Here is a 111,277-nt window from a genome sequence, read left to right as displayed (position 1 = left end):
GTCCTTCTCCCCGGGCAGGTATCCGGACGTGCGGACGAAGGCGTAGTTGTCCAGCACGTCGAGGATGCCGGCCACGGGCTGCAGGACGTCGTCCTCGGTCAGCTCGGTGTCGTCCACCTCGGGACCGCGGGTGCGGCGGTTGCGGCCGCGCTCGTTGCGGTTGCGACGGTTCCGGCGGCCGCGGCCGCCCTCGTCGTCGCGGTCGTCCCGGCGCGGGCGCCCGCCGCGGTCGTTCCGGTCGGACTTCTCGCCGCGGTCGGACTTCTCGCCGCGGTCGGACTTCTCGCCGCGATCGGCCCCGTCGCCACGGTCCGACCGGTCGTCCTCACGGCCGCCGCGGTCGTCGCCGCGCTCGCCGGAGCGTCCCCGCTGGCGGCTGCGCCCGTGACCCTCACCGGAGCGGTCGTCCTCGCCCGTGGCGTCGTCGTCGGACCGATCGACCCGGGGCTCGGGGGCGGCGCCGTTCTGGGCGGAGTCCTCCTGGCCGCGCTCGGCCCGCTGGTCCTCGGAGCGGTCCCCGCCGCGACGGCGGCGCGAACGGCCGGAGCCGGACTCGCCCTCGCCGGAGCGCTCGCCGCGGCCGCCGGAACGGCGGTCCTGGGCGGAGTCCTCCTGGGCTCGCCCGGGCTCCTGTTCCGCGGCCGGCTCCTCCCGGTCGGCCGGGGCGGCCAGCTCGGCCACGGCCCCGTCGGAGTCGGCGCGGCGGGAGCGCCGGCGGCCACGGGGCTGCGCGGCGTCCTCGGCGGGAGCGGACTCCTCGGCCTGCGGCGCCGGGGCCTGGCGGGCGGCGGCCTCACGGTCGGCGACGGAGCCGCCACGCTGGTGGTCCGAGATGGCGGCCACGAGGTCCGTCTTGCGCATGCGCGAGCCGCCCTTGATGCCGAGCTGGGCGGCGAGCGCCTGGAGCTGGGCCAGCTTGAGGGAGGCGAGGCCGCCCCCGGCCGTGGTGGGCTGTTCGGTGGATTCGGTCACGAAGGTTCCTTCTCCCTCGTCAGCAGCCCGGCGGCGCGTCACGCGCGGCGGGCTGGGATGTGAACCCGGCCGGGACGCACAGTGGCGTCCCTGAGGACCGGAAGGTCTGGTCTTCCCTGATGACTCGGCGCCTCCCCGGCTCGCGCGCAGTCACTGCGTGGCGGAGCGGAGGCGCCGGAACTCGACCGGGCCGGGAAGCGGTGACGCTCCGCGCGAGACATGCCGTGCGCGGGTCACCGGGCCGACGGCGTGCGGTGCGGGACCGGCTGGTCACCGTCCGTGCCGGTCCGCGAGGCGGTCCGGATCAGCCGTGGTGGAGCGAGTCCACCCTAACACCCTCGGTGGCCACGCCCGGGGTGAGCACGCGCCAGGCCGTCCCGTCCTCGGCGGTGAGCCTCGCCACCGCGTCGACGGCGCGACGCGCGGCCACCGCATCCGGGGCGAGGACGAGCACGGTGGGACCGGCGCCGGAGACCACCGCGGCATGCCCGGCCGCGCGGAGCCGGGCCATCAGCGCGGCGGAGGACGGCATGGCCTCCGCACGCGCATCCTGGTGGAGGCGGTCCCGGGTGGCCGGCAGGAGCAGGTCCGGGCGCGCGGTGAGGGCGAGCGTGAGCAGCGCGGCGCGTCCGGCCTGTTCGGCGGCCACGGCGTGGGCCACGGACTCGGGCAGCACGGAGCGGGCGGTGCGCGTGGACAGGGTGGCGTCCGGGACCGCGACGACGGGGGTGACGTCCGGGTGCAGGGCCAGCGGGGCGGTGGCCCAGCCGCGGCCGTCCTCGCGAGCCCATGAGACGGTGGCGCCGCCGACGAGGGCGGGGGCGACGTTGTCCGGATGCCCCTCGCGTCGAGCGGTGGCGTCGAGCAGCTCGGCCGTGCCGAGGCGCTCCGCCACCGGCAGCAGCCCTTCGGCGCCGAGGACCGCGGTCACCACGGCCGCGGCGGAGGACCCGAGGCCGCGGGCATGCGGGATGCGGTTCACCGCGCGCAGGGCCAGGCCCGGGGCGCGGAACCCGCGGCGGGTGAGGTGGGCGTGCGCGAGCCGCAGGATCAGGTGGTCCCCGTCCGTGGGCAGGGCGTCCGCCCCCTCCCCCTCGACACGGGCCGTGTCCGGTCCGTCGACGACGACGAGCTCCACCTCGTCCCGCAGGTCGAGGGCCAGACCCATGGCGTCGAAGCCGGGGCCGAGGTTCGCGGACGTGGCCGGGGCCGCCACACGGACGGCCGTCCCGGGGATCAGGTCTCGGATCTCGCGCACGGGATCAGGCCAGCCCGAGGGCCTCGGCCACGGTCACCACGTCGAACGGCACCGAGCGCGGGGAGATCTCGTCGCCGTCGGCGTTCTTCAGGGCCCACTGGGGGTCCTTGAGGCCGTGGCCGGTGACCGTGATGACCCACGTCTTGCCCTCGGGGACGTTCCCGGCCGCGTGGTGCTTGATCAGGCCGGCGACGCCCGCGGCGGACGCCGGCTCCACGAACACGCCCTCCTTCGAGGACAGCCAGCGGTGGGCGTCGAGGATCTCCTCGTCGGTGACGGAGTCGATCATGCCGCCGGAGGCGTCCCGGGCGGCCGTGGCGAGGTCCCACGAGGCGGGGTTGCCGATCCGGATGGCGGTGGCGATGGTGTCCGGCTCGGTGACCGGGTGGCCCAGCACGATCGGCGCGGCGCCCGCGGCCTGGAAGCCCCACATGACCGGGGTCCTCGTGGCCACCGCCGGCAGCTCCTCGTCCGAGGTGCCCGGGTGCGGGTTCACGTACGGCCGGGCGTACTCCTGGTAGCCCTTCCAGTAGCCGGTGATGTTGCCGGCGTTGCCCACGGGCAGCAGGTGGTAGTCCGGGGCGTCGCCGAGGGTGTCCACGACCTCGAACGCGCCGGTCTTCTGTCCCTCGATGCGGGCCGGGTTCACGGAGTTCACGAGGAACACGGGGTAGTTCTCGGAGAGCTTGCGCGCGATGTCGAGGCAGTCGTCGAAGTTGCCCTGCACCTGGAGGATCTCGGCGCCGTGGGCCACGGCCTGGGACATCTTGCCCAGCGAGATCTTGCCCTCCGGCACCAGCACGGCGCAGGTCAGGCCGGCCTGCGCCGCGTAGGCGGCGGCGGAGGCGGAGGTGTTCCCCGTGGAGGCGCACACCACGGCCTCGGCACCGTTCTCCACGGCGGCGGTGATGGCCATGGTCATGCCGCGGTCCTTGAAGGACCCGGTGGGGTTCATGCCCTCGAACTTGACGTACACGTCCCCCCGGACCAGCTCGGACAGGTGCGGAGCGCGGATGAGGGGGGTGCCGCCCTCGCCGAGGGTGACCACACGGGTGTCCTCGGTGACGGGCAGACGGTCGGCGTACTCGCGGATGACGCCGCGCCAGACGTGGGCCATGGGTCAGTTCCCTTCGACTCGGAGGACGGACGCCACCTCGTGCACGGCGTCCAGGGCGGTGAGGTCGGCCACGACCGCGTTGAGGTCGCGCTGCCGGGCCCGGTGGGTGATCAGGCGCAGGGACGCGCCGGGGGCGTCGTCGTCGTCGCCCTGGACCTGACGCAGCGTCTCGATGGAGACGCCGTGGTCCTCGAAGACCCCGGCCACGCGGCGCAGGACGCCGGGCTGGTCGTCGACGCGCAGGACCACCAGGGACGAGGTACGCGCCTCGGCCGGGTCGAGGGCGGGCAGGGCGGCGACGGGGGTGCGCAGTCGGGCAGGACCGCCGCGGACGATGCGCTGGGCGATCGCGACGACGTCGCCCATCACGGCCGATGCGGTGGGGGCGCCGCCGGCGCCGGGACCGTAGAACATCAGCTCGCCGGCGTTCTCGGCTTCGACGAACACGGCGTTGAACGCGCCGCGGACGGAGGCCAGCGGGTGCTCGCGCGGGATGAGCGTGGGATGCACGCGCAGCACGGCGCCCTGCGTGCCGTCCTCGGCGGTACCGCGCTCGGCGATCGCCAGCAGCTTGACGACGTACCCGGCGTCCGCGGCGGCGGCGTTGTCCTCGGCCGTGATCCCCGTGATGCCCTCCACGGACACCTGGTCCAGCGTGTAGACGGATCCGAAGGCCAGGGTGGCCAGGATGGCCGCCTTCGCGGCCGCGTCCAGGCCCCCGACGTCGGCGGTGGGGTCCGCCTCCGCGTAGCCCAGGCGCTGGGCCTCGGCGAGGGCCTCCTCGAAGGAGGCGCCCTGCGAGTCCATGCGGTCGAGGATGAAGTTGGTGGTGCCGTTGGCGATGCCCATGACGCGGTGCACGGTGTCCCCGGAGAGGGAGTCGCGCAGCGGGCGGAGGATCGGGATGGCCCCGGCCACGGACGCCTCGAAGCTCAGCTGCGCCCCCGTGCGGGAGGCGGCCGCGTAGAGCTCGGCGCCGTGCGCGGCCAGCAGCGCCTTGTTGCCGGTGACCACGGCGATGCCGGCCTCGAGGGCCCGCAGGATCAGGGAGCGGGCCGGTTCGATGCCGCCCATGAGCTCCACCACGATGTCCGCGCCGTCCACGAGCGCCTCGGCGTCCCGCGTGTACAGGGTGGGGTCCGCCTGCCAGTCGCGCTCCGCGTCCAGGGCGCGCACGGCGATGCCGCCGAGCGACAGGGGGGCGCCCACGCGGTCGTGGAGCGCGGCGGCGTCCTCGGTGAGGATCCGCGCCACCTGGGACCCCACGGTGCCGCCGCCGAGCAGAGCCACGGTGAGGCCCTCGGGGGCGGGGGCGACGTCCTGCGCGGCGGGTGCGGTGAGCTCGGGCATGGTCCTCCGTGGGTCGGTGCCGGGGTGGTGCGGGCGGCGTTCAATCTATCGGTCCGGCACGGGGCCGGGCCCCGGACGACGGGCCGTGACCGGCATGTGGAACGGCGGGGCGGGTCGGGCGGCCGGGCCGCTCAGGAGGGGTTCTGCGGGTCCACCTCGCGGCGCAGCAGGTCCTCGATCGTCTCCCGGCGGATGATCACCCGCGCCTGCCCATCCCGCACGGCGACGACGGCCGGCCGGGTCAGCGCGTTGTAGTTGGACGCCATCACGTGGGTGTACGCCCCGGTGGCGGGCACGGCCAGCAGGTCGCCCCGCGTGACGTCCACGGGCAGCCACACGTCCCGGACCAGGATGTCCCCGGACTCGCAGTGCTTGCCCACCACGCGGGTCAGTGCGGGCGCGGCGTCCGAGGTGCGCGAGGCGAGCACGGCGGTGTAGTCCGCGTCGTACAGCACGGGACGCGGGTTGTCCGACATGCCGCCGTCCACCGCCACGTAGCGGCGGGCCGCGGTGGAGCCGTCCGGGGCGTCCGCGTCCACGGTCTTGGTCACACCCACCGTGTAGAGGGTCAGGCCGGCGGGACCGGAGATGGCCCGCCCGGGCTCGATCGAGATGCGCGGGCACGTCAGGCCCAGCCGCTCCACGGCCTTCTGGACGTCGTCCGCGAGCGCAGCCGCGATCTCAGCGGCCGGGCGCGGCTCGTCCGCGGACGTGTACGCGATGCCGTGGCCGCCGCCGAGGTCCAGCTCGGGCAGCGCGACGCCGTGCTCGGCCTCGACCTGCGCGAGGAACTCCAGCACCCGCGCGGCGGCCAGCCCGAAGCCGTCGGCCTCGAAGATCTGTGAGCCGATGTGGCAGTGCACGCCCAGCAGGTCGATCGAGTCCGCCTCGAGGGCGATCCGCACGGCCACGGCGGCCGGGGACACGCCCGCGATCCCGCCGTCGCGCCCCTCGGAGGACGGGGCGAGGGACAGGCCGAACTTCTGGTCCTCGTGCGCGGTGGCGATGAAGTCGTGGGTGTGCGCGTGCACGCCCGGAGTCAGACGAAGCATCACGGGCGCCACCTGGCCGCGCTCGGCCGCGAACGCCGCCAGGAACACCAGCTCGTCCACGGAGTCGACGATGATCCGGCCCACGCCCGCGTCGAGCGCGGCCGCGAGCTCGGCCTCGGACTTGTTGTTGCCGTGCAGGCCGATGTGCTCCGGGGCGACGCCGGCCCGCAGTGCGAGGGCCAGCTCGCCGCCGGAGGCGGTGTCCACGCGCAACCCCTCCTCCGCGGCCCAGCGGGCCGTGGACAGGGTGAGCATGGACTTGCCGGCGTAGTAGACGTCCGCGCCGCCGCAGAGGTCCGTGAACGCCGCGGCGAACCCCTCCCGGAACGCCCGGGCGCGGGCGCGGAAGTCGTCCTCGTCCACCACGAGCAGCGGCGTGCCGAACTCGGCCGCGAGCGCGGCGGCGGACACGCCCTGGACGGCGAGCCCGCCGTCGTCGCCACGGGCCGTTCCGGCGGACCAGACCTTCGGGTCCAGGGCGTCGGGGTCCGTCGGCGCCGGCAGCCAGGCCGGGGCGAGCGGGGAGGCGGGGGTCGGCGTCGTCATCGCGGGGTCCCTCACATCTTCTCCGGAGCCGAGACGCCCAGCAGGTCCAGTCCGTTGCGCAGCACCTGGGCTGCGGCGGTGTTCAGCCACAGGCGGGTGCGGTGCAGGTCCCCGACCTCGCCCGGAGCGCCGTCCTCGGCCGGGGCGGGGGTGATGCGGCACGCGGCGTACCAGGAGTGGTAGGCGCCGGCGACGACCTCGAGGTGGCGGGCCACCCGGTGCGGCTCGCGCAGCCGGGCGGCGGAGGCCACGACGGAGGGGAACTCGGCCAGCTGGGCCAGCAGCTCGGACTCGGTGGGGTCGGTGAGCAGGGACGCGTCGAACGCGGAGCGGTCCACGCCGAAGGCCTCGGCCGTGCGGGCGGCGCCGCACGCCCGGGCGTGGGCGTACTGCACGTAGTAGACCGGGTTGTCGTTGGACTGCGAACGCAGCAGCTCCGGGTCGATCGTGATCGGCGAGTCCGCCGGGTAGCGCGCCAGGTCGTAGCGCAGCGCGTCCTTGCCGAGCCACTGGACGAGGTCCTTGAGCTCGATGATGTTGCCGGCGCGCTTGGAGAGCTTCGCGCCGTTGACCGAGATGAGCTGGCCGATGAGGATCTCGATGTTCGTCGCCGGGTCGTCGCCGGCGGCGGCGGCGATCGCCTTGAGGCGGTTCACGTAGCCGTGGTGGTCGGCGCCGAGCAGGTACACCTTCTCCTCGAAGCCGCGGTCGCGCTTGTGGAGGTAGTAGGCGGCGTCGGCGGCGAAGTAGGTGGGCTCGCCGTTGGCGCGGATGAGCACGCGGTCCTTGTCGTCGCCGAAGTCGGTGGTCTTGAGCCACACGGCGCCCTCGCGGTCTTCGATGTGGCCCTGCTCGCGCAGCCGCTGCACGGCCTGCTCGATCGCGCCGGAGTCGTGGAGCGTCTGCTCGGAGGTGAACACGTCGAAGTGCACGTCGAAGGCGGCGAGCGTGTCCTCGATGTCCTGCATCTGGAGCCGGTACGCGGCCCCGCGGACCACCGGGCGGGCGGCCTCGTCCGTCAGCTCGCGCACGTCCGGGTGCTCGAGGGCGACGGCGTCGGCCAGCTCCTGCACGTACGCACCCGGGTAGCCGCCCGCGGGGACGTCCCGGCCGTGCAGGCGGGCGAGGACGGAGTCCGCGAACACGTTCATCTGGTTGCCGGCGTCGTTGATGTAGTACTCGGCCGTCACCTGGGCCCCGGAGGCGCGCAGCAGGCGGGCGATCGCGTCGCCGAGGGCCGCCCAGCGGGTGTGGCCGATGTGGAGCGGGCCCGTGGGGTTGGCGGAGACGAACTCCATGTTCACGCGGTGACCGGCCAGGGCGTCGTTGCGCCCGTAGGCCTCGCCGGCCTCCACGACGGTGCGGGCGAGCTCGCCCGCGGCGGCGGCGTCCAGGGTGATGTTGAGGAAGCCGGGGCCGGCGATGTCCACCTGCGCCACGCCCTCCTGCGCCCCCATGCGCGCGGCGAGCACGGACGCGAACTCCCGTGGGTTCATCCCCGCCTTCTTGGCGAACTGCAGCGCCACGTTGGCGGCCCAGTCCCCGTGCTCGCGGCTGCGGGGTCGCTCCACCCGCACGCGGTCCGCGGTGAGCTCCTCGCGCAGGGCGGCGGGCAGCTCCCCGGCCTCGACGGCGGCCAGCAGCTGGGCATGGATGAGTGCGGAGAGTTCTTCGGGCTTCACCCGGGAGAGTCTACGGAACGGCGCGCCGGGGTCAGCCCCGCGTCCAGGCGTCCAGGCCGCCGGCCAGGGACAGGACCCGCTCGGCGGCCTCAGGGGCGACGGCTACGATCGCCTCCCGCGCCCGGGCCGAGCGGACGCCGGCGGCGCAGTAGACGACGAGCGTCTCCCCCGGCCCCGGGACGTGGGGGGTCGGGGCCGCCAGGACCTCCCCCAGCGGCACGTGGTCCGAGGGGTCGAGGGCCTCGAGCAGACGCTCGGCGTCCTCGCGCACGTCGAGCACGCGCACGCGCCCGGCGTCGTCGGCGGCGAGCATGCGGGCCAGCGCGGCGGCGTCCACCTCCCCGGGGCCGGGTCCGGGGGCGCAGGCCGCGGCCGCGGCCTCGGCCCGGGCGTGGGCGGACAGGTCCGTCACGGGGGTCCGCTCGGGGTCGGCCACGAGCCGCAGCTCACGGAAGCGCATCGTCAGGGCGTCCACGGAGAGCAGCCGCCCGACCAGGGGCTCGCCCACCCCGGAGAGCAGCTTGATCGCCTCGGCCGCCATGAGGGAACCGATGATCCCGGGCAGCACCCCGAGCACCCCGGCCTGCGCGCACGAGGGCACCTCGCCGGGTTCGGGCCGCTCCGGGAACACGTCCCGGTACAGCGGCCCGCCCGGGGCGAACACGCTCACCTGCCCCGCGAACCGCAGGATCGCGCCCCACACCACGGGCACGCCGGCGATCTCGCACGCGTCGGCCACGAGGTAGCGGGTCGCGTAGTTGTCCGTGCCGTCGAGCACGAGGTCCACGGCGCCGACCCGTTCGAGCGCGTTGGCCGCGGTCAGGCGTTCGCGGTGCTCGACCACGCGCACCTCGGGGTGCAGGCCGCGCATCGTCGCGGCGGCGGAGGCGGTCTTGGGACGGCCGAGGTCCGCCTCGGCGTGGATCACCTGGCGGTGCAGGTTGGAGCGGTCCACCACGTCGTCGTCGATCACGTGGACCTCCCCCACGCCCGCGGCGGCGAGGTAGGTCAGCACGGGTGCCCCGAGACCGCCGGCGCCGACCACGAGGACGCGGGAGCGCAGCAGCGCCAGCTGGGCCTCGGGGCCGAAGCCGTCCAGGCTCAGGTGGCGTGCGAAGCGCTCGAGCTGGGTGTCGGACAGCGCGGTGAGGTCGCGGGGCTCGCGGGCGGCGGGGTCCAGGGCGGCGGTCACCGCTCGTCCTCCTCGGCCGTGACCCGCCCGGCCATCGGCGAGGAGGCCAGGGCGTGCTCGCGGCGCGGGATGCGCCCCGCACGGCGGGCGTGGAAGCCCGCCTCGAGCGCGAGCCGGCACGCGTGGGCCATGCGGGCGGGCTCGGCGGCGCGCGTGATGGCGGAGGCGGCGAGCACGGCGTCGCAGCCGGCTTCCATGGCCAGGGCGACGTCCGAGGCGGTGCCCACGCCGGCGTCGAGCACGATCGGCACGGAGGCGCGGGAGACGATCAGCTCCAGGTGTGCGCGGTTGAGGATGCCCAGCCCCGAGCCGATCGGCGAGCCCAGCGGCATGACGGCGGCGGCGCCGGCCTGCTCGAGGCGCAGCGCCATGGCGGGGTCGTCCGAGGTGTAGGCCAGGACGGTGAAGCCGTCGGCGGCGAGCCGCTCGGTGGCCTCGAGGGTCTCGACGACGTCGGGCAGCAGGGTGCGCTCGTCGGCGATGACCTCCACCTTCACGAGGTCGGTCTCGAGCGCCTCCCGGCCGAGCCGGGCGGTGAGCACGGCGTCCCGGGCGGTGTAGCAGCCGGCGGTGTTGGGCAGCACGTCGATGCCGAGGCGGTCCAGCAGCGCGACCAGGCCGTCACGGGTGTCCGCGGACCAGCGGCGCAGCGCCACGGTGGTGAGCGTGGTGCCGGAGGCGACGAGGGCGCCCTCGAGGGCGGTGAGGTCGGTGATGCCGCCCGTGCCCATGATGAGCCGGGAGGCCAGGTCGTAGCCGCCGATCCGCAGCGGCGGGATCGCGGGGGCGGCGGGCGCGGTGCGGTGCTCGGCCATCGCTCAGCCCCCCTGCACCGCGGTGACGACGTCGACCTCGTCCCCGGCGGCCAGCTCCCGGGTGGCCCAGGCCGACCGGGGCACGACCTCGCCGCCGACCGCCACGGCCACGCCGAGCCGCCGCCCGTCCGCGGCGGCGCCGTCGTCGCCGATCGCACGCCCGGTGACGTGCGCGACGACGTCGCGGACGGTGGCCACGGCCAGCTCGGCGGGCTCTCCGTTGAGGGTCAGGGGGAGGGTGCTCATGCGATCTCCTTCAGGCGGGCGTGCAGCAGGTCGAGGATCCGCCCGGCCGCCCAGGGGGCGAGCAGGATCCCGTGACGGTGGAAGCCGGTGGCGACGACGGCGCCCGGAGCCTCGGGCACGGCGAGCACGCGCGGGGCGTCGTCGGGGGTGCCGGGGCGGGCGGCGGTGGTGATCTCGACGAGCTCGCACTCGCGGACGGCGGGCAGGATCGCGGCGGCGTCGGCGAGCAGGTCCAGCACGGCCCCGGCGGAGGTGCCGGCCAGGCCTTCCTCGCGGGCCGAGGCGCCGACCACGAGGGTGCCGTCCGCGCGGGGCACGAGGTAGACCTGGCGCCCGTGGACGAGGCCGCGGACGGTGCGGGTGATCAGGTGCGACTCCCCCGGCAGCAGCTGCTCGGGGCGCACCCGCAGGCGCAGCACGTCGCCGTGGACGGGTCGCAGCGGGACCTCGACGGCGGTGGCCGCGCCGCCGATCCCACGGTGGCCCAGGCCCGCGGCGAGGACCGCGCCGTCGGCGGTGAGGGTGCCCCCGTCGGCCAGCGTGAGGCGCACTCCCTCGCCCTCCGGGTCGGCGGCGGTGACGCGTCCGGCCACGAACCGGGCGGCGGATCCGGCGCCGGCCGGGAGCGGGCCGCCGTCGGGTCCGGTCTCGGCGCGCAGGGCGGCGACGCAGGCGGCGGCGAGCCGGCGTGGGTCCACCTGATGGTCGTCCGGCGCGTCGAAGCCGGCGGCCAGGCCCGGGGCCAGGGCGGGCTCGGCGCGGCGCAGCGCGCGGACGGAGACGGGCTCGACCCGGCGGCCGAGGACCGAGGCGTGCTCGAGCACGTGGTCCCACGCGCGGGCGTCCGAGGGGTCCGCGGCCACGATCCAGGCGCCCTGTGCGAGGAAGCCCGTCTCCACGTCGGTGAAGGCGGCGAGCAGCTCCACGAGCGCCGGGTAGGCCTCCCAGCCGGCCTGCAGCAGCGGGGCGAGGTCGTCCTGGCTGAACTGGGTCTCGGCGAGCGGCGCGAGCATCCCCGCCGCGGCGTGGGTGGCCCCGGCCACGGCGTGCGGGCGCCCGGCGGCGTCCAGCTCGGGGGCGATCAGGGTGACGGCGTGGCCTGCGGCGCGCAGACGCACGGCGGCGGTGAGGCCGATGATCCCGGCCCCGACGACGGCCACGTGCACGGGCCGGTCCTCCTCACGGCGGCATGACCCGCATCGAGTGGTGATGGTCGGCCGCGCCGGCGCGGTGCGCCCCTGCGGCCCTCTCAGCCCGGCGTGTGCGGCCCGGGCTCCCATGGAACAGCAGCCAGTCTGCCACAGTGGGCGCATGCACTCCCCCGATCCGCTCCTGATGACCGCAGCCGGCCGCGACGACGGCGACACCGGCCCCGGCGCGCGCCGCCGCGCCCGCCTCGCCGTCTCCCGGCTGTACGTCTGCACCGACCTGCAGCGGTTCCTGCGCCCGGACGACACGCTCGACACGGCCGCGTTCGCACACTTCTGCGCGGCGGCGTTTCGCGGCGGAGTGGACCTGATCCAGGTGCGGGACAAAGCCGTGGACGTGGCGGTCGAGCTGGCCGCGTTCGCCGTGCTCGTCCCGCTGGCCCGGAAGCACGGGGCGCTCTCGGCCGCCAACGACCGCGCCGACGTCGCCGCCCTGGCCGGGGTGGGCGTGTTCCACACGGGCCAGACCGACCTGACCACCGCACAGTGCCGCGCCCTGTTGGGCCCGGACGTGGTGCTCGGCCGCTCGTGCCACACCGAGGCGCAGGTGCGCGCCGCCCGCGCGGAGGACGGCCTGGACTACTTCTGCACGGGGCCGGTGTGGGCGACGCCCACGAAGCCGGGCCGGGCCGCCGTCGGACTGGAGCTGCCGGCCCTCGCCGCGCGCCTGGACGCCGAGGACCCGGCGGGGGCGCGGCCGTGGTTCGCCATCGGCGGCCTCGACGCGGACCGGCTGCCCGAGGTCCGCGCGGCCGGGGCGGAACGGATCGTGGTGGTCCGCGCCGTGACGCAGGCCGAGGACCCCGAGGCCGCGGCCCGCGCCCTGCGCGCGGGCCTGCTCGGCTGACGCGCCCCGTGGGGAGGTCACGGACGGGCCGTCCTGATGGTGTAGAGTCGACGAGTCCGCAACGCGCTCGACGCGTCGCGACCCCGCCTCCGTAGCTCAGGGGATAGAGCGTCTGCCTCCGGAGCAGAAGGCCGCAGGTTCGAATCCTGCCGGGGGCACCACAGACCGGGCGGTCACCTTCGGGTGCCCGCCCGTCGTCATCCCCGGGGGAGCCGGCGGGCGGCCAGGACCATGCCGAGGCCGCAGCGCGGGCAGCGCCGCCAGCGGGAGGACCAGCGAGACGGCCCACGTCCCGAGGGCCGCCGCCGTCGGCACGGGCAGGACGGGTCCGGCGATCACCAGCGCCGCGAGCAGCACCACCCAGCCGGCCGGCGCCCACAGCGCGATGCGCACGGCCGGGGACGGCGGTGGCCCGGTCCGGCCCTCAGCCCCGCTGCGCATGACCGTGGTCCACGGGCCCGTGCCACGTCGGCCGCGAGGCGTCCCCGACCGCGAGCGCCTCCCCCGCCCGCATCGCGTCGGCCAGCCACGGCTTGGCCCGCTCGAGTGCGTCCTCCCAGCTCAGGCCCGCACCGGCCAGCGTGGCCAGGGCCGAGGAGAGGGTGCAGCCGGTGCCGTGCGAGGCGCGGGTCGCCACGCGCGGGCCGCGCACCTCGTGGACGGCCCCGTCCACGCGCACGACGGCGTCCGGCACCTCCGCCGCTGCGGTCTCGGGCGCCTCGGCCTCGTCCAGGTGCCCGCCCTTGAGCAGCACCGTCACGTCGTGCTCGGCGGCGAGACCCCGCGCCGCGTCGAGGGCGGCGTCCCAGCCCGTCGCGTCCCGCCCGGTCAGCCGGGCCAGCTCGGGCAGGTTGGGGGTCACCAGGTGCGCCGCCCGCAGCAGCCGGGACCACGCGGCGCGCCCGTCGTCGTCGCCCACCGCGGTGAGGGCGTCCCCGCTCGAGGCCACCATGACCGGGTCCAGCACGACGACGGCGGGCAGGGTCTCCTCGAGCCAGCCGGCGACGGCCCGCATGAGCTCCACCGTGCCGAGCATGCCGATCTTCACGGCGTCCACGGCGATGTCGGCGGCGACCGAGTCGAGCTGGGCGCGCACCACGTCCACCGGCAGCGGGTGGACGGCCTGCACGCCCTGCGTGTTCTGGGCGGTGATCGCGGTGATCGCGGTCATCCCGTAGCCGCCCCACGCGGCGATGGTCTTCAGGTCGGCCTGGACACCGGCGCCGCCGCCGGAGTCGGAGCCGGCGATGCTGAGCACGCGGGGGACGGCGGGGGTCATGCGGGGGCTCCTTCGGGTCGGGGCGGATCGGCCGTCCGGGCCGGGCCGATCCCGCCCATGAGAATGTAGTCGCATGTCCCACGTCACAGAGAGCTCCCCCGCGCACCCCGGCCGAGCCGAGGAGTCGGCGCCGCTGCGGCCGACCTCCCCGCTCGGGATCGCCGCCACGTTCATCGGCACCACCATCGGCGCCGGGTACGCCTCGGGCAACGAGATCCTGCAGTACTTCGTGAGCTTCGGCCTCTGGGGCGGCACGGGGGCGCTCGTGATCGCCGGCGCGCTGTTCTTCCTGCTCGCGGTGATCGTGCTGCGGCTGGCGCAGAAGCTGCGGACCACGGACATCCACCGGATCGTGAACCCCACGACCTCGCGCGTGCCCACCTGGTTCGCGGACCTGTGCATCACCACGTCCCTGCTGGGGACGCTGGTGATCATGCTGGCCGGGGCCGGGGCGGCGGTGCACACCGCGTTCGGGCTGCCCTCGCTCGTGGGCTCGCTGGTGATGGCGGCCGTCTGCGTGGTCTCGGTGCTGGCCGGCATCACGGGCCTTGTGCGCGTCCAGGCCGTGGTGGTCCCCCTGATCATCGTGGTCGCCGTCGGCGTCGCGGTGTGGGGGTTGGTGAACCCGGGGGCCGCGGTGGACGACGTCGCCGCGCTCGTGACCTCGTCCCCGCTGATCAACCAGTGGTGGCTCTCGGGCGTGCTGTACGTGGCCTTCAACATCCAGCTGGCCTACGCGGTGCTCGCCCCGATCGGCGAGGAGAGCTCCTCGTCGGGGCGCTCCCTCGTCACCGGGGCCGGGCTCGGGGCACTGGGCCTCGTGGTGATGGCCGGCGCGGTGATGGCCGCGATGACCGCCCACGCCCAGCTCATCGGCCGCGCCGAGCTGCCCATGGTCGAGCTGGCCGCGATGATCGGCGGCTGGGCCGGCCTGCTGTACACGGTCGTCCTGCTGCTGGCGCAGTTCACGACGGCGGTCTCGTGCCTGTACGGCGGGGTGGAGCGCATCGCCCTGCTGTCCTCGATGCGCCGCGTGCCGGGCTGGGTCATCGCCGTCGTCACGGCCCTGGCCGCCACCCTGCTCTCGAGCGTCGGCTTCTCCGACCTCGTGGGCACCGTCTACCCCGTCCTCGGCTACGCCGGCCTCGTCATCATCGTGATGCTGGTCGTGACGTGGATCGTCGAGCGCACCACGGTGCGCCGCCGGGCGGCCCGCGCGGCGCGCGCCTGAGCGTCCCGCCGCGGCTGGGCGGCGGACGGTGAGGCCTCGCAGGGGACGTGCTAGTGTCGCTCGCATCCCACGGGAGCCCCACGGCACGGGGCTGAGACCGGGCTGACGCCGCCCGGAGACCGTCTGAACCTGTCCGGGTCATTCCGGCGAAGGAAGAAGGAGCCGCGGCCATGTCCATTTCCGAGCGCACCCCCCTGCCCGCAGCCGAGTCGACGGCCGAGGTCGTCGCCGAGGAGAACTACCCCACGCACCGTCTGGGCTGGCTCGAGGATGCCGAGCACGGCATCCGCGTGCCCGTCACCGAGGTCCACCAGGACGACTCCCCCGACGGCACGCCCAACGCGCCCCTGACCGTCTACCGCACCATGGGCCCGGGCGCCGTGCCCGAGCGCGGCCTGCCGGCCCAGCGCGCCGAGTGGATCCGCGCCCGCGGTGACGTCGAGGAGTACGAGGGCCGCGAGCGCGACCTGCTCGACGACGGCCGCTCGGCCGTGCGCCGCGGCGCCGCCTCACAGGAGTGGGCCGGCGAGCGACGCCCCCCGCTGCGCGCCAAGGAGGGCGCGCGCGTCACCCAGATGCACTACGCCCGGCGCGGTGAGATCACCCCGGAGATGCGCTACGTCGCCCTGCGCGAGGGCGTGGACGTGGAGCTGGTGCGCTCCGAGGTCGCGGCCGGCCGCGCCATCATCCCGGCGAACGTGAACCACCCCGAGTCGGAGCCGATGATCATCGGCAAGGCGTTCGCCGTGAAGGTCAACGCGAACATCGGCAACTCGGCGGTGACGTCGTCGATCGCCGAGGAGGTCTCGAAGCTGCAGTGGGCCACCCGCTGGGGCGCGGACACCGTGATGGACCTGTCCACGGGCGACGACATCCACACCACCCGCGAGTGGATCCTGCGCAACTCCCCGGTGCCGATCGGCACCGTGCCGATCTACCAGGCCCTCGAGAAGGTCGGCGGCGACCACCAGGCCCTGACCTGGGAGATCTTCCGCGACACCGTGATCGAGCAGTGCGAGCAGGGCGTGGACTACATGACCGTGCACGCCGGCGTGCTGCTGCGCCACGTGCCGCTGTCCGCGGACCGCGTGACCGGCATCGTCTCCCGCGGCGGCTCGATCATGGCCGGCTGGTGCCTGGGCCACCACAAGGAGAACTTCCTCTACGAGAACTACGACGAGCTCTGCGAGATCTTCGCGCGCTACGACGTCGCGTTCTCCCTGGGCGACGGCCTGCGGCCGGGCTCCGTGGCGGACGCCAACGACGCCGCCCAGTTCGCCGAGCTCGACACGCTGGCCGAGCTGACGGAGCGGGCGTGGGCGTACGACGTCCAGGTCATGGTGGAGGGCCCCGGCCACATCCCGCTGCACCTGGTGAGGGAGAACGTGGAGCGCCAGCAGGAGCTGTGCAAGGGCGCCCCGTTCTATACGCTCGGCCCCCTCGTCACGGACATCGCCCCGGCGTACGACCACATCACCTCGGCCATCGGCGCCACCGAGATCGCCCGCTACGGCACCGCGATGCTCTGCTACGTCACGCCCAAGGAGCACCTGGGCCTGCCGAACCGGGACGACGTGAAGACGGGGGTGATCACCTACAAGATCGCCGCGCACGCCGCCGACGTCGCCAAGGGCCACCCCGGCGCCCGCGACCGCGACGACGCTCTGTCCAAGGCGCGCTTCGAGTTCCGCTGGCGCGACCAGTTCGGCCTCGGCCTGGACCCTCAGCTCGCCGAGGAGTACCACGACGAGACGCTGCCGGCCGAGCCCGCCAAGACCGCCCACTTCTGCTCGATGTGCGGGCCGAAGTTCTGCTCCATGCGCATCAGCCAGGACATCCGCAGCGAGTTCGGCGGCGCGTCCGAGCAGGCGAGAATCGCCGAGGCCGGCATGGCCGCGAAGTCCGCGGAGTTCCGAGCCGCCGGCGGGTCCGTGTACCTGCCCGAGCCGAGCCTGCGCCGGCCCGAGGGGGACGCGGTGCTCGCGAGGGACTGAGCGGTCCGTGCCGCGGCGCGGGGGCCAGGGTGCCGGCTCCGCGACCACGTCCACGAGCCCCCACGTGACTGCCCTCCCTGGCAGGGCGGCTCGAGTGACGAGGTCCGGCGGTGCCTCCTGCACAGGCGTCCGTTGCCGGCGTTGCGTCCCCGGGCGTCGCGTTCCGGCTCCGGATGTCCGGGGCCGCTCCTAGGCTCGGGGCATGAGCGCGCACCACGCCGACGACGGCCTCCCCGCCCCCGTCCCCACCCCCGCCGAGGATCCACCGGCCGACGGGCGGCAGGCGCCGCCGAGTGGCGTCGTCGTGGGTGAGGACGGGCGAGCCCGCCCGCCGTGGGCGGCACAGGATCCGCTGCTGCGGGAGTACTACGACACGGAGTGGGGCCTGCCCGTCACGGACGAGCCGGGCCTGTTCGAGCGCCTCGTGCTCGAGGCGTTCCAGTCGGGCCTGAGCTGGCGGACCGTCCTGGCCAAGCGGCCGCGGTTCCGGGAGGTGTTCGCGGGCTTCGACCCGGACGCCGTCGCGGCGTTCGGGGACGCGGAGGTCGAGGCGCTGCTGGCGGACCCCGGCATCATCCGGAACCGGCGCAAGATCGAGGCCGCGGTCGCGGACGCACAAGCCGTCGTCGGGATGCGCGGCGAGCGGTACGCCCCGCTGCACCCGGGCTCCCTCGGTGCGGGCCCCGCCTGGCACGGCGACGGCGACCGGCCGGCCCGCGGTCTGCCGGGGCTGGTCTGGGCTCACCAGCCTGCCGCGACCCCACGGCCGGAGACGGTGGCGCAGGTCCCCTCGGTCTCGGACGAGTCGCGCGCGCTCGCGAGGGCGCTGAAGGCGCACGGCTGCCGATTCGTGGGGCCGACCACGTGCTTCGCCCTGATGGAGGCCGCCGGGGTCGTGGACACCCACCTTCTCGGCTCGTGGCGAAGAGGGGCGTCCGGGATCTGGGAGTGAGCGGGGGCCTCCGGCAGGATGGGGAGCTCAACGCAGGACGTCCACACGAAAGGGTGACGACTGATGACCACCACCTCCGCCTCTCAGGGCTACCGCACGATCAACCCGGCCACCGGGGAGCTGCTGAAGTCCTTCGACAACGCCACGGATCAGCAGATCGCCGACGCCCTCGACGCCTCGCAGGCCGCCTACGAGCAGTGGTCCCGGAAGTCGGTGGCCGAGCGCGCCGCCGTCGTGAAGCGGATCTCCGAGCTGCTGGCCGAGCGCTCCAAGGACATCGCCGCGCTGATCACCACGGAGATGGGCAAGTCCCTCGGCGCTGCAGTCGGCGAGGTGCGCTACGGCGCCCAGATCTTCGGGTACTACGCGGACGAGGCCGAGGAGCTGCTCACGGACCAGCCGATCAAGCAGTTCTCCGGGCAGGAGGCGTTCGTCCAGCGGTTGCCGCTCGGCCCGCTGCTGGGGATCATGCCGTGGAACTTCCCGGTGTACCAGGTGGCCCGTTTCGTGGCGCCGAACCTCGTGCTCGGCAACACCATCCTGCTGAAGCACGCCGAGATCAACCCGCAGGTGGCGCAGCTGCTGGAAGAGCTCTTCACCGAGGCCGGACTGCCGGAGGGCGTGTACCAGAACGTGTTCGCCACCCACGACCAGATCTCCACGATCATCGCCGATCCGCGAGTGCAGGGCGTGTCCCTCACCGGTTCGGAGCGGGCCGGCGCCGCCGTCGCCGAGCAGGCCGGCCGGCACCTCAAGAAGGTCGTCCTCGAGCTCGGCGGCTCCGATCCGTACATCGTGCTCTCCGCGCCGGACGCCCGCGCGGCCGCCCGCGACGCACTGGCCACCCGGATGGGCAACTGGGGCCAGGCCTGCAACTCGAACAAGCGCATGATCGTCATGGAGGACCTCTACGACGACTTCGTGGACGAGCTGGTCCAGCGCTCCTCGGCGATGAAGCCCGGCGACCCGACCTCGCGCGACGCCGACGTCTACGGCCCGCTGTCCTCGGAGTCCGCGGCCGACGGGCTCGCCGAGCAGATCGCCGCGGCCAAGGAGGCCGGCGCCACCGTCCACGTGGGCGGCGAGCGCGTCTCGGGCCCCGAGGGCGAGGGTTTCTACGTCTCCCCGGCCGTGATCACGGACGTGGACCAGGAGAACCCCGCCTACACGCAGGAGCTGTTCGGCATGGCCGCCGTGGTCTACAAGGTGTCCTCGGCCGAGGAGGCCGTGGCGCTGGCCAACGACTCGCAGTACGGTCTCGGCGGCGCCGTCTTCTCCACGGACCTGGACGAGGCCAAGCGCGTGGCCGGCCAGCTCGAGGTGGGCATGGCGAACGTGAACCTCGCCTCCGCCGCCGGGGCGAACCTGCCCTTCGGCGGCGTGAAGCGCTCGGGCTTCGGACGCGAGCTCGGCCCCCTGGCCCTGGACGAGTTCGCCAACAAGCGCCTGTACGCGGTGCAGGGCCCCCTGGAGGGCTGACCCCGGGCCGGGTCGGCCGGGCGGGTCTCCCGCTCCGGCCGGCCCGTCGGCCGCCTGACGCACGCAGAGTGGTCACGACACGCCATCACCGGACTCCGGTGGCGGCATGTCGTGACCACTCTGTTCGTTCGGGCCTGCTCGTCGGCCCGTCAGCCGCGCAGCGGGACGGTCGCCAGCACCTCGTGCAGCGGCCCGCCGGAGCGGCCCTCGCCGAGCCGGGACGCCACGACCTCGACCTCGTCGGCGGTCCACTGCGGCCCGCGGTACACCGTGAGCGCGTGCACGGCCTCGGCCAGCAGGACGGTGGCCGGCGCCGGCGGACGGGGCTCGCCCCGCCTCCGACCCCGAGGTCGGGGCGCGGCGCCCGAGACCCGCGCCACGGTGAGGTGGGCGCGCCGGCGGTCCCGGCCGTCGTCGTCGGCGAGCCAGGGCTCCGCCAGGAGCGCGCCGAGCTCCCGAACCTGCCCGCCCACCCCCACCCAGAGCGTGCGGTGGGAGAACTCCCCCGCTCCGGCCAGGTGCAGGTCCAGCGGGGCATGTCCCGCCGCGATGCGGCCGGCGTCGGCGACGACGTCGTCCACGGCGCCGGCGGGCACCTCCGGGTGGAACGCCAGCGTCAGGTGCCGCTGCTCCGGATCGGTCCAGCGCAGCGCGCGCCCGGCCCCGTCCCGGACGCCGTCGAGGGCCGACTCGAGGTGGTCGAGCACGGCCCTCGGCGGACGGATCGCGAGGAAGAGCCTCACGCCTGCGCGCGCGGATCCGCGGCGGTCGATCCGCTGCGGGCGCCGTCGGCCGGCACGGCCGGCTGGCTCCGCGTGCTCGGCTCGCGACCGGCCACGATGTCGATGGCACCGGTGAACTCGCGGTTGATCTCCTCGTTGACGTGGCGGGAGCGCTGGGTGAACAGGGATACCGCGACACCCAGGATGAGGGCGGCCAGGAAGCCGGGGACGATCTCGTACAGACCGAACCACTCCCAGGTCTCCGCGCTGGCCTTGGACCAGAACCACGCCACGGTGGCGCCGGAGACGACGGCGGCCATGGCGCCCCATGAGGTGAACTTCTCCCAGTACAGGGCCAGCAGGATCACCGGGCCGAAGGCCGCGCCGAAGCCGGCCCAGGCGAAGGACACGAGCTCGAGGACGGAGGCGGCGGGGTCCAGCGCCAGGAGGCCCGCGATGACGGAGACGACCAGCACACCGATGCGGCCGAGCCACAGTCCGGCACGGGCCGAGGGGTGCCGGCCGACGACCTTGTACAGGTCCTCCACGAGGGCGGACGAGCACACGATCAGCTGTGACGAGATCGTCGACATGATCGCGGCCAGGACGGCGGCGAGCACGAGTCCGGCGACGAAGGGGTGGAACAGGATCGCCGAGAGCACCAGGAACACGGTCTCCGGGTCCTCCAGGGTGGCGCCGTCGTCGGCCTGGAAGTAGGCGATGCCCACGAGGGCCACCATCACGGCGCCGAACACGGACAGCGCCATCCAGGTGATGCCCACGCGACGTGCCGTGGCGGCGTCCCGCGTGGTGCGCAGGGCCATGAAGCGCACGATGATGTGCGGCTGGCCGAAGTAGCCCAGGCCCCAGGCGACGGAGGACAGCACACCGATCAGGGTGGCGTTCTTGACCATGGAGAGATGGTCGACACCCTCGGCGGCGGCCGCGGCGTCGGCTGCCCGGACGCCGTCGATGACCGCGTCCCAGCCGCCCATGATGACGATCACGACGATCGGGACCAGCAGGAGGGCCAGGAACATGAGGACGCCCTGCGCGACGTCGGTCAGGGAGGCGCCGAGGAAGCCGCCGAACAGCGTGTAGAACACGGTGATGCCCGCGACGATGAGCATGCCCGTGAGGTACGTGATCTCGACGCCCTCGGCGTAGAACGAGTTCGGCCCGAAGGTGGACTCGACGAACTTGCCGCCGGCCACCATGCCGGAGGACACGTAGAACGTGAAGAAGACGAGGATGATCAGGCCGGAGACGATCCGCAGGATGTGCGTGCGGTCCTTGAAGCGGTTCTCCAGGAACGAGGGGATCGTGATGGAGTTGCCTGACACCTCGGTGTACGAGCGCAGCCGCGGCGCGACGACCTTCCAGTTCACCCAGGCGCCGACGGTCAGGCCGATGGCCATCCAGCCCTCCACCAGGCCGGACGCGTAGATGGCGCCGGGCAGGCCCATGAGCAGCCAGCCGGACATGTCCGAGGCGCCGGCCGACAGGGCGGCGACGGAGGGCTTCATGTTGCGCCCGGCGAGCATGTAGTCGTCAAGGTCGGAGTTCTGCCGGGCGGCGTAGAGTCCGATCGCGATCATGGCCGCGAAGTACAGCCCGATCGCTGACAGCAGGAAGAGCGTGTTCTGGTCCATGCCGTCCAGAGAAGCACACTCGACGCGTCGACCCCGCGCACCGGCCCCGCGCACGGCACTAGGCTGGTCCGCGTCATGACGCAGACTCCTCCGCCCGCGGGCCCGCCCTCTCCGGAGGCCGCCCCCGCCCCCTCGATCACCTTCCCGGAGCATCTCCCCGTCGCCGAGCGGCGCGACGAGATCATGGCGGCGGTCCGCGAGCACCAGGTGGTGATCGTGGCGGGCGAGACCGGCTCCGGCAAGACCACCCAGCTGCCCAAGATGCTCCTGGCCCTGGGCCTGGGCGAGCACGGCGTGGTCGGCCACACCCAGCCCCGCCGCCTGGCCGCACGCTCGGTGGCCGAGCGGATCGCCGCGGAGCTCGGCCAGGACATTGGCGAGACGGTGGGCTACCAGGTGCGCTTCACCGCGGAGACCTCGCGGGCCACGCGCGTGAAGGTGATGACGGACGGCATCCTGCTGGCCGAGATCCCCCACGACCCGGACCTGCGCCGCTACTCGGCGATCATCATCGACGAGGCCCACGAGCGCAGCCTCAACATCGACTTCCTCCTGGGCTACCTCAAGCGACTGCTCCCCCTTCGCCCGGACCTGAAGGTGATCATCACCTCCGCCACGATCGACCCCGAGCGGTTCGCGCGGCACTTCGGCCGGCCGCTCGCCGAGGGCGAGGAGCACGAGGACGCCGTGGAGGCCGACGACGGCGCCCGCGTGGTCCCCGCGCCGATCATCGAGGTCTCCGGGCGCACCTACCCGGTGGAGATCCGCTACCGGCCCCTGACCGCCGAGCCCGAGCCGGACGACCCGGACGACGACGCCGACGACCACGCCGAGACCCGCGACCCGGTCGAGGCCGTCGGCGACGCCGTGCTCGAGCTCGCGGGCGAGGCGCCCGGCGACATCCTGGTGTTCTTCCCGGGCGAGCGGGAGATCCGCGACGCCGCGGACCACCTGGCCGGCGTCGTCGCCTCCTCCCCGCGCCTGGCGGGCACCGAGATCCTGCCGCTGTTCGGGCGGCTGTCCATGGCCGAGCAGCACCGCGTGTTCGGCCGGGCGCAGGCGGGCGTGCGGCGGCGGATCGTGCTGGCCACGAACGTGGCGGAGACGTCCCTGACGGTGCCCGGCATCAAGTACGTGGTGGACACGGGCACGGCCCGCATCTCCCGATACTCGCACCGCACCAAGGTCCAGCGCCTGCCCATCGAGCGGATCTCCCAGGCCAGCGCGAACCAGCGCTCGGGCCGCTCGGGGCGCACGAGCCCGGGCATCGCGATCCGGCTGTACTCGGAGGAGGACTTCCTCTCCCGTCCCGAGTTCACGGACCCGGAGATCCTGCGCACCTCGCTGGCCTCCGTGATCCTGCAGATGCTCTCCCTCGGCGTGGCGGAGACGCCCCGAGACGTCATGGACTTCCCGTTCGTGCAGCCGCCGGATCGCCGGCAGGTGACCGACGGCGCCGCGACCCTCACCGAGCTCGGCGCGCTCCACGCCGACGGCTCCGGGCCGCGCACGAAGTCGGGAGGACGTTCGGCGGCCGCGGGCACCATCACGCCGATCGGCCGGCGCCTGGCCCGCCTGCCCGTGGACCCGCGCCTGGGCCGCATGATCCTGGAGTCCGGCGAGCGCGGCTGCACGCGCGAGGTCATGGTCCTCGCCGCGGCCCTGACCATCCAGGATCCCCGCGAACGCCCCACCGAGCAGCGCCAGGCCGCGGATGAGCTGCACGCCCGGTTCGCGGACGACCGTTCCGACTTCTCCGCCTACCTCAACCTGTGGCAGTACCTGCGCGAGCAGCAGAAGGAGCTCTCCGGCTCCCAGTTCCGGAAGATGTGCCGCCGCGAGCACATCAACTGGCTGCGCGTGCACGAGTGGCAGGACCTGGTCCGCCAGCTGCGCCAGCTCGCCACGGACGTGGGCGTGTCCGTCCAGGCCGGTCCCGTGGACCCCGTGGGCCAGCACGACGCGGTCCACACGTCCCTGCTGACGGGCCTGCTCTCCCAGATCGGTGCGTACGACGAACGCCGGCGCGACTACCAGGGCGCCCGCGGCACCCGGTTCGGCGTGTTCCCCGGCTCGGCCCTGTTCAAGAAGCGCCACCCCTTCGTGATGGCCGCCGAGCTCGTGGAGACCTCGCGGCTGTGGGCGCGCACGGTGGCACGCGTGGAGCCGGAGTGGATCGAGGAGGTCGCCGGGGACCTGGTGAGCCGCTCGTACAGCGAGCCGCACTGGTCCCGGAACGCGGGCGCCGCCGTCGCGAAGGAGAAGGTGACGCTGTTCGGGGTGACGGTCGTCCCCGAGCGCACCGTGCGCTACGGCCGGATCGACCCGGTGCTCTCCCGTGAGCTGTTCCTGCGCCACGCCCTCGTGGAGGGCGACTGGCGCACCCGGCACCGGTTCTTCGCGCGCAACCGCCGCGCCCTCGAGGAGGTGGACGCCCTCGAGACCCGCCTGCGCCGGCGGGACCTGCGGATCGGGGACGAGGACCTCTACGCGTTCTACGACGCGCGGGTCCCCGCGAACGTGGTCTCCGAGCGGCACTTCGACGCGTGGTGGAAGAAGGCGCGCCACGAGACGCCGGACCTGCTGGACCTGGACGTCGAGGCGCTGCTCACCGAGGACGCGGACCAGCTGGACACGGACGCGTTCCCCACCGCGTTCCGCCACCCGCTGCCCGGCGGGGACGTGGACCTGCACCTGGACTACACGTACGACCCCACGGGCGCCTCCGGCACGGACGGCATCACGGTGTCCGTGCCCGTGCTGCTGCTGGGCGAGGTGGACCCCGACCGGTTCGCGTGGCTCGTGCCCGGGCTGCGCGTCGAGCTGGTGACGGCCCTGATCAAGGCGCTGCCGAAGGCGGTGCGCAAGTCCCTGGTCCCCGCCCCGGACGTGGCCCGCGCGCTCGTGGCCGACCTCGACTCCCACGCTGATCCGCTGCGCGACGACCTCCCTCAGGCGCTGTCCGCGGCCGTGCGCCGCGTTCGCGGCACCGTGGTCGAACCCGTCCTGTGGCAGCTCGACGCCGTCCCGGACCACCTGCGGATGGACTACCGAGTGGTGGACGCCCGTGGCGCCGTCATGGGTGCCGGGCAGGACCTCGCGGTGCTGCAGACCCGCCTGGCCCAGGCCAACCGCGCGGCGATCGCCGCGCGCCTGGCCGGCGACGACGACCCCGCGAACGCCCGCCCGGGCCCCGCCCGCGGACACGGCCGGGGCCGGGGGAAGGGCCGCCGCGAGAGCTCCGACGACGCCGGTCGTGCCGCGCCCGCGGCGGCTCCCACTGCGGGGCCCGCCGCCTTCCGGGAGCGCCACGGGCTGACCTCGTGGTCGGTGGGCGAGGTCCCCCGGAAGATCACCACGGATCCCTCCAGCCGTGGCCCGGCCATCACCGGCTACCCCGCCCTGGTGCCCGAGACCACGGCGGACGGCACGCCGGCGGCGGGCCTCGTCGTCGCGCGTTCGGCGGAGGACCAGGCCGCGTGGCACCGGGCGGGCGTGATCGCGCTGCTCATGGCCACCCTGCCCAGCACCCACCGGTACGTGGTGGACCACCTGGACAACCGGGAGAAGCTGACCTTCACGCAGAACCCGCACGGCTCGGTGGAGTCCCTCGTGCGGGACAGCACGCACGCGGCCGTGGACCGGCTGGTGGGCCAGGAGCTGCCCTTCACGGAGGCCGAGTTCCGTGGCCTGTTCGACCGGGTCCGCGCAGACCTGATCGACACGGTGTTCGCCGTGACCGCGCTCGTGGCGCAGGTGCTCGGCGGCGCCGCCGAGGTGCGCCGCCGCCTCAAGGGCACCGTGTCCCTCGCGGTGGCGCCGGCGAAGTCGGACGTGAAGGCCCACCTCGAGCAGCTCGTCTTCGACGGGTTCGTGGCCGCTACAGGATGGCAGCAGCTGCAGCACCTGCCCCGCTACGTGCAGGGGATGCTCACACGGCTGGACCGTCTCGACGCCGGCGGCCATCTCCAGCGCGACGGCCAGGCCATGGCCGTGGTGCAGGGCCTCGAGGACGAGTTCGACGCCGCCGTGGCCGCGCACCGCGCCCGCTTCCCGGACACGCCGGTGCCCGCCGAGCTGGACCGGGTGCGCTGGCTGATCGAGGAGCTGCGGGTGTCCTTCTTCGCCCAGGAACTCGGCACGGCCGTGTCCGTCTCGGAGAAGCGGGTCCGCCAGGCCCTGCAGAGGGCCGCGGCCGCCGGGCGCTGAACCGGTGGCGTCCGAGGCCCGCGGGCGGCCCCGCCGCCTCAGTCCTGGGGCACGCGCTCGCCGTGGCCGTCCTCGCGCAGGCCGGCCCGGAGGGCCTCGGCGGCCGCGTCCATGACGTCCGCCTGCGGGGAGTTGTCCACGCGGGACATGTCGAAGTCGGACATCGAGTTGGACGGCCACACGTGCACGTGCAGGTGCGGGATCTCATAGCCGGCCACCATGAGGCCGGCGCGCGACGCGCCGAACGCGCGCACCTGGACGCGACCGATCGCCTGTGCCACTCGGGTCAGGTGGGCCACCAGGTCCGGATCGACGTCCACCCACTGGTCCACCTCCTCACGGGGCACCACGAGGGTGTGGCCCGTGGCGAGCGGGCCGGCGGAGAGGAATGCCACGCAGTGCTCGTCCTGCCACACGAAGCGGGCGGGCAGCTCTCCGGCGATGATCCTGCTGAACACGGTGGCCATGGTCTCCTCCTGGGGGACGGGGTCGGGGCGGGTCTGGTCCGGGGTCCGGGGCCTCAGCGACCGCCGGGCTCGGGTCCGGTGGCCACGGGGTTCTCCGGGTCCTGGATCCATGCTGACCACGACCCCGGGTAGAGCGCCACCCCGTGGCGGCCCGCGGCCGCCAGCGTGAGGATCTGGTGCGCCGCGGTGACACCGGAGCCGCAGTAGACCGCGGCGGGCACGTCGTCGGTCAGCCCGGCTTCCTCACAGCGCGCGGCGAGCTCCGCCACGGGGCGCAGGCGGCCGTCCGGGCCCACACTGTCCGCGGTGGGCAGGCTGCGTGCCCCCGGGATGTGTCCGGCCACGGGGTCCAGGGGTTCGACCTCGCCACGGTAGCGCTCCGGCGCGCGGGCATCGAGCAGCAGCCCGCCCGCCGCGATCGCCTCCGCACCGGAGGAGTCCACCACCGGCATGCGACCCCACGAGGGATGCGCCGTGCCCGGGGCGGGGATGACCTCGCCGGGCTGCAGCGGCAGCCCGGCCTCCCGCCACGCGGCCAGGCCGCCGTCGAGGAGCACCGAGTCCGTGATGCCGGCGTGACGCAGCAGCCACCAGGCACGGGCGGCGGCGAGGCCGCGGTCGTCGTCGTACACCACCACCGTGTCCCCGTCGTCCACACCCCACAGGCGTACGGACTCGGCGAACTGGTCCGGGGCGGGCAGAGGGTGCCGGCCCTGACGGGGACCGGCGTGGCCGGCCAGCTGATTGGGCAGCGAGACGAACACCGCGCCGGGCAGGTGCCCGCGCAGGTACTCCTCGTGCCCGGAGCCGCCGCCGGCCACCGTGTACCGCACGTCCAGCAGGACGAGGCGCCCGGGGTCCGCGCGGGAGTCGAAGGCGGGGGCTGGCTGGCCTGCGTCGGCCTCCCCGCCTGTGCCGAGCCCGAGCCACCGGGCCAGCACGTCGACGGCGACCAGCGACGGCGGCGCCGCGGCCGCCGGGTCCGGACCCCCGCCCGTGGCGTGGGGGTCCACGGCCGCGGGGCCCACGGCCGCACGGGCGGCGCGCTCGGCGGGGTCCTCGACCGACTCGCGGGAGCCCTCGCGCCGGGGGGATGTGTCCGGTCCTGGGGTCTGCACGGGCCCACCCTACTGGCCGCCGCGGCGGGACGGGGCGCTGATAGCCTGGGAGGCCAGGCGCGCAGGGCCCTGTCCGGCCCCTGCGGACGACCGCCACCCGGACCCCGCCAGAAGGAGCACCCCCGCGTGAGCAGCCCCTCGTCCGAGGCCGTGGGCTCCCCCGCCCCCCGCGTGCGCAGCACGCGGCAGAAGGCCGCCGTCGACGCGGCACTGGAGCGGCTCGAGGACTTCGTCAGCGCCCAGGAGCTGCACGCGCACCTGAAGACGGCCGGGGAGCGCGTGTCCCTGGCCACGGTCTACCGGACCCTGCAGCAGCGGCTCGAGGACGGCGATGTGGACACCCTGCGCCGCGAGGACGGCGAGGCCGTGTACCGGCGGTGCGCCGTGGACGCGCACCACCACCACCTGGTGTGCCGCGTGTGCTGGACGGCCGTGGAGGTCACCGCGGACCCGGTCGAGGACTGGGCCGCCCGCGTGGCCGCGGAGCACGGCTTCTCCTCCCCCCGGCACACGGTGGAGGTCACTGGCGTGTGCGCCGACTGCGCCGCGGCCGGCCGGGCCTGAGCCCCACCCTCAGCGGCGGCCCGCCCCGTCCACCGGGTCGTCCAGGAACGGCACGGCGCCCCCCGCGGACGGCGGCGTCGGCCGGTGCAGGGCGCCCCGTCCGTACGCCGCCTCCAGGTGGGCCTCCGTGAGCACCTCCGCGGGGCTGCCGGAGGCCACCACACGACCGGCCATCAGCACCACGTGGTCCGCGGCGGCGGCCTCGTCGAGGTCATGGGTGGTGTACACCACGGACACCCCGCGCTCCGGCTCCTCATGCAGGAGGTGGTCGATGGTCCGCGCGGAGACCAGGTCCAGGCCCGTGATGGGCTCGTCCAGCAGCAGGACGTCGTGCTCCTGGGCGATCCCCTGGGCCACGTAGGCCCGCTGGCGCTGACCCCCGGACAGCTCGTCCAGGTGGCGCCCGGCCAGGTCCGCCACACCCATCCGGTCCATCGCGGCCTGCACAGCCGCACGGTCTACGGGACGCATCCGGCGAAACCAGCCGGTGCTGGGGTAGCGCCCCATGGTGACGACGTCGCGCACCGTGAGCGGCACACCGCGCGGCACCTCGACGGTCTGCATGACGAACGCCGTGCGGCGGGCGTGCCGTTCGGGCGACTCGCCCCGCACGGTGAGGGTCCCGGCGCTGGGGGCCAGGGTGCCCGCGAGAGCGTGGAGCAGCGTGGACTTGCCGGACCCGTTGGGGCCGATCACGGCCACCAGCCGGCCGGCCGGCAGGGTCAGGTCCGAGGCCGCGACGGCGAGGTGGGTGCCGCGCCGCAGCTCGAGGCCACGGGCCTCGGCGAGGGCGGCCGGAGGGGAGGTCATCGGGGCAGGCCCCCCTCGGCGTCGTGCCCGTGGTGGGCGTGCTGGAACTCCGGCGCAGTCACGGCGCGTCCACCCCGGCCGCGGACGTGGCGGCCACGGGCGGCCTGCGCGCCCGCGCGGGCCAGCAGAACGGTGAAGAAGAGGACGATCGGCACCAGTGCCATGGTGGCCGAACCGGCGGTCCCCCCGTGGTAGCTGAGCACGAGGCCCACCACCACGGACGCGGCGCCGAGCAGCGCGGCGACGGCCATCATCCGGGGCACGGTCCGGGTGACCAGCGCCGCGGTGGCCGGCGGTCCCACGAGCAGGCCGAACACCAGGACGGTGCCCACGGCCTGGAAGGATCCGATCACGGCCGCACCGATCATCACCAGCAGGAGGCTGTGCGTCAGCCGCGGACGCATGCCCAGCACGCCGGCCTTGGCCTCGGAGAAGCTCAGCGCCAGCAACGGCCGGTACAGCACGAGCGCCAGCAGGACGACCACGACGGCGATCGCCGCCTGCACCCGCAGGCCCTCCATGCTCACGCCCAGGACGTCGCCGAAGAGGATGGCGGTGAGCGAGCCCGTGTAGGAGTCGGACAGGGAGATGATCACCACGCCCAAGGCCATCATCCCCACGAAGAGGAGGCCGATGGCCGTGTCCTCCTTGAGGGTGGTGGCCCGGTGCACCAGTGAGATGCCGGCCATCATGACGACCGCGGCGACCGCGGCGCCGACGTGGGGGCTGCCGCCGAGCACGACCGCGAGCGCGATGCCCGGCAGGACGCCGTGCACGAACGCGTCGCCGAAGAAGCTCATGCCGCGCAGCACCAACCAGGTGCCCACCACGGAGCACATCAGGGCCGCGATCAGTCCGCCGATCAGGGCGCGCTGCTGGAAGCCCAGCAGGAAGGGGTCCGTCAGCCAGTCCACGGCCGGCTCAGTCGGTCAGCGCGTCCGCGAGCGTGCGGGCGTTGTAGAGCATGGCCTCGGCATAGTCCGCCTCCGACGTGCCGGCCGGGCCCACGCCGGACTCGTAGAGCTCGACGACGGCGACGTCACCGGCCTCGCGGGCCACGGTGTCCACCAGGCCGTTCTGCGCGGCCACGGACGTCACGATCGCATCGACGCCGTCCTCGCGCATGCCACCGGCCAGGGCGGCGATCTCCTGGGACGAGGGCTCGGCGTCCGTGGAGCCGCCGGGGACCACCACGCCGGAGACCTCGAAGCCGTAGGCGTCGGCGAAGTAGCCGTAGGCGTCGTGGTCCGCCACGAGGGTCCGGCGGTCCTCGGGGACCTCCGCGAGGATGCGCTCGACCTCGGCGTCCGTGGCGTCCAGCTCCTGCTGGACGGTGCGGCCGCACTCGGCATACCGCGTCTCGCCGGTGTGCTCGGCGAGGAACTCCCCCATGACGGCGGCGGCGTCGGCCATGCGGGCGACGTCCATCCACACGTGGGGATCCGAGGAACCGTGGTCGTGCCCGGCATGCTCCTCCTCCCCGGCGTGGGCGGCGTGCTCCTCGGCGGTCTCCCCCTCGTGGTCCTCGGGCACGCCCGCGCCGAAGGGCAGGGGGTCGAGCTCGGGGGCGATCTCCACCACCTCGGCGCCGTCCTGCTGCGCAGTGGCCAGGACGGACTCCAGGCCGCCCTCGAGGCCGAGTCCGTTGGCGAAGACCAGGCCGGAGCGGACCATCTGGGCCACCTGCTCGGAGGAGGCAGAGAAGTCGTGGGGGTCGTCGCCCGGACCCATCACGGACACGGCCGCGCCGCCGCCGCAGCGCGCCACCCGGTCCAGCACGGAGCCGAGCTGGGTGGTGGTGGCCACGGCCACCGCGGGGGCGCCCGCGTCCGCGGCGGAGCCGGAGGGCGCGGAGGAGCCTGCCGGCGCCGAGCCGTCCCCCGCCGAGCAGCCGGCGATCGCGAGCGCCAGGGCGGCGGAGACGGCGGTCGGGGCGACGAGGCGGTGCGGACGGGGCATGGGGGTCCTCCTGGAATGGTGCGGCACGGGCGTGCACGCCCTTCAGATGCTAACGATTCTCACTTTAGCACCGTGGCCGGTCGGCCTCGCCCGGGCGGGTCAGCGGCTGGGCGCCTGCACCACCGGACCCCCGGACCCGCCCGCCCCGGCGGCGTGCGATCCGGCCATGGACCGCCGGCGGCGCGGGGACTGGGTGACGTCGTTGATCTCACCCACCAGCTCCTCCAGCACGTCCTCGAGGAAGAGCACGCCGACCGTGGCGCCGTCGTCCGCGATCACGCGCGCGAGGTGCGAGCCGGTGCGCTGCATGAGCGCGAGCGCGTCCTCCACCTCGTCGCCGGTACGGACGTTGGCCAGCGAGCGCACCCGCGTGACGGGCACCGGCTCCGTGTAGCGGGTGGCGCCCATGGCGAGCACGTCCTTGAGGTGCAGGTAGCCGGCGTACCCGCCCTGCGGGTCCTCCACCACGAACCGCGAGTAGCCCGTGCGGCCCACGGCCCACTCCACCTGCTGCGGCGTCACGTCCTCGGGGACGGTCACCACGGCGTCGGCCGGCACCATGACGTCGCCGGCGGTGTAGGCGGAGAACTCGAGCGCCGAGTGGAGCACGCCCGACTCGTCCTCGAGGGTGCCGGAGCGCGTGGACTCGGCCACGATCGACTGCACCTCCTCCAGGGTGAATGTGGACGCGACCTCGTCCTTGGGCTCGAACCCGAAGGCGCGCAGCACCAGGTTCGCGACCCAGTTCAGGGTCACGATGATCGGCCGCAGCAGCCGGGAGAGCCACACGAGCGGCTGGGCGAGGAGCATGACGGCGCGGTCCGCGAAGGACACCGCCGCGTTCTTGGGCACCATCTCGCCCAGCGTGACGTGCAGGAAGGTCACCACGAGCAGCGCCAGCACGAACGCCACCACGTCCGCGACCGCCACGGACAGCCCGAGGGCCTCCATGGGGACCACCAGCAGGTGGTGCAGCGCGGGCTCGGAGACGTTGAGGATCAGCAGGGAGCACACGGTGATGCCCAGCTGGCACACCGCGAGCATGTCGGAGACGTGCTCCATCGCGAACAGCGCCACGCGGGCCCGCCGGGACCCGGCCTCGGCGCGCGGCTCGATCTGGGAGCGGCGCGCACCCATGACGGCGAACTCGCCCGCCACGAAGAACGCGTTGGCTGCCAGGAGCACGATCAGCCACAGCAGTCCGACGACGTCCTCGCTCATGCGATCGCCTCCTTCCGATCCGCGGGGGCCGGGTCGAAGCGCACGCGCTCCACCCGGCGCCCGTCCATGCGCTCGACCGAGATCCGGCCGCCGTCGACGTCCACGACGTCCCCGACGGCGGGGATCCGGCCGAGCCGGGCCATGACGAAGCCGCCGATGGTCTCGTACGCGCCGTCCTCGGGCACGTCGAGCGTGCCGATCTGGGCGTGCGCCTCGTCCGGTCGCAGGTCCGCCGGCAGGTACCAGCGGCCGGAGGCGGTCTGGAGGACGCCCGGGGTCACCCGGTCGTGCTCGTCGGCCACCTCGCCCACGATCTCCTCGACCACGTCCTCGAGCGTCACGACGCCGGCCGTGCCGCCGTACTCGTCCACCACGATGGCGAGCTGCAGGTTCGCCTCGCGCAGCTCGGCCAGGAGCTGGTCGAGGTGCACGGTCTCGGGGACCCGGATCACCTCGGACTTCAGGGCGCCCGCCGAGAGGTCGGCCCGGCGCTCGAGGGGCACCGCCACGACCTTCTTCAGGTGGACGACGCCCAGGACGTCGTCCGGGGACTCGCCGATCACGGGGAAGCGGGAGTAGCCGGTGCGGCGGGCGAGCTCCACCACCTCGGGCAGCGGCTCGTCCTCCCCCACAGTCTCCATGCGGATGCGGGGGGTCATCACGTCCACCGCGGTGCGCTCGGAGAAGCGCAGGGTGCGGTCCAGGAACGTGGCGGTCTGCTCGTCCAGCGTGCCCATCTGGGCGGAGCGGCGGACCAGGGAGGACAGCTCCTCCGGGCTGCGGGCGCCGGAGATCTCCTCCTTGGCCTCCAGGCCCATGCGGTGCAGCAGGCCGTTGGAGAATCCGTTGAGCACCACGATGGCCGGCTTGAACACGGCCGAGAACAGGAGCATGGGGCGGGCCAGCGCGCGCCCCAGGCGCAGGGGCTCGGCGATCGCCATGTTCTTCGGGATCAGCTCACCGATCAGCATGGACAGCAGCGTCGCCAGCGCCATGGCCAGGACCAGGGAGAGGCTGTCGGCCGCGCCCTCGGACATCCCCCACGTGATGAGCAGGGGGTCGACGAGCCGGCCGATGGCCGGGTCCATCACGTAGCCGGTCAGGAGTGTGGTCAGGGTGATGCCGAGCTGGCACGCGGAGAGCTGCGTGGAGAGGGACCTGAGGCACTTGAGCAGCGGCTCCGCACCGCGGTCCCCCGAGTCCACCATGCGCTGCACGGCGGGCACGTCGATCGCGATCATGGAGAACTCCACCATCACGAAGAAGCCCGTGCCCAGGATCAGGAGCAGCCCGACGATCAGCAGGAGCCACTCCACGAGGTGTCACCCCCCGCCGCACGGCGACGGCCGCACGGGCCGGTCAGGGGACGGGGACTGGAGGGCTCCGATCCGGCCACGTCCGCACGCGCGGACGGGCGATCTGGCACAGCAGTGTCAGCGTGGTCCATAGTCCGGTCAGTATACGGAGGCCTCCCCCTCACCAGGACCGGGAGACCGCCCGTCCCTCCGCGTACCCGGCGGCGGACTGCAGCCCCACCACGGCCCGCTCGCGGAACCCCGCGAGGTCCTCGGCGCCCGCGTAGGTCAGCGAGGAGCGCACGCCGGCGGCGATCGAGTCGACGAGGTCCGCCACCGAGGGTCGGTCCGGGTCCAGGTACATGCGGGCCTCGGACACGCCCTCCTCGAACATCGCCTTGCGGGCGCGCTCGAACGCGTCCTCGTGCCGGGTGCGCTGCTCCACGGCACGGGCCGAGGCCATCCCGAAGCTCTCTTTGTACCGTCGCCCGTCGGAGCCCTGGACCAGGTCCCCCGGGGACTCGAGCGTCCCCGCGAACCAGGACCCGACCATCACCTGGCTCGCCCCGGCCGCGAGCGCGAGCGCCACGTCCCGGGGATGCTTCACGCCGCCGTCGGCCCAGACCCGCGCCCCGAGGCGCTGCGCCTCCGCGGCGCACTCCAGGACGGCGGAGAACTGGGGCCGGCCCACGGCGGTCTGCATGCGCGTGGTGCACATGGCACCGGGGCCCACGCCCACCTTCACGACGTCGGCGCCGGCCGCCACGAGGTCCCGCACACCCTCCGCGGTCACCACGTTGCCCGCCACCACGGGCACGTCCGGGCCGAGGGCGCGGACCGCCTCGAGCGCGTCGAGCATCCGTCGCTGGTGCCCGTGCGCGGTGTCCACCACGAGCACGTCCACCCCGGCCTCGAGGAGGGCGCGGGCACGCCCGGTGACGTCCCCGTTGATCCCGATGGCGGCCCCCACCTGCAGACGGCCGCGCGGGTCCACGGCCGGCGCGTCCAGGGCGGCGCGCACGAGCCCGGCGGCCGTGGCGACGCCCACGAGGACGCCGTCCTCCACCACCGGCGCCGCCGCGCAGCGCACCTCGTGCAGGCGGGCATGGGCGAGGCGGGGACCGTCGGGGCCGGCCAGCTCCGCCGGCGTGAGCGTCACCGCGGGCGGACGCAGCACCGAGACGGCGGAGGCGAACCGGTCCACGTCACCGCAGTCCTCGGGGCCCACCACTCCCAGGAGGGCGCCGGCGCCGTCCACCACGCACACCATCCCGTGGGCGCGCCGGTCCACGCGGTCCAGCACGTCCAGGACGGTGGCCTGCGGCCCGACCGTGACGGCGGTGTCCCGGTCGACGGGGGCCGCCTTGACGTCGGACACCACCCCGGTCATCACCTCGAGGGGCAGGTCCTGCGGCAGGACGCCGAGGCCGCCGCGCCGCGCGATCGTCTCCGCCATCCGGCGCCCGGTCACCGCCGTCATGTTCGCGGCCACCACCGGAAGGGAGCCGTGGGTGCCGTCGTCGGGCGCCAGGCGCACGTCCGCGCGGCTGGCCACCTCGGAGCGGGCGGGCACGAGGAAGACGTCGTCGTAGGTGAGGTCCACGGTGGGCCGGCTGAGCAGTCGCATGCCGCCAGTCTCGCAGGGCCGCAGGTCGTGTCCGTGCCCCGCGTCACAGGGGGCGCGCGCAGCCAGGGGCCGAGGATGGCATCCGTGCACTCCCCGAGCCTGCCGCGGACAGGCCCGAACGCCTATGCTGTCCGGAGGCGTTCCCGCGCCCGCGCAGACCCGTGCGCGGACGTGCACCCGTCCGGTGGCCCGGTCGGCGGGGGCGCGCAGTCCTCCGCGGAGGCGCCACCGACCCTGGCGGCGCGTCGGCCCACCGCTCACCCAAGGTTCAGGAAGAGGCGTTTCACAGTGCCAGAACTCACGTCCGACCGGTTCTCGCAGGAGTTCCCGGGCAACGAACAGCTCGTCGCCGAGATCTACCGGAAGTACCGCGAGGACAAGGGCGCCGTCGACCGGCAGTGGGCCCAGATCTTCGCCCGCCTCGAGGCCTCGCAGCCGGAGACGGCCCCCGCGGCCCCGGCGAAGAGGGAGGAGACGGCGGCGCCGCAGGCCCCCGCGACGACGTCCCCCGCCGCCCCGGCGAAGGGCACCGGCGGCCCCGTGAAGGAGACCGTCACCGAGCGTCCCGTCGAGCCGGGCGAGCCGAAGGCCGGCAGGGACTCCGCCGCGCCGAAGTCGGCCGACCCCAAGGCCGCGCGCTCCCACGCCGCCGCCGTGCCCTCCGAGCCGGCCGCCGGGGGCGAGCCCGCCGCCCAGGAGAAGACCGAGAAGGCCACCGTCCTCAAGGGCATGGCCAAGGCCGTCGCCACCAACATGGACGCCTCCCTGTCCATGCCCACGGCCACCACCGTGCGCGACCTGCCGGCCAAGGTGCTGATCGACAACCGCACCGTGATCAACTCCCACCTGGCACGCACCCGCGGCGGCAAGGTCTCCTTCACCCACCTCATCGGCTACGCCGTGGTGAAGGCCCTCACGGCGATGCCCGCCATGAACACCACGTACGAGGAGCGCGACGGCAAGCCCACCATGGTGGAGCCCGCCCACGTGAACTTCGGCCTGGCCATCGACCTGCCCAAGCCGGACGGCACCCGCGCCCTCGTGGTGCCGAACATCAAGGCCGCAGAGACCCTGTCCTTCCGCGGCTTCTGGGAGGCCTACGACGACCTCGTCAAGCGCGCCCGGGACAACAAGCTCACGATGGACGACTACGCCGGCACCACCGTCTCCCTGACGAACCCGGGGGGCATCGGCACCGTGCACTCCGTGCCCCGCCTGTCCAAGGGCCAGGCCTCGATCATCGGCGTCGGCGCCCTGACCTACCCTGCGGCCTTCCAGGGCGCGGCCGAGTCCACGTTGAACGATCTGGCGATCTCCAAGACCATCACGCTCACCTCCACGTACGACCACCGCGTGATCCAGGGTGCCGCCTCCGGCGAGTTCCTCAAGATCGTGCACGGACTGCTGCTGGGCGAGGGCGACTTCTACGACGAGGTCTTCCGCGACCTGCGCATCCCCTACGTCCCCGTGCGCTGGGCCCAGGACGTGCAGGTCAACCCGGAAGAGCAGGTGGGCAAGGTCGCGCGCATCCAGCAGCTCATCCACGCCTACCGCGACCGCGGCCACCTGCTGGCGGACGTGGACCCGCTTGAGTACCGCATGCCCTACCACCCGGACCTCGACATCCGCGAGCACGGCCTGACCCTGTGGGACCTGGACCGCCAGTGGCCCACGGGCGGCTTCGGCGGCGAGACCACGCTGAGCCTGCGCCGGATCCTGGGCGTGCTTCGCGACGCCTACTGCCGCACCGTGGGCGTCGAGTACATGCACATCCAGAACCCGGCCGAGCGCGCCTGGTTCCAGGAGAAGCTGGAGCGGCCCTACAACAAGCCGACCCGCGAGGAGCAGCTGCGCGTGCTCGGCCGCCTCAACGCCGCCGAGGCGTTCGAGACGTTCCTGCAGACCAAGTACATCGGTCAGAAGCGCTTCTCCCTCGAGGGCGGCGAGTCCCTGATCCCGTTGCTCGACTCGATCATCGGCGACGCCGCGGACGAGGGCCTGGACGAGGTCACGATCGGCATGGCCCACCGCGGCCGCCTGAACGTGCTGACGAACATCGCCGGCAAGACCTACAGCCAGGTCTTCCGTGAGTTCGAGGGCGCGACCCCGGGCGGCGCCTCCGGCTCCGGCGATGTGAAGTACCACATGGGCACCGAGGGCACCTTCGTGTCCGACGCCGGCAACTCCACACGGGTGTACCTCGCCGCCAATCCCTCGCACCTCGAGGCCGTGGACCCGGTCCTGGAGGGCGTCACCCGCGCCAAGCAGGACCGCCTGGCGGGCGAGGGCGACGGCGGCGAGTCCTTCCCCGTCCTGCCGATCCTGGTGCACGGAGACGCCGCGTTCGCCGGTCAGGGTGTGGTGACCGAGGTCCTGATGCTCTCGCAGCTGCCCGGCTACCGCACCGGTGGCACGATCCATGTGATCGTGAACAACCAGGTCGGCTTCACCACGTCCCCGGCCGACGCGCGCTCCTCCGTCTATGCCACGGACGTGGCCAAGACGACCCAGTCGCCGATCCTCCACGTCAACGGCGACGACCCCGAGTCGGTGCTGCGCGTGGCGCAGCTGGCGTACGAGTACCGCCAGCGGTTCCACAAGGACATCGTCATCGACCTGATCTGCTACCGCCGCCGCGGGCACAACGAGGGCGACGACCCCTCGATGACGCAGCCGCGCATGTACACGCTGATCGAGCAGAAGCGCTCCACCCGCAAGCTGTACGTCGAGTCCCTCGTGGGCCGTGGCGACATCACGCAGGAGGAGGCGGACTCCGCGCTGAAGGACTACCAGCAGAAGCTGGAGCGCGTCTTCGCGGAGATCCACGCGGCCGAGTCCGGCAAGGGCGAGCAGGGCGGAGGCCTCGAGCCGGCCGCCGCGCGCGACCGCGCCCTCGAGGCCCCGGAGAGCACGGCGATCTCCTCGGAGACCCTGCGCCGGATCGGCGACGCCCACCTCGCCGTGCCGGAGGACTTCACCGTCCACCCCAAGCTGGAGCAGCTCCTCGAGCGCCGCGCCAAGATGGCCGTCGACGGCGGCATCGACTGGGGCTTCGCCGAGCTGGCCGCCTTCGGCTCCCTCCTCGCGGAGGGCGTGCCGGTCCGCCTGTCCGGTCAGGACTCGCAGCGCGGCACCTTCACGCAGCGCCACTCCGTGTTCCACGACCGGGTCACGGACCAGACCTGGACCCCCCTCGAGCACCTCTCGGAGGACGAGGCCCCGTTCTGGGTCTACAACTCGCTGCTGTCCGAGTACGCAGCCCTCGGATTCGAGTACGGCTACTCCGTGGAGCGCTCGGACGCGCTGGTCCTGTGGGAGGCGCAGTTCGGCGACTTCGTCAACGGCGCCCAGACCATGATCGACGAGTTCATCTCCTCGGCCGAGCAGAAGTGGTCGCAGAACTCGTCCGTGGTGCTGCTGCTGCCCCACGGCTACGAGGGCCAGGGCCCGGACCACTCCTCCGCCCGCATCGAGCGCTTCCTGCAGCTGTGCGCGGAGGACAACATGCGCGTGGTGAACCCGTCCCACGGCGCGAACCACTTCCACCTGCTCCGGGAGCAGGCCTACGCCCGTCCGCGCAAGCCGCTGATCGTCTTCACCCCGAAGCAGCTGCTGCGCCTGAAGGCCGCGGCCAACTCGGTGGAGGACTTCACGCGGGGCCGCTTCCAGCCGGTGATCCCGGACGACTCGGTGGAGGCCTCGGGCGTGCAGCGCGTTCTGCTGGTCTCCGGCCGGCTGTACTACGACCTGGCCGCCCGCCGGGACAAGGCGAAGGACGCCTCCACCGCGATCGTGCGCGTGGAGCAGCTGTACCCGCTGCCCACGGAGGAGATCCGCGAGCAGCTGGCGAAGTACCCCGACGCCGAGGTGCTGTGGGTGCAGGACGAGCCGGCCAACCAGGGCCCGTGGCCCTTCATGGCGCTCAACCTCCTGCCCGACCTGGACCACGAGGTGCGCCTGGTGTCCCGCGCGGCGCTCGCCGCGACGTCCGCCGGCACCAAGGGCCGCCATGACCAGGAGCTGACCTCCCTGCTGGACCAGGCGTTCGGCGCCTGACACCGCTGGTGCGGACCGGGCCTGCGGCACCGTGACGGCTCCGCGGGCCCGGCACCTCCCGATGAAAGGATTCACCGTGCAGAACCGCCAGATCCGGATCGCCGCCGTCGGCGACCACATCCTGGCCGGGGCGGGCGACCCTCGCGCCGTCGGCTGGTGGGGGCGGGTCCTGGCCCGCACCTCCGCACCGGACGTGGCCCTCGAGAACTACGTCCTCGCCGTGCCCCACGAGACCACGGAGGAGCTCGGCGCCCGCTGGTGGGGTGAGGCCTCCCGGCGCTTCTCCGAGTCCGGAGAGAACCGCCTCGTGGTGGCCCTCTCCGACGCCGACCTGGACCTCGACGCGTCCTCCAGCGCCCGTTCCCGCCTGAACCTGGCCAACGTGCTGGACACGGCGTCCCAACGGGGCATCCCCGTGCTGGTGCTCGGCCCGACCCCGTCCCTGGACGAGGCCCGCAACGATCGCCTGGCCGAGCTCAACGCGGCGTACCTGGATGTGGCGGATCGCCGCGGTCAGGTCTATGTGGACGCGTTCACCCCGCTGCGGAACCACGAGCAGTGGCGCGCGGACCTGGCCGCCGGCGGAGGTCTGCCGGGCCAGGCGGGCCACGGCCTGATTGCCTGGCTGGTGCTCCACCGCGGCTGGTACCCGTGGCTCGGCGTGCCCGAGCCGACCGCCTGATGTGACAGAATGGCTCACTGACCATCGTCCGCTTCCCCGGAGAGGAGACGCCCATGAGCAAGCGCGCACGCAAGCGCCGCGACCGCAAGAAGGGCGGCGCGAACCACGGCAAGCGTCCCAACGCCTGAGCCCCGCTCAGCGTGGTGACACGCCGGGTTCAGCACCCGCAGACATGACGACGGGCCGGTTCCCCGGAAGGGACCGGCCCGTCGTCGTGTGCGCGGCGTCGGTCAGCCGCGGCGGAGCGTGGTGGTGGAGATCTGTGTGATGCGGGTCATGATGGTGGCCCGCAGCTGCGCGGGGGCCTTCTCCTGGCAGGAACGGCGCACCGCGGAGCGGATGAGCAGCTCGAGCTCCTGCTGGTGGTGGCAGTCGGGGCACTCCTCCACGTGGGCGCGGACCTGCGCGATGTCGTCGGCTGTCAGCGCGCCGTCGAGGTACCGGTAGAGCTGCTCGAGGCGCTCTGCGCCGCCCCGGCAGTCGGGGCAGTCCTGGTCCGTGGTCATCGGCCGGCCTCCTTCCTGGTCTGCTCCTGGGCCGCGCGGCCCTTGGGACCCATGCCACGCTCCCCCGCATAGTCGGTCAGCCGCTCCCGCAGCTGCTTGCGGCCGCGGTGCAGCCGGGACATCACGGTGCCGATCGGGATGTCGAGGATCTCGGCGATCTCCTTGTAGGCGTAGCCCTCGACGTCCGCGAAGTACACCGCCAGGCGGAACTCCTCCGGGATCGCCTGGAGTGCCTCCTTGACCTCGGAGTCCGGCAGGTGGTCCAGGGCCTCGGTCTCGGCCGAGCGCAGGCCGGTGGAGGTGTGCTCGGCCGCGCGGGCCATCTGCCAGTCCTCCACCTGGTCCGTGTCCGCCTCGAGGGGCTGGCGCTGCCGCTTGCGGTACAGGTTGATGTACGTGTTCGTGAGGATGCGGTACAGCCACGCCTTGAGGTTCGTGCCCGGCCGGTACTGGTGGAAGGAGGAGTACGCCTTGGTGTACGCCTCCTGCACCAGGTCCTCCGCGTCCTGCGGGTTGCGCGTCATGCGCATGGCCGCCGAATAGAGCTGGTCCACGAACTCGAGCGCGTCCCGTTCGAACCGGGCGCGGCGCTCGGCCTCGTTCTCCCCCTCGACGTCGATGCCGGGCAGGTCGTGCTCGGGGGCGTCCGCGGGCCGGGCAATCTCCGACGTGCTGTTCTGAGTTCTCATCGCCCGCCAGTCTACGGGGGCGCGACGCACGTCCAGCAGGGTCGCCGTCATGGTCGATTCGCCTCCTCTGCTCGGCAGTGCGCTGCGCGGCCCGGCGGCCGTCGAGGGCGCCGGCGGGGGTTTGCACCCGCACGGGTCACAGCGCCCGCGTCGGACCGGGTATTCCCCGCCGCGGCCCCCGCGGACCTCGGTAGGCTGGGCGGATGACCACGCCCAGCACCCCCACGACGACGCCGGCCGCCGCCTCCCGGCCCGTGCCCGCCGACCCGTGGCCCGCGCCCGCGGCCCTCGGGCCGGTCCGGGGGACCGTGCGGCTGCCCGGCTCGAAGTCCCTGACGAACCGGTTCCTCGTGCTCGCCGCTGTGGCGGACGGGCCGTGCGTGCTGCACGGCGCCCTGGCCTCGCGGGACACCGCGCTGATGCGCGGGGCCCTCGAGGCGCTCGGCGCCCGGTGCGAGGACCGCGTGGACGGATCCCTGGTGGTGACCCCCCTGCCCGTGGGCGCGCCGCTGACGGGCGAGGTCCGCGTGGACTGCGGCCTCGCGGGGACCGTGATGCGGTTCGTGCCGGCCCTGGCGGCGCTGCGGCCCGGCGTCGTGGTGGTGGACGGGGACCCGGCGGCGCGGGTCCGGCCGATGGCGCCGCTGCTGGCGGGCCTGGAGCAGACGGGCACGCGCGTGGAGCACCTCGGCGAGCCCGGCTGCCTGCCGGTGCGGCTGACGACCGGCGCCGCGCTCGGGGACGAGGCCACCGTGGACTCCTCGGGTTCCTCCCAGTTCCTCTCCGGCCTCCTGCTCTCCGCCGCCCGACGCCCGGACGGGCTCACCGTCCGCCACACGGGCGAGCGCGTCCCGAGCCCGGAGCACGTGGCCATGACCGTGGCGTTCCTGTGCGGGCACGGGGTGCGGGTGGACGAGCCCGCCCCCGGCGTGTGGCGGGTGCACCCGGGGCCGGTGCCGGCCTTCGAGGCGCACGTGGAGCCGGACCTGTCCAACGCCGGGCCCTTCCTGGCGGCGGCCGCGGTGACCGGCGGCGAGGTGTCCGTGCCGGACTGGCCCGCGTCGACCACGCAGATCGGGGACCGCTGGCGCACGATCCTGCCCGCCTTCGGCGCGGACGTGTCCTTCGCCCCCGCCCCCGGCGACCCCTCTCGCGGCACGCTCACGGTCCGCGGCGGCGTCGACGGCGCCGGCCGACCCCGGGTGGGCGGCGCCGGGGACGTGGCGGACACCGCCGAGCTCGCGCCCACCGTGGCCGCGCTGGCACTGCTGGCCGCGGGGCCGACGCGGCTGAGCGGGATCGGGCACCTGCGCGGGCACGAGACCGACCGGCTCGCCGCGCTGACCGCCGAGGCGGCGCGCTTCGGAGTCGACGTGGTCGAGGGACCGGACGCCCTGGACTTCCCCGGCACCGGTGCCGGCGGGGCGCCGTCCGCCGCCGAGGCGCACACGTACGAGGACCACCGGATGGCGACCTTCGCCGCCGTCGTGGGGCTGCGCGCGCCCGGCACTGCGGTGCGGGACGTGGCCACCACCGCCAAGACCATGCCGGACTTCCCCGCACGGTGGGAGGGGCTCGTGGTCCCGTCCGCGCGCGTGACCGACCGAGGAGCAGACGTCTGATGGGACGACGAGTGGACCCCTCGGCCTGGGACGAGTCGGACGTGCGCGTGCGCCCGTCCAAGCGCGGCACCCGGCCGCGCACCAAGGAGCGCCCCACGCACGAGGACGCGCAGACCGGGCTGGTGACCACGGTGGACCGCGGCCGGTACACCGTGGTCCTTCCCGGACGCTCGGAGGCCCCTGTCACCGCGATGCGCGCCCGCGAGCTGCGGCGCACGCCGATTGCCACCGGGGACCGCGTGGACGTGGTGGGCGACCTCTCCGGGGGCGAGGGCACGCTCGCCCGGATCGTGCGCGTCCAGGAACGGGACACCGTGCTGCGCCGGTCCGCGGACGATTCGGACGAGGTGGAGCGCGTGGTGGTGGCCAACGCGGACACCCTGATGATCATGGTGGCCGCGGCCAACCCCGAGCCTCGCACCGGATTCATCGACCGCGCCCTCGTGGCCTGCTACGACGCCGGCATCCATCCCGTGCTGCTGATCACCAAGACGGACCTGCGGGACCCCGTGGACCTCGTGGCCCACTACGAGGCGCTGGACCTCGAGGTGATGACCTCCGGGGCCGCCCGCTTCGAGGCCGAGAGCGGGGACACGGACCTGGACGGGGGCCTCGTGGGCCGCGTGGCCGGACGCCTGGCGGGGCACACGGCCGCGTTCGTCGGCCCCTCCGGCGTGGGCAAGTCCACGCTGCTCAACGCGCTCACCGGCGCCGAACGCGCCACGGGCCACGTCAACGCCGTGACCGGCCGCGGCCGCCACACGTCCTCCTCTGCGCTGGCCATGCCCCTGCCGGGTCCGGACGGTGAGCCCCTCCCGGACACGTGGGTGGTGGACACCCCCGGCATCCGCTCCTTCGGGCTGGGCTGGGTGGAGCCGGACCGCGTGGTGGAGGCGTTCGAGGACCTCGCCGGCGGGCTGGAGGCGTGCCCGCGCGGCTGCACCCACCTGGCCGACTCCCCCGGCTGCGGGCTCGACGCGTGGGTGGCGCAGGGGCACGCCGGCGACGCCGGCCCCGCGCGCCTGGCGTCCCTGCGACGACTGCTCGGCAACCGCACGGCCGCGGAGGCAGGCGGATCGGCGTCGTCAGAGGACTGAACGGCGGGCCCCGGTATAGCGTGAGCCCCATGGAGCCCACCGAGCACGCCGAGCCCACGCCCAGCACCGCGCCGAGCGCCCCCGACGACGCCGCCCGCCGCCCCGCCCGCGACCTCACCGAGGACCTGCGCCTGGCGCACATGCTGGCGGACAACGTGGACTCCCTCACGATGGCCCGCTTCAAGGCGCAGGACCTCGAGGTGAGCACCAAGCCGGACCTCACCCCCGTCACCGACGCCGACCGCGCGGCGGAGGAGTCCATCCGGGCCACCCTGTCCCGCGCGCGGGCCCGCGACCTGATCCTGGGCGAGGAGTTCGGCGGCGAGCTCGCCAGGTCCGGACGCCAGTGGGTGGTGGACCCGATCGACGGGACCAAGAACTTCGTGCGGGGCGTGCCGGTGTGGGCCACCCTGATCGCGCTGCTGATCGACGGCGAGCCGATGGTCGGCGTCGTCTCCGCCCCCGCCCTGCACCGCCGCTGGTGGGCCGCCGCAGGCCAGGGCGCGTTCGCGGGGACGTCCCTGACGCGCGCCCAGCGGATCGGCGTCTCGCGGGTGGACCGCGTGGCGGACGCCTCCCTGTCCTTCTCCTCGATCGAGGGGTGGCGCGAACGCGGGAACATCCGGGAGTTCCTGCAGCTGACCTCGGACGTGTGGCGGGTGCGCGGGTTCGGCGACTTCTGGTCCTACATGCTCGTGGCGGAGGGCGCGGTGGACGTGGCGTGCGAGCCCGAGCTGGCGCTGCACGACATGGCCGCGCTCGTGCCGATCGTCCGCGAGGCCGGCGGCCGCTTCACCTCCCTCGAGGGCGAGGACGGCCCGTTCGGCGGCCACGCCCTGGCGACGAACGGGCTGCTGCATGACGAGGTGCTCGAGCGTCTGACGCCGCGTCAGGGCTGACCCCGTGGCAGCGGGCCGGGCTGGATCAGGCGGGGTTCCGGTGCGGGGCCCTGCCGTCGTGCCCTGGGTGGCGCTCGGCGGCGCCACCGGTGCCGTGGCGGGCTGGCTGGTGCTCACCGCCGGCGAGGCCCTGCTGAGGCCCTGGCTCGCACGCGCGTCCGGCACCACGTGGTTCTTCCTCCTCGACGCGCTGCCGCTGGTGCCGCTGGTGGTGGTGAACACCCTGGGGGCGTTCCTGCTCGGCCTGCTGTGGGGCACCTCCCGCGCGGCCGCGGCGGATCCGTCGCGGCGTGCGTGGGATCCCCGGTGGGTGCCCGCCCTGGGCACCGGCTTCCTGGGTTCGTTCACCTCGATCAGCCTGGCTCTGGCGTGGGCGGCGGCGGTGCCCGCGTGGCTCGCCTCGGGCGGGCTCCGGGGCGGACTCGGTCTGATCGGGTCCGTGGTGGAGGTGCTGGTGCACGTCTCCGCCGGGCTGGTCGTGCTCGGGGGCATGATCGTCCTCGGCACGGCCGCCGCGGCTGCGGGTCTCCGCACGGGGGCGCGTCGATGACCCCCCTCCCCCTGGTCGTGGTCCTGCTGGCGGTCGGCGGCGCCCTGGGGGCGGCCGTCCGGCACCTGCTGGACATCCGGGTGCCGCGCGGCCGCGGCGTGCTGGCCGCCAACGCGTTGGCGTGCCTGGTGTCGGGGCTGCTGGCCGGCGCCGGGCTGGTCGCGGGCACGCCGGTGCTCGGCGCACTGATGATCTCCGCCGGGGGCGCCACCCTCGGCCTGGGCACGTGGTCCACCGTGGCCGCGCGCGCTGCCGACGCGGTCCTCGTCGGGGCGTGGGCGCGCGCCGCGGCCGTGTGGGGTGCGCATGTGGGCGCGGGCCTCGTGGCCACCGTCGTGGGAGGCGTGCTCGGCCTGGCGCTGGCGCGCTGACCTCGCACCGGACCCGCATACCGAGGGTGCGCGTCCGGGCGGAAGGGGGCGCTTGAGCGCGCCGCTTTCCGCCCGCTTCTGCACAGTCGCCGGCACGGCCACGGGGGCCTCCCTGCAGCCCGCGGCCGTGCGGGACCGTCAGGCGAAGATCGACTCGAGGCGGTCGCGCACCTGCGGGGTCACCAGGTCCATCACGTCCAGGGCCTTGAGGTTCTCCTGGACCTGCTCCACGCTCGAGGCCCCGAGGATCACGGTGGACACGTGCGGGTTCGACGCCGTCCATGCGAGGGCGAGCTGCGCCGGGGTCACGTCCAGCTCGGTGGCAACATCCACGAGCTGACGGACCTTCACCGTGACCTCCTGATCCGCGATCGAGTCCTTCACGAAGTCATAGCCCTCGAGCGCTCCGCGGGAGCCCTCCGGGATGCCGTCCACGTACTTGCCGGACAGGATGCCGGAGGCCAGCGGGCTCCAGGTGGTCAGGCCGAGGCCGATGTCCTCGTAGAGGCGGGCGAACTCCTTCTCCACCTTGGTCCGGTGCAGGAGGTTGTACTGCGGCTGCTCCATCACGGGCTTGTGCAGGTGGTGGCGCTCGGCGATGTTCCAGGCGGCACGGATCTCGTCCGCGCTCCACTCCGAGGTGCCCCAGTACAGGGCCTTGCCCTGGCTGATCATGTCGCTCATGGCCCACACGGTCTCCTCGATCGGAGTGTGCGGGTCCGGGCGGTGGCAGAACACCAGGTCCACGAAGTCCAGGCCCAGGCGCTCGAGGGACCCGTCGATGCCCTGCATGAGGTACTTGCGGTTCAAGGTGTTCTTCATGTTCACCAGGTCGCCGTCGATGCCCCAGAACAGCTTCGTGGAGACGACGTACTCGTGGCGCTTCCAGCCGAGCTCGGCGATGGCCCGGCCCATGATGGTCTCGGACTCCCCGCCGGCGTACACCTCGGCGTTGTCGAAGAAGTTGACCCCGCCCTCCTTGGCGGCGGCCAGCTGGTCCTTGGCCCGGCCCACGTCGACCTGAGTGCCGAAGGTCACCCAGGAGCCGAAACTGAACTGGGAGACCCGAAGGCCGGAGGATCCGAGACGGTTGTAGATCATGTCGCTCATGGCGCCACGGTACTACCGCCACGCACGACGACGCCCCGGCGCCCTCCGTGGGGAGGGCGCCGGGGCGTCGTCGTGGTGTGGTGAGTGGAGCCGGCGGGAATTGAACCCGCGTCCGATGTGGTGTTGCCAGGTCTTCTCCGGGCGCAGTCTGCTGTGGGTGTTGCTCGGCCCTGTCCGTCCCGCAGACGGGCGGACAACCCGGGCCCAGCCGGATTGATGTCGGCATCACGACCCCCGGCAGGGGTGATGCCCAGTGGCTATCTAGCTGACGCCACGGTCCGGGGCGACAGCGACCCCGGGGTGACGGACTCGATCACTGATCAGGCAGCGAGAGCGAAGTCAGTGCGCTTGGATTCGGCACTTATTGGTGTGCAGAGAGCGTTTGACGAGATGACTCTGCATCCTCGGCCCGCTTCCCCTGTCGCGACTCACATCGTCGAAACCGATCGGCCCCTGGAGGGGTCGACACACTCACTATGAGGTTGTCAATCACCACGGCAGGCGGGGGGCGTGCGCCCGCCGGTCCTGAAACCGGCCCTGCGAGGAGTCCAACCTACCAGAGCCGGGAGGTATTCCCCAGGGGCGGGGCAGAGGGTCAGGCGACGCCGGCACGGCGGTTGCGGATCCGCATGGCGCGCTGGGCCTCGCGGTCGTCCTGCTTCTCGCGGAGCTTGTGCCGCTTGTCGTACTCACGATTGCCGCGGGCGACGCCGATCTCCACCTTGACGCGCCCGTTCAGGAAGTACAGGGACAGCGGGACGATGGTCAGACCCGGGTCCTGGATCTGACGGCTGATCTTGACCAGCTCGGCGCGGTGCAGCAACAGCTTGCGACGGCGACGGGCCGCGTGGTTGGTCCACGAGCCGTTGAGGTACTCGGGGATGTAGACCTGCTCGAGCCACAGCTCGTCCCGGTAGAACACGGCGAACCCGTCCACGAGGGACGCCTTGCCCTCGCGCAGCGACTTGACCTCGGTGCCCTGCAGGACCATGCCGGCCTCGTAGGTGTCGAGGATCGTGTAGTCGTGCCGCGCCTTCTTGTTGTTGGCGATCACCATGCGCTCGCCGGGGGCCGGCTGCTTGGCGGCCTTGCCCTTCGCGTTCTTCCCCAAGGTGCTCGCTCCTTCCGTCCTCGATCCGCGCTCAGCACAGGGTGCACCATCCTACGCGACGGCCGGCCCGCCCGCGCGGGGAGCGCGGACGGGCCGGGGCGGGCGTCGTCGCCGTGGGCGGCGATCAGGCGAGCGGGGTGCCGACGAGCTCGATCACCGTCGGGTCCATGATGATCCGGTCCACCACGGCACGGCCGGTGAGCGGGAGGGTGCCCTGCCGGGGCAGGGCCTCGATGTGCTGGACCGGAGCGCCGGAGAGGTCAGCGGAAGAGGATCAGGGCCTCGCCCTGACCGCCGCCGCCGCACAGGGCCACGGCGCTGCGGCCGGAGCCGCGGCGGCTCAGCTCATACGCGGCAGTGAGGGCCAGGCGGGCGCCGGAGGCGCCGATCGGGTGGCCGAGCGCGATGGCGCCGCCGTGGATGTTGCACCGCTCGGCCGGGTAGTCCAGATCCTTGAGCGACTGGAGGGAGACGGCCGCGAAGGCCTCGTTGATCTCGATGAAGTCCAGGTCGGCCGCGCTCCAGCCCTGCTTGCGCAGGGCGGTCGCGATGGCATCGGAGGGCTGCGAGTGCAGCTGGGAGTCCTTCGGCCCGGCGGTCTGCCCCGGGGCCCCGACCGTCGCCAGGATCTGCAGGCCCTTCTCCTCGGCGTAGGCGCGAGAGGTGACCACGAGCGCGGCGGCGCCGTCGGACAGCGGGGATGCGTTGCCGGCGGTGATGGTGCCGTCCTTCGCGAAGGCCGGGCGGAGCTTGGCGAGGGTCTCGGCGGTGGTCTCCGCCCGGATGCCCTCGTCCTTGGCGACGAGGAGCGGCTCGCCCTTGCGCTGCGGGATCTCCACGGGCGCGATCTCAGCGTCGAACACGCCCTCCTTCTGGGCCTGCGCGGCGCGCTGGTGGGAGGCCGCGGCCACCTCGTCCTGGGCGGGACGCTCGAGGCGACGCTCTCCGTTGCCGGTCTCGGTCAGCTCGCCCATGACCTCCTTGGACAGGGCGTCGGTGAGACCGTCGTAGGCCACGGAGTCCAGCACGGTGGTGGGGCCGTACTTGTAGCCCTTGCGGGCGCCCATCAGCAGGTGGGGGGCGTTGGTCATGGACTCCTGGCCGCCGGCGACGACGACGCTCGCCTCCCCGAGGCGGATCAGTCGGGCGGCGTCGATCACGGCAGTGAGGCCGGACAGGCAGACCTTGTTGATGGTCATGGCCGGGACGTCCCAGCCGATGCCCGCGGCCAGGGAGGACTGCCGGGCGGGGTTCTGCCCGGCACCGGCCTGGACCACCTGACCCATGTAGACCATGTCCACGTCCGCGGCGGGCACGCCGGCGCGCTCGAGGGCGTGCCGGATGGCGTGGGCGCCAAGCTCGACGGCCTGCAGGTCGGCCTGCTGGCCGAGCAGTCGGGTGAACGGGGTGCGGGCACCGCCGACGATCACGGCGTCAGTGGGCTGCGGCTGGGGGTGGTCGGCGGTCATGGATCCTCCTCGGTGCGCGGGCCCGTCCGGGGCGGGCCTCGATTCATCGCGCTTCACTCGATGTCCATCCTATTTCCCGTCTCACAGCCCCGGCCAGCATGCCTGCCTCAGCTGGCCGCCCCCAGCCGCCGGATGGACCCGGCCAGCCGCTCCGGTGTGACCGCACGGGCGCGGGCGAGGCGCTTCTCCTGGTCCGGGGCGATCCGGGTGCCGTCGTACGTCAGGCGCACCCGGGTGGACTCCTCCGAGAGCGGCTCGAGCTCCCACGTCCACAGCTGGCCGCTCGGCGGCTCCCCCAGCCTCCCGGGCTCCCAGGCGATCACACGGTCCCGCTCGAACCGGTGGACCACGCACTCCACACGGACGCCGTGGGCCAGGTCCATCCGGAACGCGTCCCCCACGCCGGCGATCGGGGCGGGGTCGACGGGCGCGGCGACGTTGGTCCAGCCGTCGATCTCGGGGTGCCTGGCCGGGTCCGCGAGCAGCGCGAACAGGGCGGCCGCGGGCGCGGCCACGGTCTCCTCGGCGCTGACGGGCGGCGGCGTGGCGGGCATGGACTCCTGGAACTCGGCCATGGGGCCATCCTCGCCGGTGCCTCACCCGCAGGGAACCCCCGCCGCGGCTCCGCCCGCCCACGACGACGCCGGCCCGCACCCTCCTCGCGAGGGTGCGGGCCGGCGTCGCGGGCGGCGGACAGGCGGGGTCAGGCCTTCTCGGCCTCGGCCTCCGCCTCGGCGGCGGCCTCCTTGGCCAGCTCGGCGCGCCAGCGGATGCCGGCGTCGACGAAGCCGTCGATGGCGCCGTCGAAGACGGCGGAGGGGTTGCCCTCCTCGTGGCCCGTGCGCAGGTCCTTGACCATCTGGTACGGGTTCAGCACGTAGGAGCGCATCTGGTCGCCCCACGAGGCCTTGACATCCCCGGCCATCTCCTTCTTCTTCGCGTCCTCCTCGGCCTTGCGCTGCAGGAGCAGGCGGGACTGGAGCACGCGGAGGGCGGCCGCGCGGTTCTGGATCTGGGACTTCTCGTTCTGCATGGACACGACGATGCCCGTGGGGATGTGCGTCATGCGCACGGCGGAGTCCGTGGTGTTCACGGACTGGCCGCCGGGACCCGAGGAGCGGAACACGTCCACCTTGATCTCGTTCTCGGGGATCTCGATGGAGTCGTCCGACTCGATCAGCGGGACCACCTCGACCGCCGCGAAGGAGGTCTGGCGGCGGCCCTGGTTGTCGAAGGGGCTGATGCGCACGAGGCGGTGCGTGCCGGCCTCCACGGACAGGGTGCCGAACGCGAAGGGCGCGTTGATCTCGAACGTGGCGGACTTCAGGCCGGCCTCCTCCGCGTAGGAGGTGTCCATGACCTTCGAGGACCAGCCCTTCTGCTCGGCCCAGCGCAGGTACATGCGCATGAGGGTCTCGGCGAAGTCGGCCGCGTCCACGCCGCCGGCGCCGGCGCGGATGGTGATGACGGCGTCGCGCTGGTCGTACTCGCCGCTGAGGAGGGTGACCACCTCGAGCTCGTCGAGGGCCTTGCGGATGGAGGTCAGCTCCACGTTCGCATCGTCCAGCAGGGAGGGCTCGTCCTCCTCCGCGGCGAGCTGCACCATGGTCTCGAGGTCGTCGATCCGGTCCGCGAGCGACTTGATGCGCTTCAGATCCGCCTGCCGGTGGGAGAGCTTCGAGGTGACCTTCTGCGCGGCCTCGGGGTCGTCCCAGAGGTCGGGCGCGGAGGCCTGCGCCTCGAGGTCGGCCACCTCCGCCGTCATCTTCTCGACGTCGGAGACCTGCTCGATGGAGGCCAGGGTGTGGCGCAGAGCGTCGATCTCTGCGGAGAAGTCAGTGTCAGCCATGGTCCGCCCAGCCTACCGCCCTGGGTCCGGGCGTCGCGCGGGGCCCGGGACCGGCCGTCAGGCCTGCCGCCCGGCGACCCGGCGGGCCTACCCTCGAGCGCATGTCACAGCCTGCCCCCCACATCGTCCGGCGCGGCTCCGGCCGCCCCCTGCTGCTCGTCCACGGCCTGGGCGTGGACCACCGCTTCCTGCTCCCCCTCGACGACGCGCTCGAGGCCGCCGGCGGCTGGGAGCGGATCTACGTGGACCTGCCCGGCTTCGGGGGGACCCCCGCCCTCGAGGGCGAGGGAGGCCTGCCGGAGTTCGCGGACTGGCTCGACGACGTCGTCGCGGACCTGGTGGGCGAGGAGCCCTTGGCCGTGCTCGGCACCTCGATCGGCGGCCTGCTGGTCCGCGAGCTGGTGGCGCGCCGCCCCGAGCAGGTGACGGGCCTGGCACTGCTGGCCCCCGTGGTGGACCCGGACCCCGACGCGCGGGACGTCCCCGAACGCACCATCCTGGAGAAGGACCAGGCCCTGCTGGCCGAGCTGGACGAGGAGGAGGCCGAGCCGTTCCTCGACCTGGCTGTGATCCAGACCCGGCCCGTGTGGGAGCAGTTCCGCGAGCACGTGCTGCCCGGCGCGCAGCGGGTGGACGAGGACGCGCTGACGCGCCTGCAGGACGGCTACGCCCTGGAGGGTCCGCTGCCGGAGGAGCGGTTCGGCACGTACGACCGGCCCACGCTGATCGTCACCGGCCGGCAGGACGACAAGGTGGGGTTCATGGACCAGCTGGCACTGGCCGAGCACTTCCCGCGGCTGACCCTGGCGATGCTGGACCGCGCCGGCCACAACGTGCACCTGGACCAGGAGCAGGCCGTGGGCGCCATGGTGCAGAACTGGGCGGCGGACGCGGCGCGGGAGCTCTGACCGGGGCGGGTGCGCGGCCGCTGACCCGGCATGCCGGCAGCGCCAACGCGGTTGCCGGGACGGTGACGCATCCGCCCACCGCGCGACATCGGAGGAGCACCATGGCCCAGCAGCACGAGCACGCCACCCCGCCGCAGGACCCCCGCGCATTCTGGGAGGCCCGCTACGGCGGGGACCAGGTGTGGTCCGGGAAGGTGAACGCCGCCCTGGCCGCCCTGGCCGAGGGCCTGCCGCCGGGCCGGGCGCTGGACCTGGGCTGCGGTGAGGGCGGCGACGTCATCCACCTGGCCGAGGTCGGCTGGGACGCCACGGGCGTGGACCTCGCGGAGGCCGCGGTGGCCCGCGCCCGTCGGGCGGCGCAGGAGCGCGGGGTGGCCGAGCGGACGCGCTTCGTGGCCGCGGACCTCTCGGACACGGCCTCCGGCTGGGGCCCTCCCGACGACGCCGCCGCCCCCGGGTTCGACCTGGTCGCCGCCTCTTTCCTGCAGTCCCCCGTGGCCCTGGACCGCGAGCGGATCCTGCGCCACGCCCTGACCCTGCTGGCCCCGGGCGGACGCCTGGTGCTGGTTTCCCACGCCGCGCCCCCGCCGTGGGCGCCGGCGGAGTTCGCGGCGCGGGGACACTTCCCCTCCCCCACGGACGAGCTGGCCATGCTCGGGGTGCCCGCGTCCGGCGACGGGACATGGGACGTGGAGGTCGCCGAGGAGCGCACCCGTGAGGTGACGGGACCGGACGGACAGCCGGGGGCGCTGGAGGACGCCGTGGTGGTGGTGCGGCGGCGCTGAGCGCCGGCGCCCGGGGATGGATGCACAGGGTCAGCGCGTGAGGACCGTCCGCGAACTGCCCTCCGCGCTGACCGGCACGGTGGCGGGGAACAGCCCGGTGGCCCACCCGCCGGACGGCGGGACCAGGGAGACCCGCGCCTCGATCCGCACCACCACGGTGGCGCCGTCCCCGGCCACCCCCGAGGACACGGCACCGATCCCGGGGACCGCTTCCTGCGCGCCCACGGCGGCCAGGTACTCCCCCACCGAGCCCTGGACGGAGCCGGGGTCGAGGACCACGCGCGGATCGGCGTCGAGCTCGAAGGCGAGCTGTTCCGCCCCGGCCAGCGCGGCACCGTCCGCGAGGGACTGCACCTTCCGGGCCTGGATGAGCACGCTCGTGGCGGCGAACAACACGAGGAGCAGCGCGACCACCACCGCGGTGAGGCCGATGGTCAGCACGGTGGTCTGGCCGTCGTCAGCGGAGGGGCGGATGCGGAGGCGTGGCGGGCGGGAGCCGCAGATGGGGGCGGGCATCAGTACCTCGGCATCCGCGCGCGGGCGCTGGAGTCGACGGTGACCAGGCCCTGGGGCAGCCAGGAGCCCGGCACGAGCGGCGGGGCCAGCTCGACGGCCACCCGCACCTCCACCACCTCACCTGGCTCGAGGCTGCCGCACCCGCCGAGGTCGCAGGCCAGAGAGGCCCGGTACGCGTCAGCGGCCACCCCATAGTCCCCCAGGGTCAGACGGATCGCGCCCTCCGCCGGACCGGGGCGGCCGCCGTCGGCGGAGACCATCACGCGTGCGGCCTGGTCCGCGGCGGCGACCGCGCCGAAGGCGGCGGCCTGAATCTGCGAGGCGAAGACCATGAGGTACACCAGCGGCACGAGCAGGATGACGCTCAGGGTGAGGAACTCGACGCTCGCGGATCCGTCCTCCCCTGCGCGGCGTGGGGGACGCGGAGCGCGGTCAGAACCGGTGGGCATGGCCGTGCACCTCCACGGGGATCGGCCCGGGCAGGAAGCCCAGGCCCGGCAAGCTCGTGGACACGGTGACACGGACCGTCGGGGCGCCGTCGAGGTCGACGGTCTCGACACTGACCTGGGCGTCCGCCTGCCCCGGAACGGCCGCGGTGAGGATCTGCCGGGCACGGGCGGCACCGTCGGCGGGGTCGCGGTCCGCGAGCGCACCGTAGCGAGCGCCGGCGGAGGCGGCATCGATCAGGACGTTGCGGGTGTGGATGACGATGCCGGCCTGCAGCAGCGCCGCGAAGAGCAGCACGAGCAGGGCCGTGACAAGGGCGTTCTCGGCGACCACGGACCCCCGCTCGTCGCCCCAGCGGACACGGGCGGATGGGCCCGGGCACGCCGGGGCGGCTGCGGAGGTCATGGGCGGCCTCAGCCGGCGCCGTTGACGCGGGCGATGGCGCTGTTGAACATCTCCTGCAGCGCGGGCAGCGCGAGGGCCAGAAGGCCGGCCACCAGCACGGCGGACATCAGGGTGATCATCACCCAGCCCGGGACGTCGCCGCGCTCGTCGCGGACGTCGTCGCTGAGGACGGAGGTCAGGATGGACAGGACGGTGATGCTGATGCGGTCGAACATGGGGGTTCCCCTCCAGGAGCGCCGGCGCAGGGCCGGGAGTGATGGTGTGAGTTGTGAGTCGTCGGGACGGGTGGACTATTCAGTTATGGGTCTGTGGGCGCCGACTAGAAGCCGAGGCGCATGAGCGAGATGCCGGGGAAGACGGCGAACACCACGGTGAGCGGGAGGATCCCGAACACGAGCGGCACCATCATCTGGATCTCCTTGCGGCCCGCGGCCTCCATCAGCTCGCGGCGGCCCATCTCACGCACGTCCTGAGCCTGGGCCCGGAGCACGTCGGCCAGCGGGGTGCCTCGGTCCAGGGCGATCAGGACGCCGGCGATGAACCGCTCCACCGGAGCGAGCTGGATCCGTCGGCCCATGGCCTTCAGGGCGACGGCGAGGGAGGCCCCGGCACGCATGTCCGCCAGCGCCGTGGCGAACTCCCGTGCCAGCTCGCCCCGGGCTGTGGTGGCGACCCGTTCCAGGGCGCCAGTGGTGCTCTCCCCCGCGCTGACGGACAGCGCGAAGAGCTCGGCTACGGAGGGGAACTCCGTCAGGATGGAGGTCCGCCGACGGGTGATGGTCCATCCGAGCGCCTGATCCCGCAGCACGTACCCGCCCAGCCCGGCGGCCACCACCAGAGCGGCCGCCGTGAACACGGGCACGGCCCCGGAGACCGCCAGAGCGAGGGCCGCCGCGGTGCCGACCGCCACCCCCAGGCAGGCCCAGAGGACCTGTTGGGCGCGGTAGTCCACCGGGGTGAGCGGGGACCCCGCGGCCTCGAGCCGCCGTGACAGCGTCTCGCCTGCCGGGCTGAGGTTCTGCAGCAGCCGGGTCGCCGCCCCCAGAGGCGGTCCGAGCAGGCGTCCCCACGCTCCCCAGGGCGAGGTGGCCGCTGTCTCCCCATCCAGGAGTCGCGATGCGGGAACGTGGTGCCGCAGCTGCGGCTCCAGACGCTGCTCCAGGGTGGGACGCCAGCCCAGGGGCTGGGCGAGGACGATGAGCCACAGGCCCACGCCCAGGAGCGTGCCGAGTCCGAGGCCGACGGCCAGCGCGGCGCTCATGCGAAGACCCTCCGGTCCGGCGGCAGCGAGCCGATGCGCCGCATGATCCGGTAGCACACCGCCGACGTCACGAGACCCCCGATGAGGACCAGCCCGCCGGCTGCGGAGCGGTACGCCTCGACGGCGACCGGCTGGGTGCCCAGCAGGAGCAGGACGATCCATGGGGCGCAGACGGCCAGTCGGGCGGCGTTGACCGTCCAGGACTGGCGCGCCTCCAGCTCGGAGCGGATGCGGGCATCCTGTCGGAGGAACTCGGAGAGGGTCTGCAGCAGCAGGCCGATGTCTGCGCCACCGACTTCCCGGGTGAGCCGCAGGGACACCACCAGCCGATCCGCCACCGGGTCGGCCATGCGCGCTTTGAGCCTGTCCAGGGCATCCACGAAACGCGCCCCCGCCCGGTAGTCTCGGGCGAACTCCCGGAACGGCTCCCGCAGCCCCTCCGGACCGCTGTCCCCGAGCTGGATCAGGGCCTCCGGCAGGGTCAGTCCGGCCCGGACCGCCGACCGCACGTGATCGACCGCATCCGGCCAGAGATCGCGCAAGGCCACGCTGCGGCGGGTGGCCTGCCAGGAGAGGATCGTCCACGGCAGCCCCGCGCCGAACACCGCGAAGCACGCGGCGATCGTCCACGTCCGGGTCAGCGCCAGCACGATCAGGCCCATCACCAGCCCGCCTGCGAGCATGGCCGAGACCACCCCTGCCGGAGTCAGCCGGGTGATGCCCGAGCGGGCGATCAGCGTGCTCAGCCGTGAGGGGCCGCGGTCCACGGCGGCCCGCACCGACGGCTCGGACCAGCACGCCCACCAGACCAGGAACAGACCCGCCCCGAGGGCCAGGCCGAGGACCAGGGGCATCAGCGCACCCCCAGGACATCACGGGGGTCGATGCCCCGGCGCGCGAAGGCATCGAACTCGAGGCCCGCGGCGGTGTTGAGGACGAGGTCGCCCTCGGTGTCCCTGCGGAAGAGGGCGGAGGTCTCGATGACGCCGTTCTCCACGCGGGATCCGACCGTGAGGACCTCTCGGACACGACGGCGTCCGTCCCGGTCCCGCTCGCAGTGCACCACCACGTCGATGCACGTGGCGACGGTGGGGACCACGAAGTTCCTCGAGATGTTCTCCCCTGCGAGCAGGGGCAGCGTGCAGAGCTTGGTCAGCGCATCGGCGGCGGAGTTCGCGTGGATGGTGCACATCCCGGCCAGTCCGGAGTTCAGCGCGACGAGCATGTCCAGGGCCTCGGCCTCCCGGACCTCGCCCACGATCAGGCGATCCGGGCGCATGCGCAGGGCCTCCTTGACGAGCCGCCGCAGAGGGATCTCCCCGTGGCCCTCGAGATTCGGCTGCCGGCACTGCAGGCCGACGACGTCCCGGACGGGGATCTGCAGCTCGAAGATCTCCTCCACCGTGATAACCCGCTCGCGTGCGCCGATCGAGGCCGCCAGGCAGTTGAGCATCGTGGTCTTGCCGGCCTGGGTGGCACCCGAGACCAGGACGTTCATGCCGGCGTCGACCGCGGCGTCGAGGAATCGGGCCGCGGCGGGCGTGAGGGAGCCGGAGCGCACCAGATCCTCGAGCCGTTGCGCGCGACTCACGAACTTGCGGATGTTCACGCTCCAGTGCCGCCGCGTGATGTCCGGGATGGCCACGTGCAGACGCGAGCCGTCCGGCAGGGCGGCGTCCACGAAGGGCATCGAGAGGTCGAGACGCCGGCCCGAGGACTTGAGCATGAGCTCGACGAGGTCCCGGACGCCCTCCTCGGTCAGCAGGATGCCCGTCAGCTCGGAGCGTCCGGAGCGTGCGCAGTACACCTCGTCCGGAGCGTTGATCCAGATCTCCTCCACCGAGGGGTCGTCCATCAGGCGCTGCAGGGGCCCCAGGCCCGCGATCCGGTCGAAGAGCTCCTGCGACGCCCCCTCAGGGTCCTCCAGCCGTGGCAGGGAGCTCACGAGGGACCGGGCCTCGTAGTCCGCCGTGGCCTCGTCGATCAGGGCCCGGACACGCTCGCCCTCCCGCTGGGGGTCCACGCCCTGCCTGCGGACGAGCTCCCGGAGCTCTCCCTCCAGCATGCGCACGGCGTCCATGCACCCTCCTGTGCCCTCGTGGGCGCGGTCCCTGCGCCCTCATGTGATGATCTGACCATAGTGACGGCACACAGCTGGTGGAACACCATCTTCCCATTCTGTGGACAACAGGCACTCAGCCGCCGACGAGGCCGGTTGTCCACAGGACGGGGCGCCCTCGCGGGCGCGGCTGTCCCGGGACTGCGACCCTGGCTTGGCCCACCGAACGGCGGGTGATCATCTCGCGAGAGGAGTCAGGATGTCCTGGCGGATCCGGGTGCTCGGTCTGGCCCGACCGCACGACTGGGCCGTGACCGGGCTGCCTGCATCGGCGTCGGCCCAGGACGCCGAAGTGCGTCGCCTTCTCGGGTGCGATGCCGTGACCCGTGTGGCCACGCACGGTTCCTGCATCACCTACGTGGCCCGGCCGGGAACGCGGCGAGGCCCGGTCGAGGGCGCGGCCGGGCCCGAGGTCGGCGTGCTCACCTCGGACGGGCCCGACGCCGGCCGGCTCGCCCCGTTGACCGGGGGCGGACTCACCGTGGGCCGCGGCGGCAGCCGGCTCGTCCTGGACGACCCGCTCGTCCCGTCCGAGCCGACCCGGATCCTCCTGGAGGCGGACGGGGTGCGGGTGGACCGCCCGGGAGTGGGCCACCCCAGCCGGTGGACCACCGAGAAGCGTCTCCGCGTGGGAGGGACGGCGCTGTCCCTGATGCGCGGATCGTCTGCCCCGCTGCCCGCTCCGGACGCGCTGACCACGGCGCAGGTGGAGCTGGGCCAGGCCCCCGCGGAGCACTCCGCGGTGCTGCCGGTGGTCATGGCGGTCGGCCCCCTCGCGATCGGAGCGGTGCTCGCCGTGACCATGCGCACCTGGCTGTTCCTGCTCTTCGGTCTGGTGTCGGTGCTCGGCGTCGGCGTCATGCTCGGGCTGCAGCGGGCCGCCCGCCGGCGTCACAGCGCCCTGCTGGCGGAGCGCGCGGCCGAGGTCGTGGCGCGCAGGCGGGTCCAGGAGCTCACCCCGGCGACCGTGAGCCGGGCCGTGCGCTCGCGCGCGGCCGATCGGTTCGGTCTCCTCCCGACCCGGACGGACGCTCCCGCGCCCCTGCTGTGGTGGGGGGAGGGGACGGGGGCCCTGCCCTTCACCCGCGACGAGGAGACTGGCCGCTGGAACGCGTGCGTCGACGTCGCCCAGCCGGCGGTGACCTCCTGCCCCGGCGGCTCCGTGGTCGCCGTGAGCGGCGGGAGCCGAGTGCTCCAGGCGGCCGGCCGCTGGGCCCTGTTCCAGCTCCTGCGTCACGCGGTGGCCACGGGGACCCGCCTGCGGGTCGCCTCCGGGGAGCTCGTCGAGACGTGGTGGGACCCCGCGGAACCCGAGGTGGAGACGCTGCTGGAGCTGGCCGACGCCCCGTGGCTCGCCGCCGCCCTTCGCGTGTGGCGCTCGACCGCCGGCCTGTCCGACCTGCGGCCGCCCGCCGACACGACGGGGAGGACGCCGTCGGCCGTCGTGCGGATGGGCGCCCGGGGCACGGGCGCACCCGGCGCACGGAGCGCGGACGCCCTCGACCTCGATGCACGGGTCCTGCACAGCCCCTCCCAGCGTGTGGAGCTGCGAGACCTGCACGCCACCGGGATCAGCCCGTCGACCCTGCACTGGTGGCTGCAGGAGCTGGCCGACGACGTCGCCCGCCTCGGCCTCGGTCCCGGCGGCGCCGACACACCCCCGCTCCGTGTGCCCGGCACGGTGGGCCGCGCCTCCGCCGCCCGCCACGCGCGGGCGCACCTGACGCCGGACACGCCCGCCGGCGGTCGGGGCGTCGTCCTGGATCTGGCCGACGACGGCCCCCACGTGCTGATCGCCGGCACCACCGGCTCGGGCAAGTCCGACCTGCTGCTCTCCCTGCTGGTGGGCCTGGCCGCCCACCACGCCCCCGCGGAGCTGTCCTTCGTGCTGCTGGACTTCAAGGGCGGGGCCTCCTTCGGGCCGCTGGCCGGCCTGCCGCACACCATGAGCCTGGAGACCAACCACGTGGGGGCGGCTTCCCTGCGGGCCTTGGACGCCATCAGCGCCGAGCTGCGTCGACGGGAGGCCCTGTTCGCCGCGGCCGGTGTCCCGGACTACCCGGCCTTCCGTGCGGCCAGGACCGGCGAGACGCTGCCGCGGCTCGTCGTCGCGGTGGACGAGCTGAGAGTGCTGGTGGATGAGCACCCGGCGGCGAACGCCGTGCTGCAGCGCCTGGCTGCCACCGGCCGTTCGTTGGGCTTCCACCTGATGCTCGCCACCCAGCGGGCCACCGGAGCCGTGAGCTCCGACGTGCGTTCCAACCTCGGCTCCACGCTCGCGCTGCGCACCGCCAGCGAGCAGGAATCCTGGGACCTGATCGGCGTCGGGGACGCGGCGCAGATCGACCCCGCCGCCCCGGGCACGGTCTGTCTCACCCGTGGCGGGCACCCACTGCTCACGGTGCGGGCCGCCCCCTGGGCGTGCTCGGACTCCAGCCCCGTGTGGCGACGGTGGACCGACCCTGCGCCCGCCCACTCCACCGGCACCGACTGGCCTGGCGTGGTCGGCGAACTCGTCGCGGCCTACCGGGGGGTGGATCCGCCGATTCCCGCGCCGGTGGTCTCCCCTCCCCTGCCCGCCGTCTTCGCGCCCGACCGCTCCCGACGGCGGGACGCGGACGTCCTCGCCCTGATCGACGACGCCGCTCGCGCCCGGCATGTGCCGTGGCGCTGGCCCGCGGGTTCCGAGGGCAGTGCGGCGTGGATCATCGAGCCCGCCGGCGGACGGGGACCGGTGCTCACGGCCGTCCTCGACATAGCTGCCCGGGGACCCGGGCCCGTGGTGGTCCTGGACGGCAGCGGTGAGGCGGCGGCCGCCCTCACTGGTGTGGACCCCGAAAGCACGCTGCGCGTGCTGCGTCCCGAGGCCGGCGATGAGGATCTGGGGGCGAGCGTGATCGTCGCCCTGGAAGAGACCTCGCAGTCAGGGGGCACCGTGGTGATCACCGGATGGTCTGCGTGGACGGGAGTGCGAGTCGGGGACACCTACCGTTCCTTGGACGAGGAGGTCCACCGGCTCCTGGGCGGTGCGGCAGCACGGTCCCTCCGGGTGGCCGCCGTCGGCGGGCGTGACCTCGCGTCCGCCCGACTGCTGCTGCACCTGCCGCACCGGTTCTTCGTGCCCGCCGGCACCAGCCCCGAGCATCGCCTGGTCTGGCCCCGGCTGATCGAGGTGGAACCGGTGCCCGGCCGGGCCGTCCACGTCCACCCGGACGGACCTGAGCAGGGCATGCCAGCCCAGCTGGCGGTGGCGACTGCGTGACGAACCCTCAGTCGATGTGGTCAGCGGCGCAGTCCTGGCGGGTGGGGGGCCCGCCCGCATCCGAGCGACCGCGTCGACGATCTGGCCGCGGGCACGCGCGGTGAGGAGGACCCGCACCTCGGTCACGGGTCGTCGTGTCCGGGAGAGATGCGGGTCAGCTGCGCGAAGAACGCCTCGTCGGCCTGGCCGCCGGATCCGGACCCCAGACTCTCGAGCACGGCTTCGCGCAGGCGGGTCCGGGCGCGCTCGCGCCGGATCAGATCACGCACGAGTGCGCTCGTGGTGCCGTAGGAGCCCTCAGCCACCCTCTCCTCGACAGATGCCGTGAGCTCGTCCGGCAGAGAGATGTTCATGGCCGCCACGCGGACATCCTGACCGGGATGGCACCATGTGTCATCCGCGACGGGCGCGCCGTGATCGGCGCCGAAGCGGCCTACGCTTCCCCCATGGCTCAGATCCTCCTGTTCCACCACGCCCGCGGCCTGACCGAGGGCGTGCGCGCCCTCGGCGAGCAGGTCACCGCCGTCGGCGGCCACACCGTGCACACGCCGGACCTGTTCGACGGCCACGTCTTTCCCACCGCCGAGGAGGGCCTCGCATACGTGGGGCAGATCGGCAGCGACGAGTTCATGACCCGCGCCATCCGCGCCTGCGCCGAGCACAAGGAGGCGTCCGTCGTCGCCGGCATCAGCCTGGGCGTCATGCCGGCATGGAAGGCCGCCCAGACCACCCCGGGCTTCCGCGCGTGCATCGCCCTGTCCGCCGCCCTGCCCCTGAACGCCTACGCCCCGCTGTGGCAGCCGCACACCGCCCTGCAGATCCACCTCGCCGCCGAGGACCCGTGGGTCAAGGACGAGGACCTGCCCACCGCCCGCGCCTACGCCGCCACCGCCGAGCACCCGGACAACCCCGCCGACCTCTTCGAGTACGCCACGGACCGGCACCTGTTCATGGACTCCTCCACCGAGGACCACGTTCCGCAGCTCACCGAGGTGGTCGTCCAGCGGATCGTGGAGCTGCTGGCCTGAGAGGAGCCCCCGTGTCCGCCCGCCTGCCCCTCGGCATCCTCCTCACGGCCGCCCCGATCCTGATGCTGCCGGCCGTGTCCGTCGTCGGGACCCTGCTGGAGGACGCGCCGGGGGCACAGTCCGCCGCCACGATCCCCTTGGCTGTCCTCGTGCTGCTCGTGGTCTCCGCGGTCGGCGTCCTGCTGGTCCGCGCGGAGCGACGACCGCTGCTGCGGAAACCGCTCGGCTTCACCACGGCGTGCCTCGCCGTCGTCGCCCTGGGCCTGGTGGTGTTCTGCGTCGGCGCCTTCGCCCTCCCGTTCTCCCCCATCGAACCGGCCGACGAGATCTTCCCCTTCCTCGGCGTCACGGGCACCGGCATGTGGATGGCGTTCCTCGGCGGCTTCGGCGCCGCGGCGGGCGCCCTGGTCATGGCCGTCACGGCGTTCGCCGGGACCCGAGCGGGCCGCACCGCGCGCGCCTGAGCCGTCACACTGTGTCACGCTGACGGCCATGGCCCGCTCCTCCGTCCGCACAGCACTGACCGCCGGTGCGCTGCTCGCCTCCCCCGCGGTGGCGCTCCCGGTCGCGCTGGCGGTGCCGGGCCGGGCATCCGACGGCGGGGCCTCCGTGGCGCTCAGCCTGCTCGTCGGCCCACTCTCCGACCTGCTGTGACCTCGGTAGGCGGGCGGGTGCGCACCCGCCCGGACGTCGCCTGCTCCTCCCGCCTGAACAGTACTTTTGTCCTATGGCGGGCGCCCCGCGGCACTGGCTACCTTTCGGACCCAGGAGGAGCGATCCTCCGCCGGCCCGCAGGAACATGCGGTCCGCTGGCCCCGCGGCCTCCACCCGCCCGTCCGAAGGGGACCCGCCATGCCGTTTCTGCGCACCGCCCTCCCCCTCGCCCTCGCCGCCCTGGTGACGGGCCTCGTGCTGATGCTCGGCGCCCCGGCCATGGCGGCCGCCTCCTTCTCAGACCGCTTCCACCCGTCGTGGGCGGCGGGCCTGTTGGCCGTGGTCGTCCTGGCCCACGCGCTGCGCGCGGAGCCGCTGCCCGCCGAGCGCTGACCCCCGCGCCTCCGACCCGCGCGCGGAGCCCCCGGCCTGACATCACCGCGCCGCGGCGTGCCCGTCCTTGCGCGGGTCGGAGCCGCCCGCGTAGCCGCCGCCCGGCAGCCGCAGCACGGCCTGCCCGCCCCCGTAGGTCCGGTCCCCCACCGGCGTGCGCGTCACGGGGTGACCCATCGCCGTCACGGCGTGTGCGACGTCGTCGCCCCAGCCCGCCTCCAGCTTCAGCTCCCCGGAGCCCTCCACGAACCAGCGGGGCGCGTCCAGCGCCTCCTGCACGCTCTGCCCCGCCATCAGCCGGTGCATCACCTGCACGTGCCCCTGCGGCTGCATGGGCCCGCCCATCACGCCGAACGCCGCCACCGGCTCCCCACCCCGGGTGAGGAAGCCGGGGATGATCGTGTTCAGCGGCCGCTTGCCGCCGGCCACGTCGTTGGGATGGCCCGGCCGGAGGGTGAAGCCCGCGCCGCGGTCGTTCAGGGCGATCCCGGTGCCCGGGACCACCAGACCGGAGCCGAAGCCGTAGTAGTTGGACTGGATGAGGGAGACCATCATCCCGTGCCGGTCTCCGACGCTCAGGTACACGGTGCCGCCGGCCGTGGGCGGGCGGGACACCGCCCCCGAGGCCCGCGCGGGATCCACCCGCGCCACCAGCGCGGCCACGTGCTCCGGCGCCAGCAGGTCCTCGACGGCGGTGCGCATCCACGCCGGGTCGGCCGCCTCCGCGTGCAGCACCGCGAGGGCCTGCTTCATGGCCTCCACCTGCAGGTGCACGGTGGCGGGGGCGTCCGGGTCGCGGTCCGCGGCGCCCAGCTCCTCGAGCACGGCGGCGGCGATCAGCGCGGCCAGGCCCTGGCTGTTCGGCGGCACCTCGTACAGCTCGTGTCCGCCCCAGGACGCCGAGTCCGGCTCGGTCCACTCGACCTCGTGCGCGGCCAGGTCCTCCGCGGTGAGCAGCCCTCCGCCGGCCGCGGCGTGCGCGGCGATCCGCTCGGCCAGGGCGCCGCGGTAGAAGCTCTCCCCGCCGGTGGCCACGATCTCCCGGAGGGTGGCGGCGTGGTCCGGGAGGCGGACCCGCTCCCCCTCGGCCGGGGCGCGGCCGCCGGGCGCGAACGTCGCCACGAACTCCGGCTGGTCGGCGAGCACCGTGGCGGCCCGCGCCCAGTCCTGCGCCACGATGGTCGGCACGAGCCAGCCCCGCTCGGCGTGGTCCACGGCGGCCTCGCCGAGCCGGGCGAAGGGCAGCCGCCCGAACCGGTCGGACAGCGCCCGCCACCCGGCCACCGCCCCGGGCACCGTCACCGAGTCCCAGCCGCGGCGGGGCATCTCAGTGCGGCCGGCGAAGTGCCCGGGCGTCCACGCGCGCGGGCTGCGGCCGGAGGCGTTGAGGGCGTGCAGGCGCTCTCCGTCCCACACGAGCGCCAGCAGGTCCCCGCCGATCCCGTTGTTCGTGGGCTCCACCACAGTGAGGGCCATGGCCCCGGCCACGGCGGCGTCGGCGGCCGAGCCGCCCTCTCGGAGCACATCCTGCGCCGCGGTGGCGGCCAGGGGCGAGGAGGAGGCGACGACGTCGTCGCCGTACACGGGGCTGCGGCGGGTGGGATAGCGGTCCATGGGTGCCTCCGGGGACGGGCGGTGCGGGGCCGGCGGAGGCCGGCCGTGCCGCCACCCTACGGCGCGGGGTCCGGGGACCGTCAGCGGGGCGCGCGCCGGGTCCGCAGCGCGGTCAGCGCACCGGCCACGGCCACGAGGACCCCGCCGACGGCGGCGGCGTAGACGTACCCGGCGGCCGGGGACACGGCGTCGATCACCAGGCCCACCGTGGGGGCGCCGAGGGCGGCGCCGGCGGTCATGGCGGAGCCGTAGTAGCCCATCGCCTCGCCGCGCCGCTCCTCCGCCACCAGCAGGGACAGCCGGGACGACGCCGAGGCGAGCGCCGGCGCCGTCAGCAGGCCCGAGGGGATGGAGGCCAGGGCGAGCGGCCACAGCCCGTCCACGAACGCCATCGGCAGCAGGGCCACCGCGAACAGGCCCATGAGCAGCGCCGGAGGCAGCTGGCGGCCCCACGCCCCGTAGAAGAGCCCGCCGATCGCCGAGGCCCCGCACCAGAACGCGTACACCAGTCCCACCGACGCGGCCTGACCTGCCCGTTCGAGCTCGGCCACCATGGTGACCTCCGCGCCCACGAGCCCGATCCCGGCCGCGAACGAGACCAGGAGGACGCCCAGAGCCTCACGGGTGACCCAGCCGAAGTGGCGCGTCCGCCACAGGCGCCAGCGCTCACCGCGGGTGAGGCGCCCGTCCACGGAGGGGAGGTCGCCGGCGTCGCCGGGGGCGCGGGACGCACCGGCGACCCCGGATCCGTCCGCCGCGATCACCGGCAGCGTGCCGGTGACGATCGGCAGGGCGTCCGTGACCACCGGCAGCGCCCCGGTGGCCAGGTCCGGGGCGGCGGTGTCCAGGTGCATGGGGGCGGCGTGCACGGACTGGGCCACGGCCTGTTCGCGGTCCTGCTCTGCGGTGTAGGGGTCCTGAGCGGCGGGGTCGTCCGGGGCGAGCTGGGAGGAACGGGTGGGCGGGTCGAACCACATCAGCAGGGCACCGCCGAGTGCGCCGGAGAGCCCGACGACGGTCAGCCCGAGCGCACTCGACCACGTGGCGGCCACCACCGCACCCAGGGCCGGGCCCATCATGAAGATGGTCTCCGTGATGATCGAGTCCAGCGCGAACGCGGTCTGCCGCTCCGGGCCGCGGGTGAGCACGCCCAGCCCCTGCCGGACCACGGAGAAGATGGGGACGGCGAACAGGCCCGCCACGAACACGGCCAGCAGCATCCACGGGAACGGCAGCCACGGCACCAGCGGCCACACGAGGGCCTCGACCACCACCGAGGGCAGCAGCGCGCGGCGCAGACCCTTCGCGTCGATCGCCCGGCCGCGCCACGGTGAGCCGCACGCGATGCCCAGCGTCATGGCCGCCGCCGCCAGGCCCGCCTGGCCGTAGCCCAGGCCCAGGGTCACCGCCACGTGCAGGGTGAGCACCACACCCGCGGCGGTGTGCGGGAACCGCGCGATGAACCCGACGGCCAGCAGGTTCCGGATCCGCGGGTCCCTCAACAGTCGTCCGTACGCTCCGAAGTCCACCGGAGAATCCTAGGCCCTTCACTAGGATGGGCCCGAGGCGTGAGCCCGGCGGGGAGCGGCCTCGCGGGACACCGAGAGGAAGGTACCCGATGACCGACCCCCAGCAGCCCTACCGACGGCCCCCGGAGGGACGGGACGTCCCCGGGCAGGACCCCTACGGACGGCCCCCGACGTACGCTCCGCCCGTCCCCGCCCCTCCGGCCGGCGCACCGGCGGGGGATCCGCGCGTCGCCCCCGCCCATGGCGTCGGCCTGGGGCAGGCGCTCAGGCGCTTCTACTCCCGGTACGCCCTGTTCCGCGGCCGCGCGAGCCGCTCGGAGTACTGGTGGGTGCAGCTGGCCCTGGGGCTCGTGCTGGTCGTCTTCCTGGTGCTGCTGGAGACGGTCGGCACTGTGCCCGGCTCGACGACGCCGGCGAACCCCTCCGGCGAGCCCACCACCGCCGGGGTGGCGATCGCCCTCCTGCTCCTGCCGTTCGTCCTCGCCCACGCCGTCCCGTCGATCGCCCTGGCCGTCCGGCGCCTGCACGACGCGAACCTCAGCGGATGGTTCTACCTGCTCAGCCTGATCCCGTTCGTCGGCGGCCTGGTGATCCTGGTGCTGACGCTTCTGCCCTCGAAGCCGGAGGGCGCACGCTTCGACCGCTGACCCCGCGTCAGTCCCGCCGGCGGTCCTTCTCCCGGATCAGGTCGAGCCCCACGGCGGTGCTCAGCACGGCGCAGCGCACCACGGGCGGCATGGCCGGGTCCAGGTCGAGGCGGTACCGCGAACGCCCGGCGAGGGCGTTCATGAACCCGCCCCACTCGGTGGTGGCGCGGGCGATCGTCCGCTCCTGCACGAGCATCCGGTAGTCGTGGTCCCACAGGTTGCCCTCCACGGTGAAGGTCGTCCCGTCGACGACCTCCACGCTGAGGGAGGTGCGGAGGAACGCCACCTCCCGGCGCAGGTTCGCCAGCGGCAGGCCCTGGGCGTCGAGCACCTGCATGCGGTCCCGGCCGAACGTGGCGATGTCCTCGATCCGGAACAGGACGCGACCGTCGGCCCCGTCCCGGACCACGAAGCTGCGGCTGCCCATGAGCATCCGGCCGAGACCGCCGCCCACGGTCTCGACGACGGCGACCACCTCCCCGTCCGGCCCCAGGACCTGCATGTCGTTGGACATCAGGGAGCTGACCTGCTGGAGGGCGAGGCTGTCCACGGAGGCGAGGAGTCCGGCGTCGAAGGGGTGCATGCGGCCAGTGTGCCGTATGCCGCGCCGCGGACCCAGGGGCCGTGCTCAGGGGTGACAGGGCAATGTCCGGGAGGTATTGTTCAGTTTTGAATGATATTCGACCATCCCGCGACCGGGGCCCCGACGCGGCGAGAGGAGCGCAGACCATGCAGTTCGGCGTCTTCACCATCGGTGACATCACCACCGACCCCACGGACGGCACCACGCCCACCGAGCACCAGCGCATCAAGGACACCGTGAGGATCGCGCGGCACGCCGAGCAGGCGGGCTTCGACGTGTTCGCCACCGGCCAGCACCACAACCCGCCGTTCGTGGCGCCCGGCAACCCGCCCACGCTGCTGTCCCATCTGGCCGCCGTGACGGAGACGATGACCCTCTCCACCGCCACCACGCTGATCACCACCATGGACCCGGTGCGCCTGGCCGAGGACTACGCCTACCTCCAGCACCTGGCCGACGGCCGCGTGGACCTCACCCTGGGCCGCGGCAACACCGGCCCCGTGTACCCCTGGTTCGGCAAGGACATCCGCCAGGGCATCCCGCTGGCGGTGGAGAACTACCACCTCCTGCACCGCCTGTGGCACGAGGAGACCGTGGACTGGTCCGGGACGTTCCGCACCCCCCTGCAGAACTTCACGCTCACCCCGCAGCCGCTCGACGGCGTCGCGCCCTTCGTGTGGCACGGCTCCATCCGCTCCCCTGAGATCGCGGAGCAGGCCGCCTACTACGGCGACGGCTTCTTCCACAACAACATCTTCTGGAACAAGGAGCACGTCATCCAGATGGTGCGCCTGTACCGCCAGCGCTACGAGTACTACGGCCATGGGAAGGCCCACCAGGCCTACGTGGGCCTCGGCGGCCAGGCGTACATGGCCGAGAACTCGCAGGACGCCGTCCGGGAGTTCCGCCCGTACTTCGACAACGCCCCGGTGTACGGCCACGGGCCGTCCCTCGAGGAGTTCACCCGGATGACGCCGCTCACCGTGGGCTCCCCGCAGCAGGTGATCGAGCGCACCCTGTCCTTCCGCGACTGGGTGGGCGACTACCAGCGTCAGATGTTCCTGATCGACCACGCCGGCCTGCCCACGGACACCGTCCTGCGGCAGATCGACCTCTTCGGCGAGGAGGTGCTCCCCGTGCTGCGGACGGAGTTCGAGGCCCTGCGGCCCGACGACGTCCCCGAGGCCCCGACCCACGCCTGCCTCGTGGAGCGCACCCGCCGCGGCGAGGCCCCCGTGCCCGGCGGCGCGGAGGGCTCGCAGGCCCACGACGACCGCCAGGCCCAGCGCGAGCAGAAGGCGGCGCAGGAGGCGGCCGAGGCGGGTGCGTCCCGGTGACCGAACCCTCCTCCGCGCCCCTCCGTCCCGACGCCGGCCCGGCGGACGTCAACGCCGGCCGCTGGTACGGCTCCGCCACGGCGGGCCACCGCCCCGCGGACGTGCAGAAGCACGCCTGGCGCGTCTACTTCGAGGCCACCCAGATGCTGGAGGAGCTGCTCGAGCGGCGGCTGAAGGCCGAGTGCGGCATGACGCTGCCCGACTACAACCTGCTCCTGCTGCTCACCGAGTCCGATCAGAACCGCCTTCGGCTGGGCGAGCTCGCCAGCCGCATGGTGTTCTCGCCCTCGCGCGTCACCTACCAGGTGAAGTCGCTCGTGGCCCGGGGGCTGATCGAGCGCCGCGCCGCGGAGCGGGACCGCCGCGGCTACGAGGCCGTGCTCACGGACGCGGGCCGCTCGGCCTTCCGCCGCGCCGCCGTGATCCACGCGCGGCAGGTGGGCGAGCTGTTCCTGGACCGGCTGGAGCCCGGCGAGGCCGAGGTGCTCGCCCGGGTGTTCTCACGGGTGGGGTGCGCCCTCGAGGCGCAGTGCTGACCCCGGTGCCGAGCCCGGTCGGCGGAAGGCCCGGTGACCTGTCCTGCACAGGTCACCGGGCCTTCCGGTGTCCCCGCCGGGTGGATCGTACCGGCGGGGGTCGATGCGCGGTCAGCTGACCGGCACGCCCCCGAGGGTGACGACGGCGTCCGTGGGCTCACCGGCGGCGTCCATCAGCTCGACCTCGATGTGGCCGCCGGCCGGCACCTCGGCGGGGACGTTGATCCATGTCATCGGCTGGCCGTCCGAGTGGAGGTGCAGGTGGCCGATCTGCTCGCCGTCCGCGTCGAACGCGGTCACGGCCATGTAGCTGAAGCCGCCCTGGTCCGTGTTCGCCTCCACACGGGTGCGGAAGTCGATGCCGTCCTCCGGCGCGACGACAAGGGTCTGCTCGGCAGGGGCGGCGGCGGTCTCCTCGTTGACCTTCGCCTCCGCGGCCACCTCCTCCGCGGCCTCCGCCTCCGCGGCGGCAGCCTTCTCCGCGGCCTCCGCAGCGGCAGCCTCCTCTGCAGCCTCCGCGGCGGCCGCGGCCTCGGCCTCGGCCTTCTCGAGCTCGAGCGCGCGGCGCTCGGACTCGGTCAGCGAGGCCACGCCGTGCTTGCCGACGGTGGCGGGCTGCGCGGCGGGGGCCTGCACGGGGGTGGTGCCGTCGACCTCGTCGAGGGACTCCACGGGCACGATGATCGTGGACATCTCGTCGGCGTCGCAGCGGACGGCGTTGCCCTCGGCGTCGTAGGTCACCGGCGCCAGGCCGGAGATGACGCCGACCACGCGTTGCTCGGCGTCGTAGACCGCGCCGCCCGAGTCGCCCCGGCGGGTGGTGGCGTCGTCGAGGACGACCTGGTCGGTGTAGACGTCACCACAGACCTCCCCGATGTCGAAGGGCTCGGGCGCGGAGATCGAGTTGGGCTCGCCCAGCGGCACGGAGGAACCGTGGGTGTAGACGGTCTCGCCCGGCTCGACCGTGGCGGTCTCGCGCACGGACCACTCGCCGACCACGTCGACGTCGTCGGCCAGCGAGATCTTCACGGCGTCCACGCCGGAGTCGCCCGGCAGGGCGGCGACGGTGCCGATCACGGTGCCGTCGACGGACTCCACCGGCGAGCCGATGGTCCACTCGCCGGCGCCGCAGTGGGCGGCGGTGTAGGCGGTGGCGTCGTCGACGATCGTGATGCTGCAGTCGCCCGCAGGCACCGAGAGCGCCGAGCCCTGGGTGAGCGGCGTCGCCGCGAGGGCGGGGCCGGCGCCGGCCACGACCACCACGCCGAGGGCCGCCGTGGCGGACCCGGTCAGGGTTGTCTTCTTCATGGACCTCTTCCTCTGCATCGGTCGGTGATGCCGCCGGCCGGAGACGGCCGGCACTGGACCGGCGTCGGATGCCGCCCGTCCTGTCCCGCTACACTAGCCGATCGCCCTGACGCCAGGTCAGGGACGCCGGACGATGATCTCCACCGAATCAGCGCGCTCCGCGAGCAGCGGGAGGTCGGCCAGGAGCATCCGCAGGGTCGCCGTCATGTGGCGCACCCCGGCCGCGTCCGCGTCCCGCCGGGGCATGGCCACGATCTGCAGCTCGACGCCCGAGCCGCCGCCGGCCATCACCGCGCCGGAGGCCGTGCGGGTGGGCACGCCGGAGCCCGGCGCCAGGCCGAGGTTGAGGAGGTGCGGCACGAGGTCCGCCACCTGGGCGATCTGCCGGGCGAGCTCCTCGTCCTGGTAGGACGGCGTCCACTCCTGCTGCTGGGCCAGCGCCCACACCGCGGGCCGGCGGATGACGTACGTGTGCTCGGCGCCGGCGTCCACGACGACGAGGTCGCACCCCTCGTCCACGGCCGACAGGCACGCGCGCGGCAGCCACACGGCCACGGGCCGGGCGATCGGGTTCCAGGCCGTGAGCGCGGGCACGCTGGTGAACACGGGGAGGGCCTGCCGGCCATCCCCGGCGCGCATGGTCACCAGGGCCACGTCCGCGGCCTTGTCCCCGTGGGCGGCGTCGGCCGCGTGCCCGTGTCCGGTGTGGTCGGCGTGGTCGTGCACGTCCGCCTTGTCCACGGCCAGCGTGGGGACCACGGCCGCGAACACCCGGATCCCGGCGAGCACGCGGGTCACCTCGGCCTCATCCGCCGCGCCCGTGGTCAGGCGCTCCATGACCTGTGTCCACGCGGCCGGGCTGGTGCCGTCGTCCTGGTCGAACACGTGGAGCGGGTTCGCGGACCCGTCCGCGCCCGGGCCGGAGAGATCCCGGCCCTCCCACGGGACGCCGGCGGTGTCGGCGAGGTTCTCCCCCGCGGTCTTGTCCCGCATCCGCTCCAGGGCGGCGCGGATGTGGCCGGGCAGCTCCCGGGCACCGGGTGCGGTGACCGGGACGGGGGACTCGTCGTCGTGGGCGGAAAGGCGCGGCTCCCGGGTCACTCGGCCACCGCGAAGGGGTGACTCTCACGCGCCTCGGCCACGGACGCGCCGGCGGCCACCGCGAGCGCCTGCTCGAGGGAGAAGCGGCCGGCGTACAGGGCCTTGCCCATGATGGCGCCCTCGACGCCCTGCGGGACCATGGCCGCGAGCGCGGCCACGTCCTCGAGGGAGGAGATGCCACCCGAGGCCACCACGGGCTTGTCCGTGGCCTCGCACAGCTGCGCGAGCAGCTCGGTGTTCGGGCCCGTCAGGGTGCCGTCCTTGGTGACGTCGGTGACCACGTAGCGGGCGCAGCCGGCGGCCTCGAGGCGCGCGAGGACCTCCCACAGGTCCCCGCCCTCCTGGGTCCAGCCGCGCGCGGCCAGGGTGGTGCCGCGCACGTCCAGGCCCACGGCCACGCGGTCCCCGAAGCGCTCGATCACGCGGGCGGTCCACTCCGGGTCCTCGAGGGCCGCGGTGCCGAGGTTCACGCGGGCGGCGCCCATCTCCAGGGCGTGCTCGAGCGACGAGTCGTCCCGGATGCCGCCGGAGAGCTCCACCCTCACGTCCATGCTGTCCACCACGCGCCGCAGGACGTCCCGATTGTCCCCGCGACCGAAGGCGGCGTCCAGGTCCACCAGGTGGATCCACTCGGCACCGGCGCGCTGCCAGTCCATGGCCGCCGAGAGCGGGTCGCCGTAGGAGGTGGCGGAGCCGGCCTCCCCCTGGACGAGGCGGACGGCCTGGCCGTCCTGCACGTCCACGGCGGGCAGCAGCTCGAGGGCTCGGGGGGTGGGGATCATGGGAGGGGTCCTCTCGGCGGGTGGGGCGGGGGCGGACGCGGCGGGCCGCGTCAGACGGTCAGGAAGGAGGCGGCGATGGCCATGCCGGCGAGCAGCAGGACGATCACCACGGCCCAGAGCGGCGCGTCCTGGGTGCGCAGGGACCACGCGGCTCCGAGGAGCAGGCCTCCGAGGGCGAGGCAGAGGACGGACCAGTACGGCATCAGAGGGTCTCCAGCCAGTTGCCCAGCAGCTGCAGTCCGGCGTCCCCGGACTTCTCGGGATGGAACTGCGTGGCGGAGAGCGGGCCGTTCTCCACGGCGGCGATGAAGTCGGCGCCGTGGTGGGCCCAGGTGACCTGGGGCGGACGCATGGCGGCGATCGACTGGTCGAACTCCCAGCGCAGCACGCCGTAGGAGTGGACGAAGTAGAACCGCTCGTCCTCGATCCCGGTGAACAGGGCGGATCCCTCGGGCGGGCGGACGGTGTTCCAGCCCATGTGGGGCAGCACGTCCGCGGGCAGCGCCTCCACGAGACCCGGCCACTCGCCCATGCCCTCGGTGCGCTCGCCGTGCTCCACGCCGGCGTCGAAGAGGATCTGGTGGCCCACGCAGATGCCGAGCACCGGCCGTCCCCCGGCCACGCGCCGACCGATCCAGCGCGTGCCGCCGACCTCGGTCAGCGCGCGCATCACGGAGGCATAGGCTCCGACGCCGGGCACAAGCAGTCCGTCCGCGCCGAGCACGGCGTCCGGGTCCCGGGTGAGCTCGACCTCGGCACCGGCGCGCTCGACCGCACGGACGGCCGAGTGGACGTTGCCGGAGCCGTAGTCGAGCACGGCGACGCGCGGTCGCACCCCCGGCACGCTCGTGGGGGCGGCCATCAGAGCGCGCCCTTCGTGGAGGGCACGTCGGTGACGCGCGGGTCGTCCTCGCAGGCCGCGCGCAGGGCCCGCGCGAACGCCTTGAACTGGGCCTCCACGATGTGGTGCGGATCCCGGCCCCGGACCACGTCCATGTGCAGGCAGATGGCCGCGTGGAAGGTGATGGCCTCGAAGACGTGGCGGGTCATGGACCCGGTGAAGTGGCCGCCGATCAGGTGGTACTGCTGCCCGTCCGGCTCGCCCTCGTGCACCAGGTACGGACGGCCGGACACGTCGACGACGGCGCGCGCCAGCGCCTCGTCCAGCGGCACCGAGGCCTCGCCGAAGCGCCGGATGCCCCGCTTGTCCCCGAGTGCCGTCCTGAGCACCTCGCCCAGGGTGATGGCGACGTCCTCCACGGTGTGGTGGACGTCGATGTGGGTGTCCCCGGTGGCGTGGACCGTGAGGTCCATCTGGGCGTGCTTCGCCAGGGCCGTGAGCATGTGGTCGTAGAACGGCACCGAGGTGGAGATGTCCGCGACACCGGTGCCGTCCAGGTCCAGCTCGACACGGACGTCGGATTCGCTGGTGGTGCGCTGCATGCGGGCACGGCGTCCGGAGACGATCTCGGCGGCCACGGGTCCTCCTGGGCAGATGGTGCGGGGTGGGCTCGGTCCATCCTAGGCGGGCCGCGGGGGCGTGGGCCGGGCGTGACGCCCGCGCCCGCGAGGCTCAGCCGCGGACGACGGCGTCCGGATCGTCGCGGAGGACCTCGCCGAGGGCGTCGAGGAAGGCGGTGGTCTCCTCCTGCGTGCCGGCGGTGACGCGCAGGTGCTCGGGGATGCCCACGTCCCGCACCAGCACCCCGCGCGCCAGGAGGGCCTCCCAGACGGCGTGAGCATCGCGGAGCCGGCCGAAGAACACGAAGTTGGAGTCGGACACGGAGGGGCGCAGGCCGAGCTGGCGGAGGGCGTCCACGATCCGATCCCGCTGGCCCTTGATGTCCTCGACGGTCTCCAGCAGCGCGTCCACGTGCTCGAGCGCCGCGATCGCGGTGGCCTGCGTGACGGCGGACAGGTGGTACGGGAGGCGGACCAGCCGCAGGGCGTCCGTCACGGCGGGATCCGCGGCGAGGTACCCGAGCCGGGCGCCCGCCAGCGCAAACGCCTTGGACATGGTCCGGGTGACGATCAGCCGCTCGCGGCCGGGCAGCAGGGTGAGGGCGGACGGTGTCCCCTCGAGGGCGAACTCGGCGTAGGCCTCGTCCACCACCACCATCGCGCCGTGGCCGTCCTCGTCCTCGTTCCGGGCCTGCGCCGCGTACACCGCCTCGATGGTCTCGAGCCCGAGAGCGGTGCCGGTCGGGTTGTTCGGCGAGGCCAGGAACACCACGTGGGGGCGGTGGCGGCGGACCTGCTCCGCGGCGTGCTCGGCGGAGAGCGTGTGGTCCGCGGCACGGCCACCGTCCACGAAGGCGGTGTCCGTGCCGGCTGCCAGGAGGGGGTACATGGAGTAGGAGGGCAGGAAGCTCAACAGGGTGCGGCCGGGTCCGGCGAAGGCCTGGAGGATCTGCTGGAGCACCTCGTTCGAGCCGTTGCCGGCCCAGACCTGGTCCGGGGCGATGCCGTGACCCAGGTAGGTGGCCAGCCGCTCCCGCAGCTCGGTGAACTCCCGGTCCGGATAGCGGTTGAGCCCACCGGCGACCGTCGCGACCCGTGCGGTGATGGCCTCGGCCACCTGCGGCGGGACCGGGTGCGTGTTCTCGTTGGTGTTGAGCATGGACGGCACGTCCAGCTGAGGCGCGCCGTACGGGCTCTGGCCGCGGAGGGAGTCACGCAGGGGCAGGGAGCTCAGGTCCGTCATGACGCCCATCCTAGGAACGGGCCGCGCCGGCCTCCCCCATGCGACGGAACGGGACCCTGCGGGGGACCGGTCAGCGGACCGGGGGCAGGTAGAGCTCCTGGCCGAGCTCGAGCTCGCCCCCCTCGAGGGCGTTGAGCTCACCGATGCGCTCCATGGTGACGTAGGGGTCCACCCCCGGGGCGGCGTCCCGGGCGATGGACCACAGGCTGTCCCCGGGCATCACGGTCACCGTGACCAGGTCCTCGGAGGCGACGTCCGCCGAGACGGCCGGCGGAGACAGCATCACTCCGGCGAAGAACGCCGCCGTGGCGGTCAGGGCCGCCACCGACAGCATGAGGGGCAGCCCGCGGAACACGAGACGGCCGCGGCGCGTCAGGCGCAGGGGGGCCGACGGGCGCGCCGGAGCGTGGCCGGAGCGGGACCGCCCGAGGAGCCGGGGGGTCCGGGAGAGTGCAGTGGTGACGGGGGTCATGAGCTGTCTGCCTTCCTCCCGCCGCTGCGGGTGTTCGAACATCTGTTCGAGTTCGTTCGAACCCATTTCTAGCACATCCGTTCGAGACTCGCCCAGGAGGGATCGAACATATCTTTGAAGAGCGGTTCGGGGTCCACTAGGGTCGCTCTCACCAGCACATTCCCTGGGGCTGCACCCATGGCACCACCGGAGCCGGACACGTTAAGCCCCCGCCTTCCGAGAGAACGGACCGTCCGCATGGCCTCCTCCGATCAGACCCCGTCCGCCGCCGTGCAGCCCCTGACGGACCGGCAGCGCAGGATCGTACGCACCATCCAGGAGGCCATCGCGGAGCGGGGCTACCCGCCGTCGATGCGGGAGATCGGCGATGCGGCGGGCCTGGCGTCCCTCTCCTCCGTGACCCATCAGCTGGGCCAGCTCGAGCGCTTCGGCTACCTGCGCCGGGACCCGGGCAGGCCGCGCGCCCTCGAGGTCCTCCTCGACCCGGACGGACGTCCCGCGGGAGAGGCGCCGGCCGCGGCCCCCGTGCCGCTGGTCCCGGCCCGGCACACCGGAGCCGCGGACGGCGAGTCGGTGGACGTGCCGTGGGTCGGGCGGATCGCGGCCGGCGGGCCGATCCTCGCGGACCAGCAGGTGGAGGAGGTCATGGCCGTCCCGCGCCGGCTGACCGGCGAGGGGGAGCTGTTCATGCTCCGCATCTCCGGCGACTCCATGGTCGACGCCGCCATCTGTGACGGGGACTGGGTGGTGGTCCGCCGCCAGGACACCGCGGACAACGGGGACATCGTGGCGGCCCTCCTGGACGACGAGTCCACGGTCAAGACGTTCCGCCAGCGCGACGGCCACACCTGGCTGCTGCCGCAGAACACGGCCTACGAGCCCATCCTCGGTGACCACGCGAAGATCATGGGCCGCGTGGTCACCGTGCTCCGCGCGCTCTGAGTCAGGCCTCCTCGGCCAGACGCGCCAGCACGCCGCGGACCACGGCGCGGTCCGTGGTCCGCCAGAAGTCCGGCAGGGCGCTCGTGATGTACCCGCCGTAGCGCTCGGTGGCCAGGCGGGGATCGAGCACGGCCACCACTCCGCGGTCCCCCTGCGCCCGCACCAGACGGCCGGCGCCCTGCGCCATGCGCACGGCCGCGTGGGTGGCGGAGACCCGCATGAAGCCGTTCCCGCCGTGGCGGGCCACGTCCCGGGTGCGGGCCTGGGAGAGGGGATCGTCCGGCCGGGGGAATGGGATGCGGTCGATCACCACGAGCCGGAGCGAGGGCCCCGGCACGTCCACGCCCTGCCACAGGCTCATGGTGCCGAACAGGGAGGTGTCCGGCTCCTCCGTGAACTGCCGGACCAGCGCGGAGAGGGTCGCATCCCCCTGGCACAGCACGGTGCTCTTCTTCCCCAGGCGACGGCGCATCTCGGCCGCCGCGTCCTCCGCGGCGCGGCGGGAGGAGAACAGGCCGAGGGCCCCGCCGTTCGAGGCACGCAACAGCGCCTCGAGCTCGTCGAGGGACTCCGGGGACGCGGTGCGCCCCGGCTTGGGTAGGTGCCGGGCGACGTACAGGACCCCCTGACGGGGGTAGTCGAAGGGCGAGCCGACGTCGAGCGCGGTGTACTCCGGTGCGTCAGGTCCGGCCAGCCCCACGTCCCCGGCCACCGAGTCGAACCGGCGGGCCCCCTGGCCCACGGTGAGAGTGGCGGAGGTGAGCACGGTGGTGGCCTTCCCGAAGAGGCCCTCGCGGAGCTTGCCCGCCACGGAGATGGGGGCGACGTAGAGCTGCGGGGGGTCGGCCTCGTCCCCGGGCTGCCATCCCACGCCGGGCTCGAAGTGGCCGGGACGGGTGGCCCACAGGACCTCCGGGAAGTCGGCCTCGGGACGCGCCGCGAGCATCCGCTCGGTGACCTCGACGGCCTCGAGCAGGCGCGAGCGGGCCATCTGCCGTCCCCCGTCGGCGTCACCCTCCTTGTCCTTGCCGAGGTCGGAGAAGCACTGCCGCGCCGCGTTCAGCACGGCGGTGAGCGCCTGTTCCTGCACGTCGTCCGGTCCGCCCTGGATCAGCCCGGACGGGACGCCCTGGAAGGCGCGGTCCATCCCCGCCGCGGCCGCCACGAGGTCCTCCACGGCCACGGAGGTGTGCCGCCGCAGGGAGGTGGCCGCCCCGTGCACGATCGACCCGGAGAGCTGCCCCGTCACCGCGCCCGTGACGCGGTCCTGCAGCTCGTGCGCCTCGTCCACGATCACGGCCGAGTACGCGGGCAGCACCGCGAGCCCCTCGAACGCGCTGATGGCGAGCATCGCGTGGTTGGTGACCACCACGTCCGCATCGGCGGCGTCCGCGCGGGCCCGCTCGGAGAAGCACTCCTCCGCCATCGGGCAGCGGGAGGCGCCAAGGCAGTCGACGGCGGACACGGACACCTGCCGCCACGCGCGGTCGGTCACGGGGATCTCGAGGTCGTCCCGGTCCCCCGTCTGCGTCTCGTCCGCCCACGCACGCAGGTACAGGACCTCCTTGCCGAGTAGGGACGTCGGCTCGGAGGTGCTGGCACCGGGGGTGCCGAGCGCGCCGCCGTCGTCGGCCACCTCGAAGAGGGTCTCCTCCCCCTCGTCCCCGGGATAGCCGCCGTCCACCTTGTGGCGGCAGAGGTAGTTGGAGCGGCCCTTGACGAGGGCCACCACGGGCTCGCGCGGCAGCTCGCCGGCGAGCGCCTCCACCAGACGCGGGGCGTCCCGCTTCATGATCTGGGCCTGCAGGGCCAGCGTGGCCGTCGCGACGACGACGGGGTCCTCCTGGTCCATGGCGTGCTGGAGCGCGGGGATCAGGTAGGCCAGGGACTTGCCGGTGCCCGTGCCGGCCTGCACCAGGAGGTGGCGCCGCGACTCCAGCGCGCGCGCCACCTGCAGGACCATCTCGCGCTGCCCCGCGCGCTGCTGGCCGCCGGTGGCCTCGACCACCGTGTCCAGCAGCCGCAGCGCCTCGCGCTCCCGGTCCGTGGCCGCGACGGTGTCCCGCGCCGCGTCGGACCCCTCCGCGCTCCCCGTGCCCGTCATGCCGAGGCGGCCTCCGCCACGCCTCCGGGCGCGTCCACGCGGTACTGCTCCAGGTCCGCGGCCACGTCCTGCCGCACAAGCACCGACAGGCGGGTGCCGCCCTCCTCGTACGTCTCGGAGAGGATCTCGGCGTCCACGGAATGCAGGCGGGAGACCACCTGCCCGGCCGTGAACGGCACGAGCAGCTCCAGGCGCACGTCCGGACGCGGGATCGTGGCGGAGATCGCGCGCTCGAGCTCCTCGATCCCCTCACCGGTGCGGGCGGAGACCACCACGGTGTGGGGCTCCTTGGCCCGGATCCGGGCGATCACCGCCGGCTCGGCGGCGTCCGCCTTGTTCAGGACGATGATCTCCGGGATCCGGTGCGCGTCCACCTCGGCGAGGACCCCGCGGACCGCGGCGATCTGCCCCTCCGGGTCCGGATGGGAGCCGTCCACCACGTGGAGGATGACGTCCGCGTCCGCGACCTCCTCCAGGGTGGAGCGGAAGGCCTCCACCAGCTGGGTGGGGAGGTTGCGCACGAAGCCCACGGTGTCCGAGAGCGTGTAGCCGATCCCGTCCGGGGTCACGGCCCTGCGCACGGTGGGGTCCAGCGTGGCGAACAGCGCGTTCTGCACCAGGACGCCCGCGTGGGTGAGGCGGTTGAGCAGGGAGGACTTGCCGGCGTTGGTGTACCCGGCGATCGCCACGGAGGGCACCCGGTTGCGGCGCCGGTTGGCCCGTTTGGCCTCGCGCGCCGGCTGCATGCCCGCGATGTCCTTCTTCAGCTTGGCCATGCGCGTGCGGATGCGGCGGCGGTCCAGCTCGATCTTGGTCTCGCCGGGGCCGCGGGAGCCGATGCCCTCACCGCCGGCGGCGCGGCCGCCGGCCTGGCGGGACATGGACTCGCCCCAGCCGCGCAGGCGCGGCAGCAGGTACTCGAGCTGGGCGAGCTCCACCTGCGCGCGGCCCTCACGCGAGGTGGCGTGCTGCGCGAAGATGTCCAGGATCAGGGCGGTGCGGTCGATCACCTTCACGCGCACCACGTCCTCCAGCGCGCGGCGCTGGGACGGGGCGAGCTCGGAGTCCACGATCACGGTGTCCGCGCCCGTGAGCGCCACGACCTCCGCGAGCTCCCGCGCCTTGCCCTTGCCCAGGAACGTGGCGGGGTCCGGGGTGGCACGGCGCTGGATGACGCCGTCGAGCACCTCGGAGCCGGCCGTCTCGGCGAGCGCGGCCAGCTCCTTGAGGGAGTTCTCCGCGTCCTCGGCGGAGCCCTCGGTCCAGACACCGGCCAGCACGACGCGCTCCAGGCGCAGCTGGCGGTACTCGACCTCGGACATGTCCTCCAGCTCGGTGGACAGTCCGGCCACGCGGCGCAGCGAGTGGCGTGCGGCCAGCTCGTCCTGGTCGCCGTCCACCTCGGTGTGGGCGTCCCCGCCTTCGGCCAGGGCCAGGGCTCGGCCCTCGAGGGCCGAGCGGTGGCCGGCTCCCTCGCCGTCGAGGCGGTCGCCCCGGCCGTCGCCGTCCTCCGCGTCGGTGCGGGCGCGACGGGCGTCGTCGGCCGCGAGAATGCGGTCGATCACGGCCTGGACCTGGTCCTCGGTCTCGGGCGTGGCGCCGCGGTCGTTCTGGGTGTTCTCAGTCATGGTCTCCTCTGGGCCCGCTCGGTCGGCGGCCCGGTGTAGTCAGGGTAGTGGGTGGGGCAGACCGGATAGGGGTCCGCGGGCGGGCCGGCCACGGCACGCTGGTTCCCGTGAGGCCGGTTCCGGGATCAGCGCTGCGTCATCGGGCAACCTCCCGGACGAAGCGGTGGCATCGGTGGACGCGGCGGAAGCGACGGCGCAGGGCCGTCTCGTCCTCCAGGCGTGCATGCAGGAAGGCCTTCACCGGGACGGAGAGGCCCTCCGGAGTCGTGAACCCCTCCAGCGCGGCGTCGTCGAGCGCGTCGTCCGCGTACACGTGCAGGTACATCTGATCGACGGCGAAGCCCTCTGCGCGGTACCACGCGTGCGCAGCGGCGTCGTCGCGCGTCCAGGCGTCCAGGGTCGTGACCCGCGCGGGCAGGTGCGGCAGCAGGGCGGCCAGGAGGGACCCGGCGATCCCGCGGCCCCGGTGGTCGGGATGGACCGCCACCGTGTCGATCGTCGCCAGGTTCTCCTCCGCGGTCCCGGTGGCGCCAGCCTCCACGTCCAGCACGCCGACGATCGTCCCGGCCTCGTCCTCGGCGACCCACTGGAGGGAGTCCTCGGGGCGGAGGCCGGGCGCCGGCACGGAGTGGGCGGTGCGGACGTCGTCGAGGTATGCGCTGTGCAGGAAGGACAGCACGCGGCAACGGAGCCACGCCTCCTCGTCGGCGGGCGTGCAGGGGCGCACAGTGATGCTCATGGGGGTTCCTCGAATGTTCATCAGCGGGTCGCGGGCACGCCCGAGGGCGGCTTCCACGACGGGAGCGGGCTGAGACGACGGCGGCCGGAGCAGGTGCTCGACGGCGGCCGGAGCAGGTGCTCGACGGCGGGCGACGTCAGACGAACAGCAGGAACATGCGTCCGAGTCTACCGGTCAGGGCCCGGCGCGGGAAGGGGATCGCTGTGGGCGGACGCTCCTGCCCCGCTCGTCCCCGTGGCGCGCCCGTCCAGGTGCGTACCCTGCCCCCATGGAGTCCTCGACGCCCACCCCCCTCCCCGACGCGGGACAGTCCCGGCACGTGACCGTCCTCGTCATCGGGGCCGGCCAGGCCGGACTGTCCGCCGCCTACCACCTGCAGCGTCGAGGCTTCCTGCCGCTGGGCCCGTCCGTCTCCGCCTCCGCCTCCGCCGACGGCGGCACCGTCCCCGGCACGTTCGCCGTGCTCGACGCCGACGCCGCCCCCGGCGGGGCGTGGCGGCACCGCTGGGACTCGCTCACCATGGGCACCGTCAACCACATCCACGAGCTGCCGGGCCACCCCGTCCCGCCGGCCGACCCCGCAGCGCGGGCGAACCGGGTGCTCCCGGACTACTTCGCCGAGTACGAGCGGATGTTCGACCTGCCGGTCCACCGCCCCGTGACCGTGCACCAGGTCGAGCATGCCAAGGGCGGCGGCTTCCGGGTGCTCGTCGACGGCGGCGACTGGCACGCCGACTGGATCGTCAACGCCACCGGCACCTGGACCTCCCCGCACTGGCCCGCGGTGCCGGGGCAGCGCAGCTTCCGGGGGCGGCAGAGCCACACCCACGACTACCGCGCCAAGGAGGACTTCGCCGGGCGGCGCGTGGTCGTCGTCGGGATGGGCGTCTCGGCCACGCAGCTGCTGGCGGAGATCTCCACCGTCGCCGCGGACACCCTGTGGGTCACCCGGCGGGAGCCGCACTGGATCGACGACCCCGCCCCCGGACGACTGGCCGAGGCGGTGCAGGGCGTGGACGAGCGCACGCGGGCGGGCCTGCCGCCGGCGTCGGTGGTCAGCGCCACCGGGATGTTCCGGGCGCCGTGGGTGCGGGAGGCCGAGACCCGCGGCGTGATGGTGCGCCGCCCGATGTTCACGGCGGTGGAGCCCGAGGGGGTGCGACTGCCGGACGGGACTCTGTGGCCGGCTGACGACATCCTGTGGTGCACCGGCTTCCGCCCTGCCATGCGGCACCTGGCGCCCCTGCACCTGCGCACCCCGGACGGGGGCATCGCGGTCGTCGGCGGGCGGTCGGTCGCCGAGCCGCGGCTGTTCCTGATCGGCTACGGGCCCAGCCAGTCCACGGTGGGCGCCAACCGTGCCGGGCGGGACGCGGTGCGCGCGATCCTGGCCGAGCTGCGTCCGCGCCGCTGACTACGATGGCCCGCGTGAGCCAGAACGCCCCCGCCGCATCGCACTACTTCGACGACGATCCCGCCGCCCCGGAACGGCGGCGCACCGTGACGGTGCGCCTGGCCGGGCGCGAGGTGTCGGTGCAGACGGCGAACGGGATCTTCTCCCCGGACGGCGTGGACAAGGGCACCGCCGCCCTGTTCGCCTCGGTCCCCGCACCGCCGGCCTCCGGACGCTTCCTCGACGTCGGCGCGGGCTGGGGGCCGATCGCCCTCACCCTGGCACTGCGCTCCCCGGAGGCGGAGGTGACCGCCGTCGAGGTCAACGACCGCTCCCTCCAGCTCACCCGGGACAACGCTGCGGCCCTGGGGCTGGCGAACGTCTCGGCGCTGCGTCCCGAGGACGTGCCGGTGGACGTGGAGTTCGACCTGATCTGGTCCAACCCGCCCATCCGGATCGGCAAGGCGGCCCTGCACGAGCTGCTCGCGCTGTGGCTGCCGCGGCTGGCGCCCGGAGGCGAGGCCTGGCTCGTGGTCCAGAAGAACCTCGGCGCCGACTCGCTGCTGCCCTGGATCCAGGGGATGCTCGACGAGCGCGCCCCCGGTACTTTCACCGCGGAGCGGGCGGACAGCGTCAAGGGGTTCCGGATCCTGAAGGTGGTCCGAACAGACTGACGCGCCGTTTCCTGAACGACGGCGCCGAGGCGGGAGCTGTTTCCCGAACGACGACGTCAGGGGGTCAGGCGATGAGCTCGCCGTCGAACACCAGCTCGGCCGGGCCCGCGAGCACCACGTGCTCCTCGCCGTCGGCGGCGCGCACGAAGTCGATGCCCAGCACACCGCCGGGGACCTCCACGAGCCAGGAGTCCGAGCCCTCCGGGCCGGCCCACGTGCGCATGGCCACGGCCACCGCGCACGCCCCGGTGCCGCAGGACTGGGTCTCCCCCACGCCGCGCTCGTGCACGCGCATGCGCACGCGGCCCACGCCCTCGTGGATCAGCGGCTCGTGCGCGGCCACGAACTCCACGTTGGTGCCGTGCGGCGGCTCCGGGTCCACGCCGGGGGCGCGGGTGAGGTCCAGGTCCGCGAGCTCCGCCATGGACTGCAGCGGCACCACGGTGTGCGGGTTGCCCATGGACACGCTCAAGGCGGGACGCGGGTCGGGCAGGCCGGCGGTCAGGACCATGGCATCGGAAGCCAACTCCTCCGCCAGCTCGGGCTCGAGGAAGCGCCACGGGCCCATGTCGATCGAGTAGCCGCCCTCATAGCGGGTGACGGTCTTGGCGCCGGCCCGGGTGCCGATCGTCAGCGACTGCCCCGGCGCGAGGTCCACGAGGCCCTTCTCCACGAGGAAGTGCACGAACACGCGCACCCCGTTGCCGCACATCTCTGCGATCGAGCCGTCCCCGTTGCGGTAGTCCATGAACCACTCGGCCTCGGGGTGCTCGGCCAGGACGGCCTCCCCCTCGGGCAGGTTCGCCGACCGCACGGCGCGGATGACGCCGTCGGCGCCCACGCCCTGGTGGCGGTCCGCCACCCGCGCCACGCGCTCCGCGTCCAGCTGCGCGTTGCCGCCCGGGTCCGCGACCAGTACGAAGTCGTTGCCGGTGCCGTGGCCCTTGGTGAAGGGCACAGACGGGCGGTCGGCGGCGGGGGTCTCGCCGCGCGCGGCGGAGTGCTCGGTGCTCATGGGCCTCAGTCTAGGGGCGGGCCCGGACGCCTCGGGCGTCCCCGTCCGTCGGCTCCTCGGCCCCGGACTCCGTGCTCGACACGTTCTGCGCCACGGCCGCCAGCGCCCGCTGCACGAGGTCCGGGGCGTCCGCGGGCAGCCAGCGCACGCGCGGGTCGGCGCGGAACCACGTCTCCTGACGGCGGGCGAAGCGGCGGGTGGCCACGATCGTCTGCTCGCTCGCGGCGGACTCGGTGAGCTCCCCGTCCAGCACCGCGAGCATCTCCCGGTAGCCGATCGCTCGCGAGGCGGTCGGTCCGTCGCGCAGTCCGTTGGCCGTCAGCCCCCGCACCTCGTCCAGGAGCCCTGCCGCCATCATCGCGTCCACGCGGGCAGCGATGCGCTCGTGCAGCACAGGGCGGTCGATCGAGAGCCCGATCTGCACCGCGGGCAGCACGTCCGCGGCGTACTCGCGCCGTGGCATGAAGGAGCTGAACGGCCGCCCCGTGAGCCGGTGCACCTCGATCGCCCGGACCAGGCGCCGGTCGTCCCGGACGCGCTCGGCGGAGGCCGGGTCGACGCCGGCCAGCTCGGCCCGCAGCGCGGCCTCCCCGCGCTCGGCCAGCTCTGCTTCCACCCCCGCCCGCACTGCCGGGTCCGTCGGCGGGAAGTCCAGCACGTCCAGGGCGGCGCGCACGTACAGCCCCGAGCCGCCCACCAGGATCGGCGTGCGGCCCCGGGCGCGGATGTCCACGAAGCACGCCCGCGCGTCGGACTGGAACCGGGCGACCGACGCCTCCTCGGTCACCTCCATGACGTCCAGGAGGTGGTGCGGCACCCCCTGGCGCTCCTCGACCGTGACCTTGGCGGTGCCCACGTCCATGCCCCGGTAGAACTGCAGCGCGTCCGCGTTCACCACCTCGCCGTCCAGCGCGTGCGCCAGGGCGACGGTGAGCGCGGACTTGCCCGTCGCCGTCGCTCCCACCACGGCGACGACGGGCGCGGGCCCGGCCGGGTGGGGACGGGAGGCGGGACTCGGCGTCGCGGTCATGCGGGGCGGACTCAGGCCCGCGGGCGCAGCGTGGGCATGCCGAGGCTCGTGGCGCCGACGCCGCTGGGCCCGCCCGGGGAGGGCACGCCGCAGGACTCGGCCTGGGCGCGGTCCCACGCGTCGCCGGCGCGGGAGCGGCGCAGGCGATAGTCCGCGAGGTCCGGGTCCGCGACCGCGAAGTACGGATGCGCCTCGGTCACGGTGACGGTGACGAAGTCGCCCGGGCGCGGCGTCTCGGCCCCGGCCGGCACGGAGAAGTGCACCAGGCGGTTGTCCGGGGCGCGGCCGGCCAGGCGGCCGCGCTCGGCGCCCTTCGACCCGGAGTCGGCGGTGACCAGCAGCTCCTGCCGGGTGCCGACGAGCGTGCGCATCTCCTCCGCCGAGATCCGGTCCTGCAGGGCGACGAGCCGCCCGAACCGCTCCTGCACCACCGCCTTCGGCACCTGGTCCGCCATCTCCGCTGCCGGGGTGCCGGGCCGAATCGAGTACTGGAAGGTGAACGCCGAGGAGAACCGGGAGGCCTCCACCACACGCATGGTCTCCTCGAAGTCCTCCTCCGTCTCCCCGGGGAAGCCCACGATGATGTCCGTGGTGATCGCCGCGTGCGGGATGCGCTCGCGGACCTTCTCCAGGATCCCGAGGAACTTCGTCGAGCGGTACGACCGGCGCATGTCCTTGAGCACCTTGTCCGACCCCGACTGCAGCGGCATGTGCAGCTGCGGCATGACGTTGGGGGTCTCGGCCATCGCGTCGATGACGTCGTCGGTGAACATGGCCGGGTGCGGGCTGGTGAAGCGCACGCGCTCGAGGCCCTCGATCGCCCCGCAGGCGCGGAGGAGCTTGGCGAACGCGCCGCGGTCCCCGAACTCCACCCCGTAGCTGTTCACGTTCTGCCCCAGCAGGGTGACCTCCACGGCGCCGGCGTCCACGAGGGCCTGGACCTCCGCGAGGATCTCCCCCGGGCGGCGGTCCTTCTCCTTGCCGCGCAGGGACGGGACGATGCAGAACGTGCAGGTGTTGTTGCAGCCCACGGAGATGGACACCCAGCCCGAATGCGTGGAGTCCCGCTTGGTGGGCAGGGTGGAGGGGAAGACCTCGAGCGACTCGAGGATCTCGATCTCCGCGTCCGCATTGTGCCGGGAGCGCTCGAGCAGCACGGGCAGGGAGCCGATGTTATGGGTGCCGAAGACCACGTCCACCCACGGCGCCTTCTGCTGGATGACGGCCTGGTCCTTCTGGGCGAGGCACCCGCCCACGGCGATCTGCATCCCGGGGTGCGCGTCCTTCACCGCACGCAGGTTGCCCAGGTTGCCGTAGAGGCGGTTGTCCGCGTTCTCGCGGACCGCGCACGTGTTGAAGACCACGAGGTCGGCCTGGGCGTCCTCGGCGACCGGGGCGTAGCCGGTGGACTCGAGCAGGCCGGAGATGCGCTCGGAGTCGTGCACGTTCATCTGGCACCCGAAGGTGCGGACCTCGTAGGTGAGGCCCTTGTGGGGGCGAAGGGTGGGATCCGTCAGAGTCACCGCACCATTCTAGGTGTCACCCGTCGAGCTCCCCGAGGACCTCCTGGACGACGCCGAACGCGAGCCCCGGTCCGTAGCCCCTGCGGCCCAGCATCCCCACGAGGCGGCGGACGACCTTGTCCCGCTCGGCCCGCCCCGCGGGCCCGTCGGCGGCGGGCGCGGGCCGCCCGCGCATCTTCGCGTGGACCAGGTCGAGCGCCGCCTGCCGCTCGTCCTCCGGCTCGACGGCCGCCAGGGCCTCCTCCGCGACGTCCCTGTCCACGCCCTTCTCGTGCAGCTCACGGGAGATGGCCCGCCGGGACAGGCGCCTGCCGCGGGCGCGGCTGCGGACCCAGACCTCGGCGAAGGCGGCGTCGTCCACGAGGCCGACCTCCTCGAACCGGTCGAGGATCCGGGCGATCAGCTCTGGGTCGGCCTGCCGCTCCGCGAGCTTCCGCTCGAGCTGGCCACGGGAGCGCGGGCCCATGGCCAGCTGTCGCAGGACGACCTCGCGGGCGGCCTCCTCCCGCTCGCGGGGCTCCTCGGGCAGGGACGCCGGGCCGGGTCGGCGGCCGCGACGACGGCGGGGCTCGTCCTCCGCCGGCTCGTCCCGGGCACCGCCCCCGATCACCCGGGGGGCGGGCTCGGTCGGCACGGGCTCGGCAGGGACGGCCCGGGGGGTCCGGGATCGGGCCCGGCCGGTCCCGGCGGCACGGCGGTCCTCCGCCCCTGCGGTGGTGGTCCACGGCAAGGGCACGGGGTCGGACCCGTCCGTGTCCTCGGCGTCCCGCGGGCGGCGGACCGGAGTGGGCAGATCGCTCGCCCGGGTCAGGAGGAGGCCGAGGTCCGCGGGGGCCGGTGGGAGCTGCTCCTCGGGCGGCGTGCCCGTCCGACGTCGACCGGAGGCCGGGGCGGACACGGTCGACGGATCGGGGGCGTCCGACGCGGCCGCGCCTGGGGCGTCCGCGCGCGGGCCCTGCTCCCCGTGCTTCACGCCCGCCAGGTCCAGCCACAGGCGGGCGACCTCGGAGTCGAGGGCGTCATCGAAGACGGGGCCGTCCGTCCGCCCGGCGTCCTGCCGTGCGGACGGACGGCCCCGTCCCCGAGGCCCCGCGCCGGAGGTCATCCGGCGGCGACGTCACCGGCCACGGCCTGCAGGGCCGGGGCCTCATCCGGCTGATCGTCCTCGGCGCCGGCCCCGCCGATGCCGAGCTTCGCGAAGATCCGCTGCTCGATCTCGAGGGCCAGGTCCGGGTTGTCCTTGAGGAACCGGCGGGCGTTCTCCTTGCCCTGGCCGAGCTGGTCCCCGTCGTACGTGAACCAGGCACCCGACTTCTTGACGATGCCCTCGTCCACGCCCATGTCGATCAGGCTGCCCTCCTTGGAGATGCCCTCGCCGTAGAGGATGTCGAACTCGGCCTGCTTGAAGGGCGGGGCCATCTTGTTCTTGACGACCTTCACGCGGGTGCGGTTGCCGACCGGGTTGCCGCCCTCCTTGAGGGTCTCGATGCGGCGCACGTCGATGCGGACCGAGGCGTAGAACTTCAGGGCCTTGCCGCCGGTGGTGGTCTCCGGGGAGCCGAAGAACACGCCGATCTTCTCGCGCAGCTGGTTGATGAAGATGGCGGTGGTGTTGGTCTGGTGCAGACGGCCGGTCACCTTGCGCAGCGCCTGGGACATGAGGCGGGCCTGGAGGCCGACGTGGGAGTCGCCCATCTCGCCCTCGATCTCCGCACGGGGGGTCAGCGCGGCCACGGAGTCGATGACCACGATGTCCAGCGTGCCCGAGGAGACGAGCATGTCCATGATCTCGAGGGCCTGCTCGCCGGTGTCCGGCTGGCTCACCAGCAGGGCGTCCGTGTCCACGCCGAGCTTGCGGGCGTAGACCGGGTCCAAGGCGTGCTCCGCGTCGATGAACGCGGCGATGCCCCCGTTGCGCTGGGCGTTGGCCACCGCGTGCAGGGCCAGGGTGGTCTTGCCGGAGGACTCGGGGCCGTAGATCTCCACCACGCGGCCGCGCGGCAGTCCGCCGATCCCGAGGGCGACGTCCATGGCCACGGAGCCGGTGGGGATGACCTCCACGGGCGCCTGGGTCTGCTCGCCCAGGCGCATGACCGAGCCCTTGCCGAACTGCTTGTCGATCTGCGCGAGGGCGGCGTCCAGTGCCTTCTCGCGGTCCGTGGTCGCCTTCTCGGCGGCGCTCGCCTTGCTCATGGTTCACTCCTGGGTCTGATCCGTGCTCACGCGGGTCCTCCCGCGGCTGCCTGATGTCTGGAGAGTACGGGCCGCGGCGGACACGTTAGAGGCCCGCCGGCCGGGCTGTGGATCGCCGGGTTCTCCCGGCACGTGTGCAGGACTCTACCCCATCCTTCGAACACGTGTTCGAACCCCGGAGCGGCCGAGCGCCGTGGCCCGCTCAGCGCTTCGGCGGGATGTCCCGGCCCAGACGGCGGGATTCGGGCACGCCGTTGAGATCGCACATCTCCCGCCACACGTCACGTGGGTCCGCCCCGGACGCGAGGGCGTCCGAGGCGGTGGCGTCGAAGGCCGGCAGGTGGAGGGTGTCGACCATCAGCCCGGCCCGTGCGGGGCCGAACTCCTCCTCCATCAGGCGGCGGAACTCGCTGGTCCTCACGCCCGGGCGGCGAGGGTCCCGACCGGCGGCACGTCGTCCGCCGTCATCTCGGCCGGCACGGTGTCCGGGATCGCCACACCCTCCTGGTCGGCGAGCCGGTCGGAGACCTCCCGCAGCAGGAACGACATCGGGATCTCGAGCGCCTCGCAGATGGAGGCGAGCAGCTCCGAGGAGGCTTCCTTCTGGCCACGTTCCACCTCGGAGAGGTAGCCGAGCGACACGCGGGCGTCATGGGAGACCTCGCGCAGGGTGCGGCCCTGGCGTTGGCGGACGTCGCGGAGGACCTCGCCGATCTCGTGGCGGAGGATGGGCAAGGCGCGCTCCTTCAGTTCGGGGGCAGGCTGAGGGCGCATGGGCTCGTCGTTCACCCAGCGGGTGACGCCGTTGGCGTGGACGGGGTGTCGCATCATGTGTGCTCGAGGCTCCTGGAGGCTGGCCAGCCGATCGCGGCGAGGGTGTCCCCCGCCGGTCCCGGTGGCGTGATGATCTTGACTCGTTCAGGACAACGTTCCGGTGGCTGCGGTCATTCCCGAGGGCGTGGGCCGTCCGTCTCGCCGTCCCCGCCACCGTCGGCCAGACGCCGCCGCTCGAGCTCGCGCCGGGAGTAGGTGGCCGTGCGAATCTCCACCGTGTCGTCGAAGCCGGCGCCGACGGCGCCCGCCATCGTGCCCATCGACGTGGACAGCCATACCAGCCGCATCATGTCCACCCACCCGGCGTCCTCGTGCAGCTGGGCGGAGAGGTACGGCATCGGGATGATCACGCTCGCCACCATCGCGAGCACGGCGAACAGGCCCGCGTACAGGGCGGAGCAGGCGAGGCCCACCGTCGCCAGGGTCGAGAGGTTGTCCAGGGCGGGACGCCCGCCGTGCCGTCCGCCTCGGACCCACAGCCCGTTGGTGGTGGTCAGCCAGAGCACCAGCATGACGACCGCCAGCACGGTCACCGCGGTCAGGCGGAGGGTGGACATGTGGTTCGAGAGGCTCCAGATGGAGACGAAGAACACGCCGTAGGCACCCGCCGCGCCCGCAGAGGCCACCGCCCACTTCATGCCCCGGGCCAGGCGCAGGGGGCGGTTGGCCGCCACCATGCCCATCAGGAGCCGCAGCGTGCCCCCCGGGCCCGTGACGAACACCGTGGAGAGGTCCTCGTCCTGACCCGGCCGGCGGATCTCGGTGTCCGGCACGGGTGTGATGTGCTCGCGCCCGATCCCCTCCGGCGTCTCGCTGAGGGGCTCGGAGACGTCCATCTCCCCGTCCGGGGCGTCCTTCGCGGACGCCCCGTCCATGTACCCCAGCACCCGCAGGACCGTCTCCTCGAGGCGCTGCCGCGTGCGCAGGACGCCGAGAGCGGGCACGCACACCGAGGCGGCGCGGCGTCCGGGCAGCACGTCGGCGAGGACGCCGCGCCCCTCCTCGAACCGCGGCAGGTCCACGACGGCCACCACGGTGTCCCACCCGTTCTCCTCGGCCAGGCGGCCCGCCGCACCGTCCAGGATCAGGTGGCCCTCCGCGCTCACCGGCAGCACCTGCTGGTGGGCCTCCACGCGCCACCGGACCCGATCCTCACGCCGCTCGGCGAGGCGGTCCGGCAGGGTCTCGGCCACCTGCTGGGCCAGCTTCCACGGGACGCCCGGGTCGGCGATCAGGCCGATGCGCCGTCGCTCGGCGCCCTCGTGGGGATCGTCATCCCGGTCGGATGCGGTGGGGACGGGGTGGGAGGGCACCCGCTGAGCGTAGGGGACCGGCGGGTCAGGGGCCAGGGACGCCCACCAGGAGCGACTCCAACAGTGCCAGCACGCGTTCCACGGTCCCGCCGCGCACCGCCGCCCGATCCCCCGGCAGGTGCAGCTCGACGCCGAGCGTGGCGCCCTCGGCGTCCTCGTCCAGCCCGGCCGGGGCGACGGCGATCGCCCGCAGGGCCGGGGCCAGCGCGGGCGTCACGGCGAGGCCGAGCATGACGGTCCCCACGGGACGTCCCTGATGCGGCTCGGGGCCGGCCACCCCCGTGGTGGCCACGCCGACGTCGGCGCCCAGGGCCCGCCTCGCACCCGCGGCCATGCGGCGCGCCACCTCGGGGTCCACCGCCCCGCGCGCGGCGAGCAGGTCCCCGCCCACGCCGAGCAGCTCCGCCTTGACGTGGTTCTGGTACGCCACCACCCCGCCCTGGAGGACAGCGGAGGCGCCCGGGACGTCCGCCAGGGCGGCCGCCACCATCCCCGCCGTGAGCGACTCCGCGGTCGCCACCGTGAGGCCCAGCGCCGTGCCGCGCGCGACGACGGCGCGAGCCGCGGCGGACGCGTCGGCCCCCCTCGGATCGGCCTCCCCGTCGGGGACGCTCATCTCACGTCCCCGTGTGCGGCCCGCCAGTCCCGGCGCAGCCGGACGGCGTCCCGCACGTACTCGACACCCGTCAGCACCGTCAGCACCGTGGCGACCCCGATCACGGTCCAGCCCAGCCACGGCCACCAGTCGCCCAGCACGGGGGCCAGCGGCATGAGCAGGAGTCCGATGCCCACGGCCTGCAGGACGGTCTTGAGCTTGCCGCCCCGGCCGGCCGGCATGACGCCGTACCGGATGACCACGAACCGCATGAGCGTGATGCCCCACTCGCGCACCAGGATCACGGCGGTGACCCACCACCACAGCTCGCCGAGCAGGGAGAAGAGCACCAGCGCGGAGCCCGTGAGCAGCTTGTCCGCGATGGGGTCCGCGATCTTCCCGAAGTTCGTCACCAGGCCCCGGGCGCGGGCGATGTCCCCGTCGAGCTTGTCCGTGTACATGGCGACGGCGAAGAGGACCACCGCGGTCCACCGCGCCGCGGCGGAGTCACTGCCCCACGGGCCGCCGGCCCACATCGCCCACACGAAGAACGGCACCATGACGATGCGCAGGCCCGTCAGGACGTTGGGGAGGTTGAACTCGGAGGTCTTCTCCACCGGGGCGGGACTGCCCGCGGGACGGTCTCCTCCCCCGGTCAGCGTCCGGTCAGCTGCCACGCGTCCTCCGATCCCTCGTCGTCGTCCTCATCGTCCCAGCTCTGGGCCGCGGGACGGGAGTCCACGTCGTCCCCGACCATGTCGCCCGAGGACCACCGGTCCCCCTCGCCGCCGGCGGACGGGGCCGCGGGGGCCGCGGGGGCGGCAGCCTGCGAGGGCGGGGTGTCGCCGCTGATGGTGGCCAGGACGTCGGCGAGGTCATCGGGCTTGACCAGCACGTCCCGGGCCTTGGAGCCCTCGGACGGGCCCACCACGGCGCGGGACTCCATGAGGTCCATGAGCCGGCCCGCCTTGGCGAAGCCCACCCGGAGCTTGCGCTGCAGCATGGACGTGGAGCCGAACTGCGTGGTGACCACGAGCTCGACGGCCTGCAGCAGCAGGTCGAGGTCGTCCCCGATGTCCTCGTCGATGACCTTCTCGGACTTCTCCGGGACCACGTCCTCGCGGTACTGGACCTGCCTCTGCGTCTTCACGTGCTCCACGACGGCGTGGATCTCGGTCTCATCGACCCAGGCGCCCTGCACTCGCATGGGCTTGGACTTGCCCATGGGCAGGAACAGCGCGTCGCCCTGGCCGAGGAGCTTCTCCGCGCCCGGCTGGTCGAGGACCACGCGGGAGTCGGTCACCGAGGAGGTGGCGAACGCCATCCGCGAGGGGACGTTGGCCTTGATCAGGCCCGTGACCACGTCCACGGACGGCCGCTGCGTCGCGAGCACGAGGTGGATGCCGGCCGCACGGGCCAGCTGGGTGATGCGCACGATCGCGTCCTCGACGTCGCGCGGGGCGACCATCATCAGGTCCGCGAGCTCATCGACGATGACCAGCAGGTACGGGTACGGGCGCAGCACGCGCTTGGAGTCCGGCGGCAGCTTCACCTGGCCGGCCCGGACGGCCTTGTTGAAGTCGTCCACGTGCTTGTAGCCGAACGCCGCGAGGTCGTCGTAGCGGGTGTCCATCTCCTTGACGACCCACTGCAGCGCCTCGGCCGCCTTCTTCGGGCTCGTGATGATCGGGGTGACCAGGTGGGGCACGCCCTCGTACGCGGTGAGCTCGACGCGCTTGGGGTCCACCATCACCATGCGCACCTCGTCCGGGGTGGAGCGCATGAGGATCGAGGTGATCATCGAGTTCACGAACGAGGACTTGCCGGCGCCGGTGGCGCCTGCCACGAGCATGTGGGGCATCTTCGCCAGGTTGGCCACCACGTAGCCGCCCTCCACGTCCTTGCCGACGCCCATCACCATCGGGTGGTCGGTGCGTTGGGCGGCCTGCGAGCGCAGGACGTCGCCGAGGGCGACGACCTCCTTGTCCGTGTTCGGGATCTCGATGCCGATCGCGCGCTTGCCCGGGATGGGGCTGAGGATCCGGACCTCGGAGGAGGCCACCGCGTAGGCGATGTTCTTCTCCAGGGCGGTGACCTTCTCCACCTTGGTGCCGGGGGCGACCTCCACCTCGTAGCGGGTCACCGTGGGACCCCGGGAGAAGCCGGTGACCTGCGCGTCCACCTTGAACTCGGTGAACGTCGTGGTCAGGGCCCGGACCACGCGGTCGTTGGACTCGGTGCGCTCCTTGGGCTGCGGTCCGGCCGGCAGCAGGGAGGACTGCGGCAGGTCGTAGACGGTCTCCCCGTCCAGGGTGTCCTGGACCTCGCGCGCGGGCGCATGCGAGACCTCCGGCACAGGCTCCGGTCGACTGACCGAGGGCACCGCCGGTGCGGGCTCGGCGGGCGACTCCGGCTCGGCGGGCGTGACGGCGGGTGCCGGGTCCTGCCGCGGCTCCTCGTCCTCGGCCTCGACGACGGCGGGGGCCGGCTCCGCCTCGAGCGCGGACTCCCGCACGGAGCGGGCGTGCTCGCGGACCTGCTCGAGGGCACGGTCGGCCGCCGTGGGCCGCCGCACGCCGGGCGGCAGGGCGGGGCTGTCGTCGGCCGGCTGGGCGTCGGCGTCGTCGGCCCGGTCCACGTCGTCGCCGTCCTCGTCCACCCAGAGGTCGAAGTCGTCGTCGGGCTCGGGACGGCGACGCCCGCCGGGGGCGGCCTCGGCGTCGAACACGTCCGTCTGGGCCGCATGCCGCAGGCGGATGCGGCGCCGGGGCGACGGGGGCGGGAGGACCTCGGTGGGCTGGTCCCCGGCGGCATGGGATCCGACCGCAGTGGGGCCCGCCGGCGCGGGGGCATCCTCGATCACGGCCGTGTCGTAGGCGCGGGTCCCGCGGACGGGCACGGCGGGGGGCTGCTCCCGGTCTCCGCGGCGGCCGAGCAGGCGGGCCAGCAGCCCGGGCCTCTTCTCCCTCCGCGCCGGAGCGGCGTGCGCGCCGCGAGCGGTGCGCGGGGTGTCCAGGTAGGACTGGTCGTGGTCCGGGTGGGTCCGCCCCTGCGGGCGGTCCTCGAAGAACAGGTCCAGGTCCTGCTGCTCACCCCGGTGCTCGGCGCCGGAGGCCTCACGACGGGCGCGCCGAGCCTCCGCCCGCTCCTGGCGGCGGCGCTCCGCCCCCTCCGCGTCCTGGCCCGTGAGCCAGGCGTAGGCTCCGCGGAGGCGGGACCCGATGGAGCCCACGGGGGTGGCCGTGAGCACCAGCAGGGAGAACACCGCCAGCGCGAGCATCAGGATCCACACCGGCACCGCCGTCAGGAGGGAGGCCAGGGGGACGGTGGCGAAGTAGCCCACCATGCCGCCGGCGCGCAGGACGTCCTCGAACGCCGCGGCCGCCGAGGGCAGGCCGCCCACCAGGTGGGCGATGCCGCTGCCGGCCACGGTGGCCAGCAGCAGGCCGATCACGATGCGCCCGTTGTCCCGGTGGCGGGTCGGATGGCGGAAGCAGCGGACCGCGACCACGGTCAGCACGACCGGCACGAGCAGGGCGAACCAGCCGACGGTGCCGCCGACCACGGAGTGGACCACGCGCCCCACCGCCGTGTCCCGCAGTCCCCACCACTCGATCGCGGCGACGAGCGCGGCGATCAGGATCAGGAGGAGCCCGGTGCCGTCCCGGCGGTCCTCCCGCGGGATGCGCACGTCGGGTCCGGCCTTGCGCACGGCGGCGCCCACGGGGGTGGCCAGGGCCACCCACGCCGTGCGCAGGGCGCGCACGAACGCGGGCTGCTGATCGCGGTCGGAGGTGGCGGCGGACGCGCCCTTCCCGGAGGAGCCCTTCACGGACCGGGCGGAACCGGACCGGGGCTTCGACGAGGAGGACGACGACCGCGCGGGGGAAGTACGGGTCGCCATGGATCCAACGTACCGTGCGCCCCGGACACGGTGGGCACGGGGACGGGGCGTGCGCGGCCCGGCCGGAGGCACGCGACCGGTCAGAACCGGATGCCGGCCTCCGCGAGGTCGGCGCGGATGGCGTCGAGCTCCGCCGCCGTGGCGCGGACGAGCGGCAGGCGCACCGTGTCCGTGGGGATGACGCCCTGGGCGGCGAGGACGGCCTTCGAGGCGACCGCGCCCTGGACATGGCCCATGATGCCGCGCTGCACGGGGTCGAGGGCGTAGTGCGCGGACCGGGCCGCGGCGAGGTCGCCGGCGTGGACGGCGTCCACGAGCTCGCGGTACAGGCCGGGGGCCACGTGGGCGGCCACGGACACGACGCCGACGGCACCCAGCGCCATGAGCGGCAGGGTCGCACCGTCGTCGCCCGAGTACAGCTGGAGGTCCGTGTGGGCCAGCACCGTGGTGGTGGACTGCAGGTCGCCCTTGGCGTCCTTGAGGGCCACGATGTTCTCGTGCGCCGCGAGCGCGATCAGGGTCTTCGGCTCGATCGGCATGACGGAGCGGCCGGGGATGTCGTACACCATCACGGGCAGCCCGGCCGCGTCGGCGATCGCCTCGAAGTGGGCGCGGATGCCGGCCTGGTTGGGCTTGTTGTAGTACGGGGTGACGATCAGCAGGCCGTCGACGCCGGTCTCGGCGGCCCGGCGGGAGAGCTCCACGGAGTGGGCCGTGTCGTTCGTGCCGGTGCCCGCGATCACCTTCGCCCGGTCCCCCACCGCCTCCACCACCGTGCGGAACATGGCGAGGTTCTCCTCGTCCGTGAGCGTGGAGGTCTCGCCCGTGGTGCCGGTGACCACGAGGCCGTCCGCCCCCCCGTCCACGAGGTGCCGGGCCAGGGCCGCGGCCGCCTCCAGATCGACGGCGCCGTCCCGGTCCATCGGCGTCACCATGGCGGGCACGACGGTGCCGAAGGGCAGGTCGGACGGGTTCACGGGTCCAGGCGCGGCAGTCATGGGGCACACCCTACCTGCGAGGATGGCCCCGTCCCCGTGTGCGGCGGGCCTGCGACGCCGGGCGTCCCCACACGTCGCGACCCGCCCCCGGCCCTCCGTCCCGCCGCGCCCGGCGCGGCCCCGTCCCCCGAGGTGTCCATGCCCGTCCTCCCCCACCGGCTGACCGGGGTCGACGCCGCCCGCGGCGTCGCCCTGCTGGGGCTCGCCGCCGTCCACGTGACCGACCCGGCGACCGCGGCGGGCCACCCCGATCCGCTGCACCTCGTGTTCTCCGGCGGCGCGGCCGCCCTGTTCGTGACGCTCGCCGGCGTGGGCCTGGCCCTCGCCGCGGGCGGCCCCGAGCCCGTGCCGGCCACCGCGGCCGCCGTGCTACGCCGCCGCACACTCCGCCGTGCCGGAGTGCTGTTCGTGCTCGGGCTGGTGTGCGGGGCGCTGGGCACCCCGGTGGCCGTGATCCTGTGCCACTACGCGCTCCTCTTCCTCCTCGCCCTGCCACTGCTGCGGCTGCGCGGCGGGGCGCTGGCAGCCCTCGCGGGGGCCTGGCTGGTCCTGGGGCCGGTGCTCGTCTTCGGGCTGCGGGCCGCCGGTCAGGCGCTGCTCGGCCGGGAGGAGTTCCTGCAGGGGGCGCGCCTGTGGACCTCCCCCGCCCCGACGGATCTGGCCACCCCCGCCCTGCTGCTCACCGACCTCCTGGTGACCGGCTACTACCCGGTCCTGTCCTGGGGCGCCTTCCTGGTGGCCGGCCTGGCGATCGGGCGGCTGGACCTGCGCGCCCCGCGGACGGCTGCTCTCCTGGCCGTGGGGGGCGTCGGGGCGGGGGCGGCGGCCCTCGGGGTCGGGGCGGCCGTGCGCGGGGCGGACGGCGTGGTGGCGCGGATCGCGGCGGCGACGGGCGCCGCCCCGGAGGAGCTGGCCACGACCCTGCTCACGGGCGAGCACCGGCTGGCGTGGCTCATCCCCGACCCGCTGTGGCTGGCGCTCGCGACCCCGCACGGCGGGTCCCCGCTCGAGGCCGTCCGGGCGCTGGGCTGGGCCGTGGCCGTGCTGGGCCTCTGCCTGCTGCTGTCCCGTCGGCGCGGACGCGCGCCGGGCGCCGGGGTGCTGCCCGGCGTCGGGCGCCTCTCCCTGACCCTCTACGTGGGGCACCTCGTGCTGCTGGGTGCGCTCATGGCCGCCGGTGTCCCGTTCCGCGGACTCGCCGCGGCGGCCGTGCTGTGGATGCTCTTCCTCGCGGCCGGGTGGGCGGCGGCGCGCACGGGCGCGGACGGACCCCTCGAGACGGGGATGCGGCGGCTCGCGCGCCGGGGCGAGGACGCCCGCCCCGGCGTCGGCCCGGGCCCGCGCTGAGCATGAGCCCGCGGCGTCAGCCCACCCGGTGCAGGCGGACGGCCTCGCGGGCTGCGGCACGGGCGCGCGGGCGATCTCCGGCGGCCGCATAGGCCAGGGAGAGGCGGTAGCGGGCGCGCCAGTCGTGGGGAGCGGCGCGGACGGCCTCGGCGAACCCCGCGAACTGCGCGTCGGCGGCGGCACGGTCGATCCGCCCGCCGGGGGAGCGCGGCAGGTCGTCCTCGGGGAGCCCCTCCTCGGCTTCGAGGATCGCCGCGAGACGCTCCGTCTGCAGGCCGAACAGCAGCTCACGGCCGATCAGCGCCAGGCCGAGCGCCACCACCACGATGACGGACACACCGATCGCCACGGGCAGCGCGCCGCCCGCCCCGATCAGGGCCACGGCCGCCCGCACCACGAAGAACGCGAAGAACAGCGTGAGCAGCACGACGAACGCCACCCACAGCTTGGAACGCAGGGTCGCCCCGCCGGCCGGGGAGGCGGAGACGGTGGCGGCGGCGCGGTCAGTCGAGCTCAAGGACGCCGTCCAGGCCATAGGTGAGCCCCGGGCGCGAGGCCACGGTGCGCAGACCCAGCACCACGCCGGGCATGTAGGCGCCGCGGTCGTAGGCGTCGTGGCGGACGGTCAGCTGCTCTCCGGGCCCGCCCATCAGCACCTCCTGGTGGGCCTCGAGGCCGCGCAGGCGCACCGCGTGCACGTGCACCCCGTTCACGACGGCGCCGCGCGCCCCGTCCGGGTCCCGCTCGGTGGCGTCCGGGGAGGGGTCCACGCCGGCGGCGGCCCGGGCATCCCCGATCATCTCGGCGGTGCGGACCGCGGTGCCCGAGGGGGCGTCCAGCTTGGCGGGGTGGTGCAGCTCGACCACCTCGACGGACTCGAACCAGCGGGCGGCCTTCGCCGCGAAGGCGGTGGCGAGGACGGAGCCCACGGAGAAGTTCGGGGCGATCAGCACGCCCACCCCGGGGTGCTCGGCCAGCTGCGCCTCGAGGGCGGAACGGCGCTCGGCGTCCCAGCCCGAGGTGCCCACCACGGCGTGGAGGCCGTGCTCCACCGCGAAGGCCACGTGGTCCGGCGAGGCGTCCGGGACCGTGAGGTCCAGGACGTGGGTGGCGCCGGCGTCGAGCACGGCCTGCAGCGGGTCCCGCGAGCCCAGCTCGGCGACCAGCTCGAGCCCGGCGGCCTCGCGCACGGCGGGCACGGCGTGGCGGCCCATCTTGCCGCCGGCGCCCAGGATCGCCACGCGCGGCACGGCGTCCGCGGGCGCGGGGGTGGTGGGGGTGGTCTCGCTCATGTGCTCAGCCTACGCGCGTGGGCGGCTCAGGCCGGGGCCACGACGACGCGGGCCCGCTCCCCCTCGGCCAGGCGGGCGGCCACCGCGCGCACCTGACCGGCGTCCACGGCGCGCACCCGCGCGAGGGAGGCGGAGAGGTCCGCGAACTCCCCCGTGACCAGCTCGGCCCGGCCCAGCCGGGACATGCGCGCGCCGGTGGACTCCATGCCGAGCACGGTGCCGCCGCAGATCTGCCCGTGCGCGCGCTCGAGCTCCTCGCCGGTGACCTCCTCCAGCGCCATGCGCTCGAACTCGGCCGTCATGAGCGCGGCCACCTCGTCCACGCGCTCGGGCTGGCACCCGGCGTAGAGCCCGTAGTAGCCGGCGTCGGAGTAGCCGGCGGAGAACGAGTACGTCGAGTACGCCAGTCCGCGCTTCTCGCGGACCTCCTGGAACAGGCGCGAGGACATGCCGCCGCCGAGCACGGACATCATGACCCCGAGCGCGAACCGGTCCGGGTCCGTGGTGGACAGGGAGCGCCCGCCGACGATCACGTTGGCCTGCTCCACCGCCTTCTCCACCGTGTGGACGCCCGGGCGCACGCGGGCCGCGGCGGCCGCGGCGGTGTCCACGGTCCGGCGGGGCGCGGGCGCCGCGCCCGGCCGCAGGTCCCAGCCCGACTGGTGGAGGGCGGAGAGCACGAGGCGGCAGACGTCGTCGTGGTCCAGGTGGCCGGCGGCCGTGATGACCAGCTCGTCCGGGCGGTACCAGCGCCGGTAGTGGTCCATGACATGCTCGCGCGTGACGGCGCGGATGGTCTCCGGGGTGCCGCCGATCGGCCGGCCCAGCGGGTGCCCGTCCAGCACGACGCCGGCCAGCTCCTCGTGGGCCACGTCCACCGGGTCGTCGGCGTCCATCGCGAGCTCCTCGAGGATGACCCCGCGCTCGGTCTCGAGCTCGTCCGGGTCGATCAGGGAGGAGGTGACCATGTCCGTCAGCACGTCCACGGCCATGGGCAGGTCCTCGTCCAGGACGCGCGCGTGGTAGACCGTGGACTCCTTGGCCGTGCCGGCGTTGGACTCGCCGCCCACCCGGTCGAACGCCACGGCGATGTCCATGGCGCTGCGCGTGCGCGTGCCCTTGAACAGCAGGTGCTCGAGGAAGTGGGTGGCGCCGAACCCCTCCGGCGACTCGTCCCGGGAGCCCACGGCCACCCAGTAGCCGACGGTCACGGAGCGCTGGTCCGGCATGGACTCGGTGAGCACGCGCACCCCGCCGGGCAGCACGGAACGGCGCACCTCGGACCCGCTCTCGGCGGCCAGCACGCCCTCGAAGTCCAGGGGGATCTCTCGGAGCACAGTCATGCCCGCCATTGTGTCAGCCGCCCGCGGCCCCGTTGTCCGCCCCGGAGCGCCGGGCTGGCCTCGCCCCATGAGGCCCGCCCGCCCGGACTCCGCCCCCGCCCGTCCCTCCCGGCTCGTCCTCGCCCTGCTCCTCCTGCTGGGCGGCACGTTCGTCTTCGCAGGCCAAGGAGTGGTGCCGATCATCGTGGACGGCGGCCTGGCCGCCTACGTCGCCGGGCTGGCCCTCCCCTGAGGGCGCTGGACTCGTCGATGCGCTCGGGCGGGTGGGATCTCGGCTGGGAGTTCGCCTTCTTCGTGCTGATGCTCACGGGCTCCTGGGTGCCTGCACCCCTCGTGAATCCGGCCCTGGCTCTGCTCACACGCCGCCGCTGAACCGACGACGGCGCCCCGCCCCTCACGCGGAGGGACGGGGCGCCGTACGGTGCCGGGCGGGTGGGGCCGCCGCGGCGGGCGGGATCAGGCCTCGAGGCCCGAGGACTCCAGCGCGTCGGCCGTCTCGGCCTGGGCGGCGTCGTCGTCCGCCACCACCGGGGCGAGCGACAGCTTCCCGCGGTCGTCGATCTTGGTGATCTCCACCTGGACCTTCTGGCCCACGCCGAGCACGTCCTCGACGTCCTCCACGCGCTGGCCCTCGTTGAGCTTGCGCAGCTCCGAGATGTGCAGGAGGCCGTCCTTGCCCGGGGTGAGCGAGACGAACGCGCCGAACGAGGTCAGCTTCACCACGGTGCCGAGGTAGCGCTCGCCGACCTCGGGGACCTGCGGGTTGGCGATCGCGTTCACGGCGGAGCGCGCGGCCTCGGCCGAGGCGCCGTCGGTGGCGCCGATCAGCACGGTGCCGTCGTCCTCGATGGTGATGTCCGCGCCCGTGTCGTCCTGGATCTGGTTGATCATGGCGCCCTTGGGGCCGATGACCGCGCCGATCTTGTCCACCGGGATGCGCACGGAGATGATCCGCGGCGCGGTGGGGGCGAGCTCGTCCGGCTGGTCGATCGCGGCCTCGAGGACCGAGAGGATGTGCAGCCGGGCCTCGCGGGCCTGGGTCAGCGCACCGGCCAGCACGGAGGCGGGGATGCCGTCCAGCTTGGTGTCCAGCTGGATGGCGGTGACGAACTCGGACGTGCCGGCCACCTTGAAGTCCATGTCGCCGAACGCGTCCTCGGCGCCGAGGATGTCGGTCAGCGCCGCGTACTGGGTCTGGCCGTCCACCTCGGCGGAGACCAGGCCCATGGCGATGCCGGCCACGTGGGCGCGCAGCGGCACGCCCGCGTTCAGCAGGGACAGGGTGGAGGCGCACACGGAGCCCATGGACGTGGAGCCGTTGGAGCCGAGGGCCTCGGAGACCTGGCGGATCGCGTAGGGGAACTCCTCACGCGAGGGCAGCACGGGCACCAGGGCGCGCTCGGCGAGGGCGCCGTGGCCGATCTCGCGGCGCTTCGGGGAGCCCACGCGGCCGGTCTCGCCCGTGGAGTAGGGCGGGAAGTTGTAGTGGTGCATGTACCGCTTGGAGCTGGTGGGGGCCAGCGAGTCGATCTGCTGCTCCATCTTGAGCATGTTGAGCGTGGTCACGCCCATGATCTGGGTCTCGCCGCGCTCGAAGATCGCGGAGCCGTGCACGCGCGGCAGCACCTCGACCTCGGCGGTCAGCTTGCGGATGTCCGTCAGGCCGCGACCGTCGATGCGCACCTGGTCCTTGAGGATCCGGCGGCGCACGATCTGCTTGGTCAGCGAGCCGTAGGCCTTGGCGACCTCCCCGCGGCGCTCCTCGAACTCCTTGCCCTCGCCCGCGAGCTCCTCGATGACCTCGAGGTGGTAGGCGTCCGAGGCGGCCTCGCGCTCCTGCTTGTCCCCGATCGAGAAGATCTCGGTCAGGCGGTCCGTGGCGAGCTTCTCCACGGCGGCGTACGCGTCCTCCTCGTAGTCCGTGAAGACGGGCACCTCCACCGGGTCCTTGCCGGCGCGGGAGACCAGGTCCGCCTGCGCCTCGCACAGGGCGCGGATGAAGGGCTTGGCGGCCTCGAGGCCCTCGGCCACGACCTCCTCGGTGGGGGCCTGGGCGCCGCGATCCTTGATCAGCTCCCACGCGTTGTCGCCCGCCTCCGCCTCGACCATCATGATCGCGACGTCGTCGCCCACCACGCGGCCGGCCACGGCCATGTTGAACACGGCGTCCTGCAGCTGGGAGTGCTTCGGGAAGGCGACCCACTGGCGCTGGCCCGAACCGTCGTCGATCAGGGCCATGCGCACGCCGCCGATGGGGCCGGAGAACGGCAGGCCGGAGAGCTGGGTGGACAGCGAGGCGGCGTTGATGGCCACCGTGTCGTAGATCTCGTCCGGGGCGATCGAGGTGACGGTCACGACGACCTGGACCTCGTTGCGAATGCCCTTGGTGAAGGCCGGACGCAGCGGGCGGTCGATCAGGCGGCACGTGAGGATGGCGTCCGTGGACGGCCGACCCTCGCGGCGGAAGAACGAACCGGGGATGCGGCCGGCGGCGTACATGCGCTCCTCGACGTCCACCGTCAGCGGGAAGAAGTCGAAGCCCTCGCGGGGGCTCTTGCCCACCGTCGTGGCGGACAGCATCGACGTCTCCTCGTCGATGTAGACCATCGCGGCGCCGGCGGCCTGCTGGGCGAGGCGGCCGGTCTCGAAGCGGACGGTGCGGGAGCCGAAGCGGCCGTTGTCGATGACGGCTTCGGCGAACGTGATCTCAGGACCTTCCATGGGGTCCCTCCTTTTCAGACAGGACCGACCCGCGTGCGATGCCGTCGACCTGGTCTTCGATCGAGGCCCTCGGCCGCCCCGCGCGCGTCGGGGCTCCGGGAGCCACTGTCGAGGACCGCGATCCGACGGGGCGGGGCGATCGGTGTGCCCGCACGGACGGCGTCCGGCGCGGGGCGGGTGTTCGGTTGTGGACGTGCTGCGCGGTGCGGCGCGCCCTCCCCCAGGGTAACGACCGGAGGCGGAGAAGACGAAGGGCGGCGCCCCGCGGGGGTCACTCCCCGCCGTGGACACCGCCCTCCGGCCGGCTCATTTGCGCAGGCCGAGGCGCTCGATCAGCGCGCGGTAGCGCTCGATGTCGGTGTCCTTGAGGTAGCCGAGCATGCGACGACGACGACCGACCATGGCCATGAGGCCGCGGCGGGTGTGGTGGTCGTGCTTGTGCTCCTTGAGGTGCTCGGTCAGGTCCTTGATGCGACGCGACAGGACCGCGATCTGCACCTCGGGGGAACCGGTGTCACCCTCGTGGGTGGCGTACTCCTTGATGATCTGCTGCTTGACAGCGGGATCCAGGGCCATGGGAGGCCTCCTTCTCTGTGGTACCGCGAACACGGAGCCGCCCGGGCGCTGAGCACCGGCGGGCGGGGCCTCTCCACCGCGGACTGCAGGGAGGCCTGAGGGGTGAGCCTATCAGCCGAGGCGGATTCATCCCCGCGGGGGAGGTCGGGTCCCGGGGGGCTTCCTAAGCTGGGTCCGTGATGACGACGCCTCCCCCGCCCCCGACCGCACCGGCCCCCGCCCCCCATCCGGCGCCCTGGCCGGGCCCGGTCCACGCCCCCGTGAAGCCCCTGGACCTGCCCCTGATCGGCCACAGCTACCCGGAGCTGATGCGCACGCCGCGCGCCCGCTGGTGGAACCCGCTGGCGTCCCTCGGAATGGTCGTGGCCGGCGTCGTCGGGCTGATGGTCCTGCTCGCGGTGCCGATGGCGCTCGTGCTGTTCGCCCAGATGGACCCGGAGGAGCTGTGGTCCTCCGAGGCCGCCTTCGATCTTGCCTTCTTCTCCGCGCCCATGGTGCTGCTGAACAACCTGATGCTGGCCGCGCTGATCGGCGTCGCCCTGCTGGCGATCCTCGTGGCGCACCCGGTGAAGGCCCGCTTCCTGCACTCCGTGGAGGGCCGGGTGCGCTGGCGGTGGCTGCTGCGCGCCCACCTCGTGCTGCTGCCGCTGTTCGTCGTGTACGTCCTCGGCGCGTGGCTGCTCGACGGCTCCCGCGTCCTGCCCCGCGCCGAGGACTGGGTGTGGCTGCTGGTGATGGCCTTCCTGCTCACCCCCTTCCAGGCCGCCGGTGAGGAGTACCTCTTCCGCGGCTGGGTGATGCTGGCGATCGGCACGTGGATCCGCCGCCCCGTGGTCACCGTGGCGGTCTCCGCCGTGGTGTCCGCCGTGGCCTTCGCTCTGGCCCACGGCTCCCTGGACCCGTGGATCCTGCTGGACCTCGGCGTCTTCGCGGTGGCCGCGGTGATCCTCACGTGGCGCACCGGCGGCCTCGAGGCGGCCGTGGCGCTGCACGTGGTGAACAACGTGGTGATCATCGTGTTCGGCACGCTCACCGGTCTGGACAAGGAGAGCTACGTGACGGACGCCGCCCAGGGCGACCCCCTCTCCACCCTGCTCTCCGCGACGGTCGTCACGCTCGCCACCGTGCTGCTGCTGTGGCAGGCGAAGCGCGCCGGCGTTGCGCGCACCGTGCCCGCCGCGGTGGGCGCGCGGCCCTGAACCGAGTCAGGGACGCGGCGCCCGCCAGGCCACAGCCACGTAGGGCAGCTCGATCTCCTCGTCCGTTCCGTGGCCGAGGTGCTCGTGCAGGTACCAGTCCAGGTTCGCTGTCAGCCGGGCGCAGATCCGCTCCTCCGCCCGTAGCCAGTAGGACCGCGAGGCCATGAGCGCGTGCAGCCCGGCCGGCGTCGTGGTATCCCGCCATGTCCAGGCGGCGTGCTCCTCCACCCCGAACGGGGCGGCGAACCGGCGACGTTCGGGGTGGGCGGCGTGCACGTCCCCGGCGTGCATGATCCGCGTGAGCCGGTGCACCCACGGCACGGTCACGTCCAGCTGGTTCCACACCGCGGCCAGCCGCCCGCCCGGACGCAGCACGCGCGCCGCCTCCTCGGACGCCGCCGCCGGGTCCATCCAGTGCCACGCCTGGGCCGCCACCACGACGTCGGCGCTCCCCTCGGGCAGGCCGGTGGCCTCACCCCTGCCGTCCACGGAGCACACCCGCCCGCCCGAGGGTGCGGCGACGTCGCGGTCCAGGACGGCGCGCATGACCGCGGAGGGCTCCACCGCCGCCACGGTGCGCACGCGATCCGCCGGACAAGCGGCCAGCAGGCGGGTGAACAGGCCGGTCCCCGCACCGATCTCCACGACGTCGAGACCGCGGCCCGTCGCCACCCCCTCGAGCGCCCAGTCCACGACGGGCTCGGGGTAGGAGGGGCGGACGGCGTCGTAGTGCTCCCCCGCTGCCGTCCCGCCGAGTCCGAACGCGTTGGGCGCGGCACGGTCCGGCCGGGCGGTGCGGCGCGGCAGGTTCGGGGTCGGCCGGTCCGGGGCGGGCTCAGGCACGGCCGGGCGGCTGCGGCGCGGCGTCCAGGATCGCGCGTGCCTGGTCCACGTCCTGATGCATCTGCGCGACCAGCTTCTCGACGCCCTCGTAGGCCACCATGCCGCGCAGGCGCGCCACGAACTCGACCTCGACCAGCTGGCCGTAGAGGTCGAAGTCCTCCACGCGCTCGACGGGGCGGTCGATCACGTGGGCCTCCACCACACGGGCCACGCCCTCGAACGTGGGGTTGGAGCCGATCGAGACGGCCGCCGGCCAGGCGGTCCCCTCGGCGTCGTGCAGCCAGCCGGCGTACACGCCGTCCGCGGGCATCATGCCCGCCACGTCCGTCTGGAGGTTGGCCGTGGGGAAGCCCAGCTCGCGGCCCCGGGCGAACCCGTGGACCACCTGGCCGGCCACCACGTGGTTGCGGCCGAGCACGTGGGCCGCCTGGGCCACCTCCCCGTCCGCCAGCAGCTCGCGGATCCAGGTCGAGGAGCAGCGGCGCGCGTCGCCGTCGCCGTCCTCCGCGGGCAGGTCGTCCACGGCGGCCACCGCGAAGCCGTGCTCCCGGCCGAGGCGGACCATCTCCGCGAAGTCGCCGGCGTTGTCCTTCCCGAACCGGACGTCCCGGCCCACCACCACGGCGCACGCCCGCAGGCCGCGCACGAACATGGAGAGGACGAACTCCTCGGGCGTCTGCGCGGCGAAGTCCAGCGTGTAGCGCTGCAGGAACAGCGCGTCGATCCCGGTCTCGGCGAGGAACACCGCGCGCTGCTCGGGGCTGAGGATCTCCTCGTGCGGGGCGTCCGGCTGGTGCACCACCCGGGGGTGCGGGGTGAAGGTCACCGCCACGGACATGGCGTCCTCGGCCCGGGCGAGCTCCACCACGCGCCTTAGCACGGCCCGGTGCCCGCGGTGGACGCCGTCGAAGTTGCCGAGCGCCACGACGGTGCGGGGCAGGTCCGTCGGGACCTCCGTCATCGAGTTCCAGACCTGCATTCAGCGCTCCTCGCGGGACGCGGCCGCGTCCGATCGATCCGGACGGTGCGCCAGCAGCCAGGCCAGGCCCACCAGCGGCAGCACGAGCGGCACGTACCCGTAGCCCGCGCCGAAGCGGGACCACACGGTCTCGTCCGCGAACAGTCCCGGGTCCAGGACGGTCCACAGGCCCACGCCCACGACGCCGGCCAGCTCCACCAGCACGGCCGCCAGGGCCACGCGCCACGCGCCGGGCCCCGAGCGGGCCAGGGACAGCGTGGCCACGACGTAGACCACCGCCGCGAACGCGGAGAGCAGGTACGCCACGGGGGCCACGTCGAACTGGCTGAGGATCTGGAACAGGCTGCGGGCGAACGCGGAGAGCGCGAACACGGCGTAGACCATCACGAGGATGCGGCCGAGCCCCTGGTTGCGCGCGGGGCGCGTCGGCGTCGCCGTCGTGCTGGATGCCATCGCGGGCTCCTCTCCGTCCTGCCGGGCTGTCCGGCTCACCACTGTCCGTACCAGATGACCTGCATGCGGTGGAGCATGACCACCACCGTGGGGCCGACCACCGCGAGCACGAGGTTCGCCCACCGGGTCCTGTCCGAGGCCGCCCAGAGCACCGCGATCACCGGGACCACGAGCGCCGTGAGCACGTACCCCCAGAACTCCCACACGGGACCGTTCAGGGGGTCTCCCCCCAGCTGGCGGAACGCCCCCACCACACCGTAGACGAGCAGGAACAGCTCCACCGCCGCCACGGACACGATGGAGGCGTCCGCCGGGTGCGTGCGCAGCGCCGTCATGGCCAGGCACACCAGCAGCGAGAGGACCCCCACCGCGGTGCCGGCCCAGAACCAGGTGTCGAGGATCACGACGCCCCTCCCTTCCCCTCGCCCTCCGCGGGCGCGAACACCAGGTGCGGGCGGGCGACGTCCCGTCCTGCACGGCGGCCGTCCTGCAGGAGGGCCACCACGGTGCCGTCCGGAGCGCGGCCGGCCACGAGGTCCACGGGGGCCTTCCCCGACGACGACGGCGCACCCTCGGCGGGCGCCTCGCCGCCGGTGCCGGTCGGCGCGATCGCGCGACCGAAGGACAGCTCCCGGGCCTCGTCGGCGGTGAGCTCGCGGACCGGGAAGAGCCCCGCCGCGGCGTCGGAGAGCTCGGTCATCACGAAGCGCTCCGCCAGGGCGTCCAGGTCCACGGCGTCGGCCACGTCGAAGGGGCCCACGGCGGTGCGGCGCAGCGCGGTGAGGTGCCCGCCGGTGTCCAGCGCCTCGCCGAGGTCCCGGGCGAGGGCACGGATGTACGTGCCGGAGGAGCAGTGCACGGTGACGTCGAGGTCGACGGTCCGGCCGCCGTCGAGCCGGCGGAGGTCATGGACGTCGAAGGAGTGGACCGTGACCTCCCGGGGGGCCAGCTGCACGTCCTCCCCCGCGCGGACACGGTCGTACGCCCTCCGCCCGCCCACCTTGACGGCGGACACGGCCGAGGGCACCTGTGAGAGGGTCCCCGTCAGCGCGGCGACCTGCTCGGCCACGCGCTCGGGGGTGACGGCGTTGGCCAGGCGGGTGGCGATCACCTTGCCCTCGGCGTCGTCCGTGAGCGTGGACTGACCCAGCCGGACGGTGGCCGTGTAGGTCTTGTCCGTGCCGGTGATGGCGGTCAGCAGGCGGGTGGCCTTGTTGACCCCCACCACGAGCAGGCCCGTGGCCATGGGGTCGAGGGTGCCGGCGTGGCCGACCTTGCGGGTGCCGGCCAGCCGGCGGACGCGCCCGACGACGTCGTGGGAGGTCCACCCGGCCGGCTTGTCGACGAGGACGACCCCCGACGCCTCGGTGCCCGGGGCATCGGGGGTCGGTCCGTGTGCGGTGCGTGCGGTCACGTCAGCGGTGCCTCACGCCTGCTCGTCGTCCGAGGAGCGGTAGGGGTCCGCCTCGCCGGCGTACTGGGCGCCCTCGCGGGCGCGGGCCAGCTCCGCGTCCCGCTCCTTGGCGGCGCGCAGGACGTCCTCGAGGTGCGCGGCCGCCTCGGGGACGGTGTCCGGCACGAACTCGAGGGTCGGGACCAGGCGGATGGTGAGCCCGCGGCCCACCTCGCGGCGCAGCAGGCCGCGGTTCTCCTGGATCGCCTCGTGGGCGGCGGCCACGGTGGCCTCGTCCCCGAGGACCGTGTAGTACACGCTCGCGTGCTGCAGGTCGTTGGTCACGCGGACCTCCGTCACGGTGACGGGCTCCACGCGGTCGTCCTTCACGGCGCGCCGCAGCGCCTCCGCGATGAGGACCTTGATGCGCTGGGCCAGGCGGCCTGCGCGGGCCGGATCGGCCATGTCAGTCTCCTTCCGTGCCACGGTCCCGGGTCCGCGGGGCGGGACGCCGTCTGAGGCGCCCCGCCCCGTCGTCGGACGCTCAGGCGCGCGGCTTCTCCTGCATCTCGAAGGTCTCGATCACGTCGCCCTCCTTGATGTCGTTGAAGTTGCCGAGGCCGATGCCGCACTCGTAGCCGTCGCGCACCTCGGTGGCGTCGTCCTTGAAGCGGCGCAGGGACTCGATCCTGAGGTTGTCGGCCACCACGCTGCCGTCGCGCACCAGGCGGGCCTGGGCGTTGCGGCGGATGAGGCCCGAGCGCACCAGCGAGCCGGCGATGGCGCCCCACTTGGAGGAGCGGAACACCTCGCGCACCTCGGCCGAGCCCAGCTCGACCTCCTCGTACTCCGGCTTGAGCATGCCCTTGAGGGCGTTCTCGATGTCGTCGATCGCGTCGTAGATCACGCTGTAGAACCGCATGTCCACGCCCTCGCGGTCGGCCAGGTCGGCGACCCGCTCGGCGGGACGCACGTTGAAGCCGATGATGATGGCATTGTCCACGGTGGCCAGGTTGACGTCGTTCTGGGTGATCGCGCCGACACCGCGGTGGATGACGCGCAGCTGCACCTCGTCCTCGCCGACCTCGATCTTGAGGAGCGAGTCCTCGAGCGCCTCCACCGGACCGGCGGCGTCGCCCTTGATGATGAGGTTGAGCGTGTCGAGCTTGCCCTCGGCCACGGCCTGGTCGAAGTCCTCGAGCGTGATGCGCTTGCGGCGCTTCGCGAGCTGCGCGTTGCGGTCCGCCGCCTCGCGCTTCTCGGCGATCTGACGGGCGGTGCGCTCGTCGTCGGTCACCAGGAACGAGTCGCCGGCGCGCGGCACCGAGGACAGGCCCAGCACCTGGACGGGGCGCGACGGGTCGGCCTCCTCCACGGGGGTGCCGTTCTCGTCGAACATGGCGCGCACGCGGCCGTGGGCGGAGCCCACCACCATCGTGTCGCCCACGCGCAGCGTGCCGGTCTGCACCAGTACGGTGACGACGGCGCCGCGGCCCTTGTCGAGGTTCGCCTCGATGGCCACGCCGCGGGCGTCCTTGTCCGGGTTCGCCGTCAGCTCGAGGGCCGCGTCCGCGGTCAGCAGGATCGACTCCAGAAGCTGGTCGATGTTGACGCCGTTGCGGGCGGAGACGTCCACGAACATCGTCTCGCCGCCGTACTCCTCGGGCACGATGCCGTACTCGGTGAGCTGGCCGCGGATCTTGTCCGGCTGCGCGCCGTCCTTGTCGATCTTGTTGACCGCGACGACGATCGGCACGTCCGCTGACTGCGCGTGGTTCAACGCCTCGACCGTCTGCGGCATGACGCCGTCGTCCGCCGCGACCACGAGGACCGCGATGTCCGTGACCTTGGCGCCGCGGGCACGCATGGCGGTGAACGCCTCGTGGCCCGGGGTGTCGATGAAGGTCAGGCGACGCTCCTCGCCCTCGTGCTCCACCGGCACCTGGTACGCGCCGATGTGCTGGGTGATGCCGCCGGCCTCGCCCTCGATGACGTTGGACTTGCGGATCGCGTCCAGCAGACGTGTCTTGCCGTGGTCCACGTGGCCCATGACGGTGACCACCGCGGGGCGCGCGACGAGGTCGTCGGCGTCCTCGTTGGCCTCCTCGGCCTCGAGGTCGATGTCGAAGGCCTCCAGGAGCTCCTTGTCCTCGTCCTCCGGGGACACGACCTGGACCTTGTAGCCGAGCTCGTCGCCGAGCAGCTGGAAGGTGTCCTCGTCGAGGGACTGGTTGGCCGAGGCCATCTCGCCCAGGGTGAAGAGCACCTTCACGAGGTCCGCGACGTCCGCGCGGATCTTCTCGGCGAAGTCGGCCAGGGACGCGCCGCGGCGCAGGCGCAGGATCGTGGTGCCGTCACCCTTGGGGACCTTGACGCCGCCGATCTCACGCGTGTGCTGCTGCTCGAACTCCTGACGCTTGGCGCGCTTCGACTTGCGCCCCTTGCGCGCGCCGCCGCCGCCGCGGCCGAACGCGCCCTGCGCGTTGCCGCGGCCCCGGTTGGGACCGCCGCCGGGACGGCCGGGGCCGCCGCCGGGGCCCCCACCGGGACGGCCGCGACCGCCGCCGCGGCCGGGAGCCGGAGCAGGGGTGATCTGCTTGGGCATCATGCCCGGGTTCGGACGGGGACCGCCCGCACCCGCGGCCGGACGGGGACCGCCCGGACGGGGACCGCCCGCACCCGCGGCAGGACGGGGACCGCCCGCACCCGCGGCAGGACGAGGCCCACCCGGACGGGGGGCGCGGTCCTCACGGCCCTGGCGCATGCCCTGGGACGGGGCGAACGGGTTGTTGCCCGGACGCGCACCGCCCGGACGTCCGCCGGGACGGGCGCCCGGACGGGGACCGCCCTGGCCGCCGGCGGCGCCCTTGGAGGTGAACGGGTTGTTCCCCGGGCGCGGGGCACCCGGCTTGGCGCCGCCCGGCTTCGGGGCGGCCGCCCCGGGCGTGGGGGCGGCGGCCGGCGTGGGCGCGGCCGGGCC

106 protein-coding genes, 1 tRNA gene and 1 other RNA gene (1 of these 108 cut by a window edge) are annotated in these 111,277 nt (G+C 74.0%); 33 read left to right on the top strand and 75 right to left on the bottom strand.

Translation table 11 applies throughout. The features are described from left to right. The 10 genes from rho to thiO all read right to left on the bottom strand — a co-directional run. Nucleotides 1–972: the beginning of a transcription termination factor Rho gene (gene rho, locus MA879_RS06330; protein WP_248124194.1), read on the bottom strand. Its footprint begins 1,071 nt before the window's first position; only the first 972 of its 2,043 coding nucleotides appear in the window; it begins with the start codon at nt 970–972; its stop codon lies beyond the left edge, outside the window. A gap of 304 nt (nt 973–1,276) precedes the next feature. Beyond that, the gene (gene thrB, locus MA879_RS06325; protein ID WP_248124193.1) at nt 1,277–2,230 is read right to left on the bottom strand and encodes a homoserine kinase; all 954 of its coding nucleotides are present in this window, start codon (nt 2,228–2,230) and stop codon (nt 1,277–1,279) included. 4 nt (nt 2,231–2,234) lie between these two features. After that, nucleotides 2,235–3,347: a threonine synthase gene (thrC, locus tag MA879_RS06320; RefSeq protein WP_248124192.1), complete on the bottom strand. Its 1,113-nt coding sequence runs from the start codon at nt 3,345–3,347 to the stop codon at nt 2,235–2,237. Nucleotides 3,348–3,350: 3 nt separating this feature from the next. Continuing rightward, nucleotides 3,351–4,697: a homoserine dehydrogenase gene (locus MA879_RS06315; RefSeq protein ID WP_248124191.1), complete on the bottom strand. Its 1,347-nt coding sequence runs from the start codon at nt 4,695–4,697 to the stop codon at nt 3,351–3,353. 131 nt (nt 4,698–4,828) lie between these two features. Beyond that, nucleotides 4,829–6,295: a diaminopimelate decarboxylase gene (gene lysA / locus MA879_RS06310; protein ID WP_248124190.1), complete on the bottom strand. Its 1,467-nt coding sequence runs from the start codon at nt 6,293–6,295 to the stop codon at nt 4,829–4,831. A gap of 11 nt (nt 6,296–6,306) precedes the next feature. Continuing rightward, on the bottom strand, nt 6,307–7,977 hold the full coding sequence (argS, locus tag MA879_RS06305) for an arginine--tRNA ligase (protein ID WP_248124189.1): 1,671 nt from the start codon (nt 7,975–7,977) through the stop codon (nt 6,307–6,309). A gap of 31 nt (nt 7,978–8,008) precedes the next feature. Beyond that, nucleotides 8,009–9,169, bottom strand: a complete 1,161-nt coding sequence (moeB, locus tag MA879_RS06300; RefSeq protein ID WP_248124188.1) for a molybdopterin-synthase adenylyltransferase MoeB — start codon at nt 9,167–9,169, stop codon at nt 8,009–8,011. Further along, nucleotides 9,166–9,984, bottom strand: coding sequence for a thiazole synthase (locus MA879_RS06295; RefSeq protein WP_282447668.1), 819 nt, complete (start codon nt 9,982–9,984; stop codon nt 9,166–9,168). Before MA879_RS06295 ends, moeB begins: the two co-directional genes overlap by 4 nt. Nucleotides 9,985–9,987: 3 nt before the next feature. Next, nucleotides 9,988–10,230 (bottom strand): sulfur carrier protein ThiS, encoded by a 243-nt coding sequence (gene thiS, locus MA879_RS06290; protein ID WP_248124187.1) that lies wholly within the window; start codon nt 10,228–10,230, stop codon nt 9,988–9,990. Further along, on the bottom strand, nt 10,227–11,396 hold the full coding sequence (gene thiO / locus MA879_RS06285) for a glycine oxidase ThiO (protein ID WP_248124186.1): 1,170 nt from the start codon (nt 11,394–11,396) through the stop codon (nt 10,227–10,229). The genes thiS and thiO overlap by 4 nt, the downstream gene beginning before the upstream one ends. A gap of 145 nt (nt 11,397–11,541) precedes the next feature. Between thiO and thiE the strand changes: the two genes are divergently transcribed. Continuing rightward, nucleotides 11,542–12,285 (top strand): thiamine phosphate synthase, encoded by a 744-nt coding sequence (gene thiE, locus MA879_RS06280; protein ID WP_248124185.1) that lies wholly within the window; start codon nt 11,542–11,544, stop codon nt 12,283–12,285. Nucleotides 12,286–12,370: 85 nt separating this feature from the next. Further along, nucleotides 12,371–12,446: transfer RNA gene (locus tag MA879_RS06275), tRNA-Arg, on the top strand. Nucleotides 12,447–12,709: 263 nt separating this feature from the next. Here MA879_RS06275 and thiD read toward each other — a convergent pair. Further along, nucleotides 12,710–13,564, bottom strand: a complete 855-nt coding sequence (gene thiD / locus MA879_RS06270) for a bifunctional hydroxymethylpyrimidine kinase/phosphomethylpyrimidine kinase (RefSeq protein ID WP_248124184.1) — start codon at nt 13,562–13,564, stop codon at nt 12,710–12,712. Nucleotides 13,565–13,637: 73 nt separating this feature from the next. On the opposite strand from thiD, the gene MA879_RS06265 reads away from it, so the two are divergent. The 4 genes from MA879_RS06265 to MA879_RS06250 all read left to right on the top strand — a co-directional run bounded on the left by MA879_RS06265 (nt 13,638) and on the right by MA879_RS06250 (nt 19,220). After that, entirely contained in the window at nt 13,638–14,795 is a 1,158-nt protein-coding gene (locus MA879_RS06265) for a YkvI family membrane protein (RefSeq protein WP_248124183.1), read from the top strand. Nucleotides 14,796–14,965: 170 nt separating this feature from the next. Further along, a complete protein-coding gene (thiC, locus tag MA879_RS06260) occupies nt 14,966–16,789 on the top strand; it encodes a phosphomethylpyrimidine synthase ThiC (protein WP_248124182.1) in 1,824 nt (607 codons plus the stop codon). A 202-nt stretch (nt 16,790–16,991) separates the two neighbouring features. Next, the gene (locus MA879_RS06255) at nt 16,992–17,741 is read left to right on the top strand and encodes a DNA-3-methyladenine glycosylase I (protein ID WP_248124181.1); all 750 of its coding nucleotides are present in this window, start codon (nt 16,992–16,994) and stop codon (nt 17,739–17,741) included. A gap of 63 nt (nt 17,742–17,804) precedes the next feature. After that, nucleotides 17,805–19,220, top strand: coding sequence for an NAD-dependent succinate-semialdehyde dehydrogenase (locus MA879_RS06250; RefSeq protein WP_248124180.1), 1,416 nt, complete (start codon nt 17,805–17,807; stop codon nt 19,218–19,220). 149 nt (nt 19,221–19,369) lie between these two features. Here the strand turns inward: MA879_RS06250 and MA879_RS06245 are convergent, their stop codons facing one another. Both MA879_RS06245 and putP read right to left on the bottom strand, forming a co-directional pair. Further along, nucleotides 19,370–19,963: a 2'-5' RNA ligase family protein gene (locus MA879_RS06245; protein ID WP_248124179.1), complete on the bottom strand. Its 594-nt coding sequence runs from the start codon at nt 19,961–19,963 to the stop codon at nt 19,370–19,372. Then, nucleotides 19,960–21,594: a sodium/proline symporter PutP gene (putP, locus tag MA879_RS06240; protein WP_248124178.1), complete on the bottom strand. Its 1,635-nt coding sequence runs from the start codon at nt 21,592–21,594 to the stop codon at nt 19,960–19,962. The genes MA879_RS06245 and putP overlap by 4 nt, the downstream gene beginning before the upstream one ends. A gap of 75 nt (nt 21,595–21,669) precedes the next feature. On the opposite strand from putP, the gene hrpA reads away from it, so the two are divergent. Next, entirely contained in the window at nt 21,670–25,803 is a 4,134-nt protein-coding gene (gene hrpA / locus MA879_RS06235; protein WP_248124177.1) for an ATP-dependent RNA helicase HrpA, read from the top strand. A gap of 38 nt (nt 25,804–25,841) precedes the next feature. Here the strand turns inward: hrpA and MA879_RS06230 are convergent, their stop codons facing one another. Further along, on the bottom strand, nt 25,842–26,270 hold the full coding sequence (locus MA879_RS06230) for an HIT family protein (RefSeq protein WP_248124176.1): 429 nt from the start codon (nt 26,268–26,270) through the stop codon (nt 25,842–25,844). Between the two features lie 53 nt (nt 26,271–26,323). Further along, entirely contained in the window at nt 26,324–27,388 is a 1,065-nt protein-coding gene (locus MA879_RS06225) for a sulfurtransferase (protein ID WP_248124175.1), read from the bottom strand. A 126-nt stretch (nt 27,389–27,514) separates the two neighbouring features. Here MA879_RS06225 and MA879_RS06220 point away from each other — a divergent pair, with 126 nt between their 5' ends. Next, entirely contained in the window at nt 27,515–27,952 is a 438-nt protein-coding gene (locus MA879_RS06220) for a Fur family transcriptional regulator (RefSeq protein ID WP_248124174.1), read from the top strand. Nucleotides 27,953–27,961: 9 nt separating this feature from the next. Here MA879_RS06220 and MA879_RS06215 read toward each other — a convergent pair whose 3' ends face one another. The 6 genes from MA879_RS06215 to guaB1 form a co-directional block, all read right to left on the bottom strand. Continuing rightward, nucleotides 27,962–28,762, bottom strand: coding sequence for a metal ABC transporter ATP-binding protein (locus MA879_RS06215; RefSeq protein WP_248124173.1), 801 nt, complete (start codon nt 28,760–28,762; stop codon nt 27,962–27,964). Then, a complete protein-coding gene (locus MA879_RS06210) occupies nt 28,759–29,676 on the bottom strand; it encodes a metal ABC transporter permease (protein ID WP_248124172.1) in 918 nt (305 codons plus the stop codon). The genes MA879_RS06215 and MA879_RS06210 overlap by 4 nt, the downstream gene beginning before the upstream one ends. Before the next feature lie 7 nt (nt 29,677–29,683). Continuing rightward, on the bottom strand, nt 29,684–30,721 hold the full coding sequence (locus tag MA879_RS06205; protein ID WP_248124171.1) for a metal ABC transporter substrate-binding protein: 1,038 nt from the start codon (nt 30,719–30,721) through the stop codon (nt 29,684–29,686). A gap of 99 nt (nt 30,722–30,820) precedes the next feature. Next, nucleotides 30,821–31,942: a hemolysin family protein gene (locus tag MA879_RS06200; RefSeq protein ID WP_248124170.1), complete on the bottom strand. Its 1,122-nt coding sequence runs from the start codon at nt 31,940–31,942 to the stop codon at nt 30,821–30,823. Then, nucleotides 31,939–33,258 carry a hemolysin family protein gene (locus MA879_RS06195; RefSeq protein ID WP_248124169.1) on the bottom strand — a complete coding sequence of 440 codons (1,320 nt, stop codon included), beginning with the start codon at nt 33,256–33,258 and terminating at the stop codon, nt 31,939–31,941. Before MA879_RS06195 ends, MA879_RS06200 begins: the two co-directional genes overlap by 4 nt. A gap of 160 nt (nt 33,259–33,418) precedes the next feature. Next, nucleotides 33,419–34,864 carry a GMP reductase gene (guaB1, locus tag MA879_RS06190; protein ID WP_248124168.1) on the bottom strand — a complete coding sequence of 482 codons (1,446 nt, stop codon included), beginning with the start codon at nt 34,862–34,864 and terminating at the stop codon, nt 33,419–33,421. Nucleotides 34,865–35,152: 288 nt separating this feature from the next. Here guaB1 and MA879_RS06185 point away from each other — a divergent pair, with 288 nt between their 5' ends. From MA879_RS06185 to MA879_RS12655, 3 genes are all read left to right on the top strand, one after another. After that, entirely contained in the window at nt 35,153–38,920 is a 3,768-nt protein-coding gene (locus MA879_RS06185; protein WP_248124167.1) for a multifunctional oxoglutarate decarboxylase/oxoglutarate dehydrogenase thiamine pyrophosphate-binding subunit/dihydrolipoyllysine-residue succinyltransferase subunit, read from the top strand. 76 nt (nt 38,921–38,996) lie between these two features. Continuing rightward, entirely contained in the window at nt 38,997–39,602 is a 606-nt protein-coding gene (locus MA879_RS06180) for a GDSL-type esterase/lipase family protein (protein ID WP_248124166.1), read from the top strand. A 53-nt stretch (nt 39,603–39,655) separates the two neighbouring features. Continuing rightward, the gene (locus MA879_RS12655) at nt 39,656–39,730 is read left to right on the top strand and encodes a 50S ribosomal protein bL37 (RefSeq protein WP_096498094.1); all 75 of its coding nucleotides are present in this window, start codon (nt 39,656–39,658) and stop codon (nt 39,728–39,730) included. 102 nt (nt 39,731–39,832) lie between these two features. Here MA879_RS12655 and rsrA read toward each other — a convergent pair whose 3' ends face one another. Further along, nucleotides 39,833–40,108 carry a mycothiol system anti-sigma-R factor gene (rsrA, locus tag MA879_RS06175; protein ID WP_248124165.1) on the bottom strand — a complete coding sequence of 92 codons (276 nt, stop codon included), beginning with the start codon at nt 40,106–40,108 and terminating at the stop codon, nt 39,833–39,835. Beyond that, nucleotides 40,105–40,797 carry a sigma-70 family RNA polymerase sigma factor gene (locus tag MA879_RS06170; RefSeq protein ID WP_248124236.1) on the bottom strand — a complete coding sequence of 231 codons (693 nt, stop codon included), beginning with the start codon at nt 40,795–40,797 and terminating at the stop codon, nt 40,105–40,107. The genes rsrA and MA879_RS06170 overlap by 4 nt, the downstream gene beginning before the upstream one ends. Nucleotides 40,798–41,000: 203 nt before the next feature. On the opposite strand from MA879_RS06170, the gene aroA reads away from it, so the two are divergent. The 5 genes from aroA to MA879_RS06145 are packed head-to-tail and all read left to right on the top strand — an operon-like array spanning nt 41,001 to nt 45,336. After that, nucleotides 41,001–42,419, top strand: a complete 1,419-nt coding sequence (aroA, locus tag MA879_RS06165) for a 3-phosphoshikimate 1-carboxyvinyltransferase (protein ID WP_248124164.1) — start codon at nt 41,001–41,003, stop codon at nt 42,417–42,419. Beyond that, nucleotides 42,419–43,516 carry a ribosome small subunit-dependent GTPase A gene (gene rsgA / locus MA879_RS06160; RefSeq protein ID WP_248124163.1) on the top strand — a complete coding sequence of 366 codons (1,098 nt, stop codon included), beginning with the start codon at nt 42,419–42,421 and terminating at the stop codon, nt 43,514–43,516. Before aroA ends, rsgA begins: the two co-directional genes overlap by 1 nt. 29 nt (nt 43,517–43,545) lie before the next feature. Then, nucleotides 43,546–44,415 carry a histidinol-phosphatase gene (gene hisN, locus MA879_RS06155; protein ID WP_282447666.1) on the top strand — a complete coding sequence of 290 codons (870 nt, stop codon included), beginning with the start codon at nt 43,546–43,548 and terminating at the stop codon, nt 44,413–44,415. Nucleotides 44,416–44,455: 40 nt separating this feature from the next. Next, complete coding sequence (locus tag MA879_RS06150; RefSeq protein ID WP_248124162.1) at nt 44,456–44,965, top strand: FluC/FEX family fluoride channel; 510 nt, start codon at nt 44,456–44,458, stop codon at nt 44,963–44,965. After that, nucleotides 44,962–45,336 carry a CrcB family protein gene (locus MA879_RS06145; RefSeq protein ID WP_248124161.1) on the top strand — a complete coding sequence of 125 codons (375 nt, stop codon included), beginning with the start codon at nt 44,962–44,964 and terminating at the stop codon, nt 45,334–45,336. The genes MA879_RS06150 and MA879_RS06145 overlap by 4 nt, the downstream gene beginning before the upstream one ends. 138 nt (nt 45,337–45,474) lie before the next feature. Here MA879_RS06145 and MA879_RS06140 read toward each other — a convergent pair whose 3' ends face one another. The 6 genes from MA879_RS06140 to prfB form a co-directional block, all read right to left on the bottom strand. Next, the gene (locus MA879_RS06140) at nt 45,475–46,446 is read right to left on the bottom strand and encodes a potassium channel beta subunit family protein (protein ID WP_248124160.1); all 972 of its coding nucleotides are present in this window, start codon (nt 46,444–46,446) and stop codon (nt 45,475–45,477) included. 82 nt (nt 46,447–46,528) lie between these two features. Continuing rightward, nucleotides 46,529–46,900, bottom strand: a transfer-messenger RNA (tmRNA) gene (ssrA, locus tag MA879_RS06135). Between the two features lie 141 nt (nt 46,901–47,041). Continuing rightward, on the bottom strand, nt 47,042–47,503 hold the full coding sequence (gene smpB / locus MA879_RS06130; RefSeq protein WP_248124231.1) for an SsrA-binding protein SmpB: 462 nt from the start codon (nt 47,501–47,503) through the stop codon (nt 47,042–47,044). Between the two features lie 314 nt (nt 47,504–47,817). Further along, nucleotides 47,818–49,026 (bottom strand): acetyl-CoA C-acetyltransferase, encoded by a 1,209-nt coding sequence (locus MA879_RS06125; protein ID WP_248124159.1) that lies wholly within the window; start codon nt 49,024–49,026, stop codon nt 47,818–47,820. A gap of 107 nt (nt 49,027–49,133) precedes the next feature. Then, entirely contained in the window at nt 49,134–49,601 is a 468-nt protein-coding gene (locus MA879_RS06120) for an SRPBCC family protein (protein WP_248124158.1), read from the bottom strand. A 128-nt stretch (nt 49,602–49,729) separates the two neighbouring features. Next, nucleotides 49,730–50,875 carry a peptide chain release factor 2 gene (prfB, locus tag MA879_RS06115; protein ID WP_248124157.1) on the bottom strand — a complete coding sequence of 382 codons (1,146 nt, stop codon included), beginning with the start codon at nt 50,873–50,875 and terminating at the stop codon, nt 49,730–49,732. A 101-nt stretch (nt 50,876–50,976) separates the two neighbouring features. Here prfB and MA879_RS06110 point away from each other — a divergent pair, with 101 nt between their 5' ends. Then, nucleotides 50,977–51,783 (top strand): alpha/beta fold hydrolase, encoded by an 807-nt coding sequence (locus MA879_RS06110; protein ID WP_248124156.1) that lies wholly within the window; start codon nt 50,977–50,979, stop codon nt 51,781–51,783. A gap of 101 nt (nt 51,784–51,884) precedes the next feature. Continuing rightward, complete coding sequence (locus MA879_RS06105) at nt 51,885–52,568, top strand: class I SAM-dependent methyltransferase (RefSeq protein ID WP_248124155.1); 684 nt, start codon at nt 51,885–51,887, stop codon at nt 52,566–52,568. 30 nt (nt 52,569–52,598) lie between these two features. Here the strand turns inward: MA879_RS06105 and MA879_RS06100 are convergent, their stop codons facing one another. The 7 genes from MA879_RS06100 to MA879_RS06070 form a co-directional block, all read right to left on the bottom strand. Beyond that, nucleotides 52,599–53,084 carry a pilus assembly protein TadG-related protein gene (locus MA879_RS06100; protein ID WP_248124154.1) on the bottom strand — a complete coding sequence of 162 codons (486 nt, stop codon included), beginning with the start codon at nt 53,082–53,084 and terminating at the stop codon, nt 52,599–52,601. Further along, nucleotides 53,084–53,533, bottom strand: coding sequence for a hypothetical protein (locus MA879_RS06095; RefSeq protein WP_248124153.1), 450 nt, complete (start codon nt 53,531–53,533; stop codon nt 53,084–53,086). Before MA879_RS06095 ends, MA879_RS06100 begins: the two co-directional genes overlap by 1 nt. Continuing rightward, nucleotides 53,517–53,936, bottom strand: coding sequence for a TadE/TadG family type IV pilus assembly protein (locus MA879_RS06090; RefSeq protein WP_248124152.1), 420 nt, complete (start codon nt 53,934–53,936; stop codon nt 53,517–53,519). The genes MA879_RS06095 and MA879_RS06090 overlap by 17 nt, the downstream gene beginning before the upstream one ends. 8 nt (nt 53,937–53,944) lie before the next feature. Then, a complete protein-coding gene (locus MA879_RS06085) occupies nt 53,945–54,151 on the bottom strand; it encodes a hypothetical protein (RefSeq protein WP_248124151.1) in 207 nt (68 codons plus the stop codon). A gap of 104 nt (nt 54,152–54,255) precedes the next feature. Then, a complete protein-coding gene (locus MA879_RS06080; RefSeq protein ID WP_248124150.1) occupies nt 54,256–55,197 on the bottom strand; it encodes a type II secretion system F family protein in 942 nt (313 codons plus the stop codon). Next, the gene (locus MA879_RS06075; RefSeq protein ID WP_248124149.1) at nt 55,194–56,051 is read right to left on the bottom strand and encodes a type II secretion system F family protein; all 858 of its coding nucleotides are present in this window, start codon (nt 56,049–56,051) and stop codon (nt 55,194–55,196) included. The genes MA879_RS06080 and MA879_RS06075 overlap by 4 nt, the downstream gene beginning before the upstream one ends. Continuing rightward, nucleotides 56,051–57,277 (bottom strand): TadA family conjugal transfer-associated ATPase, encoded by a 1,227-nt coding sequence (locus MA879_RS06070; protein ID WP_248124148.1) that lies wholly within the window; start codon nt 57,275–57,277, stop codon nt 56,051–56,053. Before MA879_RS06070 ends, MA879_RS06075 begins: the two co-directional genes overlap by 1 nt. Nucleotides 57,278–57,515: 238 nt before the next feature. Between MA879_RS06070 and MA879_RS06065 the strand changes: the two genes are divergently transcribed. After that, nucleotides 57,516–60,578 carry an FtsK/SpoIIIE domain-containing protein gene (locus tag MA879_RS06065; RefSeq protein WP_248124147.1) on the top strand — a complete coding sequence of 1,021 codons (3,063 nt, stop codon included), beginning with the start codon at nt 57,516–57,518 and terminating at the stop codon, nt 60,576–60,578. Between the two features lie 122 nt (nt 60,579–60,700). Here MA879_RS06065 and MA879_RS06060 read toward each other — a convergent pair whose 3' ends face one another. Beyond that, nucleotides 60,701–60,931 (bottom strand): ribbon-helix-helix domain-containing protein, encoded by a 231-nt coding sequence (locus MA879_RS06060; RefSeq protein ID WP_248124229.1) that lies wholly within the window; start codon nt 60,929–60,931, stop codon nt 60,701–60,703. A 93-nt stretch (nt 60,932–61,024) separates the two neighbouring features. On the opposite strand from MA879_RS06060, the gene MA879_RS06055 reads away from it, so the two are divergent. The 4 genes from MA879_RS06055 (at nt 61,025) to MA879_RS06040 (ending at nt 62,653) form a co-directional block, all read left to right on the top strand. Further along, nucleotides 61,025–61,606, top strand: a complete 582-nt coding sequence (locus MA879_RS06055) for a dienelactone hydrolase family protein (RefSeq protein WP_248124146.1) — start codon at nt 61,025–61,027, stop codon at nt 61,604–61,606. Between the two features lie 11 nt (nt 61,607–61,617). Next, complete coding sequence (locus MA879_RS06050) at nt 61,618–62,070, top strand: hypothetical protein (protein ID WP_248124145.1); 453 nt, start codon at nt 61,618–61,620, stop codon at nt 62,068–62,070. Nucleotides 62,071–62,098: 28 nt separating this feature from the next. Beyond that, nucleotides 62,099–62,260 (top strand): hypothetical protein, encoded by a 162-nt coding sequence (locus MA879_RS06045; protein ID WP_248124144.1) that lies wholly within the window; start codon nt 62,099–62,101, stop codon nt 62,258–62,260. A 198-nt stretch (nt 62,261–62,458) separates the two neighbouring features. Next, entirely contained in the window at nt 62,459–62,653 is a 195-nt protein-coding gene (locus tag MA879_RS06040; protein ID WP_248124143.1) for a hypothetical protein, read from the top strand. Nucleotides 62,654–62,695: 42 nt separating this feature from the next. On the opposite strand, the gene MA879_RS06035 is transcribed toward MA879_RS06040, so the two are convergent. Both MA879_RS06035 and MA879_RS06030 read right to left on the bottom strand, forming a co-directional pair. Continuing rightward, nucleotides 62,696–64,267, bottom strand: a complete 1,572-nt coding sequence (locus tag MA879_RS06035) for a gamma-glutamyltransferase family protein (protein WP_248124142.1) — start codon at nt 64,265–64,267, stop codon at nt 62,696–62,698. 80 nt (nt 64,268–64,347) lie between these two features. Then, nucleotides 64,348–65,796: an MFS transporter gene (locus tag MA879_RS06030; protein ID WP_248124141.1), complete on the bottom strand. Its 1,449-nt coding sequence runs from the start codon at nt 65,794–65,796 to the stop codon at nt 64,348–64,350. Between the two features lie 89 nt (nt 65,797–65,885). Between MA879_RS06030 and MA879_RS06025 the strand changes: the two genes are divergently transcribed. Then, nucleotides 65,886–66,443 carry a DUF805 domain-containing protein gene (locus tag MA879_RS06025; RefSeq protein WP_248124140.1) on the top strand — a complete coding sequence of 186 codons (558 nt, stop codon included), beginning with the start codon at nt 65,886–65,888 and terminating at the stop codon, nt 66,441–66,443. A gap of 7 nt (nt 66,444–66,450) precedes the next feature. Here the strand turns inward: MA879_RS06025 and MA879_RS06020 are convergent, their stop codons facing one another. Beyond that, nucleotides 66,451–67,026, bottom strand: a complete 576-nt coding sequence (locus MA879_RS06020) for an LURP-one-related/scramblase family protein (RefSeq protein ID WP_248124139.1) — start codon at nt 67,024–67,026, stop codon at nt 66,451–66,453. A gap of 146 nt (nt 67,027–67,172) precedes the next feature. Between MA879_RS06020 and MA879_RS06015 the strand changes: the two genes are divergently transcribed. Further along, nucleotides 67,173–68,363 carry an LLM class flavin-dependent oxidoreductase gene (locus MA879_RS06015; protein ID WP_248124138.1) on the top strand — a complete coding sequence of 397 codons (1,191 nt, stop codon included), beginning with the start codon at nt 67,173–67,175 and terminating at the stop codon, nt 68,361–68,363. Continuing rightward, nucleotides 68,360–68,899: a MarR family winged helix-turn-helix transcriptional regulator gene (locus MA879_RS06010; protein WP_335342038.1), complete on the top strand. Its 540-nt coding sequence runs from the start codon at nt 68,360–68,362 to the stop codon at nt 68,897–68,899. Before MA879_RS06015 ends, MA879_RS06010 begins: the two co-directional genes overlap by 4 nt. A 111-nt stretch (nt 68,900–69,010) precedes the next feature. Here the strand turns inward: MA879_RS06010 and MA879_RS06005 are convergent, their stop codons facing one another. The 8 genes from MA879_RS06005 to MA879_RS05970 all read right to left on the bottom strand — a co-directional run bounded on the left by MA879_RS06005 (nt 69,011) and on the right by MA879_RS05970 (nt 75,266). Continuing rightward, nucleotides 69,011–70,207 carry a hypothetical protein gene (locus MA879_RS06005; RefSeq protein ID WP_248124137.1) on the bottom strand — a complete coding sequence of 399 codons (1,197 nt, stop codon included), beginning with the start codon at nt 70,205–70,207 and terminating at the stop codon, nt 69,011–69,013. A 117-nt stretch (nt 70,208–70,324) separates the two neighbouring features. Further along, complete coding sequence (locus MA879_RS06000) at nt 70,325–71,200, bottom strand: SseB family protein (protein ID WP_248124226.1); 876 nt, start codon at nt 71,198–71,200, stop codon at nt 70,325–70,327. 104 nt (nt 71,201–71,304) lie between these two features. Continuing rightward, nucleotides 71,305–72,090, bottom strand: coding sequence for a bifunctional 1-(5-phosphoribosyl)-5-((5-phosphoribosylamino)methylideneamino)imidazole-4-carboxamide isomerase/phosphoribosylanthranilate isomerase PriA (gene priA / locus MA879_RS05995; protein WP_248124136.1), 786 nt, complete (start codon nt 72,088–72,090; stop codon nt 71,305–71,307). A 50-nt stretch (nt 72,091–72,140) separates the two neighbouring features. Continuing rightward, on the bottom strand, nt 72,141–72,293 hold the full coding sequence (locus MA879_RS05990) for a hypothetical protein (protein ID WP_248124135.1): 153 nt from the start codon (nt 72,291–72,293) through the stop codon (nt 72,141–72,143). After that, a complete protein-coding gene (gene hisH, locus MA879_RS05985; protein WP_248124134.1) occupies nt 72,293–72,952 on the bottom strand; it encodes an imidazole glycerol phosphate synthase subunit HisH in 660 nt (219 codons plus the stop codon). The genes MA879_RS05990 and hisH overlap by 1 nt, the downstream gene beginning before the upstream one ends. Then, a complete protein-coding gene (gene hisB, locus MA879_RS05980; RefSeq protein ID WP_282447673.1) occupies nt 72,952–73,533 on the bottom strand; it encodes an imidazoleglycerol-phosphate dehydratase HisB in 582 nt (193 codons plus the stop codon). The genes hisH and hisB overlap by 1 nt, the downstream gene beginning before the upstream one ends. A 130-nt stretch (nt 73,534–73,663) precedes the next feature. Beyond that, on the bottom strand, nt 73,664–74,794 hold the full coding sequence (locus MA879_RS05975; protein ID WP_248124133.1) for a histidinol-phosphate transaminase: 1,131 nt from the start codon (nt 74,792–74,794) through the stop codon (nt 73,664–73,666). A gap of 70 nt (nt 74,795–74,864) precedes the next feature. Beyond that, complete coding sequence (locus tag MA879_RS05970) at nt 74,865–75,266, bottom strand: LysM peptidoglycan-binding domain-containing protein (protein WP_248124132.1); 402 nt, start codon at nt 75,264–75,266, stop codon at nt 74,865–74,867. A gap of 237 nt (nt 75,267–75,503) precedes the next feature. Between MA879_RS05970 and lexA the strand changes: the two genes are divergently transcribed. Continuing rightward, on the top strand, nt 75,504–76,208 hold the full coding sequence (gene lexA / locus MA879_RS05965; RefSeq protein WP_248124131.1) for a transcriptional repressor LexA: 705 nt from the start codon (nt 75,504–75,506) through the stop codon (nt 76,206–76,208). Nucleotide 76,209: 1 nt separating this feature from the next. Here lexA and MA879_RS05960 read toward each other — a convergent pair whose 3' ends face one another. The 3 genes from MA879_RS05960 to MA879_RS05950 all read right to left on the bottom strand — a co-directional run bounded on the left by MA879_RS05960 (nt 76,210) and on the right by MA879_RS05950 (nt 80,679). After that, nucleotides 76,210–78,312, bottom strand: coding sequence for an ATP-dependent DNA helicase (locus MA879_RS05960; protein ID WP_248124130.1), 2,103 nt, complete (start codon nt 78,310–78,312; stop codon nt 76,210–76,212). Next, the gene (hflX, locus tag MA879_RS05955; protein WP_248124129.1) at nt 78,309–79,940 is read right to left on the bottom strand and encodes a GTPase HflX; all 1,632 of its coding nucleotides are present in this window, start codon (nt 79,938–79,940) and stop codon (nt 78,309–78,311) included. Before hflX ends, MA879_RS05960 begins: the two co-directional genes overlap by 4 nt. 136 nt (nt 79,941–80,076) lie before the next feature. Next, on the bottom strand, nt 80,077–80,679 hold the full coding sequence (locus MA879_RS05950; protein WP_248124128.1) for a GNAT family N-acetyltransferase: 603 nt from the start codon (nt 80,677–80,679) through the stop codon (nt 80,077–80,079). Between the two features lie 268 nt (nt 80,680–80,947). Between MA879_RS05950 and MA879_RS05945 the strand changes: the two genes are divergently transcribed. Together MA879_RS05945 and MA879_RS05940 are read left to right on the top strand one after the other, a co-directional pair. After that, nucleotides 80,948–82,093 (top strand): NAD(P)-binding domain-containing protein, encoded by a 1,146-nt coding sequence (locus tag MA879_RS05945; protein WP_248124127.1) that lies wholly within the window; start codon nt 80,948–80,950, stop codon nt 82,091–82,093. Between the two features lie 14 nt (nt 82,094–82,107). After that, a complete protein-coding gene (locus tag MA879_RS05940; RefSeq protein WP_248124126.1) occupies nt 82,108–82,746 on the top strand; it encodes a class I SAM-dependent methyltransferase in 639 nt (212 codons plus the stop codon). Between the two features lie 64 nt (nt 82,747–82,810). Here the strand turns inward: MA879_RS05940 and dapF are convergent, their stop codons facing one another. From dapF to dapA, 12 genes are all read right to left on the bottom strand, one after another. Then, complete coding sequence (gene dapF / locus MA879_RS05935; RefSeq protein ID WP_248124125.1) at nt 82,811–83,761, bottom strand: diaminopimelate epimerase; 951 nt, start codon at nt 83,759–83,761, stop codon at nt 82,811–82,813. A 10-nt stretch (nt 83,762–83,771) separates the two neighbouring features. Then, complete coding sequence (miaA, locus tag MA879_RS05930; protein WP_248124124.1) at nt 83,772–84,791, bottom strand: tRNA (adenosine(37)-N6)-dimethylallyltransferase MiaA; 1,020 nt, start codon at nt 84,789–84,791, stop codon at nt 83,772–83,774. Between the two features lie 11 nt (nt 84,792–84,802). Beyond that, nucleotides 84,803–86,314 carry a tRNA (N6-isopentenyl adenosine(37)-C2)-methylthiotransferase MiaB gene (gene miaB / locus MA879_RS05925; protein ID WP_335342036.1) on the bottom strand — a complete coding sequence of 504 codons (1,512 nt, stop codon included), beginning with the start codon at nt 86,312–86,314 and terminating at the stop codon, nt 84,803–84,805. A gap of 16 nt (nt 86,315–86,330) precedes the next feature. Further along, on the bottom strand, nt 86,331–87,419 hold the full coding sequence (locus MA879_RS05920; RefSeq protein WP_248124123.1) for a regulatory protein RecX: 1,089 nt from the start codon (nt 87,417–87,419) through the stop codon (nt 86,331–86,333). After that, the gene (gene recA / locus MA879_RS05915; RefSeq protein WP_248124122.1) at nt 87,416–88,507 is read right to left on the bottom strand and encodes a recombinase RecA; all 1,092 of its coding nucleotides are present in this window, start codon (nt 88,505–88,507) and stop codon (nt 87,416–87,418) included. The genes MA879_RS05920 and recA overlap by 4 nt, the downstream gene beginning before the upstream one ends. A 202-nt stretch (nt 88,508–88,709) precedes the next feature. Then, nucleotides 88,710–88,928 (bottom strand): DUF3046 domain-containing protein, encoded by a 219-nt coding sequence (locus MA879_RS05910; protein WP_248124121.1) that lies wholly within the window; start codon nt 88,926–88,928, stop codon nt 88,710–88,712. Further along, on the bottom strand, nt 88,925–89,338 hold the full coding sequence (locus tag MA879_RS05905) for a helix-turn-helix domain-containing protein (protein WP_282447665.1): 414 nt from the start codon (nt 89,336–89,338) through the stop codon (nt 88,925–88,927). The genes MA879_RS05910 and MA879_RS05905 overlap by 4 nt, the downstream gene beginning before the upstream one ends. Before the next feature lie 113 nt (nt 89,339–89,451). Next, nucleotides 89,452–90,654: a hypothetical protein gene (locus MA879_RS05900; RefSeq protein ID WP_248124120.1), complete on the bottom strand. Its 1,203-nt coding sequence runs from the start codon at nt 90,652–90,654 to the stop codon at nt 89,452–89,454. Nucleotides 90,655–90,679: 25 nt separating this feature from the next. Next, nucleotides 90,680–91,270 (bottom strand): CinA family protein, encoded by a 591-nt coding sequence (locus tag MA879_RS05895; RefSeq protein WP_248124119.1) that lies wholly within the window; start codon nt 91,268–91,270, stop codon nt 90,680–90,682. Beyond that, nucleotides 91,267–91,908 (bottom strand): CDP-diacylglycerol--glycerol-3-phosphate 3-phosphatidyltransferase, encoded by a 642-nt coding sequence (pgsA, locus tag MA879_RS05890; protein ID WP_282447670.1) that lies wholly within the window; start codon nt 91,906–91,908, stop codon nt 91,267–91,269. Before pgsA ends, MA879_RS05895 begins: the two co-directional genes overlap by 4 nt. Then, on the bottom strand, nt 91,905–95,153 hold the full coding sequence (locus MA879_RS05885; RefSeq protein WP_248124118.1) for a DNA translocase FtsK: 3,249 nt from the start codon (nt 95,151–95,153) through the stop codon (nt 91,905–91,907). Before MA879_RS05885 ends, pgsA begins: the two co-directional genes overlap by 4 nt. An 80-nt stretch (nt 95,154–95,233) precedes the next feature. Next, entirely contained in the window at nt 95,234–96,151 is a 918-nt protein-coding gene (gene dapA, locus MA879_RS05880) for a 4-hydroxy-tetrahydrodipicolinate synthase (protein ID WP_135028385.1), read from the bottom strand. Nucleotides 96,152–96,289: 138 nt separating this feature from the next. Between dapA and MA879_RS05875 the strand changes: the two genes are divergently transcribed. Continuing rightward, complete coding sequence (locus tag MA879_RS05875) at nt 96,290–97,498, top strand: heparan-alpha-glucosaminide N-acetyltransferase domain-containing protein (protein WP_248124117.1); 1,209 nt, start codon at nt 96,290–96,292, stop codon at nt 97,496–97,498. Between the two features lie 16 nt (nt 97,499–97,514). Here the strand turns inward: MA879_RS05875 and MA879_RS05870 are convergent, their stop codons facing one another. From MA879_RS05870 to MA879_RS05860, 3 genes are read right to left on the bottom strand one after another with little or no spacing between them, the layout of a single operon-like run. After that, a complete protein-coding gene (locus MA879_RS05870; RefSeq protein WP_248124116.1) occupies nt 97,515–98,015 on the bottom strand; it encodes a hypothetical protein in 501 nt (166 codons plus the stop codon). After that, on the bottom strand, nt 98,002–98,790 hold the full coding sequence (gene dapB, locus MA879_RS05865; protein WP_248124115.1) for a 4-hydroxy-tetrahydrodipicolinate reductase: 789 nt from the start codon (nt 98,788–98,790) through the stop codon (nt 98,002–98,004). The genes MA879_RS05870 and dapB overlap by 14 nt, the downstream gene beginning before the upstream one ends. A 26-nt stretch (nt 98,791–98,816) precedes the next feature. Beyond that, on the bottom strand, nt 98,817–100,133 hold the full coding sequence (locus tag MA879_RS05860; protein ID WP_248124114.1) for a M16 family metallopeptidase: 1,317 nt from the start codon (nt 100,131–100,133) through the stop codon (nt 98,817–98,819). 67 nt (nt 100,134–100,200) lie between these two features. Between MA879_RS05860 and MA879_RS05855 the strand changes: the two genes are divergently transcribed. After that, nucleotides 100,201–100,365, top strand: a complete 165-nt coding sequence (locus MA879_RS05855) for a hypothetical protein (RefSeq protein ID WP_248124113.1) — start codon at nt 100,201–100,203, stop codon at nt 100,363–100,365. Nucleotides 100,366–100,382: 17 nt separating this feature from the next. Then, entirely contained in the window at nt 100,383–100,505 is a 123-nt protein-coding gene (locus MA879_RS12390) for a hypothetical protein (RefSeq protein WP_282447664.1), read from the top strand. Between the two features lie 84 nt (nt 100,506–100,589). Here MA879_RS12390 and MA879_RS05850 read toward each other — a convergent pair whose 3' ends face one another. Together MA879_RS05850 and rpsO are read right to left on the bottom strand one after the other, a co-directional pair. Beyond that, the gene (locus tag MA879_RS05850) at nt 100,590–102,854 is read right to left on the bottom strand and encodes a polyribonucleotide nucleotidyltransferase (RefSeq protein WP_248124112.1); all 2,265 of its coding nucleotides are present in this window, start codon (nt 102,852–102,854) and stop codon (nt 100,590–100,592) included. 306 nt (nt 102,855–103,160) lie between these two features. After that, nucleotides 103,161–103,430, bottom strand: a complete 270-nt coding sequence (gene rpsO / locus MA879_RS05845) for a 30S ribosomal protein S15 (protein WP_248124111.1) — start codon at nt 103,428–103,430, stop codon at nt 103,161–103,163. Between the two features lie 179 nt (nt 103,431–103,609). On the opposite strand from rpsO, the gene MA879_RS05840 reads away from it, so the two are divergent. After that, nucleotides 103,610–104,629 (top strand): CPBP family glutamic-type intramembrane protease, encoded by a 1,020-nt coding sequence (locus MA879_RS05840; RefSeq protein WP_248124110.1) that lies wholly within the window; start codon nt 103,610–103,612, stop codon nt 104,627–104,629. A gap of 6 nt (nt 104,630–104,635) precedes the next feature. Here the strand turns inward: MA879_RS05840 and MA879_RS05835 are convergent, their stop codons facing one another. The 7 genes from MA879_RS05835 to infB all read right to left on the bottom strand — a co-directional run. After that, nucleotides 104,636–105,472, bottom strand: a complete 837-nt coding sequence (locus MA879_RS05835) for a class I SAM-dependent methyltransferase (RefSeq protein WP_248124109.1) — start codon at nt 105,470–105,472, stop codon at nt 104,636–104,638. Beyond that, a complete protein-coding gene (locus MA879_RS05830) occupies nt 105,465–106,451 on the bottom strand; it encodes a bifunctional riboflavin kinase/FAD synthetase (RefSeq protein WP_248124108.1) in 987 nt (328 codons plus the stop codon). The genes MA879_RS05835 and MA879_RS05830 overlap by 8 nt, the downstream gene beginning before the upstream one ends. Further along, nucleotides 106,452–106,904, bottom strand: a complete 453-nt coding sequence (locus MA879_RS05825) for a hypothetical protein (protein WP_135028402.1) — start codon at nt 106,902–106,904, stop codon at nt 106,452–106,454. Between the two features lie 35 nt (nt 106,905–106,939). After that, the gene (locus MA879_RS05820; protein WP_135028404.1) at nt 106,940–107,308 is read right to left on the bottom strand and encodes a hypothetical protein; all 369 of its coding nucleotides are present in this window, start codon (nt 107,306–107,308) and stop codon (nt 106,940–106,942) included. Continuing rightward, entirely contained in the window at nt 107,305–108,318 is a 1,014-nt protein-coding gene (truB, locus tag MA879_RS05815; protein ID WP_248124107.1) for a tRNA pseudouridine(55) synthase TruB, read from the bottom strand. Before truB ends, MA879_RS05820 begins: the two co-directional genes overlap by 4 nt. 12 nt (nt 108,319–108,330) lie before the next feature. Beyond that, nucleotides 108,331–108,762 carry a 30S ribosome-binding factor RbfA gene (rbfA, locus tag MA879_RS05810; RefSeq protein ID WP_248124106.1) on the bottom strand — a complete coding sequence of 144 codons (432 nt, stop codon included), beginning with the start codon at nt 108,760–108,762 and terminating at the stop codon, nt 108,331–108,333. 79 nt (nt 108,763–108,841) lie between these two features. After that, nucleotides 108,842–111,277, bottom strand: a 2,436-nt coding sequence (gene infB / locus MA879_RS05805) for a translation initiation factor IF-2 (RefSeq protein WP_248124105.1), incomplete at its 5' end; no start/stop codon positions are given.

It is taken from the genome of Micrococcus lacusdianchii, from assembly GCF_023155805.1.
Taxonomy (GTDB): Bacteria; Actinomycetota; Actinomycetes; order Actinomycetales; family Micrococcaceae; genus Micrococcus; species Micrococcus lacusdianchii.
Note: the sequence above shows the minus strand (reverse complement) of the source record. Positions and strands in the feature narration are given on the sequence as shown.

What these genes read in the sequence shown, in the direction of transcription:
- MA879_RS05895 (WP_248124119.1), bottom strand. Translation starts at nt 91,270, where the DNA reads ATGAGCGTCCCCGACGGGGAGGCCGATCCGAGGGGGGCCGACGCGTCC.
- hrpA (WP_248124177.1), top strand. Translation starts at nt 21,670, where the DNA reads ATGACGCAGACTCCTCCGCCCGCGGGCCCGCCCTCTCCGGAGGCCGCC.
- lysA (WP_248124190.1), bottom strand. Translation starts at nt 6,295, where the DNA reads ATGACGACGCCGACCCCCGCCTCCCCGCTCGCCCCGGCCTGGCTGCCG.
- MA879_RS05825 (WP_135028402.1), bottom strand. Translation starts at nt 106,904, where the DNA reads ATGGCATCCAGCACGACGGCGACGCCGACGCGCCCCGCGCGCAACCAG.
- MA879_RS05920 (WP_248124123.1), bottom strand. Translation starts at nt 87,419, where the DNA reads ATGACCTCCGGCGCGGGGCCTCGGGGACGGGGCCGTCCGTCCGCACGG.
- MA879_RS06140 (WP_248124160.1), bottom strand. Translation starts at nt 46,446, where the DNA reads ATGAGCGACATGATCTACAACCGTCTCGGATCCTCCGGCCTTCGGGTC.
- recA (WP_248124122.1), bottom strand. Translation starts at nt 88,507, where the DNA reads ATGAGCAAGGCGAGCGCCGCCGAGAAGGCGACCACGGACCGCGAGAAG.
- miaA (WP_248124124.1), bottom strand. Translation starts at nt 84,791, where the DNA reads ATGACCGCGACGCCGAGTCCCGCCTCCCGTCCCCACCCGGCCGGGCCC.
- MA879_RS05840 (WP_248124110.1), top strand. Translation starts at nt 103,610, where the DNA reads ATGACGACGCCTCCCCCGCCCCCGACCGCACCGGCCCCCGCCCCCCAT.
- MA879_RS06075 (WP_248124149.1), bottom strand. Translation starts at nt 56,051, where the DNA reads ATGCCCCTGGTCCTCGGCCTGGCCCTCGGGGCGGGTCTGTTCCTGGTC.
- MA879_RS06015 (WP_248124138.1), top strand. Translation starts at nt 67,173, where the DNA reads ATGCAGTTCGGCGTCTTCACCATCGGTGACATCACCACCGACCCCACG.
- thiE (WP_248124185.1), top strand. Translation starts at nt 11,542, where the DNA reads ATGCACTCCCCCGATCCGCTCCTGATGACCGCAGCCGGCCGCGACGAC.
- MA879_RS06230 (WP_248124176.1), bottom strand. Translation starts at nt 26,270, where the DNA reads ATGGCCACCGTGTTCAGCAGGATCATCGCCGGAGAGCTGCCCGCCCGC.
- putP (WP_248124178.1), bottom strand. Translation starts at nt 21,594, where the DNA reads ATGGACCAGAACACGCTCTTCCTGCTGTCAGCGATCGGGCTGTACTTC.
- smpB (WP_248124231.1), bottom strand. Translation starts at nt 47,503, where the DNA reads ATGGTGATCGCCAACAACAAGAAGGCGCGGCACGACTACACGATCCTC.
- MA879_RS05960 (WP_248124130.1), bottom strand. Translation starts at nt 78,312, where the DNA reads ATGACGGGCACGGGGAGCGCGGAGGGGTCCGACGCGGCGCGGGACACC.
- lexA (WP_248124131.1), top strand. Translation starts at nt 75,504, where the DNA reads ATGGCCTCCTCCGATCAGACCCCGTCCGCCGCCGTGCAGCCCCTGACG.
- MA879_RS06035 (WP_248124142.1), bottom strand. Translation starts at nt 64,267, where the DNA reads ATGGACCGCTATCCCACCCGCCGCAGCCCCGTGTACGGCGACGACGTC.
- MA879_RS06095 (WP_248124153.1), bottom strand. Translation starts at nt 53,533, where the DNA reads ATGCCCACCGGTTCTGACCGCGCTCCGCGTCCCCCACGCCGCGCAGGG.
- MA879_RS06105 (WP_248124155.1), top strand. Translation starts at nt 51,885, where the DNA reads ATGGCCCAGCAGCACGAGCACGCCACCCCGCCGCAGGACCCCCGCGCA.
- MA879_RS05850 (WP_248124112.1), bottom strand. Translation starts at nt 102,854, where the DNA reads ATGGAAGGTCCTGAGATCACGTTCGCCGAAGCCGTCATCGACAACGGC.
- MA879_RS06255 (WP_248124181.1), top strand. Translation starts at nt 16,992, where the DNA reads ATGAGCGCGCACCACGCCGACGACGGCCTCCCCGCCCCCGTCCCCACC.
- thrC (WP_248124192.1), bottom strand. Translation starts at nt 3,347, where the DNA reads ATGGCCCACGTCTGGCGCGGCGTCATCCGCGAGTACGCCGACCGTCTG.
- prfB (WP_248124157.1), bottom strand. Translation starts at nt 50,875, where the DNA reads ATGGCTGACACTGACTTCTCCGCAGAGATCGACGCTCTGCGCCACACC.
- MA879_RS05970 (WP_248124132.1), bottom strand. Translation starts at nt 75,266, where the DNA reads ATGACCCCCGTCACCACTGCACTCTCCCGGACCCCCCGGCTCCTCGGG.
- MA879_RS06070 (WP_248124148.1), bottom strand. Translation starts at nt 57,277, where the DNA reads ATGGACGCCGTGCGCATGCTGGAGGGAGAGCTCCGGGAGCTCGTCCGC.
- MA879_RS06040 (WP_248124143.1), top strand. Translation starts at nt 62,459, where the DNA reads ATGCCGTTTCTGCGCACCGCCCTCCCCCTCGCCCTCGCCGCCCTGGTG.
- MA879_RS05875 (WP_248124117.1), top strand. Translation starts at nt 96,290, where the DNA reads ATGCCCGTCCTCCCCCACCGGCTGACCGGGGTCGACGCCGCCCGCGGC.
- hisN (WP_282447666.1), top strand. Translation starts at nt 43,546, where the DNA reads ATGGAGCCCACCGAGCACGCCGAGCCCACGCCCAGCACCGCGCCGAGC.
- aroA (WP_248124164.1), top strand. Translation starts at nt 41,001, where the DNA reads ATGACCACGCCCAGCACCCCCACGACGACGCCGGCCGCCGCCTCCCGG.
- MA879_RS12390 (WP_282447664.1), top strand. Translation starts at nt 100,383, where the DNA reads ATGCGCTCGGGCGGGTGGGATCTCGGCTGGGAGTTCGCCTTCTTCGTG.
- MA879_RS06170 (WP_248124236.1), bottom strand. Translation starts at nt 40,797, where the DNA reads ATGAGAACTCAGAACAGCACGTCGGAGATTGCCCGGCCCGCGGACGCC.
- hisB (WP_282447673.1), bottom strand. Translation starts at nt 73,533, where the DNA reads ATGCAGCGCACCACCAGCGAATCCGACGTCCGTGTCGAGCTGGACCTG.
- MA879_RS06145 (WP_248124161.1), top strand. Translation starts at nt 44,962, where the DNA reads ATGACCCCCCTCCCCCTGGTCGTGGTCCTGCTGGCGGTCGGCGGCGCC.
- thiC (WP_248124182.1), top strand. Translation starts at nt 14,966, where the DNA reads ATGTCCATTTCCGAGCGCACCCCCCTGCCCGCAGCCGAGTCGACGGCC.
- MA879_RS06065 (WP_248124147.1), top strand. Translation starts at nt 57,516, where the DNA reads ATGTCCTGGCGGATCCGGGTGCTCGGTCTGGCCCGACCGCACGACTGG.
- rsgA (WP_248124163.1), top strand. Translation starts at nt 42,419, where the DNA reads ATGGGACGACGAGTGGACCCCTCGGCCTGGGACGAGTCGGACGTGCGC.
- MA879_RS05830 (WP_248124108.1), bottom strand. Translation starts at nt 106,451, where the DNA reads ATGCAGGTCTGGAACTCGATGACGGAGGTCCCGACGGACCTGCCCCGC.
- MA879_RS06205 (WP_248124171.1), bottom strand. Translation starts at nt 30,721, where the DNA reads ATGCCCCGTCCGCACCGCCTCGTCGCCCCGACCGCCGTCTCCGCCGCC.
- rbfA (WP_248124106.1), bottom strand. Translation starts at nt 108,762, where the DNA reads ATGGCCGATCCGGCCCGCGCAGGCCGCCTGGCCCAGCGCATCAAGGTC.
- dapB (WP_248124115.1), bottom strand. Translation starts at nt 98,790, where the DNA reads ATGAGCGAGACCACCCCCACCACCCCCGCGCCCGCGGACGCCGTGCCG.
- MA879_RS06025 (WP_248124140.1), top strand. Translation starts at nt 65,886, where the DNA reads ATGACCGACCCCCAGCAGCCCTACCGACGGCCCCCGGAGGGACGGGAC.
- MA879_RS06315 (WP_248124191.1), bottom strand. Translation starts at nt 4,697, where the DNA reads ATGCCCGAGCTCACCGCACCCGCCGCGCAGGACGTCGCCCCCGCCCCC.
- MA879_RS06055 (WP_248124146.1), top strand. Translation starts at nt 61,025, where the DNA reads ATGGCTCAGATCCTCCTGTTCCACCACGCCCGCGGCCTGACCGAGGGC.
- hisH (WP_248124134.1), bottom strand. Translation starts at nt 72,952, where the DNA reads ATGGCCGCCCCCACGAGCGTGCCGGGGGTGCGACCGCGCGTCGCCGTG.
- MA879_RS05885 (WP_248124118.1), bottom strand. Translation starts at nt 95,153, where the DNA reads ATGGCGACCCGTACTTCCCCCGCGCGGTCGTCGTCCTCCTCGTCGAAG.
- MA879_RS05990 (WP_248124135.1), bottom strand. Translation starts at nt 72,293, where the DNA reads ATGCCGTACTGGTCCGTCCTCTGCCTCGCCCTCGGAGGCCTGCTCCTC.
- guaB1 (WP_248124168.1), bottom strand. Translation starts at nt 34,864, where the DNA reads ATGCGACTGCTCAGCCGGCCCACCGTGGACCTCACCTACGACGACGTC.
- dapA (WP_135028385.1), bottom strand. Translation starts at nt 96,151, where the DNA reads ATGACTGCCGCGCCTGGACCCGTGAACCCGTCCGACCTGCCCTTCGGC.
- MA879_RS05945 (WP_248124127.1), top strand. Translation starts at nt 80,948, where the DNA reads ATGGAGTCCTCGACGCCCACCCCCCTCCCCGACGCGGGACAGTCCCGG.
- MA879_RS06120 (WP_248124158.1), bottom strand. Translation starts at nt 49,601, where the DNA reads ATGGCCGAGTTCCAGGAGTCCATGCCCGCCACGCCGCCGCCCGTCAGC.
- MA879_RS06005 (WP_248124137.1), bottom strand. Translation starts at nt 70,207, where the DNA reads ATGAAGAAGACAACCCTGACCGGGTCCGCCACGGCGGCCCTCGGCGTG.
- MA879_RS06215 (WP_248124173.1), bottom strand. Translation starts at nt 28,762, where the DNA reads ATGACCTCCCCTCCGGCCGCCCTCGCCGAGGCCCGTGGCCTCGAGCTG.
- priA (WP_248124136.1), bottom strand. Translation starts at nt 72,090, where the DNA reads ATGATCCCCACCCCCCGAGCCCTCGAGCTGCTGCCCGCCGTGGACGTG.
- MA879_RS06090 (WP_248124152.1), bottom strand. Translation starts at nt 53,936, where the DNA reads ATGACCTCCGCAGCCGCCCCGGCGTGCCCGGGCCCATCCGCCCGTGTC.
- thiS (WP_248124187.1), bottom strand. Translation starts at nt 10,230, where the DNA reads ATGAGCACCCTCCCCCTGACCCTCAACGGAGAGCCCGCCGAGCTGGCC.
- MA879_RS06295 (WP_282447668.1), bottom strand. Translation starts at nt 9,984, where the DNA reads ATGGCCGAGCACCGCACCGCGCCCGCCGCCCCCGCGATCCCGCCGCTG.
- MA879_RS06060 (WP_248124229.1), bottom strand. Translation starts at nt 60,931, where the DNA reads ATGAACATCTCTCTGCCGGACGAGCTCACGGCATCTGTCGAGGAGAGG.
- MA879_RS05855 (WP_248124113.1), top strand. Translation starts at nt 100,201, where the DNA reads ATGAGGCCCGCCCGCCCGGACTCCGCCCCCGCCCGTCCCTCCCGGCTC.
- MA879_RS05905 (WP_282447665.1), bottom strand. Translation starts at nt 89,338, where the DNA reads ATGATGCGACACCCCGTCCACGCCAACGGCGTCACCCGCTGGGTGAAC.
- MA879_RS05950 (WP_248124128.1), bottom strand. Translation starts at nt 80,679, where the DNA reads ATGAGCATCACTGTGCGCCCCTGCACGCCCGCCGACGAGGAGGCGTGG.
- MA879_RS06110 (WP_248124156.1), top strand. Translation starts at nt 50,977, where the DNA reads ATGTCACAGCCTGCCCCCCACATCGTCCGGCGCGGCTCCGGCCGCCCC.
- MA879_RS06125 (WP_248124159.1), bottom strand. Translation starts at nt 49,026, where the DNA reads ATGACCGCCGACCACCCCCAGCCGCAGCCCACTGACGCCGTGATCGTC.
- dapF (WP_248124125.1), bottom strand. Translation starts at nt 83,761, where the DNA reads ATGAGCACCGAGCACTCCGCCGCGCGCGGCGAGACCCCCGCCGCCGAC.
- rpsO (WP_248124111.1), bottom strand. Translation starts at nt 103,430, where the DNA reads ATGGCCCTGGATCCCGCTGTCAAGCAGCAGATCATCAAGGAGTACGCC.
- MA879_RS06080 (WP_248124150.1), bottom strand. Translation starts at nt 55,197, where the DNA reads ATGAGCGCCGCGCTGGCCGTCGGCCTCGGACTCGGCACGCTCCTGGGC.
- MA879_RS06265 (WP_248124183.1), top strand. Translation starts at nt 13,638, where the DNA reads ATGTCCCACGTCACAGAGAGCTCCCCCGCGCACCCCGGCCGAGCCGAG.
- MA879_RS06100 (WP_248124154.1), bottom strand. Translation starts at nt 53,084, where the DNA reads ATGCCCGCCCCCATCTGCGGCTCCCGCCCGCCACGCCTCCGCATCCGC.
- MA879_RS06020 (WP_248124139.1), bottom strand. Translation starts at nt 67,026, where the DNA reads ATGCACCCCTTCGACGCCGGACTCCTCGCCTCCGTGGACAGCCTCGCC.
- rsrA (WP_248124165.1), bottom strand. Translation starts at nt 40,108, where the DNA reads ATGACCACGGACCAGGACTGCCCCGACTGCCGGGGCGGCGCAGAGCGC.
- MA879_RS06045 (WP_248124144.1), top strand. Translation starts at nt 62,099, where the DNA reads ATGGCCCGCTCCTCCGTCCGCACAGCACTGACCGCCGGTGCGCTGCTC.
- thiD (WP_248124184.1), bottom strand. Translation starts at nt 13,564, where the DNA reads ATGACCCCCGCCGTCCCCCGCGTGCTCAGCATCGCCGGCTCCGACTCC.
- MA879_RS05860 (WP_248124114.1), bottom strand. Translation starts at nt 100,133, where the DNA reads ATGACTGTGCTCCGAGAGATCCCCCTGGACTTCGAGGGCGTGCTGGCC.
- MA879_RS06085 (WP_248124151.1), bottom strand. Translation starts at nt 54,151, where the DNA reads ATGTTCGACCGCATCAGCATCACCGTCCTGTCCATCCTGACCTCCGTC.
- MA879_RS06250 (WP_248124180.1), top strand. Translation starts at nt 17,805, where the DNA reads ATGACCACCACCTCCGCCTCTCAGGGCTACCGCACGATCAACCCGGCC.
- hflX (WP_248124129.1), bottom strand. Translation starts at nt 79,940, where the DNA reads ATGACTGAGAACACCCAGAACGACCGCGGCGCCACGCCCGAGACCGAG.
- MA879_RS06200 (WP_248124170.1), bottom strand. Translation starts at nt 31,942, where the DNA reads ATGAGCGAGGACGTCGTCGGACTGCTGTGGCTGATCGTGCTCCTGGCA.
- MA879_RS05975 (WP_248124133.1), bottom strand. Translation starts at nt 74,794, where the DNA reads ATGACGGACCTGAGCTCCCTGCCCCTGCGTGACTCCCTCCGCGGCCAG.
- MA879_RS06000 (WP_248124226.1), bottom strand. Translation starts at nt 71,200, where the DNA reads ATGCGGGACAAGACCGCGGGGGAGAACCTCGCCGACACCGCCGGCGTC.